This is a genomic window from Microbacterium sp. SORGH_AS_1204 (genome assembly GCF_030818935.1).
Taxonomy (GTDB): Bacteria; Actinomycetota; Actinomycetes; order Actinomycetales; family Microbacteriaceae; genus Microbacterium.
The window spans coordinates 850,273-962,358 of record NZ_JAUTBD010000001.1; the positions used below are offsets into that span (position 1 = coordinate 850,273).

106 protein-coding genes, 1 tRNA gene, 4 pseudogenes and 1 riboswitch (2 of these 112 cut by a window edge) are annotated in these 112,086 nt (G+C 71.4%); of the genes and pseudogenes, 52 read left to right on the forward strand and 59 right to left on the reverse strand.

Annotated features, from left to right (window positions below; all coding sequences use genetic code 11):
• The 3 genes from glp to moaA all read right to left on the reverse strand — a co-directional run.
• Positions 1–481, reverse strand: the 5' end (the start) of a protein-coding gene (gene glp, locus QE410_RS03920; RefSeq protein WP_307328131.1) for a gephyrin-like molybdotransferase Glp. 743 nt of this gene lie to the left of the window's left edge; the window shows 481 of its 1,224 coding nt (coding positions 1–481); its start codon is at positions 479–481; its stop codon lies off the left edge, out of view.
• A 135-nt stretch (positions 482–616) separates the two neighbouring features.
• Entirely contained in the window at positions 617–1,387 is a 771-nt protein-coding gene (locus QE410_RS03925; RefSeq protein WP_307328133.1) for a HesA/MoeB/ThiF family protein, read from the reverse strand.
• Complete coding sequence (gene moaA / locus QE410_RS03930; protein WP_307328136.1) at positions 1,384–2,598, reverse strand: GTP 3',8-cyclase MoaA; 1,215 nt, start codon at positions 2,596–2,598, stop codon at positions 1,384–1,386. Before moaA ends, QE410_RS03925 begins: the two co-directional genes overlap by 4 nt.
• Before the next feature lie 212 nt (positions 2,599–2,810).
• On the opposite strand from moaA, the gene QE410_RS03935 reads away from it, so the two are divergent.
• Positions 2,811–3,206: a molybdopterin-binding protein gene (locus QE410_RS03935; RefSeq protein ID WP_307328138.1), complete on the forward strand. Its 396-nt coding sequence runs from the start codon at positions 2,811–2,813 to the stop codon at positions 3,204–3,206.
• A 37-nt stretch (positions 3,207–3,243) separates the two neighbouring features.
• Here QE410_RS03935 and QE410_RS03940 read toward each other — a convergent pair whose 3' ends face one another.
• Positions 3,244–4,149 carry an SDR family oxidoreductase gene (locus QE410_RS03940; RefSeq protein ID WP_307328140.1) on the reverse strand — a complete coding sequence of 302 codons (906 nt, stop codon included), beginning with the start codon at positions 4,147–4,149 and terminating at the stop codon, positions 3,244–3,246.
• A 212-nt stretch (positions 4,150–4,361) separates the two neighbouring features.
• A complete protein-coding gene (locus tag QE410_RS03945; protein WP_307328144.1) occupies positions 4,362–5,207 on the reverse strand; it encodes a helix-turn-helix transcriptional regulator in 846 nt (281 codons plus the stop codon).
• 233 nt (positions 5,208–5,440) lie between these two features.
• On the opposite strand from QE410_RS03945, the gene modA reads away from it, so the two are divergent.
• Genes modA through QE410_RS03960 form a run of 3 tightly spaced genes read left to right on the forward strand, consistent with a single transcriptional unit; the run spans position 5,441 to position 8,042 of the window.
• A complete protein-coding gene (gene modA / locus QE410_RS03950) occupies positions 5,441–6,199 on the forward strand; it encodes a molybdate ABC transporter substrate-binding protein (RefSeq protein ID WP_307328147.1) in 759 nt (252 codons plus the stop codon).
• On the forward strand, positions 6,199–6,975 hold the full coding sequence (gene modB / locus QE410_RS03955; RefSeq protein WP_307328150.1) for a molybdate ABC transporter permease subunit: 777 nt from the start codon (positions 6,199–6,201) through the stop codon (positions 6,973–6,975). The genes modA and modB overlap by 1 nt, the downstream gene beginning before the upstream one ends.
• On the forward strand, positions 6,972–8,042 hold the full coding sequence (locus QE410_RS03960) for a sulfate/molybdate ABC transporter ATP-binding protein (RefSeq protein ID WP_307328154.1): 1,071 nt from the start codon (positions 6,972–6,974) through the stop codon (positions 8,040–8,042). Before modB ends, QE410_RS03960 begins: the two co-directional genes overlap by 4 nt.
• A gap of 99 nt (positions 8,043–8,141) precedes the next feature.
• Here QE410_RS03960 and cydC read toward each other — a convergent pair whose 3' ends face one another.
• From cydC to QE410_RS03980, 4 genes are all read right to left on the reverse strand, one after another.
• Complete coding sequence (gene cydC, locus QE410_RS03965; protein WP_307328158.1) at positions 8,142–9,827, reverse strand: thiol reductant ABC exporter subunit CydC; 1,686 nt, start codon at positions 9,825–9,827, stop codon at positions 8,142–8,144.
• Positions 9,824–11,512 carry a thiol reductant ABC exporter subunit CydD gene (gene cydD, locus QE410_RS03970; RefSeq protein ID WP_307328161.1) on the reverse strand — a complete coding sequence of 563 codons (1,689 nt, stop codon included), beginning with the start codon at positions 11,510–11,512 and terminating at the stop codon, positions 9,824–9,826. Before cydD ends, cydC begins: the two co-directional genes overlap by 4 nt.
• A gap of 176 nt (positions 11,513–11,688) precedes the next feature.
• Positions 11,689–12,714 (reverse strand): cytochrome d ubiquinol oxidase subunit II, encoded by a 1,026-nt coding sequence (gene cydB / locus QE410_RS03975; protein ID WP_307328164.1) that lies wholly within the window; start codon positions 12,712–12,714, stop codon positions 11,689–11,691.
• Positions 12,715–12,731: 17 nt separating this feature from the next.
• Entirely contained in the window at positions 12,732–14,171 is a 1,440-nt protein-coding gene (locus tag QE410_RS03980; protein WP_307328167.1) for a cytochrome ubiquinol oxidase subunit I, read from the reverse strand.
• Between the two features lie 132 nt (positions 14,172–14,303).
• On the opposite strand from QE410_RS03980, the gene QE410_RS03985 reads away from it, so the two are divergent.
• Entirely contained in the window at positions 14,304–14,849 is a 546-nt protein-coding gene (locus QE410_RS03985) for a PadR family transcriptional regulator (protein ID WP_307328169.1), read from the forward strand.
• A 100-nt stretch (positions 14,850–14,949) separates the two neighbouring features.
• A complete protein-coding gene (locus QE410_RS03990; protein ID WP_307328173.1) occupies positions 14,950–15,261 on the forward strand; it encodes a hypothetical protein in 312 nt (103 codons plus the stop codon).
• 73 nt (positions 15,262–15,334) lie between these two features.
• On the opposite strand, the gene QE410_RS03995 is transcribed toward QE410_RS03990, so the two are convergent.
• Both QE410_RS03995 and QE410_RS04000 read right to left on the reverse strand, forming a co-directional pair.
• Positions 15,335–15,664 carry a heavy-metal-associated domain-containing protein gene (locus QE410_RS03995; RefSeq protein WP_307328175.1) on the reverse strand — a complete coding sequence of 110 codons (330 nt, stop codon included), beginning with the start codon at positions 15,662–15,664 and terminating at the stop codon, positions 15,335–15,337.
• Positions 15,665–15,675: 11 nt separating this feature from the next.
• On the reverse strand, positions 15,676–15,957 hold the full coding sequence (locus QE410_RS04000) for a metal-sensitive transcriptional regulator (protein ID WP_307328177.1): 282 nt from the start codon (positions 15,955–15,957) through the stop codon (positions 15,676–15,678).
• Between the two features lie 329 nt (positions 15,958–16,286).
• Between QE410_RS04000 and QE410_RS04005 the strand changes: the two genes are divergently transcribed.
• Positions 16,287–16,547, forward strand: a complete 261-nt coding sequence (locus tag QE410_RS04005; protein WP_307328179.1) for a hypothetical protein — start codon at positions 16,287–16,289, stop codon at positions 16,545–16,547.
• A gap of 2 nt (positions 16,548–16,549) precedes the next feature.
• On the opposite strand, the gene QE410_RS04010 is transcribed toward QE410_RS04005, so the two are convergent.
• Together QE410_RS04010 and QE410_RS04015 are read right to left on the reverse strand one after the other, a co-directional pair.
• Complete coding sequence (locus tag QE410_RS04010) at positions 16,550–17,248, reverse strand: ABC transporter ATP-binding protein (protein WP_307328181.1); 699 nt, start codon at positions 17,246–17,248, stop codon at positions 16,550–16,552.
• Positions 17,245–18,306 carry an ABC transporter permease gene (locus QE410_RS04015; protein ID WP_307328184.1) on the reverse strand — a complete coding sequence of 354 codons (1,062 nt, stop codon included), beginning with the start codon at positions 18,304–18,306 and terminating at the stop codon, positions 17,245–17,247. The genes QE410_RS04010 and QE410_RS04015 overlap by 4 nt, the downstream gene beginning before the upstream one ends.
• Positions 18,307–18,451: 145 nt before the next feature.
• Between QE410_RS04015 and QE410_RS04020 the strand changes: the two genes are divergently transcribed.
• The 4 genes from QE410_RS04020 to gnd all read left to right on the forward strand — a co-directional run bounded on the left by QE410_RS04020 (position 18,452) and on the right by gnd (position 22,014).
• The gene (locus QE410_RS04020; protein WP_307328188.1) at positions 18,452–19,645 is read left to right on the forward strand and encodes a sensor histidine kinase; all 1,194 of its coding nucleotides are present in this window, start codon (positions 18,452–18,454) and stop codon (positions 19,643–19,645) included.
• Positions 19,642–20,262, forward strand: a complete 621-nt coding sequence (locus QE410_RS04025; RefSeq protein WP_307328191.1) for a response regulator transcription factor — start codon at positions 19,642–19,644, stop codon at positions 20,260–20,262. Before QE410_RS04020 ends, QE410_RS04025 begins: the two co-directional genes overlap by 4 nt.
• Before the next feature lie 80 nt (positions 20,263–20,342).
• Complete coding sequence (locus QE410_RS04030) at positions 20,343–20,867, forward strand: bifunctional nuclease family protein (protein ID WP_307328194.1); 525 nt, start codon at positions 20,343–20,345, stop codon at positions 20,865–20,867.
• Positions 20,868–20,952: 85 nt separating this feature from the next.
• Positions 20,953–22,014: a phosphogluconate dehydrogenase (NAD(+)-dependent, decarboxylating) gene (gene gnd / locus QE410_RS04035; protein WP_307328197.1), complete on the forward strand. Its 1,062-nt coding sequence runs from the start codon at positions 20,953–20,955 to the stop codon at positions 22,012–22,014.
• A 10-nt stretch (positions 22,015–22,024) separates the two neighbouring features.
• Here gnd and QE410_RS04040 read toward each other — a convergent pair whose 3' ends face one another.
• Complete coding sequence (locus tag QE410_RS04040) at positions 22,025–22,552, reverse strand: hypothetical protein (protein ID WP_307328199.1); 528 nt, start codon at positions 22,550–22,552, stop codon at positions 22,025–22,027.
• Between the two features lie 167 nt (positions 22,553–22,719).
• Between QE410_RS04040 and QE410_RS04045 the strand changes: the two genes are divergently transcribed.
• From QE410_RS04045 to QE410_RS04070, 6 genes are all read left to right on the forward strand, one after another.
• Positions 22,720–23,286, forward strand: a complete 567-nt coding sequence (locus QE410_RS04045; protein WP_307328202.1) for a ribonuclease H — start codon at positions 22,720–22,722, stop codon at positions 23,284–23,286.
• A gap of 137 nt (positions 23,287–23,423) precedes the next feature.
• Entirely contained in the window at positions 23,424–24,218 is a 795-nt protein-coding gene (locus QE410_RS04050) for an IclR family transcriptional regulator (RefSeq protein WP_307328204.1), read from the forward strand.
• Positions 24,219–24,436: 218 nt separating this feature from the next.
• A complete protein-coding gene (locus QE410_RS04055) occupies positions 24,437–25,714 on the forward strand; it encodes an aromatic ring-hydroxylating dioxygenase subunit alpha (RefSeq protein WP_307328206.1) in 1,278 nt (425 codons plus the stop codon).
• Positions 25,711–26,790, forward strand: coding sequence for a hybrid-cluster NAD(P)-dependent oxidoreductase (locus tag QE410_RS04060; RefSeq protein ID WP_307328210.1), 1,080 nt, complete (start codon positions 25,711–25,713; stop codon positions 26,788–26,790). The genes QE410_RS04055 and QE410_RS04060 overlap by 4 nt, the downstream gene beginning before the upstream one ends.
• Before the next feature lie 211 nt (positions 26,791–27,001).
• The gene (locus tag QE410_RS04065; RefSeq protein ID WP_307328214.1) at positions 27,002–27,319 is read left to right on the forward strand and encodes a hypothetical protein; all 318 of its coding nucleotides are present in this window, start codon (positions 27,002–27,004) and stop codon (positions 27,317–27,319) included.
• A 208-nt stretch (positions 27,320–27,527) separates the two neighbouring features.
• The gene (locus QE410_RS04070; RefSeq protein ID WP_307328217.1) at positions 27,528–28,577 is read left to right on the forward strand and encodes an amidohydrolase family protein; all 1,050 of its coding nucleotides are present in this window, start codon (positions 27,528–27,530) and stop codon (positions 28,575–28,577) included.
• A 163-nt stretch (positions 28,578–28,740) separates the two neighbouring features.
• Here the strand turns inward: QE410_RS04070 and solA are convergent, their stop codons facing one another.
• The 6 genes from solA to betA all read right to left on the reverse strand — a co-directional run bounded on the left by solA (position 28,741) and on the right by betA (position 39,953).
• Complete coding sequence (gene solA / locus QE410_RS04075) at positions 28,741–29,907, reverse strand: N-methyl-L-tryptophan oxidase (protein WP_307328221.1); 1,167 nt, start codon at positions 29,905–29,907, stop codon at positions 28,741–28,743.
• 37 nt (positions 29,908–29,944) lie between these two features.
• Positions 29,945–32,437 (reverse strand): FAD-dependent oxidoreductase, encoded by a 2,493-nt coding sequence (locus QE410_RS04080; protein ID WP_307328223.1) that lies wholly within the window; start codon positions 32,435–32,437, stop codon positions 29,945–29,947.
• A gap of 119 nt (positions 32,438–32,556) precedes the next feature.
• Entirely contained in the window at positions 32,557–35,676 is a 3,120-nt protein-coding gene (locus tag QE410_RS04085; RefSeq protein ID WP_307328226.1) for a glycine betaine ABC transporter substrate-binding protein, read from the reverse strand.
• On the reverse strand, positions 35,673–36,746 hold the full coding sequence (locus tag QE410_RS04090; protein ID WP_307328228.1) for a glycine betaine/L-proline ABC transporter ATP-binding protein: 1,074 nt from the start codon (positions 36,744–36,746) through the stop codon (positions 35,673–35,675). Before QE410_RS04090 ends, QE410_RS04085 begins: the two co-directional genes overlap by 4 nt.
• Before the next feature lie 28 nt (positions 36,747–36,774).
• Positions 36,775–38,256, reverse strand: coding sequence for an aldehyde dehydrogenase family protein (locus QE410_RS04095; RefSeq protein WP_307328231.1), 1,482 nt, complete (start codon positions 38,254–38,256; stop codon positions 36,775–36,777).
• Positions 38,253–39,953, reverse strand: a complete 1,701-nt coding sequence (gene betA / locus QE410_RS04100; protein WP_307328234.1) for a choline dehydrogenase — start codon at positions 39,951–39,953, stop codon at positions 38,253–38,255. Before betA ends, QE410_RS04095 begins: the two co-directional genes overlap by 4 nt.
• Before the next feature lie 231 nt (positions 39,954–40,184).
• Positions 40,185–40,282, forward strand: a riboswitch (glycine riboswitch).
• Between the two features lie 138 nt (positions 40,283–40,420).
• Between betA and glyA the strand changes: the two genes are divergently transcribed.
• Both glyA and QE410_RS04110 read left to right on the forward strand, forming a co-directional pair.
• Entirely contained in the window at positions 40,421–41,719 is a 1,299-nt protein-coding gene (gene glyA, locus QE410_RS04105; RefSeq protein ID WP_307328236.1) for a serine hydroxymethyltransferase, read from the forward strand.
• The gene (locus tag QE410_RS04110) at positions 41,719–43,086 is read left to right on the forward strand and encodes an L-serine ammonia-lyase (RefSeq protein ID WP_307328240.1); all 1,368 of its coding nucleotides are present in this window, start codon (positions 41,719–41,721) and stop codon (positions 43,084–43,086) included. Before glyA ends, QE410_RS04110 begins: the two co-directional genes overlap by 1 nt.
• Positions 43,087–43,092: 6 nt before the next feature.
• Here the strand turns inward: QE410_RS04110 and QE410_RS04115 are convergent, their stop codons facing one another.
• Positions 43,093–44,049, reverse strand: coding sequence for an NAD-dependent epimerase/dehydratase family protein (locus QE410_RS04115; protein WP_307328244.1), 957 nt, complete (start codon positions 44,047–44,049; stop codon positions 43,093–43,095).
• A 199-nt stretch (positions 44,050–44,248) separates the two neighbouring features.
• Between QE410_RS04115 and yiaA the strand changes: the two genes are divergently transcribed.
• The gene (gene yiaA, locus QE410_RS04120; RefSeq protein WP_307328246.1) at positions 44,249–44,716 is read left to right on the forward strand and encodes an inner membrane protein YiaA; all 468 of its coding nucleotides are present in this window, start codon (positions 44,249–44,251) and stop codon (positions 44,714–44,716) included.
• Between the two features lie 237 nt (positions 44,717–44,953).
• Here yiaA and QE410_RS04125 read toward each other — a convergent pair whose 3' ends face one another.
• Positions 44,954–46,120, reverse strand: a complete 1,167-nt coding sequence (locus tag QE410_RS04125) for a GNAT family N-acetyltransferase (RefSeq protein ID WP_307328249.1) — start codon at positions 46,118–46,120, stop codon at positions 44,954–44,956.
• A 126-nt stretch (positions 46,121–46,246) separates the two neighbouring features.
• Here QE410_RS04125 and QE410_RS04130 point away from each other — a divergent pair, with 126 nt between their 5' ends.
• Positions 46,247–46,579 (forward strand): hypothetical protein, encoded by a 333-nt coding sequence (locus QE410_RS04130; protein WP_307328252.1) that lies wholly within the window; start codon positions 46,247–46,249, stop codon positions 46,577–46,579.
• Positions 46,580–46,582: 3 nt separating this feature from the next.
• Here the strand turns inward: QE410_RS04130 and QE410_RS04135 are convergent, their stop codons facing one another.
• From QE410_RS04135 to QE410_RS04145, 3 genes are all read right to left on the reverse strand, one after another.
• Entirely contained in the window at positions 46,583–47,047 is a 465-nt protein-coding gene (locus tag QE410_RS04135) for a GNAT family N-acetyltransferase (protein ID WP_307328255.1), read from the reverse strand.
• Positions 47,048–47,058: 11 nt separating this feature from the next.
• A complete protein-coding gene (locus QE410_RS04140; RefSeq protein ID WP_307328258.1) occupies positions 47,059–47,208 on the reverse strand; it encodes a hypothetical protein in 150 nt (49 codons plus the stop codon).
• 95 nt (positions 47,209–47,303) lie between these two features.
• Positions 47,304–48,338, reverse strand: a complete 1,035-nt coding sequence (locus QE410_RS04145; RefSeq protein WP_307328261.1) for an LLM class flavin-dependent oxidoreductase — start codon at positions 48,336–48,338, stop codon at positions 47,304–47,306.
• An 89-nt stretch (positions 48,339–48,427) separates the two neighbouring features.
• Between QE410_RS04145 and QE410_RS04150 the strand changes: the two genes are divergently transcribed.
• The 3 genes and pseudogenes from QE410_RS04150 (at position 48,428) to QE410_RS04160 (ending at position 52,321) form a co-directional block, all read left to right on the forward strand.
• A complete protein-coding gene (locus tag QE410_RS04150) occupies positions 48,428–49,207 on the forward strand; it encodes a hypothetical protein (protein ID WP_307328264.1) in 780 nt (259 codons plus the stop codon).
• Positions 49,208–49,273: 66 nt separating this feature from the next.
• Positions 49,274–51,869, forward strand: a pseudogene (locus QE410_RS04155) (DEAD/DEAH box helicase).
• A 116-nt stretch (positions 51,870–51,985) separates the two neighbouring features.
• On the forward strand, positions 51,986–52,321 hold the full coding sequence (locus tag QE410_RS04160; RefSeq protein WP_307328267.1) for a hypothetical protein: 336 nt from the start codon (positions 51,986–51,988) through the stop codon (positions 52,319–52,321).
• 130 nt (positions 52,322–52,451) lie between these two features.
• Here QE410_RS04160 and QE410_RS04165 read toward each other — a convergent pair whose 3' ends face one another.
• Positions 52,452–53,012, reverse strand: coding sequence for a Dps family protein (locus QE410_RS04165; RefSeq protein WP_058232654.1), 561 nt, complete (start codon positions 53,010–53,012; stop codon positions 52,452–52,454).
• 168 nt (positions 53,013–53,180) lie between these two features.
• On the opposite strand from QE410_RS04165, the pseudogene QE410_RS04170 reads away from it, so the two are divergent.
• Positions 53,181–54,767 (forward strand): annotated as a pseudogene (locus QE410_RS04170) (glycoside hydrolase family 15 protein); the annotation flags it as partial.
• On the opposite strand, the gene QE410_RS17080 reads toward QE410_RS04170, so the two are convergent.
• Positions 54,713–54,853 (reverse strand): Vmc-like lipoprotein signal peptide domain-containing protein, encoded by a 141-nt coding sequence (locus tag QE410_RS17080; protein ID WP_372494419.1) that lies wholly within the window; start codon positions 54,851–54,853, stop codon positions 54,713–54,715. The pseudogene QE410_RS04170 and the gene QE410_RS17080 overlap by 55 nt on opposite strands.
• Positions 54,854–55,044: 191 nt before the next feature.
• Between QE410_RS17080 and QE410_RS04175 the strand changes: the two genes are divergently transcribed.
• Positions 55,045–55,938: an SDR family oxidoreductase gene (locus QE410_RS04175; RefSeq protein ID WP_307328281.1), complete on the forward strand. Its 894-nt coding sequence runs from the start codon at positions 55,045–55,047 to the stop codon at positions 55,936–55,938.
• A gap of 157 nt (positions 55,939–56,095) precedes the next feature.
• Here the strand turns inward: QE410_RS04175 and QE410_RS04180 are convergent, their stop codons facing one another.
• The gene (locus QE410_RS04180) at positions 56,096–56,557 is read right to left on the reverse strand and encodes a GNAT family N-acetyltransferase (protein WP_307328284.1); all 462 of its coding nucleotides are present in this window, start codon (positions 56,555–56,557) and stop codon (positions 56,096–56,098) included.
• Between the two features lie 87 nt (positions 56,558–56,644).
• Here QE410_RS04180 and QE410_RS04185 point away from each other — a divergent pair, with 87 nt between their 5' ends.
• A complete protein-coding gene (locus QE410_RS04185) occupies positions 56,645–57,574 on the forward strand; it encodes an AraC family transcriptional regulator (protein ID WP_307328287.1) in 930 nt (309 codons plus the stop codon).
• 4 nt (positions 57,575–57,578) lie between these two features.
• Here QE410_RS04185 and QE410_RS04190 read toward each other — a convergent pair whose 3' ends face one another.
• Complete coding sequence (locus tag QE410_RS04190) at positions 57,579–57,839, reverse strand: hypothetical protein (protein WP_307328290.1); 261 nt, start codon at positions 57,837–57,839, stop codon at positions 57,579–57,581.
• A gap of 139 nt (positions 57,840–57,978) precedes the next feature.
• On the opposite strand from QE410_RS04190, the gene QE410_RS04195 reads away from it, so the two are divergent.
• A complete protein-coding gene (locus QE410_RS04195; protein WP_307328292.1) occupies positions 57,979–58,137 on the forward strand; it encodes a hypothetical protein in 159 nt (52 codons plus the stop codon).
• A gap of 180 nt (positions 58,138–58,317) precedes the next feature.
• On the opposite strand, the gene QE410_RS04200 is transcribed toward QE410_RS04195, so the two are convergent.
• The gene (locus QE410_RS04200) at positions 58,318–59,322 is read right to left on the reverse strand and encodes an epimerase (RefSeq protein WP_307328294.1); all 1,005 of its coding nucleotides are present in this window, start codon (positions 59,320–59,322) and stop codon (positions 58,318–58,320) included.
• Between the two features lie 86 nt (positions 59,323–59,408).
• Between QE410_RS04200 and QE410_RS04205 the strand changes: the two genes are divergently transcribed.
• Positions 59,409–59,999: a hypothetical protein gene (locus tag QE410_RS04205; RefSeq protein ID WP_307328296.1), complete on the forward strand. Its 591-nt coding sequence runs from the start codon at positions 59,409–59,411 to the stop codon at positions 59,997–59,999.
• A gap of 255 nt (positions 60,000–60,254) precedes the next feature.
• Positions 60,255–61,688 (forward strand): PepSY domain-containing protein, encoded by a 1,434-nt coding sequence (locus QE410_RS04210; RefSeq protein ID WP_307328298.1) that lies wholly within the window; start codon positions 60,255–60,257, stop codon positions 61,686–61,688.
• On the opposite strand, the gene QE410_RS04215 is transcribed toward QE410_RS04210, so the two are convergent.
• The 3 genes from QE410_RS04215 to QE410_RS04225 all read right to left on the reverse strand — a co-directional run bounded on the left by QE410_RS04215 (position 61,639) and on the right by QE410_RS04225 (position 63,093).
• Positions 61,639–62,052: a GNAT family N-acetyltransferase gene (locus tag QE410_RS04215; RefSeq protein WP_307328300.1), complete on the reverse strand. Its 414-nt coding sequence runs from the start codon at positions 62,050–62,052 to the stop codon at positions 61,639–61,641. The two genes, QE410_RS04210 and QE410_RS04215, sit on opposite strands and share 50 nt — an antisense overlap.
• Before the next feature lie 52 nt (positions 62,053–62,104).
• Complete coding sequence (locus QE410_RS04220; protein ID WP_307328305.1) at positions 62,105–62,413, reverse strand: hypothetical protein; 309 nt, start codon at positions 62,411–62,413, stop codon at positions 62,105–62,107.
• A gap of 209 nt (positions 62,414–62,622) precedes the next feature.
• Positions 62,623–63,093, reverse strand: coding sequence for a hypothetical protein (locus tag QE410_RS04225; protein ID WP_307328308.1), 471 nt, complete (start codon positions 63,091–63,093; stop codon positions 62,623–62,625).
• 152 nt (positions 63,094–63,245) lie between these two features.
• Between QE410_RS04225 and QE410_RS04230 the strand changes: the two genes are divergently transcribed.
• Complete coding sequence (locus tag QE410_RS04230) at positions 63,246–64,238, forward strand: aldo/keto reductase (RefSeq protein ID WP_307328310.1); 993 nt, start codon at positions 63,246–63,248, stop codon at positions 64,236–64,238.
• Positions 64,239–64,389: 151 nt separating this feature from the next.
• On the opposite strand, the gene QE410_RS04235 is transcribed toward QE410_RS04230, so the two are convergent.
• The 4 genes from QE410_RS04235 to QE410_RS04250 all read right to left on the reverse strand — a co-directional run bounded on the left by QE410_RS04235 (position 64,390) and on the right by QE410_RS04250 (position 67,712).
• Entirely contained in the window at positions 64,390–64,842 is a 453-nt protein-coding gene (locus QE410_RS04235; RefSeq protein WP_307328312.1) for an SRPBCC family protein, read from the reverse strand.
• A gap of 222 nt (positions 64,843–65,064) precedes the next feature.
• Complete coding sequence (locus QE410_RS04240; RefSeq protein ID WP_307328315.1) at positions 65,065–66,273, reverse strand: NAD(P)/FAD-dependent oxidoreductase; 1,209 nt, start codon at positions 66,271–66,273, stop codon at positions 65,065–65,067.
• A 69-nt stretch (positions 66,274–66,342) separates the two neighbouring features.
• Positions 66,343–66,669, reverse strand: a complete 327-nt coding sequence (locus QE410_RS04245) for an ATP-dependent DNA ligase (protein WP_307328319.1) — start codon at positions 66,667–66,669, stop codon at positions 66,343–66,345.
• A gap of 110 nt (positions 66,670–66,779) precedes the next feature.
• Positions 66,780–67,712: a helix-turn-helix transcriptional regulator gene (locus QE410_RS04250; protein ID WP_307328322.1), complete on the reverse strand. Its 933-nt coding sequence runs from the start codon at positions 67,710–67,712 to the stop codon at positions 66,780–66,782.
• Positions 67,713–67,891: 179 nt separating this feature from the next.
• On the opposite strand from QE410_RS04250, the gene QE410_RS04255 reads away from it, so the two are divergent.
• Positions 67,892–68,251, forward strand: coding sequence for a sugar ABC transporter ATPase (locus tag QE410_RS04255; protein WP_307328325.1), 360 nt, complete (start codon positions 67,892–67,894; stop codon positions 68,249–68,251).
• A gap of 64 nt (positions 68,252–68,315) precedes the next feature.
• Here QE410_RS04255 and QE410_RS04260 read toward each other — a convergent pair whose 3' ends face one another.
• The 4 genes and pseudogenes from QE410_RS04260 to QE410_RS04275 all read right to left on the reverse strand — a co-directional run bounded on the left by QE410_RS04260 (position 68,316) and on the right by QE410_RS04275 (position 71,165).
• Positions 68,316–69,356, reverse strand: a complete 1,041-nt coding sequence (locus tag QE410_RS04260) for a glycosyltransferase family 2 protein (protein ID WP_307328327.1) — start codon at positions 69,354–69,356, stop codon at positions 68,316–68,318.
• Positions 69,356–69,556 carry a CDGSH iron-sulfur domain-containing protein gene (locus QE410_RS04265; RefSeq protein WP_058232635.1) on the reverse strand — a complete coding sequence of 67 codons (201 nt, stop codon included), beginning with the start codon at positions 69,554–69,556 and terminating at the stop codon, positions 69,356–69,358. Before QE410_RS04265 ends, QE410_RS04260 begins: the two co-directional genes overlap by 1 nt.
• A pseudogene (locus QE410_RS04270) lies at positions 69,553–70,588 on the reverse strand (iron-containing redox enzyme family protein). The gene QE410_RS04265 and the pseudogene QE410_RS04270 overlap by 4 nt, the downstream one beginning before the upstream one ends.
• Before the next feature lie 121 nt (positions 70,589–70,709).
• Complete coding sequence (locus QE410_RS04275; protein WP_058232634.1) at positions 70,710–71,165, reverse strand: Hsp20/alpha crystallin family protein; 456 nt, start codon at positions 71,163–71,165, stop codon at positions 70,710–70,712.
• A 254-nt stretch (positions 71,166–71,419) separates the two neighbouring features.
• On the opposite strand from QE410_RS04275, the gene QE410_RS04280 reads away from it, so the two are divergent.
• Together QE410_RS04280 and QE410_RS04285 are read left to right on the forward strand one after the other, a co-directional pair.
• Entirely contained in the window at positions 71,420–72,301 is an 882-nt protein-coding gene (locus QE410_RS04280) for a manganese catalase family protein (RefSeq protein WP_058232633.1), read from the forward strand.
• Positions 72,302–72,318: 17 nt separating this feature from the next.
• Positions 72,319–72,864: a DUF2231 domain-containing protein gene (locus QE410_RS04285; protein WP_307328336.1), complete on the forward strand. Its 546-nt coding sequence runs from the start codon at positions 72,319–72,321 to the stop codon at positions 72,862–72,864.
• A 205-nt stretch (positions 72,865–73,069) separates the two neighbouring features.
• On the opposite strand, the gene QE410_RS04290 is transcribed toward QE410_RS04285, so the two are convergent.
• Positions 73,070–73,987 carry an SDR family oxidoreductase gene (locus tag QE410_RS04290; protein ID WP_307328339.1) on the reverse strand — a complete coding sequence of 306 codons (918 nt, stop codon included), beginning with the start codon at positions 73,985–73,987 and terminating at the stop codon, positions 73,070–73,072.
• Between the two features lie 375 nt (positions 73,988–74,362).
• Between QE410_RS04290 and QE410_RS04295 the strand changes: the two genes are divergently transcribed.
• The 4 genes from QE410_RS04295 to QE410_RS04310 all read left to right on the forward strand — a co-directional run bounded on the left by QE410_RS04295 (position 74,363) and on the right by QE410_RS04310 (position 77,838).
• Positions 74,363–75,124: an MBL fold metallo-hydrolase gene (locus tag QE410_RS04295; protein WP_307328342.1), complete on the forward strand. Its 762-nt coding sequence runs from the start codon at positions 74,363–74,365 to the stop codon at positions 75,122–75,124.
• Between the two features lie 23 nt (positions 75,125–75,147).
• Positions 75,148–76,296 carry a zinc-dependent alcohol dehydrogenase gene (locus QE410_RS04300; RefSeq protein WP_307328345.1) on the forward strand — a complete coding sequence of 383 codons (1,149 nt, stop codon included), beginning with the start codon at positions 75,148–75,150 and terminating at the stop codon, positions 76,294–76,296.
• 14 nt (positions 76,297–76,310) lie between these two features.
• Positions 76,311–76,871, forward strand: coding sequence for a hypothetical protein (locus QE410_RS04305; protein WP_307328347.1), 561 nt, complete (start codon positions 76,311–76,313; stop codon positions 76,869–76,871).
• Between the two features lie 127 nt (positions 76,872–76,998).
• Positions 76,999–77,838: a UbiA family prenyltransferase gene (locus QE410_RS04310; RefSeq protein WP_307328350.1), complete on the forward strand. Its 840-nt coding sequence runs from the start codon at positions 76,999–77,001 to the stop codon at positions 77,836–77,838.
• Positions 77,839–78,613: 775 nt separating this feature from the next.
• Here QE410_RS04310 and QE410_RS04315 read toward each other — a convergent pair.
• From QE410_RS04315 to QE410_RS04325, 3 genes and pseudogenes are all read right to left on the reverse strand, one after another.
• Entirely contained in the window at positions 78,614–79,735 is a 1,122-nt protein-coding gene (locus QE410_RS04315; RefSeq protein ID WP_307328352.1) for an NAD(P)/FAD-dependent oxidoreductase, read from the reverse strand.
• Between the two features lie 361 nt (positions 79,736–80,096).
• Positions 80,097–80,807, reverse strand: a pseudogene (locus QE410_RS04320) (methyltransferase domain-containing protein); the annotation flags it as partial.
• On the reverse strand, positions 80,804–81,898 hold the full coding sequence (locus tag QE410_RS04325; RefSeq protein WP_307328358.1) for a type III polyketide synthase: 1,095 nt from the start codon (positions 81,896–81,898) through the stop codon (positions 80,804–80,806). The gene QE410_RS04325 and the pseudogene QE410_RS04320, both read right to left, overlap by 4 nt.
• A 64-nt stretch (positions 81,899–81,962) precedes the next feature.
• Between QE410_RS04325 and QE410_RS17085 the strand changes: the two genes are divergently transcribed.
• Entirely contained in the window at positions 81,963–82,109 is a 147-nt protein-coding gene (locus QE410_RS17085) for a three-helix bundle dimerization domain-containing protein (RefSeq protein ID WP_373459317.1), read from the forward strand.
• Positions 82,110–82,596: 487 nt separating this feature from the next.
• On the opposite strand, the gene QE410_RS04330 is transcribed toward QE410_RS17085, so the two are convergent.
• The 6 genes from QE410_RS04330 to QE410_RS04355 form a co-directional block, all read right to left on the reverse strand.
• Positions 82,597–82,788, reverse strand: coding sequence for a DUF2795 domain-containing protein (locus QE410_RS04330; protein WP_307328361.1), 192 nt, complete (start codon positions 82,786–82,788; stop codon positions 82,597–82,599).
• A gap of 21 nt (positions 82,789–82,809) precedes the next feature.
• Positions 82,810–83,649 (reverse strand): SDR family oxidoreductase, encoded by an 840-nt coding sequence (locus tag QE410_RS04335; protein ID WP_307328364.1) that lies wholly within the window; start codon positions 83,647–83,649, stop codon positions 82,810–82,812.
• 213 nt (positions 83,650–83,862) lie between these two features.
• Positions 83,863–85,059: a glycosyltransferase gene (locus QE410_RS04340; RefSeq protein ID WP_307328367.1), complete on the reverse strand. Its 1,197-nt coding sequence runs from the start codon at positions 85,057–85,059 to the stop codon at positions 83,863–83,865.
• Positions 85,060–85,344: 285 nt separating this feature from the next.
• Positions 85,345–85,908 carry a DUF3618 domain-containing protein gene (locus QE410_RS04345; RefSeq protein ID WP_307328370.1) on the reverse strand — a complete coding sequence of 188 codons (564 nt, stop codon included), beginning with the start codon at positions 85,906–85,908 and terminating at the stop codon, positions 85,345–85,347.
• Complete coding sequence (locus QE410_RS04350; RefSeq protein ID WP_307328374.1) at positions 85,905–86,318, reverse strand: phage holin family protein; 414 nt, start codon at positions 86,316–86,318, stop codon at positions 85,905–85,907. Before QE410_RS04350 ends, QE410_RS04345 begins: the two co-directional genes overlap by 4 nt.
• Complete coding sequence (locus QE410_RS04355; protein WP_307328378.1) at positions 86,296–87,111, reverse strand: hypothetical protein; 816 nt, start codon at positions 87,109–87,111, stop codon at positions 86,296–86,298. Before QE410_RS04355 ends, QE410_RS04350 begins: the two co-directional genes overlap by 23 nt.
• Before the next feature lie 275 nt (positions 87,112–87,386).
• On the opposite strand from QE410_RS04355, the gene QE410_RS04360 reads away from it, so the two are divergent.
• Positions 87,387–87,839, forward strand: a complete 453-nt coding sequence (locus QE410_RS04360) for a helix-turn-helix domain-containing protein (protein WP_307328381.1) — start codon at positions 87,387–87,389, stop codon at positions 87,837–87,839.
• A 111-nt stretch (positions 87,840–87,950) separates the two neighbouring features.
• Here the strand turns inward: QE410_RS04360 and QE410_RS04365 are convergent, their stop codons facing one another.
• Entirely contained in the window at positions 87,951–88,313 is a 363-nt protein-coding gene (locus QE410_RS04365; protein WP_307328384.1) for a hypothetical protein, read from the reverse strand.
• A gap of 416 nt (positions 88,314–88,729) precedes the next feature.
• On the opposite strand from QE410_RS04365, the gene QE410_RS04370 reads away from it, so the two are divergent.
• Positions 88,730–89,665 carry an AraC family transcriptional regulator gene (locus QE410_RS04370; RefSeq protein ID WP_307328386.1) on the forward strand — a complete coding sequence of 312 codons (936 nt, stop codon included), beginning with the start codon at positions 88,730–88,732 and terminating at the stop codon, positions 89,663–89,665.
• 691 nt (positions 89,666–90,356) lie between these two features.
• On the opposite strand, the gene QE410_RS04375 is transcribed toward QE410_RS04370, so the two are convergent.
• Positions 90,357–91,850, reverse strand: a complete 1,494-nt coding sequence (locus QE410_RS04375; RefSeq protein WP_307328390.1) for a SulP family inorganic anion transporter — start codon at positions 91,848–91,850, stop codon at positions 90,357–90,359.
• 115 nt (positions 91,851–91,965) lie between these two features.
• On the opposite strand from QE410_RS04375, the gene QE410_RS04380 reads away from it, so the two are divergent.
• From QE410_RS04380 to QE410_RS04400, 5 genes are all read left to right on the forward strand, one after another.
• Positions 91,966–92,337 carry a MerR family transcriptional regulator gene (locus QE410_RS04380; protein ID WP_307328393.1) on the forward strand — a complete coding sequence of 124 codons (372 nt, stop codon included), beginning with the start codon at positions 91,966–91,968 and terminating at the stop codon, positions 92,335–92,337.
• Positions 92,334–92,906: a GNAT family N-acetyltransferase gene (locus QE410_RS04385; RefSeq protein ID WP_307328396.1), complete on the forward strand. Its 573-nt coding sequence runs from the start codon at positions 92,334–92,336 to the stop codon at positions 92,904–92,906. Before QE410_RS04380 ends, QE410_RS04385 begins: the two co-directional genes overlap by 4 nt.
• A gap of 255 nt (positions 92,907–93,161) precedes the next feature.
• Positions 93,162–93,638 carry an NUDIX hydrolase gene (locus tag QE410_RS04390; protein ID WP_307328399.1) on the forward strand — a complete coding sequence of 159 codons (477 nt, stop codon included), beginning with the start codon at positions 93,162–93,164 and terminating at the stop codon, positions 93,636–93,638.
• Between the two features lie 60 nt (positions 93,639–93,698).
• A tRNA-Ser gene (locus QE410_RS04395) sits at positions 93,699–93,790 on the forward strand.
• A 144-nt stretch (positions 93,791–93,934) separates the two neighbouring features.
• On the forward strand, positions 93,935–94,279 hold the full coding sequence (locus QE410_RS04400) for a hypothetical protein (RefSeq protein ID WP_307328402.1): 345 nt from the start codon (positions 93,935–93,937) through the stop codon (positions 94,277–94,279).
• 19 nt (positions 94,280–94,298) lie between these two features.
• Here the strand turns inward: QE410_RS04400 and QE410_RS04405 are convergent, their stop codons facing one another.
• The 3 genes from QE410_RS04405 to QE410_RS04415 are packed head-to-tail and all read right to left on the reverse strand — an operon-like array spanning position 94,299 to position 98,858.
• Positions 94,299–96,608 carry a DUF3488 and transglutaminase-like domain-containing protein gene (locus tag QE410_RS04405; protein ID WP_307328405.1) on the reverse strand — a complete coding sequence of 770 codons (2,310 nt, stop codon included), beginning with the start codon at positions 96,606–96,608 and terminating at the stop codon, positions 94,299–94,301.
• Positions 96,595–97,851: a DUF58 domain-containing protein gene (locus tag QE410_RS04410; RefSeq protein ID WP_307328407.1), complete on the reverse strand. Its 1,257-nt coding sequence runs from the start codon at positions 97,849–97,851 to the stop codon at positions 96,595–96,597. The genes QE410_RS04405 and QE410_RS04410 overlap by 14 nt, the downstream gene beginning before the upstream one ends.
• The gene (locus tag QE410_RS04415) at positions 97,848–98,858 is read right to left on the reverse strand and encodes an AAA family ATPase (protein ID WP_373459360.1); all 1,011 of its coding nucleotides are present in this window, start codon (positions 98,856–98,858) and stop codon (positions 97,848–97,850) included. The genes QE410_RS04410 and QE410_RS04415 overlap by 4 nt, the downstream gene beginning before the upstream one ends.
• A 208-nt stretch (positions 98,859–99,066) precedes the next feature.
• On the opposite strand from QE410_RS04415, the gene QE410_RS04420 reads away from it, so the two are divergent.
• The 6 genes from QE410_RS04420 to QE410_RS04445 all read left to right on the forward strand — a co-directional run bounded on the left by QE410_RS04420 (position 99,067) and on the right by QE410_RS04445 (position 107,903).
• Positions 99,067–99,999 (forward strand): ROK family protein, encoded by a 933-nt coding sequence (locus QE410_RS04420; RefSeq protein ID WP_307328413.1) that lies wholly within the window; start codon positions 99,067–99,069, stop codon positions 99,997–99,999.
• 231 nt (positions 100,000–100,230) lie between these two features.
• Complete coding sequence (locus QE410_RS04425) at positions 100,231–101,499, forward strand: ROK family protein (RefSeq protein WP_373459318.1); 1,269 nt, start codon at positions 100,231–100,233, stop codon at positions 101,497–101,499.
• A 137-nt stretch (positions 101,500–101,636) separates the two neighbouring features.
• A complete protein-coding gene (locus QE410_RS04430) occupies positions 101,637–102,995 on the forward strand; it encodes an extracellular solute-binding protein (protein ID WP_307328419.1) in 1,359 nt (452 codons plus the stop codon).
• Positions 102,996–102,997: 2 nt separating this feature from the next.
• Positions 102,998–103,930, forward strand: a complete 933-nt coding sequence (locus QE410_RS04435; RefSeq protein ID WP_307328421.1) for a carbohydrate ABC transporter permease — start codon at positions 102,998–103,000, stop codon at positions 103,928–103,930.
• Complete coding sequence (locus QE410_RS04440) at positions 103,927–104,835, forward strand: carbohydrate ABC transporter permease (protein ID WP_307328424.1); 909 nt, start codon at positions 103,927–103,929, stop codon at positions 104,833–104,835. Before QE410_RS04435 ends, QE410_RS04440 begins: the two co-directional genes overlap by 4 nt.
• A 41-nt stretch (positions 104,836–104,876) precedes the next feature.
• A complete protein-coding gene (locus QE410_RS04445) occupies positions 104,877–107,903 on the forward strand; it encodes a glycoside hydrolase family 38 C-terminal domain-containing protein (RefSeq protein WP_307328427.1) in 3,027 nt (1,008 codons plus the stop codon).
• 237 nt (positions 107,904–108,140) lie between these two features.
• Here the strand turns inward: QE410_RS04445 and QE410_RS04450 are convergent, their stop codons facing one another.
• The 3 genes from QE410_RS04450 to QE410_RS04460 form a co-directional block, all read right to left on the reverse strand.
• Positions 108,141–108,635 carry a hypothetical protein gene (locus QE410_RS04450; RefSeq protein WP_307328430.1) on the reverse strand — a complete coding sequence of 165 codons (495 nt, stop codon included), beginning with the start codon at positions 108,633–108,635 and terminating at the stop codon, positions 108,141–108,143.
• Positions 108,636–108,639: 4 nt separating this feature from the next.
• On the reverse strand, positions 108,640–110,667 hold the full coding sequence (locus QE410_RS04455; RefSeq protein WP_307328433.1) for a primary-amine oxidase: 2,028 nt from the start codon (positions 110,665–110,667) through the stop codon (positions 108,640–108,642).
• A gap of 123 nt (positions 110,668–110,790) precedes the next feature.
• On the reverse strand, positions 110,791–112,086 hold the 3' portion of the coding sequence (locus tag QE410_RS04460) for an APC family permease (protein WP_307328436.1). Its footprint extends 177 nt past the window's final position; only the last 1,296 of its 1,473 coding nucleotides appear in the window; the start codon falls outside the window, past its right edge; it ends in the stop codon at positions 110,791–110,793.

A 112,086-nucleotide genomic window follows, 5' to 3' on the forward strand; every position in this document is an offset into this window, starting at 1 on the left:
GCTCGCCGGGCGACAGCACGGTCGCGCCGGTGAGGGTGTCGCCGCCGCGGCGACGGATGAAGGCGCCCGCTTGCGCGGGGGCGCGGAGTACCCGGACGGTGTCGAGCGAGTCGGCGAGACCGCCGGCGGTGTCTTCGAACGGCACGATCGCATTCGCATCGGCCGGGACGGCGGCACCGGTCATGATGCGCGCGGCCTCGCCCGGGGCGAGCGCGGGGTCGTCCGCGGTGCCGGCGGGTAGGTCGGCGACGACGCGCAGAGTCGCTGGGGTCGCGGCATCCGCCCCCTGCACGTCGGTGAAGCGCACCGCGAAGCCGTCCATCGACGAGTTGTCGAAGCCGGGCAGATCGTGCGCCGCGAGCACCGGCTCAGCGAGGGTGCGGCCCGCCGCGTCGGCGAGCGGCACGCTCTCGGCGGGCAGCAGCGTCACCTCGGCGAGTATGCGGTCGCGGTGCTCCTCGACGGTCAAGAGTTCAGTCACGTGAGAGTCCTTCGAACCGATGCGGCGTCAGCAGCCTGTGATGCGTTCTTTCCGGCCCCGGATAGCGCTGACTTGCGCCTTTTGTTCGGCGCGAGTGTGCCACGGCGTGCATTTCGCGCGAGTCACCGGGGGTTCTCATGGCCGCCTCGCGGGAACCAGGGGGATGACGTCCTGACGGGCACGCAGCGCATCGACGACGATGAGGCGACCGAGCAGCGGCTCACCCGCGCCGGTGACGAGCTTGATGGCCTCGGTGGCGAGCAGCCCTCCGACCTGTACGCACAATGACCCCAGCACGCCGACCTGCGCGCACGTGGGGGGCTCGCCGGCGGAGCCCGTCGGAAAGAGATCGCCGAGCACGACGGGGGCGTACCCCTGGGGAGGGGCCGACCAGAACACGGTCACCTGGGCCGCCCATTCCTGCACGGCCCCCCAGACGAGGGGGATGCCGAGGGCTTCCGTCGCCGCCGCGACGGCCTCGCGCGTGTCGAAGGTGTCGCTGCCGTCGATGACGAGGTCGGCGCCCTCGAAGAGGTCGGCGGCATTGTCGGAGGTCAGCCGTACGGTGCGTTCATGAACGACGGTGACGGGGGAGAGATCGCGCACGGCACGGGCGGCGGATGCCGTCTTGGCGGTGCCGATGTCGTCGACGCGGTGCAGCAGCTGGCGCTGCAGGTTCGTCCGTTCGACGACGTCGTCGTCGATGATGACGAGCTCGCCGATGCCGGCCGCGGCGAGCGAGAGGAGCACGGGGGAGCCGAGGCCGCCCGCGCCCACGACGGCGATGCGCGCGGCCGCGAGCCGCCGCTGGCCCTCCTCGCCGATGCCGGCGAGCACGGCGTGGCGGGCAGTGCGAATCAATTCTTCGGGGGCGAGCGATGCCACCGGTTCGACGAGCGGCCTCATCCGCCGATCGCGCTCATCGTGCGCTCCGGCTGGACGAAGTCGGCGCGCGCCAGTCCGACGCGGTCGGAGCCATGGGCGCGGGGCTTGGCCCACATGGCCTCCCGCCAGATCTGGGCGAGACCTTCGTCGTCGGCGCCGTCGCGGAGGGCGGTGAGCAGGTCGGTCTCTTCGTGCGAGAAGAGGCACGAGCGGATGCGGCCGTCGGCGGTGACGCGCGTGCGCGAGCAGGCGGAGCAGAACGGCTCGGTGACGGAGGAGATGATGCCGACGTGTCCGGCGAGGGCGGTGTCGCCATGGCGGCGCACCTCCCAGCGCTCAGCGGGGGCAGCACCGCGACCGCAGGGGTCGGGGCTGAGGGTGAAAGCCTCTTCGATCGCGGCGCGGATGTCTCGGGCGGGGATGACGTTCGTCGCCGTCCACGAGCGGTCGCCGTCGAGCGGCATGTCTTCGATGAAGCGCATCTCGAAGCCGTTCGACACAGCCCAGTCGACGAGGGGGACGACCTCGGTGTCGTTGATGCCGCGCAGCAGCACGGCGTTGATCTTGATGGGCCCGAGCCCGGCGGCCCGGGCAGCCTGGAGTCCGGCGAGCACCTTGTCGAGGTGCGGCCGACGGGTGAGCTCGGCGAACGTCTCGGGGTGGAGGGTGTCGAGTGAGACGTTGACGCGGTTCAGGCCCGCGTCTTTCAGGGCCTGGGCGCGGCGGTCGAGTCCCACCGCATTCGTGGTGAGCGAGATCGGCAAATCGGGGTTGTCGGCCCGGATGCCGGCGATGATGAACTCGAGATCCTTGCGGACGAGCGGCTCGCCGCCGGTGATCCGCAGCTCTTCGGCGCCGAGCGACTGCACCGCCACGCGGACGATACGCCGGATCTCGTCCGTCGACATCAGCTGCGACTGCGGCAGCCACGGCATCCCGTCGGCGGGCATGCAGTACGTGCAGCGCAGGTTGCACTTGTCGATCACCGAGACGCGCAGGTCGGTCGCGACGCGGCCGAAGCGGTCGAGGAGTCCGCCCTCGCGGGGGGCGCCGGTGGCGCGGACGGCGCCGGGATCGCGCGGCGGGTGGGGTGTCGGCCGCGGCCCCGGGTTGCGCGGCCCGCCGGTGGCGCGGACGGCGCCGAGCGTGCTCTGGGAGTCCCCCATCGTCACCGTCGCACCGAGGGGCACGGTGACCGGGCCGGGTGTCCGGGTCTCGTGCGCGGCATCCATGGAACGAGCCTAGGCGAGCGGGGGCGGGGGAGGGGCGCCGCGACGGATGCCGCGGGCGTGACGTCGACCCGTGTTGTGGCGCGATCGTGCGCGGGAGGGCCTTCCGCTCCTTTCCGCACCCGCGAGGCAGACCTCATTCGCGGCGGGTGTGACTCGAGCCCGCGACGAGCGGCGCGGGGACAGCGGCAGGACCCGGCGGGTAACGTCAACGCATGCCGAACACCTTCCGTATCGCCACGGCCGCACGCCTGCTCGGGGTCAGTGACGACACCGTGCGCCGATGGATCGATCAGGGCGTGCTGCCCACGACCGGGGCGTCGCCCGTCGAGATTCCGGGCGCTGCCCTCGCGGAGCGGGCGGTGGCCCTCGCCGACGAGCCGGACGATCCGACGGGAATCGCGTCGAGCGCACGCAATCGCTTCGTCGGGATCGTCACGCGCGTGCGGATCGACGGGGTGATGGCGCAGATCGATCTTCAATGCGGGCCGCACCGGGTTGTCTCGCTGATGTCTGCCGAGGCGGCCGAAGAGCTGGCCCTCGCGCCGGGCTCGCTCGCGGTGGCGTCGGTGAAGGCGACGGTGGTGACGGTGGAGGCTCCGCGGGCTTGAGGCGACGGCGTCTCGGCGGCGCGCGGGAGACCCCGTCTCACACCGCGAAACGCGGGCCGATCGCTTCGGCGGTGAGGTCCCACAGGCGGCGGGCGTCGGCCTCGGAACGGAACGGGGGCCACAGCTCCGTCGGGCGCGCGGGGCCGCCGATCAGGCGCGACGGTCCGAAGAAGTCGCCGCCGGGAGAGGTGGCCGCCAGGACGGCGGGTTCCGCGGCCGAGGCCACCGAACCGGTGATGTGCAGCCGAGAGAGCAGGCGGACGACGCGGCGCGCGCCGAGCTCGCGCTCGCGGCCGACACCCGGTTGAGCGGCGAGCAGGTTGGTGGGGGAGACACCGGGGTGCGCCAGGGTGCTGGTGATGTGCCAACCCATCGAGCGGCTGCGACGCTCGAGTTCCTGCGCGAAGAGACCGACCGCGACCTTCGACTGCACGTAGGACGCCATGGCGTCGTAAGGCGTGGCGTGGATGGCATTCTCGTCGAGGTGTCCTCGGCGGGCGGCGATGCTGGTCTGGTGCACGACGCGAGCCCGGCCCTCGCGCAGCAGGGGCAGCAGGCCGAGGGTCAGGGCGGCGTGACCGAGGTGGTTGGTACCCCACTGCAACTCGAACCCGTCGGCGGTTTGCCGACGCTTCGGCGGCGTCATGACTCCGGCGTTGTTGACGAGCAGGTGCACGGGCCGGCCGTCGCGGCGCAGCTCGTCGACCAGGGTGTGCACCGAGTCCAGGCTAGCCAGGTCGAGAGCACGCGTGGAGGCCGTGGCATCCGGAATCTCTCGACGCAGAGCCTCGACCGTGCGGCGACCTTTCTCGGCGGAGCGGACGGGAAGCACGATCTCGGCGCCGAGCGCGGCGAGACGCGTCGCGATCACCGTGCCGATGCCGTCGCTGGCGCCGGTGACGACGGCCAGGCGGCCGCGGAGGGGGAGGGAGGCGGGGGTCATGAGGGGTCCTTTCGAGCGGATACCTCGATGCTCGCCGCCTCGACGACGGGGGACCAGTGCCCGCTCACCCGCTGATCGGCGGTCCACCCCACTGATGCACCGTGACCGTGCAGACACGCGTGAGTCACCGGAATCTGTCGCTCGCGCCGTGGCGGAGGCGACAGATCTTGGCGACTCACGCGGGGTGAGGACCGGGTGAGGGTGACGCGACGTCAGCCGGGGGTGACGGAGGAGGGGCCGAGGACCGACAGCAAGCGCAGCTTCTCGGCGCTTTCGCTGCCCGGCTGTGCCGTGTAGACGAGCAGCCGGTGCGAGTTCTCGGGGTCGAGCAGGGTCTGGCACGACAGGTCGAGGCGACCGACCTCGGAGTGGAGGAACCGCTTGATCTCGGGCGGTCGAGCGCCCACTTCATGGGCGTCCCACAGGGTCGCGAACTCCGCGCTGCGCGCGCGGAGACCCTCGGCGAGCTCGGCCGCGCGGGAGTGCGGGCCGCGGGCCGCAACCAATTCGCGCAGCCCCGCCGCGTAGACCCGCGACAGCTTCGCCGCCTCATCGGGGGGATAAGCCGCGCGGCTCGCCGGGTCGGTGAACCAGCGGTAGCCGACGCTGCGCGACCACCCCGTACGCAGCGCGGCGTCACCGAGGAGTGCGACTCCGAGGCGGCTCTGACGCAGCGTCTCACCGAGCTCGGTGACGATTTCGGCGGGGGTGTCGTCGAGACGGTCGAGTATCCGCAGCATGCCGGGGCTGATGTGCTCCGTCGCCGAGTGGCGGGCGGGCGGCTGATGTCCCGCGAGGCGGAAGACGTGGTCGCGCTCGGCGAGGCTCAGGTGCAGACCCTGCGCGAGGGAGACCAGCATCTGCTCGGACGGTGTCGGACCGGTGCCGCGCTCGAGACGGGCGTAGTAGTCGGTCGACATATGGCTGAGCAGCGCGACTTCTTCACGGCGCAGGCCGGCCGTGCGGCGGCGGACGCCGCGAGCGAGTCCGACATCCTCGGGCTGGAGGGCTTCGCGGCGGCGCTGAAGGAAGTCGCCCAGGCCGGTCAGGTCGCTCATCGGTCTCCTCGCATCCTCCGTTCCTATCGCGCCGGCCGCCACCGTGCCAGGACTCGACGATCCACCCCTCTTCTCGTCAGTCGGGCGCGCCCGCGGGGCGGCCTGGCGCTGAGGAGAGACGAGATTCCAGCCATGCGCCTTCCTCAGGTATTCACGGTCTTTTTGGCCGTCGATATCCGCAGATGCGGAAGAATGGGGCGGAAGCGGCTGTGTCGTGTCGCCGGAAGGATGCCATGTCTCGCGCCGCACGTCTCGTCACCGTCCTGAGCGGCGCCGCCCTGCTCGCCGGGTGCGCCGGCGCAGCGCCCGCCCCCGCGGCATCCGGAGATCCGCTGTCGGGCACCGTCGAGGTGTACGCCGCAGCATCGCTGCAGCGCTCGTTCGACGAGATCGCCTCGGCGTTCGAGGCGGAGCACCCCGGTGTCGACGTGAGCGCGGTCTACGACGGTTCGAGCACGCTCGCCACGCAGATCGGCGAGGGCGCCCCGGCCGACGTTTTCGCCTCGGCCGATGAGAAGAACATGGCGAAGGTCGCAGCGCAAGCGCCCGATCCGCAGCTGTTCGCGGGGAACACCCTTGTCATCGCCGTGCCGACGGGCAACCCGGGAGCGGTCGCGACCCTCGCCGACCTCGCGCGGGTGACGACGGTGCTGTGCGCGGCCGAGGTGCCGTGCGGTGCGGCGTCGGCCACCCTGCTCTCGAACGCCGGACTGACGGTGACGCCCGCGAGTGCGGAGCAGAATGTCACCGCGGTGCTGACGAAGGTCGCCGCGGGCGAGGCCGATGCGGGGCTCGTCTACGCCACCGACGTGGTCGGACGCGACGACGTCGAAGCGATCGTTCCCGAGGGCGCCGACGCCGTGGTCAACCGCTACCCGATCGCGACGGTGACCGACGCGCCGAACCCGGCAGCGGCATCCGCGTTCGTCGCGTTCGTGCTGTCCGACGACGGGCAGAAGATCCTCGCCGACGCGGGGTTCCGGGCGCCGTGATGTCAGGGGGGTACGTCCCGCGCTGGCTCGTCGTGCCCGCCGTGGCCGGTCTGCTGTTCCTGCTCGTGCCGCTGATGGCGCTCATCGCCCGCGTGCAGTGGGCGACGCTGTGGAGCGACATCTCGTCTCCGGCCGCGGTCGCTGCCCTCGGTCTCTCGCTGGGTACCGGTGCGGTGGCGACCTCCCTGTGCGCCCTCGTCGGCATCCCTCTCGCCTCGGTCATCGCCCGCAGTCCCGCACGCCCGGCGGCGGTGCTGCGCGCCCTCGTGACGGTGCCGCTCGTGCTGCCGCCCATGGTCGGCGGTGTCGCGCTGCTGTACCTCTTCGGGCGCACCGGGCCCCTTGGCATCCTGGGTCTGCCGTTCACGACGGCCGCCGTCGTGCTCGCTCAGGTGTTCGTGGCCCTGCCGTTCCTCGTGCTGGCGGTGGAGGGGGCGCTGCGCAGCACCGGGGTGGAGTTCGAGCGTGCGGCCGCCTCGCTCGGCGCCTCGCGCGCGACGATCCTGCGGCGGGTGACATTGCCGCTCGCCGCACCCGGCATCGTGGCGGGCGTCGTGCTCTGCTTCGCGCGCGCCATCGGGGAGTTCGGCGCGACGGCGCTCTTCGCCGGCAATCGCCCGGGGGTCACGCAGACCATGCCGCTCGCGATCTACACGGCGTTCAACGGCGCGGGGGTGTCGCAGGGCACGGCGGTGGCGTTGTCGCTGCTGCTCCTGGTGACGGCGGTAGCGGTGCTGCTGCTCGTGCGCGGCTGGCGTCCGGGGGTGGGGCGATGACCGGCGACGGTGGGGTGCGCCGCGGGACGAGTCAGGATGCCGCGTCGCTCACCGCCCGCGTGCGCGTGCGCCGCCGCGACTTCGGCGTCGACATCGCGTTGAGCGTGGCCCCGGGCGAGACCGTCGCCGTCATGGGTCGAAGCGGCGCGGGCAAGTCGACGCTGCTCGGTGCGCTCGCGGGGCTCACACCGCTCGACGGCGGCGAGATCAGCATCGATGGCCGGGTCCTCGATCGAGCGCCGCGATTGCGCACCGACCCGATGCACCGCGGCATCGTGCTGCTCGGGCAGGACGCCCGGCTGTTTCCCCACCTCACCGCGCGCGAGAACGTCGCCTTCGGTCCGCGAGCGGCCGGGGTCCCGGCATCCGCGGCCCGCTCCTCGGCCGACGAGTGGCTGGCGCGGGTGGGACTCCCCGGGACCGGCGACCGGCGACCATCGCAGCTGTCGGGCGGCGAGCAGCAGCGGGTCGCCGTGGCGCGGGCGCTCGCCGCCGAGCCGCGCGTGGTGCTGCTGGACGAGCCGCTGGTGGCGCTGGACGCGGTCACGGCTTCGGAGGTCCGCGCGATGCTGCGGGAGCGCCTCGCGGGGGTGACCACCGTGGCGGTGACGCACGACGCCGTGGACGCCGCCGCACTGGCCGACAGGCTCGTGATCGTCGAGCGGGGCCGGGTGACCCAGGAGGGATCGGTCCGCGAGGTGCTCGCGGCGCCGGCGACCGAGGTGGCGGCGCGGATCGCGGGTCTCGAGTGGCTGACCGGGGAGGCTCGGGGCGGCGTGTTCGTGCGGGGTGGGCTGAGGCTCGAGACGACGGATGCCGGCTCTCGCGCTCTCACCGACGTGGACGGGGTTCCGCTGGCCGCCGTCTACCGCGCGACCGACGCCCGCCTCGGGGTCGGGGCGCCGGCGATCGTGTCGCACCTCGAGCCGACGCCGACCGGAGTGCGCGTTGTCACGGACGGGGGCGTGGCCGAGGTCCCGCCCACGGTCGCCGCGGGTCTCGCGCCCGGGGACGGCGTGCGGGTGGACATCGCGCCGGAGAGCGTGCGGTTCGTCGCAGCTTCGTGAAGGGAGTACGCGTGCGGTCGTGGGTCGCCGTGCTCCGAGGGTGAGACCTCTCGGTGGGAGGCTGCTCCTCCTCCGACCTGACGGCCCCGTGTGGACGAGTCAGGCGGTGACGACCCGCCGGCCCTCCACCCGCACCTCACGGTCGACCAGCCCCGCCGGCACCTCGACGTGCGACACGAGCACGACGGCCTGATCGGGCCCCACCGCACCCAGCAGATCGGCGAGCAGGGCATCGGATGCCGCGGGGTCCACGCCCGCGGTCGGCTCGTCGAGCACCAGCACCGGGAAGCCGCGCAGCAGCGCCCGCGCGAGGGCGAGGCGCTGCGCCTGGCCGCCGGAGACGAGGGCGCCACGGTCGCCGACGGGGGTGTCGAGACCTCCGCGCTCGAGGACCCATGACTGCAGGCCGACACGCGCGAGAACGGTCCACAGGTCGTCGTCGGAGGCGTCGTCGCGGGCGAACAGCAGGTTCTGCCGCACCGATTCGTCGAAGAGGTAGGGCGACTGCTCGATCACCCCGACAGTCCGGCGCAGGTCGTCACCGGAGATGTCGTGAGCCTCGACACCGCCGATCGTGTACGACCCCTCGTAGTCGAGGAAGCGCGCGAGCACGTGCGCGATCGTCGTCTTACCCGCACCGCTCGGTCCGCTCACCAGCACACGCTCCCCGGGGCCGACGCGCAGGTCGATGTCGTCGAGGCGGCCGGAGTCGCCGTCGAATCCGCTCCGCGTCGGCCAGTGCGCTCGGATGCCACGAAGTTCGAGGCCTGAGCCCAGCACCGGCGCCTCGCCGGTCGGCGCGGGCTCGTCGCGGGGGAGACCGACGGGGATCGTCTCGGGAACGGCCTCGGCGATCCGCTCGGCCGCCGCGCGCACCTGCCGCCACGAGGCGAGAGCGAGGGGCACCGGACCGAACACCTCGAACACCGCCATCGGCAGCAGCACGACGACGGCGAGGCCCGGGCCCGACAGGGTCCCGCCGGTGACGGCGGGGGCGGCGACGATCAGCGCGCCGAGCGAGGCGGCCCCGGCGAGCATCGACACCGCGCCCGAGGTGAGCCCCTGCGCCCCGCCGCGGCGGACGACCGCTCGACGCAGCGCGCGGTCGGCGTCGCGGACGCGTGCGGTCGCGGCATCCACCGCCCCGTACGCGGTCAGCACGTCGAGGTTCGTCAGCAGGTCGTGCACGGCGTCGGCGACGGCGGCCCGCAGCGGAGCGATCGAGCGCTCGGCGCGCGACCCCGCCGCCCACCCGACCGCGACGGCGACCGCGAAGGTCACCACCAGGCAGCCCAGCAACGCCAACGCCGCGGGCCACGAGATCAGCGCCGTGAAGACGACGGCCGCGAGCGAGGTGAGAGCCGCGACCGACAGGGGCAGCACGACCCGCAGGGGAAGGTTCTGCAGCTCCTCGACGTCGTCGACGACGCTCGACAGCAGGTCACCGCGGCGCGAACGCGCCAGGCCGGCGGGGGCGAGCGGCACGATGTCGCGCACGAGGTCGGCGCGCACTCCCGCGAGTTGGTGGAGCGCAGCGTCATGGCCCGTCAGTCGCTCCAGATAGCGGAACACCGCCCGCGACAGCGCGAACGCCCGCACCCCCACCACGGCCATCGACAGATACATCACCAGAGGCTGCTCGGCGGCCCGCGCGATGAGCCAGGCGCTCGCCGCGAGCAGCGCGATCGCGCTCGCCGCAGTGCCGAAGCCCGACAGCACCGCCGGCGCGAACCGCCGCCGAGACGGCATCGCCGCCCGCAGGATCTCCCTGACCCGCCCGCTCACGCGCGCCCCCCGTGCAAAGCGCGTGAGGGGTCAAGAACTGTCGCCTGGACCCCCGCCGAGGCGACACTTTCCGACCCCTCACGCGAGAGCGACAGGGGGACCGTGCGGGTGGCGATCGCGCGGGCGGAGGGGCGGTGCGAGACCAGCAAGACCGCGCGGCCGGCGTCGGCCTCGCGGCGCAGGGTTGTCCACAGGTGCGCTTCGGTCGCGGCATCCAGGGCGCTCGACGGCTCGTCGAGGACGAGGATCGGAGCCCCGGTCACGCGGGCACGGTACAGCGCCCGGGCGACGGCGACGCGCTGCGCCTCACCGCCGGACAGCCCCGACCCGCCGGCGCCGAGGGTTGTGGCGGGGTCGATCCCCTCCGCTCCGGCGTCGGCCAGCGCGGCGGCCACCGCGCGCGCGTCGGCCGCCGACCCGAGCGAGACGTTCTCGGCGACCGTGCCCGTCACGAGCCCGGGCCGCTGGCCCGCCCACGCGACCGACTCCCTCGCGTGCGACACGACGACGCCATCGACCCGCACGGTTCCCTCGTACGGGGCGTACCCGAGCAGCGCGGCGATCAGTGACGACTTGCCCACCCCGCTCGGCCCGGTCACGAGCACCACCTCGCCCGGCCCCACGGTCAGCGACACCCGCGGCATCCGGTGCCCCTCGCGGTGCACCCGCACGTCGTCGAGGGTCAGAACCGACCCGCGCGTCGGCAAACCGGCGTTCGGAGCCGCGGCAGTGCGCGCCGCATCCAGCGCGTCGAAGATCTCCTCCGTCGCGGTGACGCCCTCCGACGCCGCGTGGAACTGCACCCCCACCTGCCGCAGCGGCAGGTACGCCTCGGGTGCGAGCAACAGCACGAAGAGTCCCACGAGCAGCGACAGATCGCCCGAGAGCAGGCGGAAGCCGATGGTCACGGCGACGATCGCGACCGAGATGGATGCCAGGAACTCCAGCGCGAAGCCCGACAGGAACGACACGCGCAGCACCGTCATCGTCTCGTGCTTGTAATCGCGCGTGATCGTCTCGATGGAGTCGGCGGCGCGGTGCTGCCGTCCGAACGCCTTGAGGGTGCCGAGGCCCTCGACGGTGTCGGCGAAGCGCGCGGCGAGTCGTCCGAGCGTGCGGTACTGCTTCTGCTGCACACCGCGGGTGGCGAGTCCGATGAGCACCATGAAGATCGGGATGAGGGGGATCGTCACCGCCACGATGAGGCCCGAGAGCGGGTCGGCGAGCGCGATGGCGCCGATGAGGATCGGCATGGTGACGACGGTCGCCACGAGCTGCGGCAGGTACCGGCCGAAGTACGCATCCAGCGCCTCGAGCCCGTGCCCCGCGGTCAGCGAGAGCGAGGCGGCGTTGCGCCGGCCCAGCCACCCCGGCCCCAGGCGCCCGACCGCGTCGACCAGTGCCGCGCGCAGCTGCAGTGATGAGGCCGCCGCTCCCCGCGCCGACACCCGCTCCGACGCCGCGATCAGCAGCCCGCGCAGAAGAACGAGGGATGCCGCGACCCCGACGTACCCCCACAGCTCGCCGAGCGGCCGGCCCTGCATCGCGCCGACCAGCGCGCTCGTGAGCGCCCACGCGAACCCGACGATCACCCCGGTCTGGGCGAGCACGATCGCCGCGGTCACGGCGAAGAAGCCGCGGGAGGCGGTGGCGTAGCGGACGAGCCGCGGATCGACGGGTTTCACGGGTGGGCTTTCGGTCGGGTTGCGTGGGCGGTTGAGGAGGCTGAGCTTGTCTAAGCCTCCGGTCCCTTAGACAGGCTCAGGGACCTTCGACGGGCTCCGGTCCCTTCGACGGGCTCAGGGACCTTTGACGGGCTCAGGGACCTCTCTGCGGGGGGCGGGCTGACGCGATGCGGGTGTCAATGCGCGACCAGGGCGGCCTTCTCTATGCGGGCGCGGGTGACGCGCTTGCGGAACACCCAGTACGTCCACCCCTGGTACGCGAGGATCAGCGGCAGGAAGATCAGCGCCGCCCAGCTCATGATGGTCAGCGTGTACGGCGTGCTCGACGCGTTCTCGATGGTCAGGCTCGACCCCTCGGCGAGGGTCGAGGGCATGACGTTGGGGAACAGCGCGAAGAACAGCATGGCGGCGGCGGCGACGATCGTCACGGCGCCGAGGGTGAAGGCGGTGCCCTCACGATCGCGGGCGTTGGCGACCCACGAGCCGACCAGTGCGAGGGCGGCCGCGCCCGCGAGGCCGACGACGCCCAGGAAGAGCGGTGCACTCGCGGCATCCATGATCGTCCACCCGAGGAACAGTGCCGCGAGAGCGATGGCCACGAGCCCCACGCGACCGGCGAGGCGCCGGGCGTCGGCGCGCACCTGACCGTCGGTCTTCAGCGCGACGAAGTACAGCCCGTGCACGAAGAACAGGGCGAGCGTCGTGAGACCGCCGAGGATGCCGTACGGGTTCAGCAGCGTGAGCACCGTGCCGACATACTCGTGGTCGGCGTCCAGGGGCACGCCCTGCACGATGTTCGCGAAGGCGACGCCCCAGAGGAACGCAGGAACGGCGGAGCCGAAGAAGATCATGCGGTCGAACGACCGCTTCCACCGCAGCGAGTCGCGCTGATGCCGGTACTCGAATGACACCCCGCGGGCGATGAGGGCGAGGAGGATCGCGAGCAGCGGCAGGTAGAACCCGCTGAACAGCGTCGCGTACCACTCGGGGAACGAGGCGAACAGGGCCGCGCCGGCGACGATCACCCAGGTCTCGTTGAGGTCCCACACGGGGCCGATGGTGTTGATGATCTGCCGGCGGGCGATGTCGTCCTTGCCGAGGAAGGGAATCGACATGCCGACGCCGAAGTCGAACCCGTCGAGCACGAAGTAGCCGACGAAGAGGAAGGCGACGATCCAGAACCAGAGGTGCGCGAGATCCATTGTGTGTCCCTGTGTGCTCAGTAGACCGTGGTCGGGGTGTTCTCGATGGCGTCGTCGTGGGCGGCATCCGGATCGGGCAGCGGGTCGGGACCCTTCTGCGCGAACTTCTTGATGAGACCGAACTCCACGACGGCGAGAGTGGCGTACACGAGGGTGAAAGCGACGAGCGAGATCAGCACGCTCCAGCCGGGCACGCTGGGGGAGACGCCGTCCTGCGTCAGCATGAGACCGAAGACGATCCAGGGCTGACGGCCCATCTCGGTGAAGACCCAGCCGACCAGGCTCGCGAGCATTGGGAGCGGTGCAGCCCAGATCGCGACGCGCCACATCCAGGGCGCGACCGGACGGGTCGCCTTCTTGCGGGTCACCCACAGGCCCACGACGCTCACCAGCGCCGCGATGCCGCCGAGGGCGATCATCCAGCGGAACGCCCAGTAGGTCACCCACAGCACGGGGGCGAAGTTGCCGTCGACCTGGTCGGCGAACTGGGGGAACATCTCCTGGCTGTAAAGGGTGTTGAGGTCGTTGATGCCCTCGACGCAGCCGTCGAGCGAGTGGGTAGACAGGATGCTGAGCAGGAAGGGCACGCGGATGGAGAACAGCTCGCTCGTGCCGTCGGGGGTGCCGAGCGTGAAGATCGAGAACGAGGCATCCTGACCGCACACCGTGTTGAAGGTCGCCTCGGCGGCGGCCATCTTCATGGGCTGGGTCGCCACCATCACCAGGCTCAGCTGGTCGCCCACGATCGCCACGAGCACGAACGACACCAGCGTCGACCACAGGCCGAAGCGGAGCGTCTTGCGCATCATCTCGATGTTGCGGCCCCGCGCCAGGTGCCAGGCCGAGATGGCCACGACGATCATGGCCGCGAACATCCAGCCCGCGAAGATCGTGTGCGGGAAGGCCGCGAGGGCGACGGGGTTGGTCAGCAGCGCCCAGAAGTCGACGAGCTCGGCGCGGTGGCCCTCGGCCGACATCTGGTAGCCGACCGGGTTCTGCATGAAGGCGTTGGCGGCGATGATGAAATACGCCGACAGGGTGGCGCCGATGGATGCCATCCAGATGCTCGCGAGGTGCGCGAGGCGGGGGAGCTTGTCCCAGCCGAAGATCCACAGCCCGATGAAGGTCGCCTCGAGGAAGAAGGCCAAGAGGCCCTCGAAGGCCAGCGGGGCACCGAAGACATCGCCGACGAAGCGGGAGTACGCCGACCAGTTCATGCCGAACTGGAACTCCTGCACGATTCCCGTCACCACGCCCATGGCGAAGTTGATGAGGAAGATCTTGCCGAAGAAGCGGGTGATGTGGAGCCACCGCACATCTCCCGTGCGATACCAGACGGTCTGGAACACGGCCACGATCAGCGACATGCCGAGGGTGAGGGGCACGAAGAGGAAGTGGTACAGGGTCGTCAACCCGAACTGCCAGCGGGCGAGAGCCAGGGGGTCGAGCCACTCCATCAGGAGCCTCCGATCGAACCGGATTGTGTGGTCAGACCACATGTTACGCGCGGCGCGCGAGCGTCGTTCGGCGTTGCCTCGGCGTCGAACCATATGCTGGGTAAGTCTTTTCCGAGCCCGTCTGGAGGCCCCGTGTCGGTGCGTCAGAGCCTGCTCGCGATCCTCGATCGCGGCGCGTGCTACGGCTCGCAGTTGCGCGCCGAGTACGAGCGGCGCACGGGCGCGCGGGTCAACGTCGGCCAGGTGTACACGACGCTCGAGCGCCTCGAACGCGACGGGCTGGTGACCGGCGCCGGCGTCGACGACGAGGCCCGGGTGCTGTGGGAGCCGACCCCGGCCGGCCGCGCCGAGGCGCGCGCGTGGCTGTCCACCGCATCGCTCGCGGAAGGGCGCGACGATGTGGCCCTGAAGATCGCCCTCGCCGTGACGCTGCCGGGTGCCGACATCGGCGGCATCCTGTCTGCCCAGCGTGCGGCGGTGCGCGCAGCGCTGTCGGAAGAGGATGGTCGCGGATCGGATGCCGTGCCGGCGGCGATCGTGCGTGCGGCCCGACGTGCGCGGCTCGAGGCCGACCTGCGCTGGATCGACGACGTCGAGGCGCTCACGGCCGAGGCGACGCCGTACGCCCTGTCGGAGGAGCGGCCGCGGCGCGGCCGCCCCGCCCGCTCCGGAGCGTAGAGCGTCGGTACCGCGGCACGGCAGATTCGTCAAGGCCGGAGCGGATTATCGGCGAACGCTCCACCCTGAGAACACCCCGGACGACCGAAGGAGTTCTCGCATGGTCATGGAAGCACCGTTCAGCCGTCGGGGATCGTCGAAGGCCGCTCCCACCACGGCCGTCGCCTCCGCGCCCATCGACGTCCCATCCCCGCCCATCGAGGTGCCGTCAGCGACAACAGAGATCCCGTGGACGCGGATCGACCTCGACCTCTACGAGGTCAGTCGTGGCGGCTACATCGTCGGCTACGTCGAGGTCGTGGGTGCCGTGTTCGTCGCGCTGGGCGGCGCCCGGTACGACCGTGCGGTCGAGGTGTCTCAGCACCTCACCTTCCACGCGGCCGTGGATGCGCTCATCAGCCGCGTGCTCTGACGCCCCCGGCGATACCGCCGGTGTCGGGCGCCGCGCATGCTCCCGTGCGATACGAGTGCTGCACACGGGATGATCAGCGCGTGAGGGTGTAACCGGCCTCTTCGATGGCTGCGGCAAGGGTGTCGTCGTTCACCGCTCCGGTGGACGCGATGCGCACCAGCGAGGTGCCGCCCTCGCGCAGGTCGACGGCGACCACCTCGACACCCTCGAGGGCATTGAGCTCCTCGGTGACCGCGCGCACGCAGTGGGCGCACGTCATCCCCTCGACGCGCAACTCGCTCGTCGCGGGCGCGTCCGTGGGGGCGGATGCCATGGATCCGCCGCCGCACCCGCAGCCGTCGCCGCACCCACCGCCCGCGGGGGTCGACGCGGACAGTCCGAGGTCGATGCGCTGCTCTGTCATGGGGGTCTCCTTCACGACCGCACCAGGCGTGCGATGGCCTGGTTGGCTTCTTTGAGTTTCTCTTCGGCGACGGGACCGCCCTGCGCCGCCGCTTCGGCGACGCAGTGCGAAAGGTGGTCGTCGAGAAGGGAGAGGGCGACGTTCTCGAGCGCCTTCGTCACGGCCGACACCTGGGTGAGGATGTCGATGCAGTACTGGTCGTCGTCGACCATCCGCGCGATTCCGCGTACCTGCCCCTCCGCGCGGCGCAGGCGTTTGAGGAGGTCGTCCTTACGTCCCACGTATCCGTGCATGCCTCGATGATACCCCCATGGGGTATCGCTAGCGCGGTCCTGCGTTCTGTCAACCCCCTCTGCCGCAGAAGCCCGGGGGCGGAAGGTCGAATCATCAGGAGGTCGACATGCTCTACCGTCGTACCGGTGGTGGTCGGCGATGACCACCGAACCTTTCCCCACCGGACCACACCGCCCCGTGCGCATCCCGCACCTGCCCCCGTTGCGTTCGCAGCGAGGAGAATCGAAGGATGACGCGAACACTGGCAGCCCTACCGGGCGCCGCGCGGAGACTGTGTCTCAGCCGACGAAACGGCGAGATCTGCACCCGTGAGGACGGGCACCGAGGTTTGCACCATCGCACGGGCGGACGCCTGTTATGGAGCGATCTGCAGGCCGACCCGCCGGAGTGCGCCGGCGCCGGCGCCCCTGCGGAGCCCGCTCCCGAGTTGCCCGACGGCTTTCCGGCGGGGAGGGCGCTCTGCTCGGTCTGCTGGGCGTTCGTCGACGTGGTGAACGGTGCGCTCACGCCCCACGACTCGTGGCGGGGTGACGACTCACGCGCCGAGGCCGACCGGCGCCGAGAATGGTTCAACACGTTCGGCTGGTGAGATCACACGGGCGCAGCGGCGTCGGCGGTCGCCACTCGTCCGTCGACGATCTCCACCGTCTCATCGAGTGCGCCGGCGTGCACCAGGTCGTGTGTGACGAGGAGCGTCGCCGTCTGCCGCTCGCGCGTCAGGCGTGCCAGCAGCGCCATGACTTCGGCGCCGCGCGCGCGGTCGAGGGCGCTCGTCGGTTCGTCGACCAGGAGCACGCGCGGATCGTGCACGAGGGCGCGGGCGATCGCGACGCGCTGTCGCTGCCCGCCCGACAACTGGGCGGGGCGCCGATCGGCGAGGTGGCCGAGACCGACGGCATCCAGCAGCTCGTCGATGCGACCGCGCACGGACGCCCGCCGCTCGCGGGTGCCCCGCCCGCCGAGCTCCGCCATCACGCGCAGCTGCTCACGCGTGGTGAGGGAGGGGAGCAGCTGCGGCTGCTGGAACACGATGCCGATGCGCTCGCGGCGAAGCGCCGTCCTCGCGGCGGCGCCGAGGTCGGTGGCATCCACGCCGTCGATCACGACGCGCCCGGAATCAGGACGCACGAGAGTCGCGGCCAGGGCGAGCAGGCTCGACTTGCCCGACCCGGACGGGCCGGTGATGCCGGTGAGCACCCCCGGGCGTCCCTCGAGGGTGACGTGGTCGACCGCGGTGACCCGTGAGTCGCCGTCGGGGTAGGTGAGGCTGACGTCGTCGAGAAGGATCATCGTGTGCTCCCGAGGGCGGTGAGGGGGTCCGATTTCGTGACGGCGCCGAGCGACACCGCCGCGCCGACGAGGCCGAGTGCGATCATCACGACCGCGGGCGCGAGGGTGGTGAGCGGACTCAGCACGAACGGCAACGCGCCACCGGCGAGAGCCCCCAGCGCGGCGGTGAGGCCGATGCCCGCCCCGACGCCCACCAGCAGCACGACCAGCGCCTGGCCGAGCGCATCGCGCACGAGAGCGGGAGTGCTGGCGCCGAGCGCTTTGAGCACCGCGACATCACCCGCGCGCTGCATCGTCCAGACGGTGAAGAACGCGCCGACCACGAGCGCCGAGACGCCGAAGAGCATCGTGATCATGAGAGCGAGCGATCCGATCTCGGAGCGGAAGGTCGGCAGCGCCGACAGACTCGCGAGCGGGGTGGATGCCACGGTGCCGGTGTCGGCGGCGACGGCATCCCACGCGGGTGAGCCCGACACCGCCAGCACGGTTGCGCTCCCCGTGCCACCCAGGCGCTCGTCGAGTGCGAGCCAGGCATCGGGCGTCAGCGACAGGACGGGCGTGTGGCTGTAGGAGAGGTCGTCCTGGATCGCCGAAACGGTGAATGCCGAACCGGCGACGCTGACCCGGTCGCCGACCGCGGCGCCCAGCGCCGTCGCGGCGCTGACGGAGACGATGATCTCGTCGGCGCGGCGCGGGGCGGGAACGCCGTGGCCCGCGTCGAGGCCGAATACGGCGACGGCACCGGTGCCCTCGGGCCCCTCCGCCCGCGTCTGTCGGATGCCGATGGGCACGACGCGGTCGACGCCCGGGGCGTTGCGCCACGCGGAGATCGTGTCGCCGTCGATGCTCGAGTCGGCGAAGGTCGGGGCACCTGTTCCGACGGGCTTCAGCACGAGCCGGTCGCCCGGGAGCGCGAGCACCGCCGAGACGTTCTGGGCGGCCAGGCCGCCGGTGAGGCCGGAGAGGAATCCGACGAGCAGCGTGATGAGGGCGACGACCGCCCCGATGAGGGCGAACCGCCCGCGGGCGAACCGGAGATCGCGCCATGCGACGTACACGTCGCCTCCTTCCGCCGGTGGATCTCGCCGGCGTCTTCCACTCTCGTGGCGGGCCACGAAGCGGTCATCGGCGGCTCGGGCGAACTCCGTCTCCACCTTTCGGACGATTCCGCCGCGCCGCGGCATCCGTAGCCTGGACTCCGACATGCCCCATCGCACTCTCGCACCGGTCTTCGCCGGCCTCCGCGCCGGACTCCACGTCCTGTTCTGCGCCCTGCTCGCGCTGGTCGTCGTGCGTGTGCTGCTCACGGATGGATCCGTGCGCGCGCTGACGCTGGCGGGGCTGCTCGGTGTCGTGTATCTCGCCGGCCTCTGGCTGGCCCGCGCCCGGCGCACCGACATCGACCACGCCGGCGGGCGGAAGTCGGGGGCGGGTGCCCTCTGGCTCGCGGCGCTCACCGTCGTGTGGGCGGCGCTGATGTGGTTCGTGCCCGAGGCGGCGTACCTCGTGTTCACGCTGTTCTTCCTCTACCTTCACCTCCTGCCCGGGGCGGCGGGCCCGCTCGCCGTCGTGTCCACCACAGCGCTGACGATCGTGGCGTTCGCGGTGCACGGCGGCCTCACCGTGGGCGGGGTCGTGGGCCCGGTGGTCGGTGCGGGCGTGGCCCTGCTGATCGGTCTCGGCTATGCGGCCCTGGAGCGCCGTGCGGCTGAGCGCGAGGCGCTTCTGGCCGAGTTGCTCGCGACGCGCGACCGGTTGGCCGCGGCGCAACGCGAACAGGGCGTGCTCGCTGAACGCGCGCGCCTGGCCCGCGAGATCCACGACACCGTTGCGCAGGGGCTGTCGAGCATCCAGATGCTGTTGTACGCGGCGGAGCGGGCGGATGCCGCCGGTCCCGGCATCGAGCACGTGCGCCTCGCGCGACTCACCGCCGGCGAAGGGCTCGCCGAGGCGCGACGGTTCATCCGCGAACTGGCCCCGCCCAGCCTTCACAACGGACTCGGCCCAGCCCTGGAACGTCTCGCGGGGGAGTGGGGAGCGCGCGAGGCGCCGGCGGTCACGGTCGACGTGGCGAGCACGGTGGCGCTGCCGATGGACGCGCAGACCGCCCTGTTGCGTATCGCCCAGGGTGCTCTGGCGAACATCGCGCAGCACGCCCGCGCGGGTCGCGTGAGTATCCGCCTCCAACCGGTCGGCGACCTGGTGCGCCTCGAGATCGCCGACGACGGAGACGGGTTCGATCCCCGCAGCGCCGCCGTCGCCGCATCCGGAACCGACTCCTTCGGTCTGCGCGCCATGCGAGAGCGAGTCGACCAGCTCGACGGGCGGCTCGACGTGGTGAGCGCACCCGGCGCCGGAACCACCATCGCGGTGACACTGCCGGCGGCTGCGCGATGATCCGCGTCGTCATCGCCGACGATCACCCGGTGGTGCGGGCGGGAGTCCGCGCCCTGCTCGATACCGAACCCGACATCGCCGTGGTGGGCGAAGCGGCGACGCCCGACGAGGCCGTCGCGCTCGCCGAAGAGCTCGGGCCCGAACTCGTGCTCATGGACCTGCAGTTCGGCGACCGCGCCGCCGGGGCGGAGGCCACCCGACGGCTGCGCGCGCTGGCGGCGCCGCCCTACGTGCTCGTGCTCACCAACTACGACACCGACGGCGACATCCTCGCCGCCGTGGAGGCGGGGGCGAGTGGATACCTGCTGAAAGACGCGCCTCCCCACGATCTGCTCGCGGGCGTCCGTGCCGCGGCGGCGGGCCAGAGCGCGCTGGCCCCGGCGATCGCCGGTCGGCTGCTGGCCCGTCTGCGCGAGCCCCGCGTGACCCTCTCCATCCGCGAGATCGAGGTACTCCGCCTCGTCGCGCGCGGTGCCTCGAACGCCGAGGTCGCCGGGCGCCTGCACATCACCGATGCCACGGTGAAGTCGCACCTCGCCCACGTCTTCTCCAAGCTCGGTGTCTCCTCGCGCACCGCGGCCGTGTCCGCGGCGCGCGCGCTCGGCGTCCTGCGCTGACAGGCCGCCGTTGCGGCGTGTCAGCGCGACATCGGTTCCGTCTCGTGACCTGCCCGCGGTGGCGCCGTACCATGGGGCACATGATCCGGGTGCGCGTGGTCGGTGTCGCCCTCGATCCGGCGCAGCAGCACGTGATCCTGCTCAAGCCGGTCGATGCCGCCGCCGGCGGTGCGCGAGTGCTACCGGTCTGGATCGGGGCGCAAGAGGCAATGTCGATCCTCGTCGCCATCGAGGGGAGCGGGTCGCCCCGTCCGCTCGCTCACGACCTCATGACGGCCATGCTGGGTGAGCTGTCGGCATCCGTCGATCTCGTGGAGGTGACCCACCTCGACGAGGGAACCTTCCACGCCCGGATAGTGCTGCAGACCCCCGCGGGGCCGCGCAGCTTCGACTCGCGACCCTCGGATGCCATCGCCCTCGCCGCCCGCGCAGACGCGCCGATCTGGGTGGCCGAGGCGGTCTTCGCCGAGGCCGGCGTCCCCGACGACGCCGTGGAACTGCAGGCTCCCGCGAACGAGGGCGCCGACGGCCCCGCCGAAGAGAAGAGCGTCGAGGAGTTCCGCCGGTTCTTGGACGCTGTCGATCCTGACGATTTCCAGGGCTAGCACCGATGACCGGTGCCGCCGGGCGCTCCTAGACTCGCCAAGGGGCCGCGTCGCGCGGCTCCGATCCACGACGAACGGGGAACCAATGCAACTCGCCATGGTCGGACTCGGACGAATGGGCGCCAACATCGTCCGCAGACTCATGAGAGACGGTCACGACTGCGTCGTCTTCGACGTGAATCAGGATGCCGTGGCGTCACTGGTGGCGGAGGGCGCGACCGGGGCGACGAGCATCGCCGATCTCGCCTCGAAGCTGCAGAAGCCCCGCGCCGTGTGGTTGATGATTCCCGCCGGGCTGACCGGCAAGGTCGTCGACCAGGTCGCCGACGTCCTCGAGCCGGGCGACATCATCATCGACGGGGGCAACTCGAACTACCGCGACGACGTGCGTCGGGCGAAGAAGCTCGACGACACCGGCATCCATTACGTCGACGTGGGAACCAGCGGCGGCGTCTTCGGCCTCGAGCGGGGCTACTGCCTCATGGTCGGCGGTCACGAGGAGGCCGTCGCGCACCTCGAGCCGGTGCTTCGCACGATCGCGCCCGGACCGGGGGAGGTCGAGCGGACCCCCGGCCGCACCGGCGACTACACCACCGAGGAACGCGGCTACCTGCACTGCGGTCCCTCGGGTGCGGGGCACTTCGTGAAGATGGTGCACAACGGCATCGAATACGGCATCATGGCCGCGCTCGCCGAGGGCTTGAACGTGCTCAACAACGCCGATGCGGGCCTGCACCAGGGCGAGCACTCCGCAGAGGTCGCCCCCCTGGAAGAGCCCGAGTACTACCAGTTCGACATCGACACGGCCCGCGTCACCGAACTCTGGCGGCGGGGCTCGGTCATCTCGTCGTGGCTGCTCGATCTGACCGCTGCGGCGCTCGCGCAGAACCCCACGCTCGACGGTCTCGCCGGTCGCGTGTCCGATTCGGGCGAAGGGCGCTGGACGGTGAAGGCCGCGGTCGACACGGGCGTTCCGGTACCGGTGCTGGCCGCATCGCTATTCGAGCGCTTCGCCTCGCGCGGCGAGGATCACTTCGCCAACCAGGTGCTCTCGGCGATGCGTCTGCAGTTCGGCGGCCATCAAGAACTGCCGGCCGGTGACGTGCTCGAAGCGGGTCAGAAGAAGGCCGAGAGCGGCCGCGACTGACGTCGTCGGCTCAGCGTTCCAGCAGGATCTGACACACGAACAGGCCCCCGCCGTCGCGCCACACTTCGACGGTGGGGGCCTCGCACGTGCCGTTCTCGGCGGTGAGCAGGCGAACCCCGGTCTCGTCGTACAGGGCATATGGTCCGACCGTGCCGCGCACCGGGGTGGTCGCGCCCCGGGGCAGTTCGGAGACCGAGGAGAGGGCGTCCATCAGGGGCGCGCTGGCCTCTTCGGTGTAGTACGTCGTGCTGTCGTAGTCGCGGCAGTTGGCCGTGCCGCCGGTGCCGACGGGGAAGCCGTCGCCCAGGCAGTAGCCGCCGAACGACATGTCGGGGAGGGACCCGTTCGCCGCCCGGTAGCGCTCGAACACCTCCTGCCACTGCACGAGTCGCTGCGATGCCTCGGCGTTCTGATCGACCGGCTGAGCGAGCAGCCAGGCGAGCCAGCCCACGGCCCCGGCGATGCAGACGCCGGAGATCGCGAGCGCGGCCACGGCCGCGGGGTGAAGGCGGGCGCGGGTGGGGGACTTCTCTGACATGACGGCGGACCTTCCCGGGGTGGCGAGCGCAAGGGCGAGGGCGCCAGAGTGGCACAGGCGCGTCCATGCGTCCGCGGGGGCGGCGGCGCCGGGCACGCGACCGCGTGTGGCTTCACCCGCGTGGTCACCCGACACGGGTGGTGCGTCGGGCGCGAGAGACTAGAGGGATGAGCTCCTCCTCGGCATCCGGCTCCTCCGACCGCTACGTCGTCGCCACCGACGGCGCGTGCAAGGGCAACCCCGGACCGGCCGGGTGGGCCTGGGTCGGGGAGGACGGCCATTGGGCGGCGGGCTCGATCCCCTCGGGGACGAACAACATCGGCGAACTCCTCGGCCTGCTGTACGCCATCACCGATCACGCCGACGTGCGCGAGCTGGTCGTGCAGGCCGACTCGAAGTACGCCATCGATACGTACTCGTCGTGGATGGACGGCCACCGCCGCCGCGGGTGGGTGACGAGTGCGAAGAAGCCCGTCGCCAATCAGGGCATCCTCGAAGCGCTCATCGCGGCGCGCGACGCACGGCGGGCGGCGGGACTGCCCGATGTCGTGCTCGAGCACGTGCGCGGGCACAGCGGTCATGTGCTGAACTCGTGGGCCGACGAACGCGCCGTCCGAGCGTCGCAGCACGCGGCCAAGGGTGAGGAATTGATCTGGACGTCGCTCCGCGGCCTCGACACGCTCGACGTGTCGTCGGCGCCGCCGCGTTCGGCGGCCGACCGCAACGGGCGCTAGCCGCGGCATCCGGGAGGGCGTCGCGCCGATCGGCTCCGCGCCCGTGTGGACGAGCCCCGTCCGGCCGATAACCGCATCTTCGGTGCGCCCTGCGCAACAGTCGCATAGTCTGGTCTTCCGCGACCCCAGGAGTAGGTATGACGAACGCAGACGGCACCGATGATCTCGGCGGTGCCGGGGGCACGGTCCAGTCGGTGGACCGGGCTATCCAGATTCTGGAGATGTTGGCCGACGCATCGTCGCTCGGGGTGAGCGAGATCTCGCGACGCCTGGGCGTGCACCGGTCGACCGCGTTCCGGCTGCTCGCGACTCTCGAAGCGCGCAACCTCGTCGAGCAGGAAGAGCGCCGGGGGACGTACCAACTCGGCTTCGGCGTCTTGCGCCTGGCGGGGCGGATCACGGCGCGCATGGACATCGTCAAGGATGCCCAGCAGGTGTGCGACGAGCTCACCAACGAACTCAACGAGACCAGCAACGTCGCCATCTTCGACAACGGCGCGGCCGTCAACGTCTCGCAGGCCACCGGAACGCGTCTGGTCTCGGTCACGCGTCAGTACGTCGGTCAGCGCACCCCCCTGCACGCCACCTCGACCGGAAAGGTGCTGCTCGCGCACGCTCCCGCCGACGTCGTGCGCCACGCGCTGTCGCAGCCCCTCGAGCAGTGCACCGGGAACACGCTCACGTCTCCCGCTGCGCTCGAAGCGCACCTGGAACTGGTGCGCGAACGCGGGTGGGCCGCCGCGGCGGAGGAGTGGGAGTACGACACGAACGCCCTCGCCGTGCCGGTCTCGGGTCAGGACGGATCGGTGGTGGCGGCGCTGAGCATCACCGCGCCGAGCTTCCGGATGCCGGAGGCGTCGTTCCCCGGACTGGTCGACGTCTTGAAGCGTCACGCTCGTCAGCTGGGCGCGCGCCTGGGTGCGGCCGTCTGACCCGGATCCCCCGTGATTTCGCGGTGAGATGTCGCGAATGTTTCGGTCGAGAGAAGAATCGCGATCCTCGGGCGCGCGGCGTTGACACCTCGCCGCGGGCGCGGTGATGATCATCGTGTTGAGCGTAATGCGCAACATGTCGCGTCATGCGCGCGACAGTTCTCAACCCTGAAGCGTCGCAGCCCCGGCCCGGCGCGGTCCCGTCGAAGGATCACGAGATGCCCGCTACCGTCGTCCGCCACCAGGACAATGTGACCACCCGTCGCCTGATCGCCGAGCGCAAGCCCGGCCACAGTCTGCCGGCGCCGTTCTATACCAGCGACGAGATCTTCGACCTCGATCTCGACGCGATCTTCGGTCAGCACTGGATCTTCGTCGCCTCCGAGGCGGAGATCCGCGAGCCCGGCGACTACGTCACCGTCGAATTCGGAAAGACCTCCCTGCTCGTCATCCGCGACGACGACGAGAACGTGCAGGTGCTGCACAACGTGTGTCGCCACCGCGGTGCTCGCATCCTCACCCCCGGGTCGGGCTCCGTCGGCAACCTCGTCTGCGGTTACCACCAGTGGACCTACAAGCCCGACGGCACGCTCATCTGGGCGGCATCCGCGGCCGACGATTTCGACACAAGCTGCCACAACCTGCGCAAGGTGGCGTTCCGCTCGATCGCGGGCCTCATCTACGTCAACCTCTCGGACGAGCCGAACGACGACATCGACGAGGTGGCATCCATCGTGGCGCCCTACTTCGAGCAGCACCAGCTCAAGCGTGCCAAGGTCGCCAAGCAGATCGACCTCATCGAGCTCGGCAACTGGAAGCTCACGATGGAGAACAACCGGGAGTGCTACCACTGCGACATGCACCCCGAGCTCGGCTGCACGTACTTCATCACGTGGGGCTACCCCGAGGATGCGATCCCGCCGCACCTGCAGGAGACGCACGAGCGGTACCTGTCGGCCGAGGCCGAGCTCGAGCACAAATGCGTCGAGCGCGGGCTCCCCTTCGAGGGGATCGAGCAGCTCGACACCCGCACGATGGGCTTCCGCGTGCAGCGCGAAGCGCTCGACGGTGAGGGCGAGTCGTACAGCATGACGGGCGCGAAGCTCGTGAACAAGCTCCTGGGCGACTTCGACGACGCCAAGCTCGGCCGTCTGTCGATGCACACGCAGCCGAACTTCTGGTGTCACTTCATGGCCGACCACGCCATCACCTTCGCGGTGCTGCCGATCGCACCCGGTCGCACGCTCGTGCGTACCACGTGGCTCGTGCACGAGGACGCCGTCGAGGGCGTCGACTACAACGTCGACGACCTCACGTACGTGTGGCGTGAGACCAACGCGCAGGATGCCGCGTTCGTCGAGCTCGCGCAGCGCGGCGTCACCGACCCGGCGTACATCCCGGGGCCGTACGTGCCGAGCGAGTACCAGGTCGACGCGTTCTGCAACTGGTACATCGACAAGCTCAACGTGCACCTGGATGCCGAGGGCGCGGAGTGACCGCCGTCTTCGCGCCGGGCGCGCTGCTGCACGATCACGACCGCTGGGACGACGACCCCTCGCCCCGGATGCTGCGCTGCTCGCGCATTCTCGCGCGCACCCCGCACATCTCGACATTCGAGTTCGTCTCGGATGACCGCCGGGCGCTGCCCCGCGCGGCCGGCCAGTACGTCACCGTGAGCGCCGACATCGACGGCGAGCGCGTGAGCCGCTGCTACACCGTCAGCTCACCTCCGACCCGCCCGTATTCGGTGCAGCTCACGGTCAAACGTGAGGCCGACGGAGTGTTCTCGCGCTGGCTGCACGACACCCTGCGCGTCGGCGACCGTCTCGAGCTGAGCGGTCCGGCGGGCGAGTTCTCCACCGCGTTCCACCCGGCGGACCGTGTGCTGCTGCTGGCCGCGGGCGTCGGGATCACGCCGATGATCGCGGTGCTCGAGGCCCTGCACGACCTCGGCGACGGCACCGACGCGGTGCTGCTGCACAACTCGCACGACCCGGAGTCCGTGGTGTTCGCGCGCGAGCTGGAGGCCCTGGCGAACGGCAATGACACGATCCGTGTCGTCCAGGCCGTCTCGGTCGACCCCGCCGGCACATGGGCGGGTCCCGTCGGGCGACTGGATGCCGAGATGCTCACGCAGCACGTGCCCGACCTCACCACGCGCGAGGTGTTCGTCTGCGGTCCCGACGCGTACATGCAGCACGCCGTCGCGTTGCTGGAGGAGCTGGGTGTGCCCGCCGAGCGCATCCACGTCGAGTCGTTCGTGCTCGCTGAGATCGCCCCGCCCGAGGTCAATGACACCCAGGGCGCGCCTGGTCACACCGTGAGCTTCGCGCGCAGCGGCAAGAGCGTCGTCATCGCCGAGGGCGAGACCGTTCTGCAGGCGGCGAAGCAGGTCGGCATCCGGATCATGACCTCGTGTCAGAACGGTCTGTGCGGCACGTGCAAGATCGTGAAGATCGCGGGCGAGGTCGACATCGCGCACAACGGCGGTATCCGCCAGCGCGAGATCGACGCCGGCAAGATCCTCGCCTGCTGCTCACGGCCGAAGGGGCCGGTGGAGGTCGACGCCTGAGTGCCGGAGCGCGCGACGAGTTGCGCGACCTCCAGGTGATATCGACGGCCGGCTCTCACGCTGGGGTCGGCATCCGAGGTGATTCTCGTGGGGACGTCCGCGTCATCGCGTCGGAGGCCGCGTCGCTGAATGGCGAGAAAACGCCCGGATCGCATTCTGCACAGGTGCACGGCCGCACATTCGCCATTTCGCTTTTGGTACATTCGCGTGCATGAAAGAAATCGACGACCTTCCCGGTCTGCTGGAGGCTTTCACCCATCCCGCGCGAGATGAGGCCGTCACCTTCCGGGTCTACGACCTGGGGGTCGACGGTCAGGGCTCCGGCGTGGTCGTCACCGTCGCCCTCGGTCGCTACAACTGGGTCGTCTCCCTCGAGCAGCATCCGGTCGACGGGCAGTGGCGCGCGGTCTTCGAACCGTCGTTCTCCGAGTCGGTGTTCGATGAGGTCGGACTGGGTCATCTCGTCGACGGCATCGACATGATCCGCGCGCTGTGCGCGCACCTCGCCGCGGGAACAGCGCGGGCGTGACGTCGTCATCCGTTCGGCCTCGTCCCGCCTTCGGGAGAGGGCATCGACGACCGACGCGTTGACTGCGTACTGTGTCCACGTGAGAAACGGTTTCGACGAGGGATCGCTGCTCCTGCGCAATGCGCGCGTGTGGCGGAGACCGGGGGAGTGCGTGTCCGACCCGCAGGACGCCCTCCTCCGCGGGGGTCGTATCGCCGAGATCGGGCGCGTGGCAGGCGCGGGTTCCGGCGTCCGAGAAGTGGATCTCTCTGGCCGGGTCACGACCGCCGGCTTCTGGAACTGTCACGTGCACCTCACGGAAAGCGTGTGGTCTGGACGGTCACGTGCCGCGTTGTCGGCGATGCAAGCCGCGATCGATGACATGATGCTCAGCCGGGGCTTCGTGACGGTGGTGGATCTGGGCTCGCACCCGCGGACGACGAACGCGCTCGCCCGGAGAATCGAAACGGGCCAGCTTCGCGGCCCGACGATCATCACCGCCGGCATCGGTATCCGCCCCTGGCGTGGCATCCCGTTCTACACGAGGATCATCGTGCCGTGGTTCATGCGGTGGATGCTTCCGACACCCCTCACCGGGTTCGGCGCTCGGCTCGTGGTCGCATCTCAGCTGCGCAACGGCGCCCGCGTCGTCAAACTCTTCACCGGCGCATACGTCACTCCAGAGCGAGTCAAACCGATGCGAGAGGCAGTGGCGCGCGCAGCCGTCGATCAGGCGCATCGACGGGGTGTGCGCGTTTTCGCCCACCCCTCGAACCGGGAGGGAACAGCGATCGCACTCGGTGCCGGCGTCGATGCGCTTGCTCACGTTCCCGACGACACGTACGGAACCGCTGCCCTTCTGGCAGAGGCGGCTCGACGCGGCGTGCGGACGGTGCCGACGTTGCACATGTTCGCCTCCACGGTCAGAACGGATGCCGACTATCTGGGTCCGATTCACGCAGCGCTGGGCGACTTCCTGCGGCAGGGAGGCAAGGTGCTGTTCGGCACCGACGTGGGATACATGGCAGAACGGGACACGCGCCCGGAGTTCGAAGCGATGGCGGACAGCGGCATGGGTGTCGATCACCTGCTCGGGTCGTTGACTTCCGAGCCCGCGGCATTCTTCGCCGACCAGGAGCGGGGCGCGGTCGAAGTGGGTCATCACGCGGATCTGACGATCCTCGACACCAGATCGCAGCATCCGACACCCTCGGATTTTTCGCGGATCTACGCAACCTTCCGGCAGGGGAGGATGATCTGGCCCGCCACGATCGAGTGACGGCGCTGCAGACGGGACACGCACAAACGCGATCCGTGCGTACAAACGCGCGCACACCGCGTTTATGCGCGCAGATCGCGTTTATGCGTGACACCGGGACGCGACCGGCGCCCCGGCAGCGAGCGGCCGGCGCCCGGACGCGGGTCGATCGCGCCGAGCGCGGTCAGGCGCCCCGCAGCACCGCCCGGGTCGGGTCGAACAGCGTCGGGGGCAGCATGGCCGACCGCCCGTCGAGGGCCAGGTCGGCGAGGATCTCGCCGACCACCGGCACGAACTTGAACCCGTGGCCGCTGAAGCCGCAGGCGATCTGGATCTGCTCGTGCAGGGGGTGCGCGCCGATGACGAAGTGCTCGTCGGGTGTCACCGAGTAGAGGCAGGTCTTGGCCTGCACGACGGGTCCGGTGAGGTAGGGGAACAGCTGCAGCGCGCGCTCGCGCATCTCGGCGATCTCGTGGTCGTAGACGTTGCGGTCGATCGTGTTCGCCGTGGTGGGGGAGCCCTTGCGGAAGAAACCGAGCTTCAGGCCGCCGGCGGGACCGTCGGTCATGGGGAAGCCGTAGATCTGCTGGTTGCCGTGGGTCTCTTCGATGTACACGGGATGCTGCTTGTCGCTGTAGCGCTCGTACGGCACCGCGTCGCTGTACTCGGGCGAGAACCAGTAGAAGATCATGCGGTCGATCGACAGTGGCAGCCGCAGCTCGGGCAGCACCTGCGGCGCCCAGGGGCCGGGAGTGATGACGAGACGGTCGGCGCCGTAGGTGCCCTGCGTGGTCACGACCTCGACGCCGCCGTTCGGGGTCGCCTGCCAGTGCGTCACCGGCTCGTGGAAGCGGAGAGTCGCGCCCTTCTTCGCCGCGACCTCGGCGTTGGCGATCGTCGTCTCCTCGGGGCGGACGTACCCCGCGTTCGCCTCGTACACGGCCACGGCGTCGTCGGCCGGGTTCATCGTGGGGAAGCGGCGGCGGATCTCGTCGGCATCCAGGATCTCGTGCGGCAGGTTGTGCAGCTCGGACGCCTCTTTGCTGCCGCGGAAGGTGATGTCATCCGGGTCGCCGATGTAGATGCCGCCGCAGAGCTCCATGATGTCGCGGCCCGACTCGGCTTCGAGCGTGCGCCAGCCCTCGTACGCGCGCTGCAGCAGCGGCACGTACTCGGGGCTCTCGAAGTACGACTGCCGGATGATGCGGGTGCCGCCGTGCGCGGCGCCCTGGTCGTGGCCGGGTGCGAAGGTCTCGAGACCCAGGACCTTCGCGCCCCGTTCGGCGAGGGTGTTGGCGGCGGCGCCGCCCATCGACCCCAGGCCGAGGACGATGACGTCGTAGTGCTCCATCGTGGTGGTTCCTTCTCGTATCGGTGCGGACGCCGGCTCAGCGGCGGATCGCGGCCATCTCGGGGTCGAACAGCGGCTCGGTGCGCACGGTCGCCGGCAGACGTTGGGCGAAGTACTCGACCTCCAGTGTCGTGCCGGGCTCGGCGAGCTCGGGCGGCAGCCACGCGTACGCGATCGACGCGCCGATCGTGTAGCCCTGGTCGGCGCTGGTGACGTAGCCCACGGCATCCGTCGTTCCGGGGACGAACACGGGCTCTGCGCCCAGCACCACCCGAGTCGGGTCGTCGAGGGTGAGCGGCACGAGGCGCGTGGTGACGGGACGCTCGGCGAGGGCGGCCTTGCCGACGAAGTCGTCTTTGGCCATACGCACCGCGAAGCTCAGACCCGCCTCGGCGGGGGTGTGCTCGCGGGTCATGTCGTGGCCGAAGGCGCGGTATCCCTTCTCGAGGCGCAGGGCGTTGAACGCGCGGCGGCCGGCGGCGACGATGCCGTGCGCCTGGCCCGCTTCCCACAGGGCGTCCCAGAGGAAGACGGCGTTGTCGGCGCTGACGTACAGCTCCCAGCCGAGCTCGCCGACGTAGCTGACGCGCAGGGCGAGCACGCTGACGCCCGCGATGTCGATCTGCTTCGCGCGGAAGAAGCCGAAACCCTCGTTCGAGACGTCGTCGTGGGTGAGCGACTCCAGCACGGCGCGAGCGTTCGGCCCCCACAGCCCGAGGCCGCCCTGGCCCGACGAGAGCGCGCGCACCCAGACCCCCTCGGGCGCCTGGGTGGTGAGGTGCACGAGGTCGAGGTTGCCGTTGGTGCCGATCATGTACCGCTCGGTGTCGAGGCGGGTGACGGTGACATCCGACAGGATGCCGCCCTGCTCGTCGAGCATCATGCCGTAGACGACCCGGCCGATGGCGACGTCGACGTTCGTGGTGAGCAGACGCTGCAGCAGCGCGGTGGTGCCCGGGCCGAAGACCTCGACGCGGGGGAGGGCGGTCAGGTCGTACAGGGCCACCGAGGATCGGGTGGCGTGCGCCTCGGCCGCGGCGATGGGCGACCAGTTCTGCGCGGCCCAGTCGTCGCGCACGGGCACGGTCTCCAGCTCGTCGACCAGGCCGGCGTTCGCCTCGAACCACAGCGGACGCTCCCAGCCTCCGCCCTCGCCGAAGACGGCGCCGAGCTCCTCGTAGCGCTGGTGGAAGGGCGTGCGGCGCAGGCCCCGCAGGCGCTGGGTTGGGGTGTGCGGGTGACGCACGTCGTAGACCTCGTCGTACGACTCCGACGAACGCTCGCGCGTGAACCGGCGGCTCACCACCGCGGGGTCGAAGCGGTTGAAGTCGAGGCCGTGGGTGTCGATCCCCGGGTCCCCCGAGACGATCCAGTCGGCGACGACCTGTGCGACACCGGCCGACTGCGTGACCCACACCGCCTGCGCGAGCCACAGGCCGTCGGTGCCGGGAACGGGCCCGAGCATGGGGCCGCCGTCGGGGGTGAACGAGAAGATGCCGTTGAAGCCCGACTCGAACTGCACCCCGCGAAGCTCCGGGAGCAGGCGCTGCGCCTCCTCCCACGTGGGGGCGAAGTCGTCCCAGGTGAGGGGGTGCATCGCGGGGTGCACACCGGTCGCGGCGAAGGTGTCGGCATCCGCGATCTCGGACTGCTCCAGCGGGATCGGGCGGTGGTTGTACGCGCCGATGCCGATGCGGTCGACGTACTCGCGCAGGTACAGCGAGAAGTCCTGGTGGCGGAGCATGGGGCGCTTCGCCTCGTCGGTGGGGACATTGGCGCCCTTGAGCGACGGCACGGGCGCGCTGTAGCCGAAGCCGTGCTCCATGGGCTGCATCGGCAGCTCGAAACCGAGCAGGTCACGCGAGACGCCCGGTCCCCACAGTCCCGCGCACGAGATGACGATGTCGGCGGGGACGAGATCGGGCTCGGCGGAGCCGGCCGGCACGGGAAGGACCTTCACACCCGTCACCCGTCCGCCCGAGCGCTCGATGCCGACGACGCGGGTGTTGCCGACGATGCGCGCACCGCGGTCCTGGGCGCGTTCTGCCTGCCACTGCACGGCGGCCGCGCTCTTGACGATCCCGTCGGTGGGGGTGAGCCAACCGCCGAGCACCCCCGAGACGTCGAGTCCGGGCCACAGCCGCGCGACCTCGTCGGGGTCGACGAGCTCGCCCGGCACACCCCAGGATGCCGCGAGGCCCCGCCGGCGCTTGAGGTCGTGCAGACGCTCGTCGGTGGTGGCGATCTCGAGCCCGCCGACGCGCTTGAGCAGCCACTGGCCGTTCAGCGAGACGCCGTCGAGCTTGTCGAGTGTGCGCTGCGCGAGCTGCGTCATCGTGCGGTCGCCGTTGGTCTGGAAGACGAAGCCGGGCGCGTGCGAGGACGACCCGCCGGTGATGTAGAGGGGACCCTGCTCGAACACGGTCACATCGGTCAGGCCGCGCGAGGTCAGCTCGTCGGCGAGGGCGGCGCCGACGACGCCGAGGCCGATGATGACGACGCGGGGGGAACGGGCGGGAGACGAGACCATGCGAAACCTCGAGATCGGATGCGTGCGCACGATGCAGCAACGGGCGCGGGGTGGGGCGGGGGGAATGCGGGGGTGTACCGGAGGGGGCGCGATCGCGCCCCCTCCGGGTGGAGCGGGTGTTACTTGATGCCCTCGAGCATCGCGGCGACCTTGTCGGGGTTGTCGTCGACCCACTTCTTGGCCGCGTCTTCGGGCGTCATGTTGTCTTTCGCGATGTAGCTGGCGACGGTGTTCTGGTCGTCGTTGGTCCACGTGAAGTTCTTCAGCAGCTTCACCGCGGGAGTGTCCTTCGCGACCCACGCCGACGAGGCGATCTTGTCGAGCGTGTAGGGCGGGTAGTCGCAGGCGACCTTCTGCGGGTCGGCATCGCAGCCGTCGGTGTAGGCGGGCAGCGTGATGTGGCCGAGCTTCTGCTCGGAGAAGAACCAGTGCGGCTCGTAGAAATAGGCCAGCAGCGGGGTGCGGTTGGCCTGGGCCGAGCGGAACGCCTCGATGAGGGCCGCCTCGGAGCCGGCGTAGACCACCTTGTAGTTCAGGCCCAGGTTGGTCACGAGGGCCTCGTCGTTGGTGACGTAGCTGGGGTCGCCGTCGAGCAGCTGACCCTTGCCGTCGGACTCGCTGGTCTTGAACAGGTCGGCGTACTTGTTCAGGTCGGCCGAGGTCTTCAGGTCGGGGTACTCCTCGGTCATCCACTCGGGGATGAACCAGCCGATGACCCCCTCGTTGCCGGTGGGGCCGACCTCGACGGCGGTCTTGTCGCCCTCGATGTACTTCTCCTTCAGCGACGCGTGTCCCCAGTTCTCGATGATGAGGTCGACCTCGCCGGTGCCGAAGCCCTGCCAGGCGACCTCTTCCGAGATGGGCTTCTGCACGACGGTGCAGCCCAGCTCGTTCTCGGCCAGGTACGTGTACACGGCGGCATCCGCGGTGTAACCGACCCAGTTGTTCATGGCGAGGTTGGTGGTGCCGCAGGCGGCGGCGCCACCCGCGTCGGACGAGCTGTCGTTGAGCGACGAGCCACAGCCCGAGAGGGCGAGGACACCGGCCGAGAGGACGGCGAGGGCGGACAGGGTGCGTGTGCGGGCGTGGTGCATGGATACTCCCTTGGTGAGACGCGGCGTCTCGGTCGGTCGGGTCGGGACCCGTTTCATGCGGTAGCGGTGCGGGGTGTTCGGGTGGTGGATCTCCGTAGGCGCCGAGCCGGCGCCGGGGGAGCGGTGGGTGCGAGGGGAGTGCGGTGGGCGAAGGCCTGCGTCGTGCGGTCGAGCAGCATGCCCCAGATGACGATGGCGAGGGCCCGCGGCGAGCCCCTTGCCGAAGAGGTCGGTCTGCACGAAGCCCGCGACGACGAGGTAGCCGAGCCCGCCACCGCCGACCAGGCCGCCGATGACGACCATCGACAGCACGTAGATGAGCGCCTGGTTCACCGCGAGGGTGATGGCGTGGCGGATCATCGGCAGCTGCACCTTCGTGACGGCCTGCCACGGGCTCGACCCGGTGCTGAGCAGCACCTCGCCGAGCGTCTCGGGCAGCTGCCGGATGGCGTCGGCGATGATCTTGATCGAGATGGGCGCGGCGTAGATGACGGCGGCGACGATCGCGGTGAAGCGGTTCGGCCCGAAGAGCCCGAGGAACGGCACGAGGTAGACGAACGCCGGCATGGTCTGCGCGGCATCCAGGATGGGACGGATCGCCGCATCGACACGGGGGACCCGCCCCATCCACACGCCCAGCACCAGCGCGATGGCGACCGTGAGCACGGTGGCGACGAGGGTCGAAGCCAGCGTGATCATCGAGGGTCCCCAGACGCCCAGCAGCCACACCACGACCATCCCCGCCAGGGTGGCTCCGGCGAGCGACGCCCGCCCGGCGACGAACGCGATGACCGTGAACGCCGCCATGACGACGACGATCGGCGACTGCTCGAGCAGTGCCTGCAGCGGGTTGATCAGCGCGGTGGTCACGACCTCCTGCAGCGCCGACGTCACACCGCCGAAGGTGGTGTTCACCCAGGCGGATGCCGTGTTCACGGCGCTCTCGACGAGGTCGCCGATCTCGATCTGCGCGGGGAAGACGGCGGCCCACAGCTGCGAGCGAGACAGGAAGATCGCCACGAGCGCGATGGCTGCACCCGCCCCGTACGCGATGCGACGCGGCAGGACGGCACGGGTGCGCCGCGCGGCGACGACGGCCGGGTCGGCACGACGGCCGATCGCCGTGGTGACGCGGTCGAGCACGATCGCCAGCAGCACGACGGCGAGGCCGGCGTTGAACGCGCGACCGACGTTGAGCGACTGCAGCGCCTGCACGACCACCTGGCCGAGGCCGGGGGCGGCGATGAGGGCCGCGATGGTGACCATCGACAGCGCCGCCATGGTGGTCTGGTTGATGCCGAGCACGATCGAGGTGCGCGCGAGCGGCAACACGACCGTACGCAGGCGCTGGCGGGGCGTCGCACCCAGCGAGGCGACGCTCTCGTCGATGGACTCGGGGATGTCGCGGACGCCATGCGCGGTGAGGCGGATGACGGGAGGGGCGGCGTAGATGAGGGTCGCGATGACGGCGGCGGCGGGGCCGATGAGGAAGATCAGCGCCAGCGGGGCCAGGTAGACGAAGGTGGGCATCGTCTGCATGAAGTCGAGCACGGGGGTCAGCACCCGTTCGACGCGCCGCGACCGGCCCGTCCAGATGCCGACCGGGATGCCGATGACGAGGGCGAAGAACACCGCGGCGAAGGTGATGGCGAGCGTCTGCATCGCCTCGAGGTAGAGCCCCTGCACGCCGATGACGACGAGGAAGCCCACGGTGAGGGCGGCCACGCGCGCGTTGCCGCACACCCAGGCGATCCAGCCGAAGAGGAGCGTCGAACCGAGCCAGCCGATCTCGGGGTACCCGAGGCCGTACGTGGTGGCGGCCAGGAGCGACAGCAGCGCCTGCACCACCGCGTTGATGACGACGCGCACGACGTCGAGGGCCAGGAGCACGACGTTGGAGGAGCGGTTGTCGGCGACCCACTCCTTCACGGCGTCGAAGAAGCCGTGCACGTCGGTGAGTGACGCGGTGGGGAGGGTGTCGGTGCCCTGGCCGTGGGTGAACGCGAAGACGGCGAGCCAGAGCACGCCCACCCCGATCAGCACCGTGGTGCGCGGCGAGATGCGGCGCGGTCGCGGGGCGGCGGTGAGGGTCGAGGCCTCGATCTTGGTGATCTCGACGGTCGTGGGGGCGACGGGGGCGCTCATGACGGATGCCGTTCGCCGGCGACGGCACGCAGCACCGCGTCGCGATCGACGATGCCGACGACGGCGCCCGCGGCATCCGTCACGCGAACCGGAACGGAGGTACCCAGGACCACGGGGATGGCGTCGGCGATGACGGTGTCGGCTGGCAGAGTCGGTGCGTCGGGCGCGGTGTCGCCGGGGCGGGCGATCCACTGCAGCGTGAGAACGCTCGCGATCGGCACGTCGGAGACGAAGTCGGCGACGTAGTCGTTGGCGGGGGCGCCGACGAGTTCGGCACCGGTGCCGATCTGCTGCAGTTCGCCGTGGCGCATGATGAGGATGCGGTCGCCGAGCTTGAGGGCTTCGGAGAGGTCGTGCGTGACGAAGACCATGGTCTTGCCCATCTCGTGGTGCAGCCGCACGATCTCGGCCTGCATGTTGCGGCGGATGAGCGGGTCGAGGGCCGAGAACGGCTCGTCGAACAACAGCACGTCGGGGTCGCCGGCCAGCGCCCGGGCCAGGCCCACGCGCTGCTGCATTCCGCCGGAAAGCTGCGAGGGGTAGCGCCATTCGTATCCGTCGAGCCCGACGAGCGAGACCATCTCGAGCGCCCGCTCGCGGCGCTCGGCCTTGCCGACGCCGCGGATCTCGAGTCCGTAGGCGATGTTGTCGACGACGGTGCGGAAGGGGAGGAGACCGAAGTGCTGGAACACCATCGCGGCCTTGGTGCGGCGGAACTCCCGCAGGGGTCCCGGTGCGAGCGAGAGCAGATCGTCGCCGCGCATCGTGATGGAGCCGGCTGTGGGCTCGACGAGCCGGGTCAGACACCGGATCAGCGTGGACTTCCCGGAGCCCGACAGGCCCATGATGACGAACACCTCCCCGCGTCCGACGGTGAAGCTGAGGTCGCGGACGGCGACGACGTTGCCGGTGCGCTCGAGGATCTCGGCGGTGCTGAGGTCGGCGAGCTGCGGGTTGCCGACGACCTTCTCGGGGGCGTTCCCGAAGACCTTCCAGAGACCGTCGACGGTGAAGTCGTCGACGTCGGTGGCGGCGGAGCGGTGAAGGGGTGGTGCCGTGATGGTGCTCATCGGTGGTGCTCCCTTTCGTGAGGAGAGGTCACTGGTCGGCGGCGGCGAACCAGTGCTGGGGCTTCGGGTCGAGGTTCTGGTACACGTGCCGGGTCTCGCGGTACTCGTCGAGGCCCGCGAGGCCGAGCTCACGGCCGTTGCCCGACTGGCCGAATCCGCCCCACTCCGCCTGCGGCAGGTAGGGGTGGTAGTCGTTGATCCACACCGTGCCGTGGCGCAGACTGCTCGCCACGCGCTGGGCCCGGCCGGCATCCTGGGTCCACACCGCGCCGGCCAAGCCGTAGGGGGTGTCGTTGGCGATGCGCACGGCCTCGGCCTCGTCGCGGAAGGTCTCGACGGTCAGGACGGGGCCGAAGCTCTCCTCGCGCACGACGCTCATCGAGCCGTCGCAGCGGTCGAGGATCGTGGGCAGGTAGTAGAAGCCGTCGGCCAGTTCCGGGTCGGTCGGCGCGTGGCCGCCGCAGCGCAGGACCGCGCCCTCGGCGATGCCGGCCTGCACGTAGGCGTCGACCTTGTCGCGATGGGCGGCGGAGATGAGCGGGCCGGTCTCGGCGTCGTCGTCGAACGGGCCGCCGAGGCGAATGTGCTGCGCGCGCTCGACGAGGGCGTCGACGAAGGCGTCGTGCAGCGACTCCTCGACCACGAGCCGGGCGCCGGCCGAGCACACCTGACCGCTGTGCAGGAAGATCGCTGTCATGGCGTAGTCGACCGCGGTGTCGAAGTCGGCGTCGGCGAAGACGATGTTCGGGTTCTTGCCGCCCAGCTCCAGCGCGACGCGCTTGATGCTCTGGGCGGCGGCGGCCATGACGCGCCGGCCCGTCGCGAGGCCCCCGGTGAACGACACGAGGTCGACGTCGGCGTGGGTGGTGAGCACCTCGCCGACGTCGGCGCCCGTCCCGGTGACGAGGTTCGCCACGCCGGCCGGCAGTCCCGCCTCGGTGAGCGTGTCCATCAGCAGCGTCGCCGTCGAGGGCGTCAGCTCGCTGGGCTTGAGCACGAAGGTGTTGCCCGCCAGCAGCGCCGGCGCCACCTTCCACGCGGCCTGCAGCAGCGGGTAGTTCCACGGCGTGATGAGGCTGCAGACACCCACGGGGGCGTATTCGATGCGGCTGCGGGTGGACTCGCTGCCGGTGTCCACGAGCCGCCCCGGGTGCGCGCCGGCCTGGCTCGCGTAGTAGCGGAAGCACGCCACGATGTCGGCCATGTCGTAGCGCGCCTCGATGATGCGCTTGCCGGTGTCGCGCGCCTCGGCCTCGGCGTAGGTCTCGGCGTCGCGCTCGATGAGGTCGGCGACGCGTTCGAGCAGCCGGCCGCGCTCGCGCTCGGGCGTCTCGCTCCACACTCCCGACCGCCAGGCCGAGGATGCCGCGGCGACCGCGTCGGCGGCATCCTGCGCGTCGCACTCGGTCACGGTCGCCACGAGCGTGCCGTCGGCGGGGCAGCGGATCTCGCGCGTGGCGGGGGAGTGCGGCTCGCGCCAGGCCCCGTCGATGTACAGAGACGAGGTCATGCGGTCACGCCCACCTTCGCCGGGCCGTCTGCCACGTAGTAGGGCAGCTCCTCGGCGGCCAGCGGCTTCACGCCGCGGATGAGATCGGCGGCTTTCTCGGCGATCATCATGACGGGCGCGTAGATGTTGGCGTTCGTCACGAACGGCATGACCGAGGCATCCACGATGCGAAGCCCCGTCGTGCCGTGCACGCCCATGGTGAGCGGGTCGGTGACGGCCATGGGGTCATCGGCGGGCCCCATCTTGGCCGTGCCGCAGGGGTGCAGTGCCGTCTCGGCCTCGCGGCCCACCCACTCCAGGATCTCCTCGTCGGTGCTCACCTCGGCGCCGGGGGCGATCTCGCCGCCGTTGAAGGGGGCGAGCGCCGGCTGCGACAGGATGTCGCGGGCCACGCGCACGGCCTCGACCCACTCGCGGCGGTCGTTCTCGGTGCTGAGGTAGTTGAAGACGAGCTCGGGGTGCTCGGTCGGGTCGGTGGAGCGGATGCGCAGGCGTCCGATGGTGTCGGCGTACATCGGACCCACGTGCACCTGGAAGCCGTGCTTCACGTCGGCGATCTGCCCGTCGTAGCGCACCGCCACCGGCAGGAAGTGGAACATCAGGTTCGGCCAGCGCACCTCGTCGTTCGAGCGGACGAACCCGCCGCCTTCGAAGTGGTTGGTCGCGGCGGGGCCCTTTCGCCCGAGCAGCCACTTCAGCCCCGTCAGCGGCATGCTGAGCGGCCGCAGGTACGGCTGCATCGACACCGGCTGCGTGGCCTCGTGCTGGATGTAGACCTCGAGGTGGTCCTGCAGGTTCTCGCCGACGCCGGGCAGATCGACGACGACCGGGATGCCGAGAGACTCCAGGAGGTCGGCCGGGCCGACGCCCGAGAGCTGCAGGAGCTGCGGGGTGTTGATCGAGCCGCCGGCGAGCACGACCTCGTTCGCGCGCGCGGTGTGCGTGCGCCCGTTGCGGCGGTACTCCACGCCGACGGCGCGCGTCCCCTCGAACAGGATGCGGGTGGCGAGCGCCCGGGTCTTCACGGTGAGGTTCTTGCGGCGCCGCCACACGGGGCGGACGTACGCACGGGATGCCGAGAGCCGGCGGCCGTGGCGCACGTTGCGGTCGAAGGGGCCGAAGCCCTCCTGCCGGAAGCCGTTGACGTCGTCGGTGCGCGGGTAGCCCGCCTGCTCCGCGGCATCGAAGAAGGCCTGGAAGAGGGGATTGGTGGCGGGGCCCTTCTCGAGCTCGAGCGGACCGTCGTGACCGCGGTGGGGGTCACCGGCGGCGGCGGCGAGGGCGTTCTCCATGCGCTTGAAGTAGGGCAGGCAGTGGGCCCAGTTCCAGGTCTCGAGACCGGGCTGCTCGCCCCAGCGCTCGTAGTCGAGCGGGTTGCCGCGCTGGAAGATCATGCCGTTGATCGACGACGAGCCGCCGAGCACCTTGCCGCGTGCGTGGGCGACGCGGCGACCGTGCATGTGCGGCTCGGGCTCCGACTCGTACTTCCAGTCGTAGAGGGCGTGGCCGCTCGGGAAGGTGAGGGCGGCGGGCATCTGGATGAAGAGGTCCCACGGGTAGTCGCTGCGCCCCGCCTCGAGCACGAGCACGCGTGCTTCAGGGTCGTCGGACAGCCGCCGTGCGAGCACGCTTCCGGCACTTCCGCCGCCGACGACGATGTAGTCGTAGGTCGTGGAGTTCTCGCGACGAGTGGTCATGGCATCCTCGGGTCTGTTGTTGCGCTGAAAGAAACTGCTGTGCGTTGGACGCAACAGTAGAGGGCCCAGACCCCCGGAGCGGGGTGTTTCGCGGGTGCGTGACGCACTGTTTACACGGCCGTTACGCCCGCGGGGAATACGAGTCGATCATGTTGCGTGTTGCTCAAGACGCATTGTGTTGCGCATAGCGATGCATTAGCGTCGCCCCCACACAACTCGATACGCGCCGATCGAACCCCCGCGGGAGAGCCCGCGTCCCACCCGGACGCGGCGCCGAAGGAGCAAGCCCTCCCCGCACAATCTCTCAGGCCCAAGACCGCGAGGGTGAGGCGCACTCTGGAAAGCAGGCCCCGCCTGCGCCCACGGTGAAAGCCGCCACCCGCGGTGAAGCTCTCAGGCCCGATGACAGAGCGGGGAGGTGACCCATCCGATCGCCGCACCCTCGGCACGACAGGGAGCCTCCCGCCATGACCGTTCTGTCCCCGACCACCGCCGCCGCCCTCCTCACCGCTCCGCTCGCCGAGATCGACCCGGCCGTCGCCGCGGCCCTCGACGCCGAGCGCGAGCGCCAGCGCGACACCCTCGAGATGATCGCCAGTGAGAACTTCGCCCCGCTCTCCGTCATGCAGGCGCAGGGATCGGTCGCCACCAACAAGTACGCCGAGGGTTACCCCGGTCGCCGTTACTACGGCGGATGCGAGCACGTCGACGTGATCGAGCGTCTCGCGATCGAGCGCGTGTGCGGTCTGTTCGGCGCCGCGTACGCCAACGTGCAGCCGCACTCCGGCGCCCAGGCCAACGCCGCGGTGCTGTTCGGCCTGCTGCAGCACGGCGACACCATCCTCGGCCTCGACCTCGCCCACGGCGGCCACCTCACGCACGGGATGCGCCTGAGCTACAGCGGCAAGGCCTTCGACGCGGTCGCGTACCACGTGGATGCCACGGGCTCGGTCGACATGGACGAGGTCGCCGCCCTCGCCCGCGAGCGTCGGCCGAAGCTCATCATCGCCGGCTGGTCGGCCTACCCCCGCCAGCTCGACTTCGCCGCGTTCCGGGCCATCGCCGACGAGATCGGCGCGTACCTGTGGGTCGACATGGCGCACTTCGCCGGTCTCGTGGCCGCGGGCGTGCACCCGAACCCCGTGCCGCACGCGCACGTGGTCACCTCCACCACCCACAAGACCCTCGGCGGCCCGCGCGGCGGCATCGTGCTGACGAACGACGCCGACATCGCCAAGAAGATCGACCGGGCTGTGTTCCCGGGCCTGCAGGGCGGCCCGCTCGAGCACGTCATCGCGGCCAAGGCGGTGTCGTTCCTGATCGCCGCGGGCGACGAGTTCGCCGACCGCCAGCGCCGCACGCTCCGCGGCGCCCACATCATCGCCGAGCGCCTCACGCAGCCCGACGTCGTGGCCGAGGGTGTGCGCGTGCTCACCGGCGGCACCGACGTGCACCTGCTGCTGGTCGACCTGGTCGAATCGCCCCTCGATGGCAAGCAGGCCGAGGACCGCCTGCACGAGGTCGGCATCACCGTCAACCGCAACTCGGTCCCCAACGACCCGCGCCCGCCGATGGTCACCTCGGGGCTTCGCATCGGGACGCCCGCTTTGGCCACGCGCGGCTTCGACGACGAGGACTTCGCCGCCGTCGCCGACGTCATCGCCGAGGCGCTGCGGGCGGAGGTCTCGCCCGAGCAGATCGCCGAGCTTCGCGAGCGCGTGGCCGCCCTGGCATCCGCTCACCCGCTCTACGAGGGCGCCGTCTGATGGTGGTCAGCGCCTTCGACCTCTTCTCGATCGGGGTGGGCCCGTCGAGCTCGCACACGGTCGGGCCGATGCGGGCGGCCCTGACGTTCGCCGAGCACCTGCGCGACAGTGGGCAGCACGAGCGCGTCGTCCGCGTGCGCGTCGATCTGCTCGGCTCGCTCGGCGCCACGGGACGCGGCCACGCCTCCGACCGTGCCGTGCTGATGGGCCTCGAGGGGCACCGGCCCGAGTCGTGCGACCCCGACTTGCTGCGCGATATCGAGGAGCGCGTGCGCGCCGACGGCATGCTCTGGCTGCTGGGGACGCACCCGGTCTCCTTCGACGTGGATGCCGACCTCGTGCTGGATGGGCGACGCTCGCTGCCGTTCCACCCCAACGCGGTCGTGTTCACGGCGATCGATGCCGGCGGCGTCGTTCTCGCGGAGGAGACGTTCTACTCGGTGGGCGGCGGATTCGTCGTGACCGAGGCCGAAGCCGCGACGCCCCGTGCCGACGACGTCTTCGTCGCGCACCCCTTCCGCACCGCCGACGACCTGCTCGCGCGCTGCGACGAGACCGGGCTGTCGATCGCCGAGATCGCGTTCGAGAACGAGCTCGCCCACCGCGACGGGGATGCCGTGCGCGCGGGGCTGCGGGCCATCTGGGACGTGATGAGCGGATGCATCGAGCGCGGAGCGGCGACCCCCGGGGTTCTCCCCGGCAGGCTCCGGGTGCCCCGCCGCGCCCCCGAGCTGGCGCGGCAGCTCGCCGACGAGGCGGCGTCGACCGACGGCCTGCGCGGAACCGACTGGCTCACCTTGTTCGCGATGGCGGTGAATGAGGAGAACGCCGCGGGCGGGCGCGTCGTCACCGCGCCCACGAACGGCGCGGCCGGTGTCATCCCCGCCGTCCTTGCCTACTACCGCCGGTTCGTCCCTGGAGCCGACGACGAGGGGATCATGACGTTCCTCCTCACGGCCGCCGCCATCGGCTCGATCTACAAAGAGACGGCCTCGATCTCGGGGGCGGAGGTCGGATGCCAGGGCGAGGTCGGCTCCGCCTGCTCGATGGCGGCCGCGGGTTTCGCCGCCGTGCTCGGAGGAACGCCCCGCCAGATCGAGAACGCCGCCGAGATCGGCATGGAGCATCATCTCGGCATGACGTGCGATCCGATCGGCGGCCTCGTGCAGATCCCGTGCATCGAGCGCAACGGCGTCGCGGCGGTCAAGGCCGTCACCGCCGCCCGCACGGCGCTCCGCGGCGACGGCACGCACATCGTCTCGCTCGACAACGTCATCCAGACCATGCGGCAGACCGGCGCCGACATGAACGACAAGTACAAGGAGACCTCGCGCGGCGGCCTCGCCGTCAACGTCGTGGAGTGCTGACGCCCCTCAGCGCTCGAGCACCTCGGCCTCCTCGTCGAGGGTGAGGCCCGCTCGGCGCGCCCGATCCAGCCCGCGTGCGCGTTCGTCATCGAGCGTTCGTCGCATGGTCTCGGAGAGGGCGCGTCGGCGGCCCCCGGATGCCACGAACGCGGCGTCGCTGCGCCGCGAGAACCCCCGCGCCTCGGGCGGGAGCCACAGCGGCAGCGATCGGGGCCCCATCCAGTGCTGCACACCGCGGGCGAGGAGGGTGTCGTCGTCGAGCGCGACGTTCTCCGCCGCGGTACCCGCCGCGTCGCGAGCGGCGGTCAGCACGGCGGCGAGTGGCAGCTCCTCGCCGACGGCGTTGACCGGCCCCGTGATCCCGTCGCGGCCCGCGCGTTCGATCCAGTCGGCGAGGTCGTCGACATCGATCCCCTGCACGTACCGGTCGGCGGTCCGGGGTGTCAGCACGCGCCCGCCGCGGGCGAAGCGTGCCGGCCAGTAGCCGAAGCGGTCGGTGGGATCGCCGGGGCCGACGATGAGGCCGGCACGGGCGAGGAGGGCGCGGTCACCCGCGCGCGCCGCGGTGAGGCGCTCGGCGTGCACCTTGGCATCCGCGTACTGCTCGAGGTCGACGGGCTCGACGAGCTCCGCCGTCTCATCGGCGAACGGGGCGTCGGCGTGCGCGTAGACCGAGACGCTCGACACGAGTGTCCAGTGCGCCGCTCGGTCTGCGAGGGCGTCGAGACCGGATGCCACGAACCCCGGGTCCCACGACAGCTCCACGACCTCGTCCCAGTCGCCGTCGAGGGCGTCATAGGCGCGAGGGTCGTGGCGGTCGGCCCGGACCAGGCGCGACCCCGGAGCAACGGTGCCCGCTTCGCCGCGGGCGAGGCAGGTGACCTCCGCTCCTCCCGCCACAGCCGCTCGCGCGATGGCCCGGCCGAGCCAGGCGGTTCCCCCGAGGATGAGCACGCGTCGCATAGGGGTCAGCCAAGCAGCCGAACGGGGACGCGACCAGCCCGTTCGCGCACGGCGGACGGGGCGGGAGGCTCGCGAGACGAGTCACCCGGGCGAATTCTCTCCACAGAAGTCCGTGTATGTGCTTCAGAGCATGCAGGGGCCGCTACGTTCTCCGCCACGGAATATATCCCCCGTGGGGGCGGATCGAAGGGTGAGAACCATGTCGGATGTACAGAACCAGCAGGCGCTCGGCCGGCCGACCGGAGCGTTCGTCGGGGCGTCGTGGGTGGCGCTCGGGCTCGGAGCGTCGGTGTACGTCGTGGGGTTGTACAACGCGCAGATGCTGCTGTCGGAGAAGGGCTTCTTCCTCGCGGTGTTCCTGCTCGGCCTGTTCGCCGCGATCTCCGTACAGAAGGGCGTGCGCGACCGCGCGGAAGAGGTACCGGTGACCGGCGCGTACCTCGGCGTCGCGTGGGCGATGCTGCTCGCGGCGCTCACGCTCATGACGATCGGACTCTGGAACGCCGAACTGCTGCTCTCGGAGAAGGGGTTCTACGGCATCGGGTTCGCGATGAGCCTCTTCGCCGTGGTGGCGGTGCAGAAGAACGTCCGCGACCTGGCGGCGTTCCACCGCGTGCACCCGGAGGTCAGCCCCGTGGACCGGCCCGGCTTCCCGCCGGGCGCCTGAGTCGACGCGCGCAGACGGGCGCGAGGCGGAGGCCACGGCCGGGGGCAGCGTCCCCGAGCGGAGCCGGAGGCATCGTCATCCCGATCAGGAGGACCGCGAGAACGCGATGCCGCCTGACTGCCCGTGCAGCGGAGACGCCGACGAGCACGCCATCGGCACGTATGACAGCGCGGTCGTGCGCAAACGCGGTCACCGCGTCGACCCTCCGAGCGCAGTGCACGCCGGTGCCCGCCGTCGTCAGCCGGGGACGACCGTTCCCTGATGGAAGAGGCAGCGTGGCTGCGGGTCGCACCGCCACACCGAGGAGCGGTAGCTGGCCCGGTCATCTCCCCTCAGCAGGTAGGTCAGCAGCACCGTGTCGGCATCGAGCAGCCGGCTCTGCCGACGCTCGATCGAGGGTGGGCGCGATCCTGGCTCCTCAGCGGTGAGAGCGGCGATGATCTCGTCGCGGGTCCACCAGCGTCCTGATCGGCCGATCTCGGCGAAGTCATCAGCCAGCAACCGTCGAAGCTCCTCGGGGTCGGACCTGACGGCCGGGTCCAGCAGTCGTTCCTCCGCCGCCCAGGCCTCGGCGATGACCGCACCGGCATCCTGTGCCCGTCCGCGGATGACGTACGCGCGCGCGATCCCGGCGGTCGCGGACCCCCACACGCTCGCCGCGACGCGACGCTGGTGCGCGTCGAACGCGGCCTCGTCGATGAACCGTTCGTCGACCCGCCAGACGAGGGGGTCGGCCGTCGGGTCGACGTCGAAGGCGATGCATCCGGGCTCGGCGCGGGTGAGGGCGATGTGCTCGGGGAGACGGGCGCGCACCCGGGCCGCTTCGCCCTCGTTCGCGCACCGCAACTCGCCCGACAGCGTCACCTCGGGCCCGCGCGGCACGGGCGTCGTCACCCCGCTGAGCCAGTCCCGACGCAGCACGCTGTAGGCGATGGATGCCATCGGTGCTCCGCCTTCGACCGGCCAGCCGTCGCGGTAGTACGCCTCGCGTACCCACCCGCTCTTGTCGAAGGTCCGCTGCATCGCGAGGTTGTCTTCGCGGGTCTGCCCCTCGAACCGGACGACGCCGGGGCGCGTGCGGAAGACGTGCTCGCTCGCGAGGGCGAGCGCCCGCGCGCCGAGGCCGTGGCCGCGCCACCGCTCCGCGAGACGCAGATCGATCAGGGCCGTCGCGTCGGCGAGGTCGTCGAGGCGCACCAATCCGACGCGCCCGTGCTCGTCGTGGTCGAGCCAGAACGCCTCGACGGCGTCGCCGCCCCAGGTCCCCTCGTCGATGGCCGCCACCACCTGGGTGCGGGTGGGGTGAGTGCGAACGTGGAAGGGGAAGGCGTTCGCCGTGAGGAACGCGATCAGCTCCTCTCGGTCTCGGCCGGTCGCATCGAGGCAGGTGAGGGTGAGGGGCACCGCTCCAGCGTAGACAGACGGCTCGCGGCATCCTGTCTACGCTGAGAGAACCGCCCGCCGCACAAGGAGCCCGTCATCCCCTCCGCATCCCGCACCCCCGCCGACCGCGCGACGACCGTTCGCGCGGTGCGTGCCGCCTCTCTCACGATCGCCGCGATCGGTGCCTCGATCACGACCGGGGCGCTCGGGCCGTGGTGGACGCCGGTGATCCTGCTCGTCGCCACCGCCGGCGCCCTGTGGGTGACGTGGCGGGTCGGGGGCGCTCCCGTGGGGGCTCGCGCCGCTCTGCCGGTGCTCGTCGTCGTGGTGGCGCTGACCGCGGCGGCGATGCTCGGAATCGTGGGTGCGCTGCCGTCGGGCTGGACGTGGGCGGCGCTCGGCGCCTACGCCGTCGCGTGGGGCGAGTACCTCGTCACGCAGACCATCGGCCGATCCCGCGGATCTGCGGCTGCGCGCTGAGCATCATCGCCGCTCGAGGCACACGAGTCCTTCGCGGTCGTCCCACGACGGGACCGGTGCGAAGCTGAGCCGCCGGTAGAGCCGGAGGGCGTCGCCGCGCCACTCCCACACCGACAGGCGGACGGGCGTGACGGCACCCTCGACCGCCGCGGCGATGAGAGCGGCTCCCACGCCCTTTCCGCGTGCGGTCGGCGTCGTCCAGAGGCGCGACACCTCCGTCGCATCCGGCGAGGTGGTGACGACGACGATGCCGCAATCCTCCCCGTCGACCGCGGCGAGCAGCACACGTCGCCTGTCGAAGGCTGCAGCCGGGTCGGCGATCTCGCGCGCATAGTGCCCGGGGAGCGGGGCGTCCGCGGCGGCGAGTCCGCGCTCGGCCTTCTCGCTCTCCGTCTGACGCAGGTACGACGCGACGAGGGCGGAGACGACGTCCGCGTCGCGCGGGAAGACCGCGGTGCGGACGGCCACGGCGCCGGGCGTCACGGCTGCGGCCCGTCGGTTTCACGACGGTCAGCGCGCGCGGCCGCGGCCATCTCGTCGCGAACGGCTTTGCGGACGACCCCGTACACGGCGTACAGCATGACGGCCGCGAGCGTGACGAGCAGAACGAGCTGTGTGATTACGTCCATACGACCAGGCTGTCATGCCGCAGCGGCGACTCCGAGAACGAGAAACGACATCGGGATGCCGAAGGTCTCGGCATCCCGAATCGACGGCGTCGTGATCAGACGGTCGCGAGCGTCGATTGCCAGCCGAGCGCCGGTGCGACGTGCTTCGCGAAGTTCTCGACCAGCCGCAGGTTGAATTCGACGCCCATCTGCGACGGGATGGTCAGAAGCAGGGTGTCGGCGCTCATCACCGCGGCGTCGTTCTGCAGCTGTTCGACGAGCACGTCGGGGGTCGCCGCGTACGTCTTGCCGAAGGTCGATCGCATACCGTCGATGACGCCGATCTGGTCGCTGCCCGCCGACCCGCCGAAGTACAGCTCGTCTTCGGCGGTGACGATCGGGAAGATGCTGCGGCTGACCGAGGTGCGCGGCTCACCGGCGTGACCGGCCTCGCGCCAGGCGGCGCGGAACGCGTCGAGCTGCTGCGCCTGCAGGAGGTCGAAGGGCGTGCCGTCGGCCTCGGTGAGAAGCGTCGACGACATGAGGTTGACGCCGATGCGGCCCGCCCACTCGGCGGTGGCCGTCGTGCCGGCGCCCCACCAGATGCGCTTGCGCAGGCCGGGGGAGTGCGGTTCGATCCGCTGCAGACCCGTGCCGCCGCCGAAGGGGCTCATCGGGTCGCGCTCCGCGAGGCCCTCACCGTCGATGGCGCGCAGGAACAGGTCGAAGTGCTCGCGCGCGATGTCACCGCCGCGTGGGTCCTGCGACCCGGTGTAGCCGAACGCCTCGTAGCCGCGGACGACGGTCTCGGGTGAGCCGCGGCTGACGCCGAGCGCGAGCCGGTTGCCGCTGATGAGATCGACGGATGCCGCTTCCTCGGCCAGCATGAGGGGGTTCTCGTACCGCATGTCGATGACGCCGGTGCCCACCTCGATGCGGGTGGTGCGCGCCGCGATCGCGGCCAGGAGCGGCATGGGTGCCGCCTGTTGACGGGCGAAGTGGTGCACGCGGAACGAGATGCCGTTCACGCCGAGGTCGTCCATGCCCTGCGCGAGGTCGATCGCTTGGAGCATGGAGTCGCCGGCGGAGAGGTGATGTCCGCCGCCGAGGGGGCCGTAGTGGCCGAACGAGAGAGTGCCGAACGAGCGCATATCGGGTGCAACGCGGCATCCGGCGATTCATTCCCGCGCATGCACCCGGCATGGCCCTGCGTCGCGCGGAGTGTGGAAGCATTCGAAGGGTGGACGATGGCGCACGGCGGGAACTCGAGACGCTCCGCGCGCGGGCGTACGGGCCCGATGCCGACATCGACACCGATCCGACCGCCGCCCAGCGCCTCCGCGAGCTGGAGGAACAGCAGCGGGAACGGCATTCGCTCCCCATCGCCGTGCGTCTTCCTGAAGCCGGCATCCGCGGTAGCGAATCGGATGCCCGGGTTCCGCTGGTGGATGCCGACGACCCGCTCGTCGACGCCGACGACCCGCTCGTCGACGCCGACGAGCCCCGCGAACGGCGGCCGCTCGTGCGCTCGAAACGGAACCTGTGGGCGTGGGCGATCTCGCTCGCCGTCGTCACCGCCCTGGCCAGTGCGGCGACCGCGCTCAGCCTGACGTTCGTGCCGGTGTCGAACTCGGTCGGGGCCCCGCAGGTGGGCACTCTCGAGCTCGATCCCGATGCCGAGACCCCCTCGGTGTTCGGCCAGCGCACCGGCCAGGAGCGGGCGTACCGGGACTTCTACGGCGTGACCGCTTTCGTGGGCTACGCGCAGACCGATGCGACCGAGAACCGCAACCCGTGCATCTATCTGCTCGACAGCGACGAGGTCGCGGCGAGTGACAGCAGCGGCATCCGGGGCAATTTCGTCTACGGCGGATGCGGTGCGGGCGTTTTTCCCGCGACCGTGCAGTTCGTGGTCGCAGAAGGGATGCCGGAGGCGTTCGTCGAGCGCTTCCCCGTGGGCAGCAGTGTGCAGTTCGTCTTCGACGGCGAGAACGTGGGCGTCTTCAGCGACCGGGGGTGAGGACGCCCGGGTGGTCCCTGAGCCCGCCGAAGCCACCGCCCGGCTCGCGGATGAGAGGGTTAGGGAGTGACCCCCCTTCTCGAGAACGTCCCCGTCGGCGCCGATCCGGATGCCGTGTACCTGGGCTTCGTCGAATGGGCGGCCTCTCGCGGGCTCACGCTCTACCCGGCGCAGGACGAGGCGATCATCGAGATCGTCTCGGGCGCGAACGTGATCCTGTCGACCCCGACCGGTACCGGCAAGTCGCTCGTCGCCGTGGCCGCGCACGCGGCATCCCTCGCCCGAGGCGGCCGCACCTATTACACGGCGCCGATCAAGGCGCTCGTGAGCGAGAAGTTCTTCGCGCTCGTCGACATCTTCGGCGCCGAGAACGTGGGGATGGTCACGGGTGACTCCTCCGTGAACGCCGACGCCCCGATCGTGTGCTGCACGGCCGAGATCCTGGCGAACCTCGCCCTGCGGCAGGGGGCGGATGCCGACGTCGACCAGGTCGTGATGGACGAGTTCCACTATTACGGCGAGGCCGACCGCGGATGGGCGTGGCAGGTGCCGCTGCTGCTGCTGACGCGGGCGCAGTTCATCCTCATGTCGGCGACCCTCGGCGACGTGACCGACATCGCCGACGACCTCTCCCGCCGCACGGGCCGACCGACCGCGCGGGTGACCGGCGTCGAGCGTCCCGTTCCGCTGCATTTCGAGTACGCGCGCACCCCCGTGCACGAGACCGTGCAGGAGTTGCTCGACACGAAGCAGGCGCCGATCTACGTCGTGCACTTCTCGCAGGCCGCCGCGATGGAGCGCGCGCAAGCACTGTCGTCGATCCGCATCATCGGGCGCGAGCAGCGCGACGAGATCGCCGAGGCGATCGGCGGGTTCCGCTTCACCACCGGGTTCGGCAAGACGCTCTCGCGCTACGTGCGGGCGGGCATCGGCGTGCACCACGCGGGCATGCTGCCCCGTTACCGCCGGCTCGTCGAGACGCTCGCGCAGCGCGGGCTGCTGCGCGTCATCTGCGGCACCGATACCCTCGGCGTCGGCATCAACGTGCCGATCCGCACGGTGCTCATGACGGCGCTGACCAAGTACGACGGCACGCGCATGCGCCAGCTCACGGCACGCGAGTTCCACCAGATCGCGGGCCGCGCCGGTCGAGCGGGATACGACACCGCGGGCACGGTCGTCGTGATGGCACCGGATCACGAGATCGAGAACGCGGCCCAAATCCTCAAGGCCGGCGACGACCTCAAGAAGCAGAAGAAGATCGTGCGCAAGAAGGCGCCGCAGGGCTTCGTCAACTGGACCGAGCAGAGCTACGACCGCCTCGTCGCCGCGGAGCCCGAGCCGTTGACGCCGCAGATGAAGCTGAGCGCCGCGATGCTCATCAACGTCATCGCGCGCGGCGGCGACGTGTTCGGCAACGTCCGCTCGCTCGTCTTTGACAACCACGAGCCGCGCGCCCGCCAGTACGACCTCGCCCGCCGCGCTCTCGCGATCTTCCGCACCCTCGTGCAGGCCGGTGTGGTCGAGGTCGTCCCCCCACCGCGTGAGGGGTCAGATTTTGTCGCTTCGGAAGGGGGTCAGGCGACAAATTCTGACTCCTCACGCATCAGGCTCACCGTCGACCTGCAGCCGAACTTCGCGCTCAACCAGCCGCTGTCGCCGTTCGCGCTCGCCGCGATCGAGATGCTCGACCCCGAGGTCGAACTCGGCAGGGGACCGTATGCCACGCCCCCGGCGTCGTCGGTCGGCACGGGGCACTACGCGCTCGACGTCGTCAGCGTCATCGAGGCGACGCTCGATGACCCGCGCCCGATCCTGTCGCAGCAGCAGTTCCGCGCCCGCGGCGAGGCTGTCGCGGCGATGAAACGCGAGGGCATCGAGTACGACGAGCGCATGGAGCTGCTCGAGGAGATCACGTGGCCGAAGCCGCTCGACGAACTGCTCGCGCAGGCGTACGAGGTGTTCGCGTCGAGCCAGCCGTGGATCCGCGACTTCGAGCTGTCGCCCAAGTCGGTCGTACGCGACATGTTCGAGCAGGCGTGCTCGTTCGGCGAGTACGTGTCGCTGTACCAGCTCGCCCGCAGCGAGGGGCTCGTGCTGCGGTACCTCAGCGACGCGTACCGCGCCATTCGCCAGACCGTGCCGGTCGATGCGCAGACGCCCGACCTGCTCGACCTCATCGCCTGGCTCGGCGAGCTCGTTCGGCAGGTCGACTCGAGCCTCGTCGACGAGTGGGAGCAGCTCATCAACCCGGCCGACGATCCGGACGCCCCCGTCGTCCCACCGGCGCCGCCGTCGATCCTCACCAACCGGCGCGCATTCGTCGTGCTCGTGCGCAACGAGATGTTCCGGCGCGTGCAGCTCGCGGCGCTGCAGAAGGACGATGAACTCGTCGAACTCGACCCCGACGTCGACTGGCCCGGGGTCCTCGACGGCTACTTCGACGAGCACGACACGATCGGCACCGGGGGAGGGGCGCGCTCCTCTGCGCTGGTCGCCATCGACGAGTCCGCCGCTGCCGATGGGGTTGTGGCGGGTCGAGCAGACGATCGACGACCCCGCCGGTGACCACGATTGGCGCATCCGCGCGGAGGTCGACCTCGCCGCCTCCGAGGCGGAGGGAACGGCGATCGTGCGGGTGACCGAGGTGCTGCGGCTCTGACTGCTGCTGCACCGCTTTGCATCGGGTGAAGTTATCCCCCCTATTCGCCGAAGTAGCGCGAGACGTGAGGAGAACGCTTACTGTCGATGGCATCGATCACGTCCGAAAGGAACGCTGTGGAAACTCTCCCACTCATCGCCACCGCCGTGGGCCTCGTCGTCTCGGTATCGACGACCGTCCTGGGCGGAACGAAGTGGCTGTTGCACCGCGTGGAGCAGCGGACGGACCAGCGGTTCGCGCAGGTCGATCAGCGGTTCGCTCAGGTCGATCAGCGGTTCGCGCAGGTCGATCAGCGGTTCGCGCAGGTCGATCAGCGATTCGCGCAGGTGGATCAGCGGTTCGCGCAGGTCGATCAACAGTTGCGGTCGGTCGCCGAGTCGGTGACGGAGCTGAAGATCGCCGTCGCGCGAATCGAGGGGCCCCACCCGCCCTTCCTCATCGCGCGCGGCTGACCCTCCGCGGCGGATGCCGCGGGCGACGCATGCCGCGGCTACGGGCCCCGGTGTCGAACGGAAGGCCCCGGTGCACGAACGACGGATGCCGAGGCCCTGAGGCCCCGGCATCCGGTCGGTTCTCCGCGTGTTACGACTTGCGGGCGACGCGATTCTCCGCGCTGACCATCCACGACAGCTGCTCGAGGCGCTCGAGCACGCCGTGCAGGATGTCGGCGCTCGTGGGGTCTTCGTCGTCGACGTCATCGTGCACGTCGCGGACGGTGCCCACCGTGGCATCCAGGCGCTCGGTGATGAGGTCGATGACCTCGGCGGTGTCGACCTCGCCCTGGGGGAACTCAGGGAGGGTCGTGGTCTCGGCGACCGTGTCGCTGCGGCCGTCAGGCAGTGCGTGCAGCGAACGCATGCGCTCGGCGACCTCGTCGCTGAACTCACGGGCGGCATCGATGATCTCGTCGAGCTGCAGGTGGGTGTCGCGGAAGTTCTTGCCGACGACGTTCCAGTGAGCCTGCTTGCCCTGGACCGACAGCTCGATCAGGTCGACGAGCACGGCCTGCAGGCTGTCGGTCAGCTTCTCCGACGCCTGGAAGCCCTTCTCGGCGTTCTGCTCGTCGGTGGTCTCGGGGCCGCTGCCGCCGCGGGCCGGGCGGCGACGGTTCTTGGTCGGGGCGTCCTTCGTGGTGGTGGACATGCGCGTTCCTTTCACTCGCGGTCGATAGCGACGTTAGGCGTGCGCCGACGGTGACCGGCGGGGGTTGCGAGGGCGACGACAGCGCGGTACCGAGTCGTCGCCGTAGCCGCTCGGCATCCAAACGACAACCCCGGCCTGACCGTCCGCCACCGTTCCTAGCGTGAACACGTGCCCATCGAACCCCCGTCGCCGTCTCGGCCGCTCCGCGACTACGCCGCCATCGGCGATGGGCGCACGGTCGCGCTGATCGGTCTCGACGGGTCGGTCGATTGGCTGCCGCTGCCGAACATCCACTCGCGGCCGGTCTTCGCGCGGCTGCTCGACGAGACGGCCGGAGGGTGCATCGAGCTGGCGCCGGTGGAGGAGTACGAGGTGAAGCGGCGCTACGTCGCCCACACCAACGTGCTCGAGACGACGTTCACCACGAAGACCGGCGTCGCGAAGGTCACCGACGCCATGGTGACGGGTATCGCGGGCCGACTGCCGTGGGCAGAACTCGCGCGTCGCGTCGAGGGCGTGCGCGGTGAGGTCGAGTTCGCCTGGTGCGTGCAGCCCGGCACGATGCTGCGCTCGGCCGCGCCCTGGACCGAACGCATCGACGGGTTCTCCATCATGCGCATCGGGCACGTGTCCCTCGCCGTCGTCGGGCACGAACACGGACTGCACGGAGACCCGGATGCCCGGAACGAAAGCATCGACGGAAGCTTCACGACGTCGAAGGGTTCGCGTCACCTCCTGGTGATCGCCGCCACTGAGGGAGAGCCGCTGCGCATCCCCAACGCGCAGAACGTCGACCGCGGGATCGACCGCACCATCGGCGGATGGCAGATGTGGTCGGACGAGTTCTCGTACGAGGGTCCCTGGGCCGATGACGTGCAGCGCAGCGCCCTCGCGCTCAAGCTTCTGCTGTTCAGCCCGACGGGCGCCATCGCGGCGGCGGCGACGACCTCGCTGCCCGAGAACCCCCGCGGGGGCAAGAACTGGGACTACCGCTATGCCTGGGTGCGCGACCTCGCGTACACCGCTCACGCCTGGGTGGGCTTCGGCCTGCGCGAAGAGACGCACGCCGCGATCTCGTGGCTGTTGCGCACGATCCGCGAAAACGGCCCCGGGGTGCAGGTCATGTACACCCTCGACGGCGGCGCCGACGTGAGCGTCGAGAAGCACGAGGTCCCGGGCTGGAACGGCAATCAACCGGTGGTCACCGGCAATCCCGCGCAGGGGCAGCTGCAGCTCGGCGTGTACGGCGACCTCATCGCGATCTGTCGCACGTACGTCGAAGCCGGCAACCGCCTCGACACGCAGACCGGGCGGCTCTTGGCCGACGTCGCCGACCGCACGTGCGACCTGTGGCGCCGCGAGGACTCCGGCATGTGGGAGCTGCCCGAGCTGCGGCACTACACCTCGTCGAAGATGGGGTGCTGGAAGGCCCTCGATGACGCGCAGTGGCTGGCCGACGGCGGACACATCCCCGACAACGGCGATCGCTGGCGCGCGGAACGCGATCGCATCCATGCCTGGGTCGAGACGCACTGCTGGTCGGAGAAGCTCGAGGCGTACACGATCCACCCCGACAGCGAGGACCTCGACGCATCGGTGCTGCTGCACGCCCCCACCGGATTCGATCGCGGTGAGCGTATGTCGAAGACCCTGGATGCCATCACCGAGCGCCTCACCACCGACGACCACCTCGTCTACCGCTACACCGGCATGGACCAGGAGGAGCAGACCTTCGTCGCCTGCGCCTTCTGGCGGGCGACCGCGCTGGCGTGCGTCGGCCGGCACGCCGAGGCGATCGAGGCGATGGACGCCCTCGTCGCCCAGGGCAACGACGTCGGCATCTACTCCGAGATGATCGCCGAGGCCGACGGGGCTTTCTGGGGCAACCTCCCGCAGGCGCTCAGCCATCTCGCCCTCATCAACGCCGCCCTCGTCATCCGCGAACTGGTGGATGACGCCGAGCTCGGCGACCGCTGACCCCTCCGCCGGGGCCCACCCTCCCGGCATCCATCCCCCTCAGAAAGGACTCGCCATGAGCACGCAGTACACCTTCACCGACCCGGCGAAGCTCTATGCCGACATCGACCCGCAGTCGCAGGATGCGAAGGAGCCCGGTCTCGACGCCGAACTGACGCCGAAGGCCGCCCTCGGTGAGGACACCTACGTCGGCAGCGGACGTCTGGAGGGACGCAAGGCCCTGATCACCGGCGCCGACTCGGGCATCGGCGCGGCCACCGCGATCGCCTTCGCCCGCGAGGGCGCCTCGGTCGCGATGTCGTACCTGCCCGAGGAGAAGGTGGATGCCGACCGCATCGCGGGCATCCTGCGCGAGGCCGGCGCCACCGTCGTGCAGATCCCCGGCGACCTGCGCGAGCGTGAGTACGCCAAGACCCTGGTCACGGAAGCGGTCGAGGGGCTCGGCGGTCTCGACATCGTCGTCAACAACGGCGGCAAGCAGATCTTCAACGAAGACGTCACGACCCTGACCGACGAGCAGTTCGACGACACGTTCAAGACCAACGTGTACGCCATGTTCTGGATCTGCAAAGAGGCCGTGCCGCACCTGCAGCCCGGCTCGACCATCATCAACACCACGTCGATCCAGGCGTACTCGCCCGCGCCGATCCTCGTCGACTACGCCTCCACCAAGGCGACGATCAACACCTTCACCAAGGCGCTCGGTCAGCAGCTCGCGCCCAAGGGCATCCGTGTGAACGCGGTCGCCCCGGGCCCGATCTGGACGCCGCTGCAGGTCACCGACGGCCAGCCCGACGAGAAGGTCGACGAATTCGGCGAGGAGACCCCGCTCGGCCGCATGGGCCAGCCGGCCGAGCTCGCCCCGGCGTACGTCTACCTCGCCTCGGCGGAGTCGAGCTACGTCATCGGCGAGACGCTCAACGTCAACGGCGGCATGCCGACGCCGTAAGCAGCGACACTCACGAGGGGCCGTCGTCCGGGTGCGGGCGGCGGCCCTTCGGCATCCGTGGTGGTCGAAAACAGGGGATGCCACGAGAACAGGCCGATCTCGGCCGGATCCCCCTGTTCTCGTCGCATCCCCTGTTCTCGTGACGGTGCCCGGCAGGTCAGACGAGCGGTTTGCGGTAGAAGATCTCGCCGTCGGCGGTCTCTTCGGTGCGGTGGTAGCCCTCGCGCTCGTAGAGTCGCTGGTTCGCCTCGCTCAGGCCACCGGTGAACAGTTCCGCCTCGGTGGCCCCCGCCTCTCGGCCGCGATCTTCGACGGCGCCGAGCAGCAGCGTGCCGAGGCCTTCGCCCTGCTGGTCGGGGGCGATGGCAAGGCGCCCGATGAGCAGCAGCTCGCCGTCCTGGCGGGCGCGCACGGCGCCGACGATGCGGTGGCCCGCGATCGCGACGCAGCCGAGGTTCTCGACGAGCTCGGCCCGGAGCTCCTCGAGCGTCTGGGTGAGCGGAGGCATGTCGGGATCGCCATAAATGAGCGCCTCGCTGGCGAAGGCGGCGCGCTGGATGGTCAACACCTCCCCGGCGTCGTCGGGACTGACAGGGCGGATGATGGGCGAGTTCGGCATCGACGTTCTTTCGCGGGGAGGTGAGACGACAGGTTAACTATCATGGGCTCTGCGCCCCCGATTCTTCATCGGTGGACGAAGCCCCCCATGAACGATTTCTTCACGACGACCGTCCACGCCGCTGACGTCGCCGAGACGCAAGCCTGGCTGCAGGCGCACTACGGTCACGTCGACGTGCAGGCCGATCGCGCCTCGTTCGCCGAAGACGCCGTCGGTGACGGTGCGTTCTCGATGCGTCGATTGACGTGGGACTGCCGTGCCGAGGTCATCTACGAGGCGGATCGGTTCTATTTCGCCACCTCCACCCCGGGATACGCTTGGACCGTGGGGTCGCAGGCGGGGGAGTACAGCGTCGAGCCGGGCCTCGTCCAGCCCGGCGAAGACCTCGTCGGGCGCCCGGACGACACGACGGTGCAGCTCATCGCGTTCGACACCGCGTGGTTGACGGAATCGGCGCGGGCCATCTACGGCGACGAGTCGCTGACCGTCCGCTTCGCGGGTGCGGCTCCCGTCTCGCGCCGCATGCGCGACTACTGGCTCGCCACCGTCCGGTGGTCGCTGACCCAGGTGCCCGTGATGGCAGAGCCCCTGGTGCGTGCGCACGTGCGACGCTCGCTGGTCGCGGCGACGCTGGAGACCTTCCCGCTGGTGGGAGATCCGCGCGAACGGCGCGCATCGGCACTGGAGCAGGCGTCGATCTACACCTCGGCCACGGCGTGGATCGACGATCACGCGTCGCTGGCCGTGACCGTCGACGACGCGGCACGGGCGGTCGGCACCTCGACGGAGGGCCTGCGGCGCGCGTTCGCCGCGAACGGCCAACTCACCCACACCCCGGAGGAGTATCTCGCGGCGGCGCGGGTGAGCGCCGCGCACGCCGACCTCGTCGACGCGGATCCCGCCTGCGTCACCGTCGACGAGGTGGCCGCCCGCTGGGGATTCATCGATCGCGCCGCCTTCGCGCGGGCGTACCGCGGCGCGTACGGGGTGGCGCCCGAGTCGACGCTCGAGCGCTGAGCGATCACCGATCGCGGTCGGTGTACTCGCCGGGGTCGCCGAGATCCTCGCGCGACTCGCCGCCGCCGGGCAGTTCGACATCGGTGTAGGCACCGGCCTCATCGGACCGTGGCCGGTCCTGCGTCCCGTCGGCGTTCTGCCGGTCGACGTACTCGCCGGGGAGGTCCGCGCTGCCGCGATCGGCGGTGCCGTCCGGCAGCTCCAGGTCGGTGTACTCGCCTTCGTCGGGTCCCGTGCCGTGTCCGTTGACGTCGCGTTCAGCCATTGCCGCCTCCTGGGTCGTGGTGGCTCGACGGTAGACCTCGGCGCGCTCGCCCGCAGCGGACTTGACAGGGCCGCTGTCGCGGCGGAGGGCGTGTGTCAAGGCGGTGGGAGCGGCGTTCGGGCGGAAGCAGGGTGGAGGCATGCCAGCTCTCGCCATCATCCTCGTCATCGCCGGTCTCGTGCTGCTGTTCCTCGGTATCTTCGTCGAGGCCGTGAAGTTCCTGCTGTGGATCGGCCTCATCGTCCTGATCATCGGCGTCGTCGCGGCGCTTCTGCGTTTCCTTCGCCGACAGGTCTGACCGGGGGCGCGCGCCACGGCGATCCCAGAACAGGAAATGCGCCGAGAACGGGCCGTTCGAGCGCACGTCGCCCTGTGGTCGTGGCATCCCCTGTTCTCGTGACGCGAATGGCCCGCCCCGCACGTTCTGACACGCCGCTTCCCGCGCTCCTCATCGGCACGGGGAGCGGCGTTCGGGCTTTCAGGCCGAGAAGAGGTCGCGTGCCCGCGGCCGCCGCACCGCCGCGACGGCGTCGAGCGCGGGGCCGAGCTCGGGATGACGGAACGCGAAACCCGCGTCGGTGAGCACGCGCGGCACCGCCCAGCGGCTCTTCAGCACAAGCTCCGGCTCGTTGCGCAGCAGGGCCATCGCCGGGTCGAGCATCCAGCGGAAGGCCGGGAGGCCCAGCGGCATCCGGGCCACCCGTCGAACCTCGCGCATGAGCGTGCGGTTGTCGCTGACGCCGGGAGCGGCGAGGTTGACGGGACCGGCGAGATCGTCGCGGTCACGAAGGAAGCGCACGGATGCCACGACGTCGTCGATGTGGATCCAGCTGAAGCGCTGGCGACCCGACGTGCGGTGCCACGACGACCACACGGGGCCCGTCGGTCGTGCGCCGATCCCGCGGTAGCGGCGGTGCGGAAACCACCAGCTGTCGATCTGCGGGCCGCCCAGGCCCATCCGCCCGAGCGCGAGCAGTATGCGGGTGGCGGGGCCGTCGCCCAACACGATCGCCATGCGCAGCGCCACGCGCCGGGTGGCGGGCAGGTCGCCGGCGAAGAAGGCCCGCTCCCAGCTCGTGGCGACGTCGACCGAGAACCCCTCGCCGATCGTCCCGTCGACCTCGTCGTTGCCGTGCTCCGTCTCGTGCCGGTAGATGGTCGCCGTCGAGGCGTTCATCCACACGCGCGGCGGGCGCCGCGCGGCGGCCACGGCGGCGTGGAGCTCGCGTGTCGTGTCGACGCGTGAGCGCAGGATCTCGTCGCGATTCGCGTCGGTGTACCGGCACGACACGATCTTGCCCGCGAGATTCACCAGGACGTCGGCGCCGTCGACGAGGCCCTCGATGGCCGCGGCGTCACCCCAGACCGCCGTGCCGGAGCGTCCGACGGTGGCGACGTCGTACCCGTCGTCCGCGAACGCGGCGGTCAGGGCGCGCCCGACGAAGCCGCTCGCTCCGGCGATGACGACGCGGGGTCGGGGCACGGCATCCTCCAAGGGTCGGTGGCCTCAGCCTAGGGGCGACGCGTCGCGCGTCCGGGCGCGCCGACGGGGCTGACACAATGGATGCCATGCGACACGGCCGGGGCTCACGCGTCGCGCGCGGTGCCGTCGCGGCATCCGTCGCCACCTTCGTCGCGCTGGTGTCGCACGTGTCGGCCGGGGGAGCGATCCCCGGCGTCGTCGGCGTCGTCGTGCCGCTCGCCCTGTCGTTCGTCGTGTGCACGGCGCTCGCCGGTCGGGCCCCGTCGATCTGGCGGTCGGTCCTCGCGGTCGCGGCCAGTCAGGGACTGTTCCACACGCTGTTCGTGCTCGGCAGCTACGACCTCGGCGTGGGTCACGTGCACGGCGCGGCGGTCTCGATCACGGTTGACGCAGCGTCCGCTCCCGCGATGACGATGGATGCCGCCATGGCGGGCGCCCACTTCGTCGCGGCCGCGGTGACCGCCGCGGCGCTGCATCGCGGCGAGCGCGCGTTCGCGGCCCTGCGCTCCCTTGCTGTTCGCTGCGTCGCCTGGATGCGTGCGCGCCTTCGCGCCGTCGGCTTCTCGCCGGTGCCCCTCCGGCGCCTGCGCGCAGCGGTCCTCGCCGAGGTGCGGCCCATCTCGGTGCTCGTCGTGCGCGCCCGAGCGCGCCGCGGGCCGCCGGTCGCGGCATCCTGAGTCCCACCCCGCCCGGCTGACGGCGGGGTGGTCGGCCGTCGGGTCGAGCGCCGTCGCGCGCTCGCCGACGCCGTTCCGCGTCCTCTCCGGACGCCCCCTCCCTTCTGTGCCCTCCGCCGTGAGCACGCGCCCTGAGCCGTCTCCGCGCGGAGCGGTCCCGGCAGCGCCGCGACGGCCGCCGGACGACGGGTGCTCCGCGCACCCGGAAAGCGATCTGCGCATGTCCTTCTCCTCCGCCTCCGAGGCGGTCCGCCCGTGACCGCCACCGCCTCCGCCCCCGTGGGTGCCCCGACCCCGCCCGACCCGAGGCGGAGAGGGTGGTTGCTGCCGCTCCTTCGTCGCCTGCACTTCTTCGCGGGGCTCCTCGTCGGTCCGTTCATCTTCGTCGCGGCCGTCAGCGGCGCGCTCTACGCCCTCACCCCGACCCTCGAGCGCGGGATGTACGCGCACGAGCTGACCGCACCTGTGACGACGGGCTCCACCCCGCTCGCCGAGCAGGTCCGGGCCGCCGAGGCCTACGTCGGCGGCGGGACGCCGGTGGCCGTGCGTCCGGCGCCCGCGCCCGGCGACACCACCCGCGTGATGTTCGCCGACGACACGCTGCCCGAGAGCACGACACGGGCGGTCTTCGTCGACCCGGCGACCACCGAGATCCGTGGCGACCTGCCCGTCTACGGAACGAGCGGCGCGCTGCCGCTGCGGCACTGGGTCAGCGATCTGCACCGTTCGTTGCACCTCGGCGATGTCGGCCGCTGGTACAGCGAGCTCGCGGCATCCTGGCTCGGAATCGTTGCACTGGCAGGCCTCGGGCTGTGGGTCGGCCGTCTCGCGGTGCGGCGTCGGCGTCGGACGCGACGACCCCTCCGCGGCTACCGGCGGTTGTCGACGTGGCACTCGGCCGTCGGCGTGTCGGCGGTGCTGGGGGCGCTGTTCCTCTCGGCGACCGGCATCACCTGGTCGACGTACGCCGGGGCGCACGTGGCCGACCTGCGGGCGCTCGTCGGCGGAGGCACTCCCACGCTCGTGACGACCCTCGACGGATCCGCCGGGACCGGCGACCACGCCCATCACGGCGGAGCGCACGAGGGTGGGCACAGCGTCGATGCCGCGTCGTTCGACGACGTGCTCGCCCTCGCGCGCACGGTGAACGTGAACTCCGGCGACGTCGAGATCCGCCCGCCCGCCGCCGACGGCATGGCCTGGGTCGTACAGGAGGTCCACCGCAGTTTCCCGACCGAAGTGGATGCCGTGGCCATCGACGCCGCCGACATGCGGGTGATCGACCGGGTCGACTTCGCCGACTACCCGCTGCTGGCGAAGCTGTCGCGCTGGGGGATCGATCTGCACATGGGCACGATGTTCGGCCTGGCGAATCAGCTGGTGCTGGTCGCGCTCGCCCTCGGCATCGGCGTGCTCGTCGTGCTCGGGTACGCGATGTGGTGGAGGCGGCGGCCGACGAAGGGGGTCGCCGCGGCGCCGGCGCGCGGTGCGCTGCGGCAGGCGCCGTGGTGGGGGACCGGAGCCGTGCTGGCGGCGGCGGTCGTGATCGGGCTGGTGCTGCCGTTGATCGGCTACACGCTGGCGGCCTTCGTCGTGATCGACCTGCTGCTCGGGTGGCGGGCGCGGCGGGGGGAGCGCGTCAGTCGAGAAGCTGATGCATCGTCACCGACCCCGTCGTCGGCTCGGTGAAGCCCAGGCTGCGATACAGCGCCTGACCGGGAGGGTCGGCCAGCAGCGTCACGTACGCCCCCTCGGGGGCCTTCGCGCGGATCTCCGCGAGGAGGTCCTCGAGGATGCGGCGCCCGAGACCGCGTCGCTGGTGCGAGGGCAGGGTCGCCATGTCGGCGATCAGGAAGTACCACCCTCCGTCGCCGACGACCCGGCCCATCGCGACGGAGCGACCCGTGGCATCCGTGATCCGTCGCCACGTCCAGCTGTTCGCCAGGGCGGGCGCGCCCTGATCGGGGCGCTTCGGGGTGAGCCCCGAGGCGCGGCGGAGTTCGAGGTAGTCGTCGAGCGAAGGAGCGAGGGGCTCGAGATGCAGATCGTCCATAACTTCAGCCTGACAGTGCGGCAGCCGATCGCCGCCTCGGACGCGGTGACCGTCAGATGAGGTCGTAGGGGCTGTCGCCGTCGTAGGTGATCGGTGCGCCCGCGCCCCAGCTCTCATCGCCCTGTCCATCGGCGCTGTCGATGTCGAGGTGGACGGTCTTGGCGGCGATGGTGACCGTCGATGCGGGCGTGATGAGGAAGCTGAGGCGCTGGCCGTCGTCGATGGTGACGTCGACGAACCCCCCGCCGCTGCGCACCTGGTGGGTGATCTCCGCCTTGAGGTCGTCGACGTGCTCCGTCGGCGCGAGCGCGTATGTCACACCGCCGACGCTGATCATCAGCCGTTCGATGGAGGGGGACATGCACGCCACGCTAGATACCGGGTGTCCGCTTCGGTCACCCCGTTGCGCCGACGTGTCCGGTCGTTCACACTGCGCACGGCGCGGTCGGAGAGGGGGAGCGCCCTCGAACCCGGGCAGGTATGCGACCTCGCGGGTCCGCACCCCCGGGCGGCGGCGCGTCCCGGCCGGCCGGCGCGGCGGAACCGACCGGAACGCGCCCTCCGCGGCGATCAGGCGTCGTCGGGGTCGGGGAGGTTCTGCGCGATCCGGCTCGACGCGGCGGAGTCGCGGCCGACACCGGGCTGGAACTTCGCGATGGGGTCGTCACCGTCGACGTGCGGCTCGCCGCCGCCGTCCGCCGGCGGGGGAGACGCGGGGGTGCGGTTGTCGGTCTCGACCGCGTCACGGTCGGGCCGTCCGGTGTCTTCCGTGTGCCGCGATGTCGAACCGTTCTCGCCGCGCGCGTCGTCGGTGCCCCTCTCGGTGAGGCCGTCGGCCGCCCGCGTGCCCACGCCGGGCAGGTCGTTCTGGCTCGAGATGCCCTGGATGCGCGCTTCGTCGTCGGCATCGATCTCGGCGGCTCCGACGGCTCCCGTGTCGGCTCCGGCGGCGCCCGCGGGGACGTCTGCGGCAGCGCCCTCGGAATCGGGGACGATGTTCTCTTCGTCGGCTCCGGGGAGCCGGTCGGCGGGAGTGTTCATGGCGGTCCTTTCCGTGGGTGTGCCGCCACGCTAGGCGCGGCGTCGACGAGGCGACCCGGGGTTGCGCTCGGGCGGTGGGCGCTTCACGCGTGACGCGCCCCGGGGTCGGAGGTGCTGGTTAGGCTCGGAGCACGCTTCGAAAGGAAACCGCAATGCAGCAGCGCCCTCTCTCCCGTACCGGCCGTGAGGTCTCGGCCATCGGCCTCGGCACCTGGCAGCTCGGCGCCGACTGGGGCGACGTCAGCGAGAGCGACGCCCGCGCCGTGCTCGCGGCCTCGGCCGAGGCGGGCGTCACGCTCTTCGACACCGCCGACGTGTACGGCGACGGCCGGTCGGAGCAGATCATCGGCGCGTTCCTCAAGAGCCCGGATGCCGCGGACATCACCGTGGCGACCAAGATGGGCCGCCGCGAAGACCAGGTACCCGAGAACTACGTCATGGAGAACTTCCGCGGGTGGCTCGACCGTTCGCGCCGCCTGCTCGACACCGAGACGCTCGACCTCGTGCAGCTGCACTGCCCGCCCTCGGCCGTGATCGACGACGACGCGACGTGGGATGCCCTCGACCAGCTGGTGTCGGAGGGCGTGATCGCCGCGTACGGCGCGTCGGTCGAGACCATGGACCAGGCGCTGTCGGCTCTGCGGCGTCCGAACCTGACCAACCTGCAGATCATCTTCAACCCGTTCCGCCTCAAGCCGCTCGACGAGGTGCTCCCGCTCGCCGCCGAGAAGAACGTCGCCGTCTTCGCGCGCGTTCCGCTGGCCAGCGGCCTGCTGTCGGGGAAGTACTCGCACGACACCACGTTCGCCGAGAACGACCACCGCTCCTACAACCGCAACGGCGAGGCGTTCGACAAGGGCGAGACGTTCTCGGGCGTCCCCTTCGACGAGGGGGTGGCGGCGGCCGACGAGCTGAAGGCGTCGCTCCCCGAGGGCGTGACGCTCCCGGCCGCGACGCTGGCGTGGATCGCGTCGCGCGAGGGGGTGACCTCGGTCATCCCGGGGGCCCGTTCCACGGCGCAGGCCGAGGCCAACGCCGGCGCGGCCGACCTGCTCGACTCAGGCTTCGACCTCGACGCGTTCGACGCCCTCGTGCGCGACGTGTACGACCGTCGCCTGCGGTCGGAGATCCACCCGCAGTGGTGACCGGTCGCGGCGGGGCCGCGACGGCATCCTGATCGAGAGACGGCATCCGCCAAACGTCTCTTCGGAGAGATGCCGTCTCGGTGCCCCCGCGGCCGGGAGCGACGAAAGCCGGGCCCGTGGACGGGCCCGGCTTTCGTGAGAGGGGGAGACGTCAGCTGACGTCGCCGCGCCAGGCGCCGGACTCGGCACCGCGCGACTCGATGTACTCCTTGAAGTTGTCGAGGTCCTTCTTGACCGAGTGGTCGTCGGCGCCGAACGCGGCGCCGAGCTTCTCGAGCACGCCGGTCGGCTCCCAGTCGATCTGCACGGTGACGCGCGTCTCGTCGTCGGACAGGCGGTGGAACGTGACGACACCGGCGTGGTTCTCGTCGCCGCCCACGCTGTTCCACGCGACGCGCTCGTCGGGGTGCTGCTCGGTGATCTCGGCGTCGAATTCGCGCTCCGCGCCGCCGATCTTGACCTTCCAGTGCGTCAGGGTGTCGTTCTTCTGCGTGATCGACTCCACGAAGCTCATGAAGTGGGGGAACTCCTCGAACTGCGTCCACTGGTTGTACGCGACGCGGACGGGAACGTTGACGTCGATGGTTTCGATGACCTGTGCCATGGTGTCCTCTTTTCGTGTGGCTTCCGGGGCGTCCCCCAGTCTTCGCGCCTTGCCGCGACCACGCCCCCGGGGTTGAGGGATCGGCGTTCGTGCCCTATGGGCGTGCGATCCGTCCCGGTCCCTTCGACAGGCTCAGGGACCTCGGTCGGCGCCGAGGGCCATTCGGGTCGTGGCTCACGGCCCGGCGAGGGGGAGGAGACGGAGCGTGTCGAAGTCACCGGGTCAGGCGCGGCCGCGCAGGATCAGGTGCCAGTAGACCCAGGGGAGGATGCGGCGGTCGGCGATCCACGACAGGCGGCGCTCGCGGTACAGCGAGCGCCAGAACGGGATCGTCGGCTGCAGCTTCCCCGCGCGGTCGAACTCGGCGAAGACCACCGTGCCGCGCGACACCGTGAAGGGCACGACGCTGTAGCCGTTGTAGGTCGCCGTCGGGGCGCGCCCGGCGAGAACGGCTTTCATGTTCTTCACCAGCGCCTTCGCCTGCTGGCGGATCGCGCCGCCCGACCGGCGGGTGGCGACGGTCGCCGCGTCGCCCACCGACCAGATCTCCGGGTACCGCACATGCTGGAACGTCTCGGGATCGACGTCGACGAAGCCGTGCGGGTCATCGGATGCCGCCAGCCCGCTGCCCGCGATCCACTCCGGTGCCCGCTGGGGCGGAACGGCGTGCAGCACGTCGTACGACAGCGTTTCCGAGGCCGCGCCGTGCCCGATCACGAGCGTGCCTGCCGCGGCATCCACCGATCGGAGCTCCCGGCTGTAGCGCACCTCGATGCCGTACTCGTCGAGCTTGCGCTGCAGTTCGCGATCGATGGCGGGGATGCCGAAGGGCACGGGATCGGGGCAGACGAAGACGACCCGGATGTCGTCGCGCACCCCGATGGCGCGCCACCAGTCGCACGCGAGGTACATCGGCTTCTGCGCCGAGGCGCCGCACGACGCGGGCTCCGGCGGCTGCGTGAAAACCACGGTGCCGGAGCGGAGGTCGCGGAGCACCGGCGAGGCCTTCGCAGCCAGGTCGAAGTCGTAGTTCGAGATGCCGGTGGGCGCCGCCATCGCGTCAGGGAGTCCCGGAATCTGCTCCCAGGCCATGCGCATGCCGGCGCACACCACCAACTGGTCGTACTCGAGCTGCCCGCCCGAGACGAGGTGCACGCGGCGGGCGTCGGCATCCACCGTGAAGACCTCGTCGTGCAGCCACCGCACCCCCGGAGGGGTGACGTCGGCCTGCGAGCGGACGGCCTCGGAGGCGCGGGCGGCGCCGCCCGCGATGTGCGATTGGAGGGGCGCGAACACGTGCCGTTCTCGTGGTTCGATCACCGTGATGTCGCCGGCGCGGGCACGATGCAGGCGGCCGGCCACCGAGAGCCCGGCGTTTCCGCCGCCGATGACGACGATGCGCGGCGGCGCGGCGGAGCGGGGGTCAGTCATGGGGGATCCTCTCGTCTCCCTCACGCTCGCCCGCGGCGCGCCGCCGCGCCAGCGCCTTGACAGCGGGACTCAGGCGAACGACTCGGGCGAGACGATGTCTTCCGACGGTTCCGGCACGACGTACAGACCGGTGGGGGAGTTCGCTGTCGACATCAGCGCCTCGAGCCACGCGCGATTCAGGGCCGGGGGGCGCCCACCGCTGAACTTGAAGACGAGATTCGCGCGCGGGTGCATCCACACCGCGGTGCGGCCGCCGCCCGTGCTGAGATCGTCTTTCCAGACGAAGTAGAACGGCTCACCGCGTCGCAGCTTGTTGCCGACGACCACCTGGAGGTGCGCCAGCAGACGGTCTTCGAAGTCGCTGCGGATGCCGCCCTCGTAAATGAACTTGCCCACGTGTTCCTCCTGCGGGCACGATGCCCAATCTCTTTACTGTGCAAGCGCTGTGAGCGGCCCGCGGGGACCCGACACCCTCGGCGCAACGGTGAGACCGAAGGCGCGGCGGCTCACGACATGCGGATCACCTGCGCCGGATTCTGGCCGTAGTGCTCGCGGTGGTACCGGGCGAAGCGCGACGCGCTCGAGAACCCCCAGCGCCGTGCCACCTCGGCCACCGACACCGCGGTGCCGGCGCGCAGCTCGTCGTGCGCGGCGCTGAGGCGCACTCGCCGCAGGTATTCGGTCGGTGTCGTGTCGAGCTCGCGCCGGAACGCGTGCTGCAGTCCGCGCGAGGAGATCCCGGATGCCGCGGCGATGTCCTCAAGCGTGAGCGGCTGCTGTGCGTGAGCCTCGATGTGCGCGATCGCGCGGCGCACCGTGCGCGGAGCGGCTGCGCGCTGGTGGGCGCGGGCGACGGCCTCGACGTACGGGGTCGAAAAGGCGGACAGCGTCGTCAGCAACGCGTGTCGACGCAGCTCCTCCGCGAGGATGGGTTCTTCGTGCGTGGCGCCCAGTGACGACGACACGTGCGCGAAGCTGCGTTCCCACTGCGTCGCCGCGTCGCGGCTGCGCGGGGCCGGGTCGACGCGGCGCAGCACGAGGCGGTCGTCGCCCGAGGCCACGCGGGCGACGCGTTCGGCGTCGGTGCGGTCGAACACGAATGCGCGCACGCGCGCGGAGCCCGTCCATTCGGCGTCGATGCGGCGTTCGGAGGCGAGCCACGGAAGTCGGGGGGCGATGGCACCGGGACCGGAGGTGAGCCGCAGATCGTCGCCCACCATGCGACACGCCATGAGCTGGTCGGTCATCTCGATGGAGGCGTGCACGCTCGCGGTCAGCTGCCAGCTGACCACCGAGAACCGGTCGAGTTCGACCGACTCCCAGGCGAAGGCCACCGTGCGGGGATCGACGCGGTCCAGGCGCGCACTCGGCACGAACCGCGTCCACACGCGTTCGACGTCGTCGATTCCGCGGGAACGGACATTCAGGATCTGTCCCATGGTCTTCCTTCCGCCGCGGCGAGGTGCGGCTTTCGTCGTGGGGGCGTCGGAGGCTCGGCATCCGTCGCCGGTCGTCGGGGGTGAGGCGTGTCAAGGGGCGGGCCGGTGGCCGGCTGGCCGTGTGGGATGAGGGGACCGCCGATTCCGGTGGAGACCCTCGTCCGACGGAAGGACCCCCCATGAGCGACGCCTCGATCGACCCGAACCCCGACTCGACGAACCCGGCCACCGACGTGGGTGTCGCGGGCGTCCAGCCCCTGCGCGACGGCGACACCTCCATCGAGCCCGACCCGGCGCTCGACCCGGCGCAGGCCGAGTGGGACGCGACAACCGCCCTCGATGAGGGTGCCGACCCCGACGACATCAACCCGGCCACCGCCACGGGTGCCGACCCGGCCGAGATCCCCGCCGACGACAGCGACATTCCGCTCGAGGACATCCACCCCTTCGCGGCCGGCACCGACTCGCAGGGCGAGGATCCGGGCGTCGTCGAACTCGGCGAGGAGGGCCAGGGCGACCTGGCACCCGAAGACCTCTGACGAACCCGCGGCGTCCCGGCAGCCCGTCGCGGCCACCGGGACGCCGCGTGCGCGAGCGGAGCGCCTATGCATCGGTCGCCTCGCCCTGCGCTGCCTCTGTGCGACGCAACGCGCACGGCACGGCCGTCGCGATCCGGGCCGGCTCCTGCGCTCGGATGTGGTCGACGGACCGACGCCGCAGCACGCGCAGCGGGGTCGCGGCCCGCAGCACTCGTCGTCCCGCGTAGGGAACGCCGCCGGTCGCGCGCATGGCCAGGGCGATCCAGCTCGTGACCGCCCGCTCGGCGGCCCACAGCGGCGCCCAGAGCGCGGCGGTGCGGGCGAAGACGGCGTCTCCACGAGCGCGCCGCCGCCCGATCTCGGCCGCACCGACGGCGATGGCGGCCAGAAGACAGAGGATGCCGGGATGCCGACGCAGCGCGAACGCCGTCGGCGCCACGGCGAGCTCCAGCATCAGGCGCCGCGGCTGCGCGAGGCTGTCGTACGCCTGGCGCACCCGCTGCGACCAGAATCGTCGCGCGCTCGGCGGCCGGCGCACGACGTACAGGTCGTGGCAGTGACGCACGCGGCCGCCGCCGGCGCGCACCGTGCGTTCCATCTCGAGATTCTCGAACAGTGCGTCGACGCCGTAGCCGCGGGGGAGCGCCCTGCACCGCAGGGCGTAGGTGCCGGGGTAGTCGCCCCTCGTCGCGCGGTTGATGAGTGACCGCGCGGTGTCCCAGCGCGCGTGCCAGGGCCGCGGCTCGAAGACGTTCTGCGGAGCGACGAGGTCGGCATCCCGCACCTCGTACAGCAGCGCCCGCAGCGTCGCGCGATCGTGGCGCACGTCGTCGTCGGCGGTCACGACGATCTCGTGGCGGCTGGCCTTCAGCCCGCTCAGCACGCCCCGCGCCTTGCCGTTCAGTCCCTCGACGACCGATGGGGCGAGGTGACGCACTCCGGCGGGGAAGGTCCGCGCGTGCGCGGCGAACAGCGCGGCGTCGGATCCGTCGACGACCGTGACGTCGATCCACCGCTCCAAGCGCGTCAGGTAGGCGGTGAGCTCGTCGAGCCCGGTGTCGTCGGTCCAACGCAGCGGCAGGATGTACTCCGCATCGAGGCGCATCAGTCGTCGGTGCGGAAGCCGGATGCCTTGTGCGTGCCGTCGCAGAACGGCTTGATCGTCGACAGCCCGCACCGGCAGAGCGCGACGGTCCGGCGCGTGCGCACCACCTCCCGTCCGTCGCTGCTCTCGATCCGCGCGTCGCCGCGTACGAGGAGCGGCCCGTCGGGGTAGGCGGTGATGGTGACCGGGGTCTCGCTCATCGACCGGCCACCTGACGCAACGACGATTCGCCGCGCGACCAGGCGTCGAGCATGTGGCGCCCGACGCGGTCGTCGACCTCCAGGCAGGCGGCCGCGCCGAAGACGATGTCGGCGAGCAGGTCGGGACGGTCTTCGGCGAGGGCTCCGGCGAGGTCGCGGCCGGCGATCTGCTCGTGCACGGCGTCGGCTTCGACGTGCTCGTCAAAATACTCGCAGACGTCGTCGCCGTACTCGAGGCGTCGCAGCCCCTCGGCGTAGAGGCGGTTCGGGATCGAGGAGGTCATCTCGAACGCCGCGAGATGCCCGACGATCGCGCCGAGCAGACGCCGGTTCAGGCCGAACATCGACATCGTGTTCAGCGAGGCCAGTGTCACGGCGGGCACGTCGTCGATGTAGGTGCCATAGACGTCGTCGAGTCCCGCGCCGCGAACGGCTCGTGCGAAAAGGGCGGCGTGCACACGGTCGGGCCGGCCGCCGCCGTATTCGTCGGACTGGATCTCGACCAGCGCCGCCTTCGGGCGTCCGCTCAGGCGGGGGATGGCCCACGAGTGCGGATCGGCCTCGCGCAGCGTGTACACGGTGCGGTGCACGAGGAACTCTCGCGCCTGGTCGACGGTGGCCTTGCGCGCGAGGAAGCGCGACAGGCTCGGTCCGCCCTCCGCGCCGGTGAGGGTGAAAGAGCGCGCGGGCCACGGCATCCGCGGTCGGCTCGGGAAGGGTGGGCACGACGACGCTGCGCCGCAGCGACCGCTCGAACGCGTCCTCGATGACCCGGCGCGTGGCGATGAGCGCGGGGTCCCATTCGAGGTCGGCGCGGAGGGCCTCGATCGACCCGTACGCCGAGGCGTACAGGGTGAAGAGGACCAGCTGCAGGTCGTCGTCGCGCTCGATGTCGACGGATGCCACGACGGCAGCGTCGGCGAGGGCGGTGTGCGCTGTGGCGGTGCCGTCGACGAGGTGCTGGAGGACCGCGGCGCTCACCGGCCCTCGCGCGCGGAACGGCGCGGCGACGGCGGGCGCGGCGGTAGTCAGGGTGGGGGGCACCCCCGCACTGTGCGGTCTCGGCCGCGCCCGCGCACAGACCCTTGACAAGATCGGGGGCGCGCACCGGGGGAGCAGCCCCGGGTGGGACCGCTCCCTCGGTGGTGTCGGCTCACTGCTCGATGAGCTGCGGGGTGCTCTCGTGCGCCTCGATGACGCCGTCGTGCTCGTCGGTCGAGACGGCGATGCGGCGTGGCTTCGCCTTCTCGCTGACCGGGATGGTCACGCTCAGCACGCCGTTGCGGTACGAGGCGCTGATGCGGTCGGTGTCGATGCCCTGCCCGAGGTTGAGCTGACGGACGAAGGATGCCGTCTCGCGCTCGCGCGTGATCCACTTCACGCCGTCGCCGCTGCCGAGCGTGCGCTCGGCGCGGATGGTCAGCAGCTGGCCGTCGACGTCGATGTCGACCGAGCCCGGGTCGACGCCCGGGAGGTCGGCGGCGAGCACGTAGTGGTCGCCGTCGCGGTAGAGGTCCATCGGCATCCGTCGCGGACCGCCGCCGCGGCGCGCGTCGAGAAGGGTCGACGCGAGGCGGTCGAGGTCGCGGAAGGGGTCGTAGGTGGCCATGGTCGTTCTCCTTATCGATCGGTCGGGACGTGGCATCCCGATGGTTCGGTGAAGTTGAGTGACGGTGACTCAACTGCGCTCAGATTAGCACTCTCGATAGGAGAGTGCCAAGACCCGGGCGCGCGATTGTGACGCGCTCGGGGACGCGCCGCAACCCCCGTGCCGAGCCCCCTGTCGCGGACGTTTCGTCGCGTCACGCGTCGCCGCGGTCGTCCGACCGCCCGTCCCCTCGAGCGGCGCGGTGAGGAGAGACGATGTACTTCCACCGGCAAGAGCTCCAGCACTCGGCCACCCCCGAGAAGCCCGACGCCGTCTACGCCCGCAAGCTCCAGGAGGTGCTCGGCGGCCAATACGGCGAGATCTCGGTCGCGATGCAGTACCAGTTCCAGGCGTGGAACATGCACATGCCCGGCAAGTACCGCGACCTCGTCTTCGGCATCGGTGCGGAGGAGATGGGCCACGTCGAGATGCTCGCGATCATGATCGCCCAGCTGCTCGAGAAGGCCCCGCTCGGCATCACCGAGGAGGCCGTGCAGAACGACCCGACCGTCGCCGCGGTCATCGGCGGCACCGACATCCAGCACGGCATCGTCGCCGGAGCGGGCGCGCGACCGGTCGACTCGATGGGCAACCCCTGGCAGGGCAGCTTCATCACCGCGAGCGGCAACCTGCTCGCCGACTTCACCGCCAACGCCAACGCCGAGATGCAGGGCCGGGTGCAGGTCGCGCGGCTCTACCACCAGACCGACGACCACGGCGTGAAGGACCTGCTCGCCTTCCTGCTCGCGCGCGACACGATGCACCAGAACCAGTGGATGGCGGCCGCCGCCGAACTGCAGGAGGAGGGGCTCGAGAAGCTCCCCGTACCCAGCAACTTCCCCCTCGACAAGGAGGACCGCGACGTGGCGTACCAGTACATCAACTTCAGCGACGGCAAGAAGGCCGGCGACGGCTCCTGGGCGTCGGGGCCCACGCCCGACGGCAAGGGGGAGTTCTCGTACCTGCCCGAGCCGCCCGCGGGCGTGCCGATGCCCCCGCCCACGCACCCCGACGCGCGGTTCTACGGCACCACGGAGCTGCCGAACACGGTCGAGAAGCTCGCCGGCCGCGCGCAGGACGCGCTGCACAAGGAATGAGCGGGGCGGATGCCGCGGTGCCGGGGCCCTCGACGGTCTCGGCGCCGCGCAGCGGAGCGAGCTTTCCCGCGATGCGCGCGGCGAAGGTTCCGCGCGCGATCGTGGCGGGACCCTACGGGCACCCTTTCCACCCGATCGCGGTGACCATCCCCATCGGGGCGTGGTCCTCGAGCCTGGTGTTCGATCTGCTCGGGCTCGCCGCCGATGACCCGCGGGCATTCGCGACGGGCTCGAGGTGGCTCATCGCGATCGGGCTCGGCGGGGCCGTCGCGGCGTCGGTGCTGGGGGTGCTCGACATGTCGAGGATCCCGCCCGGCACGCCCGCACGGCGCACCGCGCTGGTTCATCTGACGCTCAACGTCACCGCGATGGTGCTGTTCTCGCTCAGCCTCGTGCTGCGCGTTCTCGACCTGGCTCGCGTGCCGGTCGTGGCGTTCGGACTGAGCCTCGTGGCATCCCTGGGCCTGAGCGTGTCGGGGTGGCTCGGCGGCAAGCTCGCCTACCGCTGGGGCGTGCGCGTCGCCGACGAGAACACCCAGCGCGAGGGCTTCGAGACGGCCTGACGCGGCACATCCCTGAGCCTCGCAGGGGGCCCGGGACGCCCACGGGCCCTCTGCGTGGCGGCAGGTGCCTGAGCTTGTCGAAGGGGACCGGTACCCGCGGTGGGGTCGGAGGCTTCGACGGGCTCAGCCTCCCGCGTGGGCGGCAGGTCCCTGAGCTTGTCGAGGGGGACCGGTACCCGCGGTGGGGTCGGAGGCTTCGACGGGCTCAGCCTCCTGCGACGGAACTTCGGCGATCGCGCGGCCGCCGCAGGGGCACCCGTCCCCAGCCGCCGCTCACCGCGCCGGGGTCGTGCCACGCGTCGAGCACGGCGCCGGGCGTCGGCGCGGTGGGCCTCCGGCGCAGGCCCAGCAGGTGCTGCAGCGTGCGGATGAACCGGTCGTACACGCGGGGGGCGAGCAACTGCAGCGGACGCGTCACGAACTGGGCTGCGCCCACCCCGACCTCGTGCCGCCGCCCGCGTACCGCCCGCACGATCGCCCGCGCGACACGGTCGGCGGCGACAACGGGCGGCAGCGGGAACGCGGTGCGGCCGGTGTAGTTCGCCGCGCGCTGGTAGATCGGGGTGTCGATGCTGGCCGGCAGCACGATCTTGATGCGGATGCCGCGATGCGCGAGCATCTCCTGGCGCAACGAGCGGGTGAATCCGAGGAGCCCGTGCTTCGCGGCGACGTACGACGAGACGTAGGGCCCCGCGACCTGGGAGTACAGCGAGCCGACGAACACGATCGTGCCGCCGCCCCGGGCGCGGAAGTGGGGGATGACGGCCCGCGCCGCGCGCATATGGCCGACGAGGTTGGTCTCGATGACGCGGTCGCGCACGGCATCCGGAGTGTCCTCCACCGAGCCGTACGAGAAGACGGACGCCGAGGCCACCCACACATCGATGCGCCCGAACCGTTCGACGGCGGCGTCGGCCGCCCGCTCCGGCCCGTCGGGCAGGGCGAGGTCGACCGACACCGTGTGCACCTCGGCGCCACGGGCGCGGCAGTCGTCGGCGGCGGATGCCAAGGCCACCTCGTCGCGGGCGACCAGCACGAGTCGTGCGCCCTTCTTCGCGAAGCGCAGGGCTGCGGCGCGACCGATACCGCGAGAGCCCCCCGTGACGACGACGACCTGGCGCATGCGTGCTCCCCTCGCGACGGTCGCCGGTGCGGCGGACCGCGACGGACGCTATGCGGGTGGGAGGGGGATGCCACGGGGGTTGACGCCCGTGCGGCAGGCGCGGAGGCGCCCTCTCGCCCCGCCGTCGACGCTGTGCGGCAGAGGCGGAGGCGCTCTCTCGCCCCGCCGCCCCCGCCCGTGCGGCGCGGGCGGAGGCGCTCTCTCGCCCCGCCGTCGACGCTGTGCGGCGCGGGCGGAGAGGCCCCGCAACCCGGCCGGTCACCGTCGTCGACCCTGTCGGTCTCGCACCGCGCCGGCCGTTCGCGCGATACCGCCGCCGCCCCCGCCCCGCAACCCCGTGGTCCGACCCGCGCGACCGCGCGGAGGGTGGCCCGCATGAGAGGCAACGGGCCATCGGGCGATGGCATCCGCGAGGTCGCCGACGGCGTCGTGATGATCACGCGCGCCGTCACCAACAGCTACCTCGTCGCCACCGACGACGGTCTGCTCCTCATCGACGCGGGCCTCCCGCGCAGCTGGTCGCTCCTCGTCGAGGCGCTCGCCGCCCTCCGCGGCGCTCCCGACGATCTCGTGTCGGTGTACCTCACCCACGGCCACTTCGACCACGTCGGAATGCTCGAGCGTCTGCAGCGCGAACACCGCGTGCCCGTCCACGTGCACGCGGCCGACCGGCCGCTGGTGCGGCATCCGTACCGGTACGACCGGGAATCGCCGCGCACGGCCTACGCCCTGCGGCATCCCGGCGGGCTGCCCAGCTTGGCGCGGATGACGGTCGCCGGTGCGTTGGGAGTTCACGGCGTCGACGCGAGGGGGAGCATCGTGCCCGGCACGCCGCTGCTCGGCGGACTGATGCCCATCGCGACCCCGGGGCACACGTACGGTCACGTCGCCTTCCACCTGCCCGCCCGCGACGTCGTCTTCACCGGCGACGCCCTGGTGACCTTCGACCCGTACACCGGCGGGTCGGGACCGCAGATCGTGGCCCGCGCGGCGACCGCCGACAGCGATGCCGCCCTCGCGGCCCTGCCCGCCCTGACCGCCACCGCCGCCGCGACCGTGCTCCCCGGACACGGCGATGCGTGGGTGCACGGCATCCGCGATGCCGTCGGCGGAGCGCTCGCGCGGGGCGCGCACTGACCACGAGACGACAGGAGACGACAATGCGAGCGATGACCTACCGCGGGCCCTACAAGGTGCGCGTCGAAGACAAGCCCGACCCGCGCATCGAGCACCCGAACGACGCGATCGTGCGCGTCGAACGGGCGGCGATCTGCGGCTCCGACCTGCACCTGTACCACGGCATGATCCCCGACACCCGGATCGGCCACACCTTCGGCCACGAGTTCATCGGGCGGGTGATCGAGGTGGGGTCGTCGGTCGAGAGCCTGTCGGTCGGCGACCGGGTCATGGTGCCCTTCAACATCTCGTGCGGCACGTGCTTCTTCTGCGCCCGCGGGCTGTTGAGCAACTGCCACAACGTCAATGCCAACGCCACCGCGCTCGGCGGCATCTACGGCTACTCGCACACCGCCGGCGGCTACGACGGCGGCCAGGCCGAGATGGTGCGGGTGCCCTTCGCCGACGTGGGACCGCGGGTGATCCCCGAGTGGTTGCACGACGAGGACGCGCTGCTCCTGACCGACGCCTTCTCGACCGGTTACTTCGGCGCCCAGCTGGGCGACATCGTCGAAGGCGACACCGTCGTGGTGTTCGGCGCGGGACCGGTGGGGCTCGCCGCCGCGCGCTCGTCGTGGCTCATGGGGGCGGGGCGGGTCATCGTCGTCGACCAACTGCCGGAGCGTCTCGACAAGGCCCGCACCTTCGCCTACGCCGAGACCCTCGACTACCGCGAGCACCGTGACATCGTGGTCGAGCTGAAGAAGCAGACCGACCACATCGGGGCCGACGTCGTGATCGACGCGGTCGGCGCCGAGGCCGACGGGCACTTCCTGCAGCACCTCACCGGCGCGAAGCTGAAACTGCAGGCGGGGTCGCCGGTGGCGTTGAACTGGGCGATCGACTCCGTCCGCAAGGGCGGCACCGTCTCGGTCATGGGCGCCTACGGCCCCCTCTTCAGCGCCGTGAAGTTCGGCGACGCGATGAACAAGGGCCTGACCATCCACACCAATCAGGCGCCGGTCGCGCGGCAGTGGCCGCGCCTGCTCGAACACATCCAGGCCGGGCGCATCTCGCCCCGCGACATGATCACGCACCGCATCCCCCTCGAGCACATCGCCGAGGGATACCACATGGTCTCGGCGAAGATCGACGGCTGCATCAAGGCCGTCATCGAGCCGCCCGCCGCTTGAGAGGAGCCGTCATCATGGCCTACACCGCCGACAAGCCCACACCGCCCCCGTCGGCCGAGGAGCTGCGCGCCCGCATCCCCGGCTGGGGCGCCGACCTCGACCCGGCCGACAGGCCCTCGTTCCCCAAGGAACAGGCGCTGCAGCTGGGCGCGCATTGGTCGTTCCCCGACGAGCAGCCCGAGCCCGCCGAAGGACGCGAACGCTCCATCGAGCACGGCCGCCTCACGCCGGTCTTCGGCACCGCGCAACCGCTGCACGGCGCGTCCGGTGCGATCCGTCGCTACGCCTACGACCGGTTCAGCGAGGCGCGCGCCGCGCACTGGCTGCTGCTGCTGGCGGCGGACCGGGTGGATGCCACGGGCGCGCACCTGCGATCGCTGATGTCGCGGCATCCCGACGATCCCCTCACCGAGACCGGTATCGCGGCCGAACGGCGTTGGTCGCCGTGGGGCGGACGCCGCGGGCGCGTCGACGCGCGTCACCAGTGGATCGACCCGCTGCTCGTGGCCGGACCGTGGGTACTGGGCGCGGCGGGGGTCGTGGTCGTCGCGCGCCGCCTCCTGCGTCGCCGTTGACGACCACGACGAACCTGCGGGAGCCACGGGCGACCCACGGACGCCTCGGAACGAGGGGCGGTGTGTCGATCGCACCGATCGAGGGTGACGGCTGCCCCGCTCGTCCGGCGCGCGGTAGCGTCGACGGATGACGGATGCCACGGCGACACCGCGCGCGGGAACGTCGCTCGCGCGGTCGCTGTGGGCATCGACGCACCCCGGACCGACGCTCGTCGTCACCGTCCTCTCGCTCGCGCTCGGCAAGGCCGCGGGCGTCGGCCCCGTGCATCTCGGTCTGCTGGTGGCCGCGGTCTTCGCCGGGCAGGTGTCGGTGGGGCTGTCGAACGACGCCATCGACGCCGCCCGGGATGCCGCCGTCGGCCGCAACGACAAGCCCATCGCCGGCGGCGAGGTCACCGCCGGCCGGGCCCTCGCCGTGGCGGTGGGGGCCGTCGTCGTCGCCCTCGCGCTGTCGCTGCCGCTGGGGTCCGGGCTCGTCGCGGCGCACGCCGTCGCCCTCGCCTCGGCGTGGGCGTACAACGCCGGCCTGAAATCGACGCCGTTCTCGATCGCGCCGTTCCTGCTGAGCTTCGGCCTGTTCCCCTCGTTCGCGACCCTCTCGACGACGTCTCCCGCGCTCGCCGCGCCCTGGGCGACGGCCGCCGGCGCGGCATTGGGGGCGGCCGTTCACCTGACCAACGTCGTGCGCGATCTCGACGACGACCGCCGCACCGGCGTCCGCGGTCTTCCGCACCGCCTCGGCGCGCGGGCCTCGGTGCTGCTCGCCGCCGTCGGCATCGTCGTCGGCGCGGCCGCTGTGTTCGTGGGTGCCGGGGCGACAGTGCTCGGCATCCTGTTCTTCGTCGCGGTCGTGGCCGTGGCGCTGGCGACGGTCGTGCTGGTTCTCGTGCGGCCCCCCGGGCGGGCCGTGTTCCAGCTGACAATGCTCGCGGCACTGCTGCTGGCCGCCCAGCTCGTCATCGCCTGAGCCTCGCCGCGGGGGTGCGGGTCGCGCCCGGGGTGTGCGCAACGGCGGGGTTTGTGGGCGACACGCCGTTTCCGTGGCGGGTCGGCCGGCGTGTCGGCAGTGATGTCCGCTGTTGTGCACGGGGTGGCATCCGGTGGTCGGCGCATCGGGGCGCCGGGGGTGTGGGCGGGGGCGCGGGTTGCGCCGGGGGTGTGCACAACGGCGGGGTTTGTGGGCGACACGCCGTTCCTGTGCCGGGTCGGCCGGCGTGTCGGCGGTGACTCCTGCCGTTGTGTTCGGGGTGGCATCCGGTGGTCGTCGTCTTGGGGTGCCCGGGGGGTGTGGGCGGGGGTGCGGGTTGGGGTGATCCGGGGGTGTGCACAACGGCGGGGTTTGTGGGCGATACGCCGTTTTCGTGCCAGGTTGGCCGGCGTGTCGGCGGTGACTCCTGCCGTTGTGTACGGGGTGGCATCCGGTGGGCGTCGTCTCGGGGTGCCCGGGGGGTGTGGGCGGGGGTGCGGGTTGGGGTGATCCGGGGGTGTGCACAACGGCGGGGTTTGTGGGCGACACGCCGTTCCCGTGCCGGGTCGGCCGGCGTGTCGGCCGTGATGTCTGCCGTTGTGCACGGGGTGGCATCCGGTGGTCGTCGCATCGGGGCGCCGGGGGTGCGGGCGGGGGTGCGGGTGCGCCCGGGTGTGCACAACGGCGGGGTTTGTGGGCGACGCGCCGTTCCCGTGTCGGGTCGGCCGGCGTGTCGGCCGTGACTCCCGCCGTTGTGCACGGGGTGAGGGGCGGGTCAGGTCCCCGCAGCCGCGCGGTCGAAACGCATCGCGTACGCCCGCGTGAACACTTCGCCGCCCGGACCCCGCAGCAGAGCCCGCAGCACGCCCGTGCGCGTCGCGTGCGCGGCCGGGCCCGCCGCGCGGCCCAGCATCGTGTTGAGCCACGCCAGTCGCGCTGCGTGACGGGCCGACGCGAGACGGCCGTGCTCCCACCGGGCGAGCCCGGCGGCGTCGCCCCGCCGCACCCATGGTGCGAGAAGCGGCGCGAGCGTCAGCGCGTCGAGCAGGCCCAGGTTCATCCCCTGCCCGCCGATCGGGCTCACCTCATGGCCCGCGTCGCCCACGACGACGATGCGCCCGCGCCGCAGGGCCGGCGCGACGGCCCGCCGCACGCCGAACGTCGAGGCCCCCGCGATGTCGACCTCGACCCCCGTGCGAGCGGCGACGGCGTCGCGAAGGAACGCGTCGGCATCCGTCACCTCGTCGGACCCGGCCCATGCCACCAGCCGCCGCCGACTACCGGGCAGCGGGAACGACTCCACCACGCCCCCGCGCTCGAGATGCACGCGCGCCACCGGCCCCCCGGATGCCACGACATCGGCCATGGCGTAGCGGTCGGGGTAGTGGTGGGTGCGGACGGCACCCGGCCGGTAGACGAGATCGCGCCCCGCCCATCCGGATGCCACGACGACGACGCCCGCCCGGACCTCGTCGTGCCCGCCGGGCCCGGACGTCTCGGCGCGCACGCCGTCGCCCTCGCGCCTGAGCGATGTGACGGTGATCCCGCGACGCACCGGCGGGGCGAGGGAGGTGAGCACCCGCATCGTGTCGCTCTGCGGAAGGGCGGCGACGTACGGATGCCGCGCCCGCACGCGGTCGAAGCGGATCTCGGCGAGCACCCGGCCGTCGGCCCGCGCTTCGCCGCGGTCGATGCGCACCGCCTCGGCGCGGAGGCCGTCGGTCGCTCCGCACGCCTCCAGCAACGCCAGGGCGGGGGAGTGGATGCCGATCGCCCGCGTGCCACCTCCAGCGTCGCCCCGACGCTCGACGATCTCGACGTCGACGCCGCGCGCGTGAAGGTCGGCTGCGAGCGCCAGGCCCACGGGTCCCGCGCCGACGACGAGGACCTCAGGCACCGCGACCGGCCCCGTCTGCGGCGCGCCGACTCTCCCGGGGCGAGACGGCGGCATCCGCGCGACGGGTCGTCGCCTCTCCTCGGTCACGGCGCTGTCCCTGTGAGGGCGCGGCGACGGCACCCGCCCGGCCCGGGGCGCCCCCGGCGGTTGCGGCGTCCGCCCGGAGCGAGGCGCCCCCGGTGGCGACGTCACCGGCCCGGCCCGAGGAGCCCCCGGCGGTTGCGGCGTCCGCCCGGCCCGAGGCGCTCCCGGCGGTTGCGGCGTCCGCCCGGCCCGGGGCGCCCCCGGCGACGGCACCCGACCGGCCCGAGGCGCCCCCGGCGGTTGCGGCACCCGACCGGCCAGAGGCGCCCCCGGCATGCGCCCGACCCCGCGCCACGGCGAGCAGCCGGAACGGCGCGGGCGTCTCCACCCGCCACGGCGAGCCGAGGGCTGCGGCCAGCTCCGCAGCGCGGTAGCTGCGCCGGATCGACCGCAGTCCGTCGACGCGCAGGAACGTCCCCGCCGAGAGCGGTGTGATGCCGACCGCGTACAGGCCGTAGGCCAGACGCCCGCGTGCGATGTCGGCGTGCAGCACGGTGCCGGTCGAGAGGGCGAGCGAGTCGTCGGTGAACGTGCGCAGCGCGTCGGCGTCGAGGTGGTGCAGCACATGGTTGCTCACGACGAGATCGAAGCGTTCACCGGCCGCGAGCAGTTCCCGCGAGTCCTGCGCCACGAATCGCACGCCCGGCCGCGCACGCTCACGGGCTGCGGTGATCGCGCGCGGATCGGGATCGGCTCCCACCCACTCGACGTCGAGACCGTCGCGCGCCGCGAGACCGGCGAGGCGCACGACGACGTCGCCTCCGCCGCAGCCGAGGTCGAGCACGCGGGCGGGGCGGCCGAGGGCGCCCAGCTCGGGCGCGACACGCGTGCGGTAGACATGTCCCCACGCCGACACCAGCCGGTTCACGACGTCGAACCGCCGGTACGTGGCGGCCAAGGCCCCCGGGTCGCAGTCGGGGTCGTCCATGAGCTCGCGCAGCGCCGTGTCGCGCCGCGAGAGCCCGCGTGGGCGCGCGGCCACGCTCACGCCGCCGCGCGACGCACGGTGATCTTCGCCGCCTCGACCGTCAGGCCCGGCCCGAATGCCAGGGCTGCGACCCGGTCGCCCTCGACGCGGGAGGCGTCGGCGAGCAGGTCGCGCAGGATGAACAGCAGCGTCGCGCTCGACATGTTGCCGTGTCGGCGCAGCACGTCGCGCGAGGGCGCGAGGGCGCTGGCATCCAGTCCGAGGGCGTTCTCGACGCGGTCGAGGATGCTGCGCCCGCCAGGGTGCACGGCCCACGCGTCGACCCGGTCGAGCTCACCCACGACGTCGGCGGCGATGGCGGAGATCTCGCGGCCGATGATGCGGGGGACCTCGGGCGTGAGGGTCATCTCGAAGCCCGAGTCGCCCACGGTCCAGGCCATGTCCTTCTCACCCTCGTCGGTGACGTGGGTGGCGAATCCGTCGAGGTCGAGGCCGTCGTGCGAGGAGTCTCCGGATGCCACGACCGCAGCGCCCGCGCCATCGGCGAACACGGAGGCGGCCACGATCTGATCCGGATGCGACGAGGTCTGCCAGTGCAGGGAGCACAGCTCAGCGCACGCGACGAGCACCACCGCAGCGGGATCGGCGCCGACGATGCGCGCGGCCAGACGCAGCGCGGGGATTGCGGCCGCGCAGCCGATGAAACCGAGGTGGTAGCGCTCCACGGTCGGCGACAGGCCGAGATCGCGCACGAGGTGGTAGTCGGGGCCGGGGGCGAACATGCCGGTGCACGACACCGTCACGACGTGCGTCACGGCATCCGTTCCGTATCCGGATCGATCGATCGCCGTGCGCGACGCCGCGGCGAAGAGGGCGGGCGCGGTGCGGCGGTACTCGTCGTTGCGGGCGCCGGTGGGCGGCATGAGCAGGGTGTCGCCGTCGCGCACTCCCAGTCCGTCACCCGATCCTCCCGCCAACTGCGGCAGCACGACGTGACGCGTGTCGATGGCTGCGGCGTCGAAGGCCGCGCCCACCAGCCGCTGGCTCTTGCGGTCGAAGCCGGGTTGCGCGGCGAAGAGGTCGCGCAGGGTGGACTGCTCCACACGCGTGTCGGGCAGGGCCGTGCCGATCGAGAGGATGCGCGCGGTCATGCCCCACTGTAGGCACGGCATCCGACACCGGGCGCGGGGATGGCGCGCCGCGTATCCGGCGTCTATGGTGCCGCGGGGAACGTCTCCCGACGCCGTCCGCGCTGCGGTCGCGGCCGCACAGGCGCGGTTCCCGAGCGCGAGGGTCACCGACTTCGTTCCCCTGTTCATCGAGCGGGAGGCGCGTGCGCGGCTCAAACGTGCACACGGCTGACGCGGCGGCGCCTCGCGCGATCGTCACCTGTCAACCCGCTCGGACGGGCCGTCCGCGCGGGCCTACGGTGGCGCTCCCCCCGCGAAAGGACACCGCCATGACGGGCCCCCGCAACGCCGACCCCACTCGCGTGACGAATCAGAACGCCGTGCAGAACCCGAACCGCAAGGTCTGGCTCCTGGCATCCGGGTTTCTCGCTCTGATCTCGATCGTGCTGTTCGCCTTCTCGATCCCCATCGTCGCCGCGTGGGCGTGGATCGGCATCGCGTTCCAGGTGGCAATCTTCGCCGCGCTGCTCGCGAACGGCCTCACCGGGCGCCGGAGTTCGTACCAGGGCTACATCTTCGCCGTGCTGATGTGCGTACAGGCGGCGGTGGCGCTGCTGGTGATCGTCGTGATCGCCATCGCCGCATGGATGCCGACGAGCTGGGCTGCGACGACGAAGCGCCGCCCGGCTGTGCGTCGGGCGGCGCTCGTGCGCGGGGAGTCAGTCGCGCAGCGCGCTGCTGACCTCGGTCGGGCTGTCGAATTCGTCGGCCTTCGCCTCGCGAAGACGCGCGAGCAGTTCCTCGGGCGCGCCGTTGTCTTCGGCGATGCCGATGAGTTCGTGCCGGCCGACGGGGTAGTCGACTCCGGCGAGGTACTTCTGCAGTTCGATGGCGTCGGGCAGTTCGGCCACGGTGTTCTCCTTCGGTAGGGGTCAGAGGATGGGCTTGCCGCCGGTGACGGCGACGCGGGCGCCCGAGACGTAGCTGGCTTCGTCGGAGGCGAGCAGCACGTACACGGGGGCGAGCTCGGCGGGCTGCCCGGGACGGCCCATCGGCACCTGCTCGCCGAAGCTCTCGACCTTCTCCGGCGGCATCGTCGCCGGGATCAGGGGTGTCCACACCGGCCCCGGCGCGACGCTGTTGGCCCGGATGCCGCGCTCCGCCAACAGCTGCGCGAGAGAGGCCGTCATGTTGGCGATCGCCGCTTTGGTCGCGGCGTACGGCAGCAGCTGCGGCGACGGCATGTCGGAGTTCACCGAGCTCGACGCGATGATCGACGCGCCCGCCTTCAGGTGCGGGAGCGCGGCCTTGACCAGGTGGAAATAGGCGCTGACGTTCGTCGCCCAGGTGTAGTCCCACTCGCTGTCCTCGATCTCCTCGAGGGTGTCGTGACTCATCTGGAACGCGGCGTTGATGACGAGGACGTCGAGCTTGCCGAGATGCTGCACGGTCTGCGCGACCAGGTCGCGGCAGTGCGCGGGGTCGGAGACGTCACCGGGAAGCAGGATGACGCGCCGGCCGGCGTCCTCGACGAAACGCCGGGCCTCCTCGGCATCCTCGTGCTCGTTCAGGTACGCGATGGCGACATCCGCGCCCTCGCGGGCGTAGGCGAGGGCGACGGCCTTGCCGATGCCGCTGTCGCCGCCGGTGATGAGCGCGACCTTTCCCTCGAGCCGTCCGGAGCCGCGGTAGGTCTCGGCGCCGTAGTCGGGTCGCGGGTCCATCTCGTGGTCGGAGCCGGGCACCTCTTGCTGCTGGGCGGGCTGTGACATCTCTGCCTCCTCGTGGTCGGGGTCGGGCTCACCACCCCACCCGGCCGAGGCGGATCGCGCACGAGGGTTGACAGCCGCGGCCCCCGCCGGCGGGTCTGCACGCTGGGGCCGCGGACCCGCCGGCGGGTCTGCCCGCTCGGGCCGCGAGGGAGGCGCGGCCCCGCCGGCGGGTCTGCACGCTGGGGCCGCGGACCCGCCGACGGCTCCGCCCGCTCAGGCCGCGAGGGCGCGGGGCATCAGCAGTCCCGCGATGGCATCGCGGTAGTCGTCGATCATGCGGCGACGGTCGAGCCGGGCGCGCGCGTCGAGCGCGGCCGCGCGCAGAGCCGCTCGGCGATCCAGCGCGTCGTCCCACGCCGCACCGATGGCATCCGCGTTGCGCGGGGTGACCAGGCCGAATCCCCGCACCACGCGTGCGGCGTCGCCGACGTCGGTGGTCACCGGGACGGCTCCGGATGCCGCACCCTCGGCGAGACAGAGGGGGGAGGCCTCCCCGAACGCGCTCGTGAGCGCGACGACATCGGCCGCGCGGTACAGCGCGGGCATGTCTTCGCGCAGGCCCAGGGCGTGCAGCGGCACGGCGGCATCCACCCCGCTCTCGGCCCGCAGGGTGAGGAAGGCGGGGTTGTCGGGTGTCATCCCGGCTCCGCAGACGACGTAGTGCGCCCCGGGGGAGCGGCGGGCGTGCCGCGCCACGGAGCGGAGGAAAAGGCCCGGGTCCTTCATCGCGTCGAACCGCGCGGCGAGCATGATCACATCGGCGGCCTCGGGGATGCCGAGATCGGCGCGGATCCGCCCGCGCTCCGCGCGCGTGCCCGGGCGGAAGCGTCTGGTGTCGATGCCGTTGTCGATCACCCACGAGTTCTCGGCGGCGACCCCCGCGCGGGCGTAGGCGAGACACGTCGAGTCGGCGCACGCGATCGTCGCCGTCAGGGCGCCGGACGCAGCCGTGTCGCACAGCCAGCCGAGGGCGGGACCGGAGTGCGTGGGGTCGGAGCGGTGCAGACACGCGGCGATCGGCCGGTCGGGCAGCAGGCCCGCGCGCTCCAGGGCGACGACGAGGCTCAGGGGCTGCTCCTTGAGAGAGAGGATGACGTCGGCCTCGGCGAACAGAGCCGCCGCACGGGTCAGCTCTTCGAGCGTGAAATCCTCGGGGGCCAGGGGGCGGTCGCCGGCGACCCGGTCGAAGGTGTCGATGCTGACGCCCGCCGTCCGCAACCGGCGGAACCGGGCGTCGTCTCGGGCGAACTGCAGCGACGCGTCGCGGCGCGCCGCCGAGGTGAGCGAGAGCACGCGGTGCCGCTGCGCGCCGCCGCGGGCGAGCCCCGCGACGACGTCGGAGTGGAGGATGCGCGCACCTCCGGCGAAGAAGCCTTCGTACAGCGACAGCACGCGAACGGGTCGGGTCATCGGGGCGCCTCCGGGGGTGGGGATCGGACATCGCGGTCGCGGTCGTCCCATGCTGGAGGCTCGACCCGGGGTCGTGGGTTACGCCCGGACGACCATCGAGTGAACGCGAGCGCACGGGCGACCCGTTTCGCGGACCGACCCCGGAACGCAGAAACCGACGCGCCGACTCAGGGGGTGGAGTCGACGCGCCGGCGGGATGGGACGGGTCAGGCGCGGGGTGCGGCGGTGCTGCGCGCGTGAGCCGCGGGACGGAGCGAGCCCGGTGCTCCGCCCCGCGGCGCCCCCTCACGCGTCGCGGACGGTGCTCCCTGCGTCCTGCGCGCGGTCCCGCACGGTGGAGGCCGCGTCGGTGGACTCGTCCTTCACGTGCGCGACGGCTTCGGTCGCCCGGTCCTTCACGGCGGCCGCGGCGTCCTGCACCGGCTCTTTCAGGTCGTCGGCGATCTCGCGCGCGACATCCTTGGCGCCCTCGACGAGCGGTTGCGCCTTGTCCTTCGCCTTCGCCGCCGCGTCGCGCTCCGCGCGGGTGGGGGGAATCAGCGACGCCAGCACGAGCCCCGCTCCGAAGGCGACCAGACCCACGGCGAGGGGATTGCCTTTGACCTTCTCCGTCGCGTGATGCGCGGCGTCGCCGGCGTGGTGGGCGAGATCGGATGCCGCCGAGCCCGTGTCGTCGGCGGCACCCATGACGCGGTCCCGCACGCGCCCCACGGCGGCGTGCACCTTGCTCTTCTGCCGTTCCACGATCTTCGCGGGCGTCACCTTGTCGGCCAGGGCGTCCACGTCGGACCCCAGTTCGGCGCGCGTGCGCTCGATGTCGGCGCGGATGGCTTCCGGTGAATCGGTCATCGGTTCTCCTCGTTCCTGGTGAATGCTTCCGGGATCTCCTGCAGGGTCGCGGCGGTCTGCGGCGCGCCCTGCACTTTCTTCAACTGGGTGCGACCGACCGCGAACAGGATGCCGCCGATCACGGCCCAGATCACGGCGACGATCACGGCCGACCACGCCTCGCCCACGAGCAGCGCGAGGGCTGCCCACAGTGCGATCGACAGGAACAGCACGGCCATGCCGGCGGCGTATCCCGCCCCGCCGAGCAGGCCCGCGCCCTTGGCCGACTGCGACGCAGACTCCTTGACCTCGGCCTTGGCGAGGGCGAGCTCCTGACGCATCAGCGTCGACATGTCGCGCGTGACCTCGCCGACGAGCTCGCCGAGCGACGTGGTCGCGGCGCGGCGCTCAGACGGTGTCGGGTCGGTCATGCGATCCCTCCTCACGGGTGCCCTCGAGTCGGGCTGCCGATTCGGTGTACAGGGGCGGGTCGCCGCCGTCGACACCGGTGGTCAGCCCCGTGTCGTCGATGTCCGCACCGACGACGCCGTCGGGAGCGGTGTCCGCGAAGGCCGGCGTGCTCGTGGCGACCCCGGCGGGCACAGTGCCCACCCCGCTCGGCAGGGGCGGCGCATCACCGGCCGTGCGGGCCGCCGCGTCGGCCTGCGCGAAGCGAGGACCACCCAGGGAGTCCGATCCACTCGACGACGAGGTTCCGGATGCCGCGCCGGCGGCGATCGCGCGGCTCAACCGCCCCACCACGACCCCCGCGATGGCGGCGACGGCGATGAAGGTGCCGGGGCGCCGTCGCGCGAAGGTCGTGACCTCCTGCAAGAGCTGCTGGGGATCGCGGTCGCCGAGCCAGGTGCCGACGGTCGACAGGTGTCCCGCCGCGCGCCGCACGAGCTCGCCTGCCATTCCGCCGTTCTCGTCGGCCTCGGCCATGCGCGAGAGGTCGGTGCCCATCGATCCCAGACCGTCGGCGAGCCGACGCTGCTGGGTGGCGGCGTGGTCCGACAGCTCCCTGCCCGACTGCGCCACCACGTCGCCGAGTCGGGCTTTCGCCTCACCGGCGACGGCGGCCGCTTCGTGTGCTCCCGTCTGGGCGACTCCGCGTGCGGCCTCACCCGCGGTGCGGGTGACTTCCGACGCTTCGTGCGTTGCGGTCTGGGCCTTACCGGATGCGCCGGTGTCCTCGTCGTTCGACATGTTGAACTGCGACATGGTCGCTCCTTCCGTGTCTGAGGGACTCCGGTCTAGGCGCGCGACGGCTCCTTCGCCGCGGGCCTTGCGCCGCCTCCGGGCACATGCAACGCGCGACCCGTCCGGGCGGCGGCGCGTTCCGGCCAGCGGCTGAATCGCCGTCGTCCGGTGAGGCGCGGGTCATCCGTTGCGGACTTGTCCGCCAGGACCCGAAGGGGGTGCGGGGGCGTGCGCGATGCCGCCCCCGGAATGCAACCTGCGCGTCCACCTCGCGGAACTGGGTACGATCGGGGGTCGTGCCTACCTCTTCCGAGACCACCTCGCCGCCCGTCGCCGGGTCGGCACTGGGGCGTGCCCTGCTCGCCTACGGGGAGGCTCGGCGCAACGCCGCGGCCGAGGCGCGTCGCGCGCTGTCGCTCAACGAGCTCGATGCGCGCGCGCTGCTTTTCGTGGCGGAGAACCCGGGGGCTCGTCCGTCGCACGTGCGGGATCATCTCGGCATCACGTCGGCCGGCGTGACGACATTGATCGATCGTCTCGTGCAACGGGGTGCGGTTCGTCGTGATCTCGACGACGTCGACCGGCGCGTGAACCACATCACCGCGACCGTCGACCTCGACGTGCCGCCCTGGTCCGCGCTGCGCGCGTTCGACGCCGGTATCGAGGCAGCGATCGCGACCATCGATCCCACGGAGGCGCGGCGGACGGCCGAGACGCTCGAGCGCATCATCGGAACCGTCGCGGGCTGAGACGCGGGTCTTCACGACCGGCGATGCCGGCCGCGTATTCGGCTGCAGGCCGTTGGGGCGGTCGCGAGGATGCCGCTGACGTGACCGTGCGCGTGCGAACGCCGGATCGGGTCAGTCGACGGTGTCTGGCGCGCTGGCGAGGAACGCCTCCGAGCGCGCCTGCAGGAACGAGCAGAGCGCCGCCAGGGTCGCGAGTTCGCCCGACAGCGCCATCACCCGCCCGGCGGGGAGAGGAGCGGCGTCTTCGCGCGGTTCGAATGTGACTGCCCACTCCGTGGATCCCTCTTGCGCACCGGGTGCGATGTAGAAGGTGGTCGACACGCTGCGCAGCCGCGCGGCGACCAATCCGGCGTCCGCGTCTTCGTCGTCGTCGCTGTCCTGAGGAATGACGCGGAGTATTTCCGCATCGTCGTAACCGAGCTCACGGAAATCATCGACCCACGCCTGCAGCGTCGTCATCGTGCGAAACGGCATGGGCTTCCTCTCGATACGGGCGCGAAAGGCGGCCCCCCTCATTATGACTGTCGGACGGGCGTCTCGACGCGGGGTCACGAGCACCGCGCCGAGACGATGTCCGACCGGGTGTGCCGGGGAACGACAGCCGTCCGGTCGATGCAGCCGGGCTGCCAGGACATGCTGACCCGCCTGGGCGGGGAATGCAACGGCGGTACTCGGGGAGTGCGTGCGGCGGACAGCGAGTGGCGTCACGCGGCTGTGCGCCGCGAATACACACCGTAGCCAGCGCAAAGGTTACGGTGGAGTGCGGGTGCGGGGGCATCGGTGTCGATCGCCGGCCGTTGCGTCGATTGCATGAGAGCGTTCCCATACCCTCTCCGCGCAAACGATGCAATGGCCTTGCCGCACATTCTCGGACGATTTAGGAAACACGCGTGGAGCACACCAACATCGAAACGCGAGACGCGGAGACCGTCGAGCACCTCTGGCAGACGATCGTGCCGGGGGCGCGTATCAGTCGCGCCGAGGCGATCCAGCCCGCACTCGCCTGGCACGCGGCGTCGGAGCCCGGCTTCGGGTTCTGCGATTACACGATGGGCTCCACCATGCTCGTCGAATCCGACCCGCTCGACCAGGTCGTGGTCGGTCGGATCGCGGGACCTCGCGTGGCGGGCACGTATCGGCGCGAACGCATCGACACCGCCGTGCCGTTCATGGTCGTCGACCGCCCCCTCGAGATCGCCTTCACGGGGCGCATCGCCGCCACCGCGGTGTCGTTCGCGCGCTCCGATTTCGACGAGGCGGCGCGCCGTCTCTCGGGCGATGACACCTTGCGCGTGCGGGCGACCGGCTACGCCCCGGTGAGCGAGCAGCGCCTTCGATACTGGACGCGCACGTGGGAGTACGCCCGCGACGTTCTGCTGCGTTCGCCTGAACGCACCCCGATCATCGAACAGCAGGCGCGCACCCTCATGCTGGAAGCCTCGCTCCTGGCCTTCCCCACCACGTTCACCGACGCGCTGGCGGCGGGTCGGCCGTCGCGTCCGCTGCCCGCACCGGTGCGCCGGGCCAAGGCCTATGTCGAGGCGCACGCCGCCGAGCCCGTGGTGTTGGCCGACATCGCTCAGGCGGCGCGGCTCTCGCCGCGTGGTCTGCAGTACGCGTTCCGCGCTGCGACCGGTCGCACCCCGATGCAGTACCTGCGCCGGGTGCGCCTGGACGCCGCTCGCGCCGAGCTGCGCAGCGCCGACCCGTCGGTGGAGACCGTGGCCGCGATCGCCGCCCGCTGGGGCTTCTCGAACCTCGGTCGTTTCGCCGCGATGTACCGCGGTGAGTTCGGCGAGACGCCGTCGACGACGCTGCGCTCCTGACGCGCGGGCGGTGACCCTGTGGGCGGTGACTTCGCGGGGTGCCCCTGTGGGCGGTGACCCTCGCGGGGATGCGTGGGCGGTGACCCTCGCGGGGTGACGAGGGGGCGGTGACTTCGCGGGGTGACGAGCGGGCGGTGACCCCCGCTTTGTGCTGAAGGGAGGAGTGGGGGCGGGCGGAGGACGAATTCCGCCGTGGCATCCTCCTTTCGCCCCATATCCTCCGCTCGTCACGGTTGCGGGATGCGCGAGCGTATCCGGCGGTGCGAGGGGCGGGGTCTGGTCGCGGCGTGATGTGCAGGGCGGGCGGTGGCGGCCGCGCCTTGACCCGCGCTCGGTGACCCGCGCGTCGTGCCGAAGGGAGGAGTGGGGGCGGGCGGAGGATGAATTCCGCCGTGGCATCCTCCTTTCGCCCCGAATCCTCCGCTTGTCACGGTTGTGGGGCGCGCGAGTGTATCCGGCGGTGCGAGGGGCGGGGTCTGGTCGCGGCGTGATGTGCAGTGCGGGCGGTGGCGGCCGCGCCCTGACCCGCGCCCGCTGACTCGCGCGTCGCGCCGAAAGGAGGAGTGGGGGCGGGCGGAGGACGAATTCCGCCGTGGCGTCCGCCTTTCGCCCCAGATCCTCCGCTCGTCACGCGCCGCCCGCCCCGACCGCGCCGCCCGATCCGCACGATCCGCACGCGCGGGGGATGCCGTCAGTGACCCGCGCCGAGCCCGCCGGTGAGCCGGCCGTGGAAGCGCCGGGCGGCGTCGTTCATTCCCTCGAGCTCCACGACGGTGCCGAGGTGCGCGTATTTCGTCTGCACGGCATCCAGGGCCGCGACGGTCGAGGCGTCCCACACGTGCGAGCGCGAGAGGTCGATCACCACGCGCGCGGGGTCGCGGTGGTAGGCGAACTTCGTCGTGAGGTCGTTGCTCGAGGCGAAGAACAGCTCGCCCTCCACGACGTAGCGCGCCGTCTCGCCCTCGACGGTGCGGGTCACGCTCGTCAGCGAAGCGACGCGGCGCGCGAACAGCACGGCGGCGGCGATCACGCCCACGCCGACACCGATCGCGAGGTTGTGCGTCCACACGGTGACCGCCACCGTCAGCACCATCACGACGGTCTCGCTCACCGGCATCCGGCGCAGGGTCGAGGGACGGATGCTGTGCCAGTCGAAGGTCGCGACCGACACGACGATCATCACCGCGACGAGCACCGCCATCGGGATGATCGCCACGACGTCGCCGAACGCGAGCACGAGCACGAGCAGGAAGACACCGGCGAGGAAGGTCGAGATCCGCGTGCGGGCCCCCGAGGCCTTCACGTTGATCATCGTCTGCCCGATCATCGCGCAGCCGCCCATGCCGCCGAACAGCCCCGACAGTACGTTCGCGGCGCCCTGACCGAGCGATTCCCGCGTCTTGGATGACGGGGTGTCGGTGATGTCGTCGACGAGGGCTGCGGTCATGAGCGACTCGAGCAGTCCCACGATCGCCATCGCCACCGCGAACGGGAAGATGATCCCGAGCGTGTCGAGCGAGAACGGCACGCCGGGAAGGAGCAGCGCGGGCAGGCTCTCGGGCAGGGCGCCCTGGTCGCCGACCGTCGGCACCGAGATGCCGAACACCACCGCCGCACCCGTGAGCAGCACGATCGCGACGAGGGGCGCCGGCACGGCTCTGGTGACGCGGGGGAGAAGGTACATGATCAGCAGCCCCGCCGCGGCGATCGGATAGACCGCCCACGGCACGTCGATGAGCTGTGGCACCTGCGCCGTGAAGATGAGGATCGCCAGCGCGTTCACGAACCCGACCATGACGCTGCGCGGGATGTACCGCATGAGCTTGGCGACGCCGAGCAGACCGAGGACCACCTGAAGGATGCCACCGAGGATCACCGTCGCGAGCAGGTAGTCGACGCCGTGCTCGCGCGCGACGGGCGCGATGACCAGCGCGATCGCCCCGGTCGCGGCGGAGATCATGGCGGGGCGCCCGCCGAGGAAGGCGATGGCGACGGCCATCACGAACGACGAGAACAAGCCCAGGCGGGGATCGACGCCGGCGATGATCGAGAACGCGATGGCCTCGGGGATGAGCGCGATGGCCACCACGAGACCGGCAAGTGCCTCACGGGTGAGCAGGCGCGGTGAGCGCAGGGCCTGGAGCACGGTGGGTTCGGGGCGCGGGCGCGCGAGGACGTCGGTCATGAGACGCTCCGGGAGGGGGAGGGGCCCCGCGTCGACGCGGGGAAGAATGGGGGTGTCGCGATCGCGACCCAGAGAGACTCTACCGTAACGAGAGGGTTGCGGAACGGGGGATGCCATGACCGCCCAGCGACCCATGCAGATCGGCGAGCTCGCCGAGCGCACCGGCCTGTCGATCCGCACGCTCCGTCACTACGACGAGATCGGACTGCTCCGGCCGTCGGCGCGCAGCGACGGCGGCTTCCGTCTCTACACCGCCGACGACGAGTCGCGGCTCCTGCTCATCCGCCGCATGAAACCGCTGGGGTACTCGCTGGAGCAGATGGGCGAGTTGCTCGCGGTCGTCGACGGTCTCGACGCCGATCCCGCCGATGCGGCGCTCGCCGCGCGACTGGCCGACATCCGCGACGAGGCGTCGACGCGCCGCGACGACCTTCGCCGCAAGCTCGACGCGGCCGACGAGTTCGTCGCGCAGCTCGAGGCACGATGACCGCCCACGACCTCGCGCTCGAGGGCCATGGCATCCTGCTCACCCCCGCCGTGCCCGACGACGCCGCCGCTGCCTGGGCCCTGACCGACGCGAGCCTGTGGGCGGGGATGACGACGCCCTGGCCCGAATCGGTCGCGGCGTACGCCGCGCGCATCGCACAGCAGCAGGCGACGCCGGGGATGTTCGCGTTCATGGTGCGGGATGCCGACACCCTCGGCATCCGTGGATCGACGACGTTCTACGAGTATGCGCCGACGCAGGGCCGGGTCGAGATCGGCACGACCTGGTACGGCCGCGCCTTCCAGGGCGGTCGGACCAACCCCGCGACCAAGCTGCTGTTGCTGCGGCACGCGTTCGAGCAGTGGGGGCTGAACCGCGTGGCGCTGCGCTGCGACGCGCGGAACACCCGCAGCGCCCGGGCGATCGAGCGCCTCGGTGCCACGCCCGAGGGGCGGCTGCGCCACCACCGGATCGCGTCGGACGGCTCGATCGGCGACACCCTCTACTTCTCGATCCTGCGGGAGGAGTGGCCGAACGTGCGTGCGGGGCTCGAGGCACGCCTGCGCTGAGCGCCCGGACCGCGCTCGGCGTCGGGAGGAGAATCCGCCGGGGGGAGGATGCCGGGGCGCGGCGCGGTCCTCCGGTCGCTGATCCTCCCTCGTGTCAGCGGCGCGGTGGGCGGCGTCGGGAGGAGAACCCGCCGGGGGAGGATGCCGGGGCGCGGCGCGGTCCTCCGCTCGCCGGTCCTCCTCCCGTCGTGCGCTGTTTACGGCATCCGTGCGGTCAGCGGCGTATCCCGGCGCGCACTCTGGAAGACTGCCGACGTGAGCGAGCACACGACGACGGACGAGCCGAAGACCCGCACCACGGCCCGCATCCTGGTCTTCGACGAAGACGGCGCGCTGCTGCTGATGAAGCAGCACTGGGGTCGGCGGGTGCGGCCTGCGCGCTGGCTGACGGTGGGCGGGGGCATCGAACCGGGTGAGGATGCCGCGACGGCGGCCGTTCGCGAACTCTTCGAGGAGACGGGCCTGCGAGTGGATGCCGTGGGTCGACCGGTCGCGTTCCGCGACATCGCGCTTCCTCCGGCGGAGGAGTACGAGCGCCGCACGGCGGTGTACTTCGTCGTGCGCGTCCCGCGGTTCGAGATCGCCCGCGAGGCGTGGACCGAGAGCGAGCAGGACGACATCGTGGACGTACGGTGGTTCACGCCCGCAGAGCTCGCGGCGTCGCACGACGTGTTCGACCCCGAGGACGTGCGGGAGATCGTCGCCGGCCTCGACGGGTCGGATCGCGTGTGACACCGGCGCAGCCCGGACGACGGCGGGGGAGGGCTCCGGTGCCGTGTAAGCTTTCCTGTTGGAAGTGTGTCCGAGCGGCCTAAGGAGCATGGCTGGAATCCATGTAGGCGGGGTAACTCGCCTCGCAGGTTCAAATCCTGTCACTTCCGCCAGAACAGCCCCCGGTGAGCGATCGCTCGCCGGGGGCTTCTTCGTCGTGCCCGGCCAGACGGTGTCCGGCCAGACGGTGTCCGGCCAGACGGTGTCCGGCCAGACGGTGTCCGGCCAGACGCTGCCCGCCCCGATAGCGTGACGGCATGAACGCGTTCGATCGCCCGACATCCCGCCTCGGCGTCGTCGCCGTGGCGGGTGCGCTCGCTCTCGTATCCGTGCTGCTCATCTGGGGCATCGCCGTGCCTTCGGGACCACTCGTCTGCCCCGCGGTGTACCCGGCACCGACGAACTGCCGCGCCGAGTTCCGCGTCGGAACCGGTCTGGTCGCCTCGATCGTGATCGCTGCGGCATTCGTTCTGACCGTGTGCGTCGCGCTGCGGCGATCGGCGTGGAGGGGTGCGGCGACGTGCGGCGTTCTCGTGCTGGTCGTCGCGCCGTTCCTCGCGTATGCGCTGGTGACCGGGCTCCCCGGCTTCGCCGTGGGCTGAGGCCGCCCGCCGCCACGGGTCAGCTGCCGACGGTCTCGCGTTCCGTCTCGACCGCTCCCGGCCGCACAATGAGCGAGCGGGGGAACAGCCCCGCGATCAGGCGGCGACCCGGCGACACCCCCGCCCGCAATCGCGAGCGGATGCGCTCCACCGCCCCCGCCAGAGCGGGACCGCTCGCGGGGTCGATGGCATCCTCCGCGTAGCTGACGCGCTCCACGGCCGCACCGAGCAGCGTGATGTCGTCGGCGTCGACGCCGTGATCGGAGACGAGGCGCGCCGCGAAGGCACGCGGCGACTCCGCTCCGGATGCCGGGATGCCGAGGTCCACCGCCTCGTCCTGCAACGCGCGCCACGCGGCGACCGCATCCCCCGCGCGGGCGGCCCTCAGACGGCGGCTCCGGCGCAGCACGCGCACGACCGACGGCACGATCAGCAGCACGAGCAGCGCCGCACCGAACAGCGAGGGCGCGACCCACGAGGTGGAGGCCCGCGTGCCTGTGGCGACCCCGGGGCCGTTCTGCGCGTCGATGTCGGGCCGCGCGGCCTGCGACGGCGCCGTCGAGGGGGCATCCTCGGGGGCGGCGGCATCCTGTTCCGGGGTGTCGGGCGTGGTCGAGCCGCCCGACCCCGAGCCCGAGGCGAAGTTCGTCGGCACGCCCAGGCTGTTGGTCGGCTCGAACGGCACCCACCCGATGCCCTCGAACGACACCTCGGGCCACGCGTGCAACTGGCTGGATGTCACCGTGTACTCGCTGCCGTCCTCCGGTGAGCTGCTGGTCGCGGTGCCGGGGAGGTAGCCGATGACGATGCGGGCCGGCAGGCCCAGCGAGCGCGCCATCACGGCGAAGGCCGAGGCGTAGTGCACGCAATACCCCGCGCGCACCTGCAGGAAGTCGGCGACGGCATCCAGTCCCGCGCCGTCGAAGCCCGAATCGACGGGGGCGTCGAGCGAATAGCGGAACTGGCTGCTGCGGAACCACGTCTGCAGCGCCGCAAGCTGGTCGTAGGGCGACTGCGCACCCGCGGTCACCTCACGGGCGGTGTCGCCGATGATCGCCGGCACATCGCCGGGCAGGCTCGTCAGGGTGGGATCCAGGTCCGCCCCTCCCGCCGCGCGGGAGCGTATCTGCTCCAGCGTCGGGCGCGGCACCTCGGCCTGCACCTCGTACACCTGTTCGCGGGTCGACCCGGCGCGGGTGACGACCGTGCGGTTCTGCGGCATCCCGAGCCAATCCCCGTCCAGGCCCGTCACGGTCGAGGCCGGGTAGGGCACCGGCAGCCAGGGACTGTCGAGCTGATCCACGGTCACCGTGGTCGTGTAGTCGGCGACCGTGATGTCGCCGTCAACGGCGACGGGCTCGAACACCGCGCCCTCCGCCGGGACGGGAACGGTGTCGGAGCTGTCGGGCTGCCAGATGGAGCCGTCGAAACGCGACAGGGTGACCGCCCGCAGGTAGGGGGCGGTCGGAGCGGTGGTGCGTACGCTCAGCACGTCGACCTCGCGCGGCTGGCGGAGGTCGTTGCCGAGCTCGAGGTTGGGGTTGATGGTCGTGCCGACGCCGCCCGTGCCGCCGGTGGCGAAGCGGAGCCCGGGCTGGGGGAGGAGCGGGGTGGCGACCACCGCCACGATCACCGCCACCGCGGCGACCCCGAGCGCGGTCGCCGACACGCCGCGCACTCCCGGCGATCCGGCGCGTGCGGAGGCCCGGGAGGAGGGCGCGGTGCGCGCGCGCGTGTCGACGCGGAGGAGGAACAACAGCGCCGCCGCCAGCAGCACGAAGCCGACGATGTCGATCTCGGAGGGGATGGCGATGGTCGGAATCAGCGACACGGCGACGAGGCCGACGCCGGCCAACAGCGGCATCCGCGCCGTCAGCACCACGTGGTCGAGCACCACCGCGAGGCCCGCGACGGCGGCCACCAACAGGAACGACAGTCCCGTCTGCGCCGCGACCGGTGCGACACCGGTGCGGATCTCCTCGGATGCTGCGTTCAGCAGCCCCGGCAGCGACGCGAAGGTCGCCGGGGTGGGGATCACCCCCAGGATCGCCGAGGACCGCCCGAAGATCGCCGTCAGCACCACGACGCCCACCGCGATCTCGGCGATGGTCGCGAAGACGGCGGGCAGTCGGCTCGCGCGAACCAGCAGGCCCGCCCCCAGCACCGCGGCGGTGGTGAAGACCGCCCCCGCCACCCACGCACCGGGCGCGATGACCGAGAACACCGGCAGCAGGGCGGCGGCGATCGCGGCGAAGAGTCCGACGGTGAGCAGCGTCGCGTCGCGCCGTCGCCGCGGGGTGCGCAGCGCCGTCACGTCAGCGGCCGACACGGGCGTACCCCTCGTCCATCGCCTCGTCCCACGCGGCGGCCACATCGCCGCCGGGACGCAGGACTGCTGCCCGCCAGCCCCCGGCGCGCAGCGCGGAGAGGTCGGCGTGCTCGCCGACGACGAGCAGCACAGGGAGCGCGGAGTGGTGGGCAACGCCGCCCAGTGCGGCGCGGTCGTCGGTTTCGAGGGCACCGGTGATGACGACCACGGGGCCGGCGAGGGAGGCGGCGGATGCCGGCACCACTCGCCGCGCGGGATCGTCGGCGCGGGCGCGCAGCGTGGCGAAACCGGCCGCGGCGGCACGCGCTTCTCCGTCGTCGCCGCCCTCGACCGGGTCGATCAGCAGCGTTCCGTCGCTGTCGACGACGTCGACGGTGTAGCCCTCGTGCACGAGTCGGGCGACCGCCGAGACGCAGGCCGTGACCGCCGTCTCGAACGCCGGGTCACTGCCGGGGGCGTGCGCGGCGAGGGGCGACCAGCGCGAGAGCGCGCGGTCGAGCACGACGGTGGCGGCGGGGCTCGACTCCTGCTCCTCCTGGCGCACCATGAGGGTGTCGCGGTGCGCGGTGGCCCGCCAGTGGATGCGCCGCATCGAATCGCCCGGCGCATAGGGACGGGCGACGAGGTTGTCGGCGCCCTGACCGAGTTGCAAAGTCGTCGTCTGGCGGCTGCCGCCCGCGTCGCCCGCGGCGGGCGCGAGCACGGCGAGGTCGACGATGGCCGGGGCGACGGTGACCGGTGTCGTCCGGCCCAGCGAGAGACGCCGCCGCAGCAGTCCGAACGGATCGGTCGTGGTCACCTCGAGGGGACCCAGAGAATGGATGCCGCGCGACACCCCGACCACGTCGTAACGCAGCTGCACGGCGCCCCCGGTCCCCGACAGGGTGGAGCCGGTGGCCGGCGACGCGCCCTCGGCGCGGCCCGCGATACCCGGTGGAAGAGCGTCGACCCACCGGCCGGGACCACTGGGCAGGGCGCTTCGCAGCCCCGCGCGCACGAGCACCGAGGCCGTGCCGCCCACCTCGGGGACCTCGGGCGAGACGACCCGCGACACGCTGCCCGCGCCGCGGGTGAGCAGCAGCGCGATCGCCGAGGCGGCCAGCAGCGCCGCGAGCAGCGTCGCGAAGTACAGCAACTCCGGGATGCCGGCGTGCTCGGCGATCACGAAGGCCGCCACGGCCAGCAGCAGCGCCCCCGTCCCCCGCAGGGTGAGGGGCCACCAGCGCCGCACCAGCGACCTCACGGGCGCGACGCGAGGGGCACCCGCACGCTCGCGGCGATGCGCTCGAGCGCCTCGCCCACGACGGCGGCTCCGGCACGCCCGCCCGCGGCGGATCGGTTCGCGATGAGGCGGTGGGCGAACACCGGTGCCAGCAGCTCGGTGATGTCGTCGGGAATGACGTACGAGCGGGCGTCGAGGGCGGCGCGCACCTTCGCGGCCCGCACGAGCTGCAGGGTCGCGCGGGGGCTCGCGCCCAGGCGGATGTCGGGGTGGCTGCGCGTGGCTTGCGCGAGGGCGACGACGTACTCCTCGAGCGCGGGGGCCACGTGAACGCCGCGGGCCCAGGCGATCATGGCGGTGACGTCGCGCGCCGTGACCACCGGCTCGAGGGTGTCGAGCGGGTTCACCGCGTCGCGCTGGCGGAGCATGAGCGCTTCGGCCGCGGCATCCGGATACCCCATCGAGATGCGCATCAGAAAGCGGTCGCGCTGCGCCTCGGGGAGCGCGTACGTGCCCTCCATCTCGAACGGGTTCTGGGTCGCCACGACGAGGAACGGCGAGGGCAGCACATGCGTGCGGCCGTCGACGGTGACCTGACGTTCCTCCATCGCCTCCAGGAGCGAGGACTGCGTCTTGGGAGAGGACCGGTTGATCTCGTCGGCGATGACGATGTGCGCGAACACCGCGCCCGGGGTGAACTCGAAGTGCCGCTGCACCGGGTTGAACACCGACACGCCCGTGATGTCGCCCGGCAGCAGATCGGGAGTGAACTGGATGCGACGCACGTCGGCGTCGATCGTGGCCGCCAGCGCCCGCGCGAGCATCGTCTTGCCCACACCCGGCACGTCTTCGATCAGCAGGTGACCCTCGGCGAGCAGGGCGATCAGGGCGCTGCGCACCGCGTGCGGCTTGCCGTCGATCACCCGTCCCACGGATGCCAGGATCTTGCCGGTCAGACGGGCGAACCGATCCGCGTCGAGCGGGGCGTCCAGCACGCCTCTCGCGGGGGCGGAGTCGTTTCGACGCATTCGCGTCGCCGCCTCGGGCGTGACCGTCTCGTCCATGGCATCCCTTGCGTCGCGGGGCGGAGCGGCGGGGCGCATCCTCGCCGCCGTGACCTGATCGTAACCCGCGCCGGAAGCGGGAGGGCGGGATTGCGACGGCCCACAGAGATCACTCGGCGGATGCACCGGCCCCTAGGATCGGGGAGCGTTGGTCCACCCGAGGAGCCCGCGCATGTCCGATGCCACCCCGTCCCTGCCCGCCCACACCCACGTGCTCGCCGTCGACATCGGCGGCACGAAGGTCGATGCGGCCGTCGTGTCGATCGACGGGGAGGTCGTCCGCGCGAGCGTCTCCCGTCGCACCACCGGCCGCACGGCCGACCGTGCCGAGATCGCCCGCAACGTGCGCGAAGCCGCCGAAGCGGCCCTCGCGGCCGCTCCCGATGCGCGCGTCGGGGCCATCGGGGTCGGCAGCGCGGGTCCGGTCGACCTGCCGTCGCGCTCGGTCTCGCCGCTGAACCTCCCGCTGGCGGCGGGACTGTCGATCGACGACGTGCTCGGCGGCCTGGTCGACGGCCCGATCCACCTCGCCCTCGACGGCACGTGCATCGCGCTCGCCGAGCACTGGCGCGGAGCCCTCGTGGGTGCGGACGATGCGATGGCCATCGTCGTGTCCACCGGCGTCGGCGGCGGTTTCGTGCTGGGCGGTCGGCCGGTCACGGGCGCCAGCGGCAACGCGGGACACCTGGGCCAGACGTTCGTGCGCACGATCGAGGGCGACGCTGTCGTGGCATCCACCCTCGAAACGGTCGCGGCCGGCCCCGGAACCGTCGCCTGGGCTCAGACGCAGGGCTGGGTGGGCGAGACGGGCCTCGACCTCGCCGCCTCGCACGCGGCCGGCGACGAGATCGCGATCGCGGCGGTCCGCCGCTCGGCCACGGCGGTGGGGCAGGCCATCGCGGCGGCGGCCACCCTGTGCGACCTCGAAGCCGTCGCCATCGCGGGCGGCTTCTCGCACGTGGCGCCCGACTACATCGACCAGGTGCGCGAGGCCGCACAGGCGGCGTCGCTGCACGCCTACGCCAAGCGGTGCCGCATCGTCGGCTCCGGCCTCGACGGCGACGGCCCGCTGCTGGGAGCGGCGGCGCTGGCTCTGCAGCCCTGAGCTCCGGCCCGGTGCGCCCGCGGGTGCCGGCCCGAGCGGCGCGTCTGCGCCCTCCGGCTCCGGCGCCCCGAGCCCTCCGGCTCCGGGCCCCGTGGCGCGGGCGGTGCGTCTGCGCCCTCCGGCTCCGGCGCCCCGAGCCCTCCGGCTCCGGGCGCCCGGGCCGGGCACCTGCGCGCCTCACGACCCTGGTGCCCGCTGCCCGGGCGCAGACGCCCGTGGCCCGGGGCCCGCGTGCGGCGGGCGTACTCTGAAAGCGAGGGCCGCGCCGCGGACCGGCGAACGAAGGCGGGGGCCATGCGTACGGGATCCAACCTGCCCGCGGTGGGGGAGTACAACCAGACGCTGGTGCTCGACCTCATCCGGCGCTCACCCGAGGGCCTCAGCCGCGTCGAGCTCTCGGCCCGCACGGGTCTCAGCGCGCAGACGCTCAGCAACGTCACGCGCCGCCTCGCCGACGAGGGGCTCATCGCCGAAGCGGGCAAGGTCATCTCCGGCCCCGGCAAGCCCCGCACGCTGCTGAAGCTCGAGCCCCGCTCCCGCTTCGCCGTCGGCGTGCACCTCGACCCCGTCGTCGACACCATCGTCGTGGTCGACATGGCGGGCGACGTCGTCGAGCACGACGAGATCCCCCGCACCCCGCACGCCTCCGCGACGGAGCTGGTGGACGCCGTGGCCGCGGCGGTCGACGCCATCGTCGCGCGTGCCGGCGTCCCGCGCGACCTCGTGCTCGGCGTGGGCGTCGCCGCTCCCGGCCCTTTCGACGCGCGTGGCGGTCGGCTGCTCGATCCTCCGCTGCTGCCGCAGTGGCACAACGTGAACGTGCGCGAAGACCTCGGGGCGGCGACGGGACTTCCCGTCATCGTCGAGAAGGACGTCACCGCGGCGATGGTGGGCGAGATGTGGTTCGACCGCTCCGACGCCCTGACCGACGCGATGTTCCTGTACTACGGCGCCGGCGTCGGTCTCGGCGTGGCCATCGCGGGCGCACCGGTGCGCGGTCGCACCGGTAACGCGGGTGGCATCGCGCACGTCGTGGTCGACCCCGACGGGCCCCGCTGCGAGTGCGGGTCGCGGGGGTGCCTCGGTGTCTCGATCGAGCCGCGGGTGCTGCTCGCCGAGGCCGGGTACGACGCGGCCGACACGGATGACACGCGGCCCGACCTCGACCGGCTGATGGGCGACGCGCGGAGCGGACAGCCGCGCGCCGTCGAGGTGTTGGAGCGGGCGGGAGAGCGGATCGCGCGCGCCCTCGTGGTGACGAACAACCTGCTCGACGTCGACGAGGTGGTGCTGGGCGGGCCCGTCTGGGAGCGTCTCGCCGAGGTCTTGGGCGACACCGTGACGGAGCGGGTCGCCAGCGACCCGGTGTCGACGTCCACCCGTGCGATCGTCGTGCGCCGCTCGCTGGTGGCCTCCGATGTCGCCGCCGTGGGAGCGGCCTGTCTGATGCTCGACGGGGCGTTCGCCGCGCGACCTGCCCGCATGATGATCGCGCTCTGAGGCGGTTTTCCGCGGCTCATAGCGGCCCGTGTCTGGATCGTTACCGAGAGCGGCCGACGCGGACTTGCCGAGTTAGTCCATTTGATTTATAAAAGTTCCTGGCGACGAGGTGTCTCCACCCGAGCAAGGGAGCTTCCATGAAGAAACTGACGATGGCGACCGGTCTTCTGACCGCCACCGCCCTGACCGTGGCTCTGGCCGGCTGCTCCGGCGGCAGCGCCGACGCGGGCGACGGAAAGACCATCCGCGTGGCGTATCAGACCACGGCGACGTTCAACGCGATGCAGACGCTCATGGAGAACGCCAAGAAGCAGTACGAGGCCGCGCACGAGGGCATGACCGTCGAGCTCGTCCCGATTCAGGCCGAGGGCGCCGACTACTACACGAAGCTCGCGCTGATGAACAAGTCGGCCAGCACCGCCCCCGACGTCCAGTACGAAGACACCTTCAAGATCCAGTCCGACGCGGCTGCCGGCTACCTGCTGCCCCTCGACGACTACCTCGCGACGTGGGACGACTGGTCGCAGTTCGCCGAGGGGGCCAAGCAGGCCGGCCTCGGTGCCGACGGCAAGACCTACGGCGTCTCGCTCGGAACCGACACGCGCGGCCTCTGGTACAACAAGGAGATCTTCGCCGGCGCGGGCATCCCGGTGCCGTGGCAGCCGAAGACCTGGGACGACGTGCTGTCGGCCGCTGAGAAGGTCAAGGCGTCGAACCCCGACGTCATCCCCCTCAATGTCTACTCCGGCAAGACCGCCGGCGAGGCCGCCTCCATGCAGGGCCTCGAGATGCTGCTCTACGGCACCGAAGACACCCTTTACGACACCGACAGCAAGAAGTGGGTCGTGGGCAGCCAGGGCTTCAAAGACTCGCTGCAGTTCGTCTCCGACGTCTACCAGGGCGGCCTCGGCCCGTCGCTGCAGCAGGCGCTCGACCCCAACATCTTCACCAGCGTCACCGCCGACTGGCTGCCCTCGGGCAAGCTCGCCATGGCGCTCGACGGCTCGTGGCAGTCGGCCGCCTGGGTCGACGGCGGCTCCGCCCCGTGGGCCGAATGGAACGACACCCTGGGCATCGCCGCCATGCCGACGCAGGACGGCCAGGCCCCGGGCACGACCAGCATGTCGGGCGGCTGGACCCTCGCCATCGGCAAGAACACCAAGAACGCCGACGCCGCGTGGGACTTCCTCTCCACCGCCGTCAACAAGGACAACGCCACCGCGTACGGCATCGACAACAGCCAGATCGCCGTGCGCGCCGACGTCGCCGAATCCACCGAGTACCTCGACGCCAACCCGAGCTTCGCGACCTTCTCGAGCTTCGTCGACACGACGCACTTCCGTCCCGCGACCGAGGACTACGACAAGATCTCCAACCAGATCCAGGTCGCCATGGAAGCCGTCATGACCGGCCAGTCCAGCGTCTCCGACGCCGCCGCCGCCTACGACCAGGCCGTCATCGGCATCGTGGGCGAAGAGAACACCCAGAAGGGCTGACCGTGACCGCCCTGGCTTCCCCCGGGGCGACCGGAACCGGCCGGGGGTCGCGCGCCACGACGCGCGGCCTCCGGTCGTCAGCCCGGGCGCTCCCTCTCCTGCCCGCAGCCCTGCTGCTGGCCGTGTTCCTGCTCGGGCCGATCCTGGTGTCGCTGTGGGGGTCCCTCACCAACGCGACCCTGTCGGGCTCGACCGCCGTCGCGAGCGAGTTCATCGGCTTCGACAACTACACCCAGTTGTTCAAGGCCCCCGACTTCCCGGTGTCGGTCATCAACACGATCGTGTTCGTGTTCTTCTCCGCCGTCATCGGGCAGAACGTGCTCGGGCTCGCCCTCGCGCTCATGATGCGCTCCGGCAACCGCATCGTGACCGCCGTCGTCGGCACCATCGTCGTCACGGCGTGGGTGCTCCCCGAGATCGTCGCCGCCTTCGCCGCGTACGCCTTCTTCCGCGACAACGGCACGCTCAACGCCATCCTCGCCCTCTTCGGTGCGCAGCCGGTCAGCTGGCTGTTCACCATGCCCGTGCTGATGGTCATCTTCGCCAACATCTGGCGCGGAACGGCGTTCTCGATGATGGTCTACTCCGCCGCTCTGGCCGACGTGCCGCCCGAGATCACCGAGGCCGCCGAGGTCGACGGTGCCAGCGGCATCAAGCGCCTCTTCTTCATCACCATCCCGATGATCCGCTCGACCATCGGCACCAACTCGATGATCGTGACGCTGCAGACCCTGTCGGTCTTCACCCTCATCTTCGTCATGACCGGCGGCGGACCCGGCACCGCGAGCACGACGCTGCCGATCCTGGCCTACCAGCAGGGTCTGAAATTCGGCGAACTGGGCTACGGCACGGCCATCGCCACGATCATGCTGCTCATCGGTGCGGTGTTCTCGTTCTTCTACGTCCGCGCGCTGCGCGAGGAGGTCTCGTCATGACCGCCACCACCACGCTCACCGAGGTCGCCGGCCCCCGCGCCGCACGGCGCTCGCCGGCGCGCACGAAGGCGTCTCTCTCATCGCCGCGCACCCGTGCCCTGCGGGTACTGAGCAACACGCTGCTGATCGTCATCGGCATCCTGTTCGTGGTGCCGCTGATCTGGCTGGTCACCGCCTCTCTCGACGCGCAGCCGACGCTGGCGATCAAGATGCCCGAGGTCGTCGGGCTCGACAACTTCGCGGCCGTGATGAAGCCCGACCTTCTGTTCCTGCCCCTGTGGAACAGCGTGCTGCTCGCGGGCGGCACGGCTGTCGCGACGGTCGTGCTCGCCTCGCTGGCCGCGTACCCGCTCTCGCGCTACAAGATGCGGGTCGGCAAGCCGTTCCTCTACGCGGTGCTCTTCGGCACGTGCCTGCCGATCACGGCGATCATGGTGCCCGTCTACAGCCTGTTCGTGCAGCTGAACCTCATCGACTCCGTCGGCGGCACGATCCTCTTCCTCACCGCCAGCGCACTGCCGATCGCGATCTGGATGATGAAGAACTTCATGGACGGCGTGCCCGTCGAGCTCGAGCACGCCGCCTGGATGGATGGAGCGGGCTCGATGCGCACGCTCGTGCAGATCGTTCTCCCGCTCATGCGCCCCGGTATCGCGGTGGTGTTCATCTTCACCTTCATCCAGGCGTGGGGGAACTTCTTCGTGCCCTTCGTGCTGCTGCTCAGCCCCGACTATCAGCCGGCGGCCGTGAGCATCTTCAACTTCTTCGGGTCGTTCGGAGCCGTGGCCTACGGCCAGCTCGCCGCGTACTCGATCGTCTACTCCCTGCCCGTCCTCGGCCTGTACGTGCTCGTGCAGCGCGGCCTCGGCGGCCCGTCGGCACTCGCCGGCGCCGTCAAGGGCTGACCGCCCTCTCGCCAGCTCCCCCCCCAGCAAGGAACCCCTTCATGCACGATCGCACCGCGCTCATCGAGATGCGCATCGAACGCTTCATCCGCGAGCGTCTCGTCCCGGCCGTCTACCGCACCCGCCACCCGCTCGACGTCTCGGCGTGGGAGGCTCCGGGCGAGCCCGTGACCTTCGCCGAGGCACAGGATGCCGACTACCGGCCCTTCGCCATCGGGACGCCGTGGGGCCGGGCGTGGGGGACCACCTGGTTCGCCGTCTCCGGTGAGATCCCCGCCGCGTGGCGCGACGCCGACGGCACCCTGCCCGAGGGGACGATTGCCGAGCTCGTCATCGACCTCGGCTTCACCGCCGGCCAGAGCGGCTTCCAGTGCGAGGCGCTGGTGTGGAACCGCGACGGCGCCCCCATCAAGGGCGTCTCGCCGTTCAACAACGCCACCCCCGCGGCGATCGACGCCGACGGCCGTGTCGACGTGCTGGTCGAGGCCGCCTCGAACCCCGACGTGGGCAGCCTCTTCACCTTCGAGCCGACGCACCTGGGCGACCTCGCCACCGCGGGCGACGCACCTCTCTACACGCTCCGCGACATGTCGATCGGCCTGCGCGACCTCGCCGTGTGGGAGTTGCTGCAGGACTTCCGTCTCCTCCACGGCCTGATCGCCGAGCTCGATGCGACGTCCGCGCGTCGTGCGACCCTGCTCGAGGCGATGGATGCCGCGATCGACGCCGTCGATCCCCACGATGTCGCCGGCACCGCGCAGGCCGGTCGCGACGTGCTCGCGCCTCTCCTCGCGGCCCCTGCGGCATCCAGCGCCCACGTGCTGCACGCCGTCGGTCACGCGCACATCGACTCGGCATGGCTCTGGCCCGTGCGCGAGACCGCCCGAAAGGTCTCGCGCACGTTCAGCAACGTTCTTTCGCTCATGGACGAAGACCCCGACTTCGTCTTCGCGAGCTCGTCGGCGCAGCAGTTCGCGTGGATGAAGGAGCACTACCCGGCGCTCTGGGAGCGACTGAAAGAGCGCGTCATCGAGGGGCGCTTCGTGCCCGTGGGGGGCATGTGGGTCGAGTCCGACACCAACATGGTGGGCGGCGAGGCCATGGCCCGGCAGTTCGTCGAGGGCAAGACGTTCTTCCTCGAGGAGTTCGGCATCGACACCGAAGAGGTGTGGCTGCCCGACTCGTTCGGCTACAGCGGGGCGCTCCCGCAGATCATGAAGGCCGCCGGCGCGCGCTGGTTCCTCACGCAGAAGATCTCGTGGAACGAGACCAACCGCATCCCGCACCACACGTTCCGTTGGGAGGGCATCGACGGCTCGCGCATCTTCACGCACTTCCCGCCGGTCGACAAGTACAACTCCGAGGTCAGCGCGGCCGACCTCGCGCACGCCGAGCGCAACTTCTCCGACAAGGGGCGCGCCCGCACCTCGCTCCTGCCGTACGGCTTCGGCGACGGCGGCGGCGGACCCACCCGCGAGATGACCGCGACGATCGCCCGCACGCACTCGCTCGAGGGCGCGCCGGTCGTGAAGCACTCGACCCCGCGCGAGTTCTTCGAGACCGCCGAGGCCGAGTACGCCGACCCGGCCGTGTGGGCGGGGGAGCTGTACCTCGAGTTCCACCGCGGCACCTACACCAGCCAGCTGCGCACGAAGCAGGGTAACCGCCGCAGCGAGCACCTGCTGCGCGAGGCCGAGCTGTGGGCGGCGACCGCGACCGTGCGGACGGGCGCCGAATACCCCGCCGAGGCGTTCCGACGCCTGTGGCGTCTGGTGCTGCTGCAGCAGTTCCACGACATCCTGCCCGGCACCTCGATCGCGTGGGTGCATCGGGATGCCGAGCGCAACTACGAAGCCATCGCGGCGGAGCTCGAGCAGATCATCGAAGCCAGCCTGCGTGCCCTCGTCGGCACGGGGGAGCGGGCGGTCGTCGCCAACGCCGCCCCGCACGGCCGGGCGGGGGCCCCCGCTCTCGCCATCGCCCCCGCAACGGCGCCCGGCGACGTCACGCCGCGAGCCGAGGGTGACGGCTGGGTGCTCGAGAACGGCATCGTCCGCGCCGTCGTCGACGGCCGGGGTCTGATCACCTCGCTGGTCGAGGTGGCATCCGGTCGCGAGGTCATTCCGGCAGGGCAGGTGGCGGGCCAGTTCGAGATCTTCCGCGACACCCCCACCCAGTGGGACGCGTGGGACATCGACGAGACCTACCGCCGTCACGCCACGGCTCTCGAGGCGGCCGACCGCGTCGCAATCGACGGCGCCGCGATCGTCGTGGAGCGCACCGTGGGCGATTCCACCATCGCGCAGCGCATCGCGCTCGCCGAGGGGTCGCGCACCCTGCGCCTGTCGCTCGACGTCGACTGGCACGAGCAGCAGAAGCTGCTCAAGCTCCGCGTGCCCGTCGACGTGCACACCGACCGCGCGGCATCCGAGATCCAGTTCGGTCACATCGTGCGCCCGACCCACACGAACACCTCGTGGGACTCCGCGCGCTTCGAGACGGCCGCGCACCGCTGGGTCCGGGTCGCCGAGACCGACTTCGGAGTGGCCGTCACGAACGACTCCACCTACGGTCACGACATCACGCGCCACGAGCGGGAGGCCGGCGGCACGTACTCCCTCGTGCGGCTGTCTATCATCCGCTCGGCGATGTTCCCCGACCCGGGGCAGGACCAGGGCGCGCACCACCTCGAGGTGGGCATCGTCGTGGGCGCCGAGGTCGTGGATGCCGTCACCGAGGGCTATCGGACAAACCTGCCGGCGCGTGTCATGACCGACGCCGCCGAGGAGTCGGTGGCTCCGCTGGTGTCGATCGATGCACCCGGGGTCGTCGTCGAGGCGATCAAGCTCGCGCAAGACGGTTCCGGAGACGTCATCGTGCGCCTCTACGAAGCGCTCGGTCAGCGCGCGCGTGCGCGACTCGAGGCCGGGTTCGAGGTCACGGGCGTCGTCGAGACCGACCTGCTCGAGCGCGAGGTCGACGCCGCCGCGGTGTCGAGCGCAGCGGGTGGCGTGGTCGATCTCGACCTGCGGCCCTTCCAGCTGGTGACGCTGCGCCTGGCGCGCTGATCCGGGGGTGCGGTGCGGCCGGGCGTGGAGTGCCCTCGGCCGCACCGTCGTCCTCTCTGAACCGCGGTGCGGTCGAGACACCGGAGTCCCGGTCGTGCCGTGCTTGCCCGCGAGGCGGGCCCTCCGCGTGATCGGCGGAGGGCCGGGGTCGAGCGGAGGACGATTCCGGCGAATCGGTCCTCCACTCGCCCCTCGCCCTCCGCTCGTCACCACCGCCCGTCGCGGGCTCCCGCGTCGTCACACGGCGGCGATCGTCATGAGGCCCACCGACACCGCCATCGCGGCGATCTGCGCGCGGTCCAGCCGCGCCGGCATCCGTTTCGTGACGACGACGGACAGACCCGCGTAGCCGACCGCGACCGCGAGGAGGAATGGCACCAGGGCGACCCCGTGAGCGTGACCGGGGGAGGCGCCGTGCGCGCCCATCCCGATCTGCAGCGCGGCCATCACCACCATGCCGAGGGTCGTGTGCACGGTCATCAGCGCGGGGACGCGCGGCGCCCGCCGCTGCCGCGGACGACGCCACACGGCGAGGGTGATGGCGCCGGTCACCAGGAGCACGGTCCACCAGACCGGTGCGACCACCCCGAACACCGCGGCATCCAACATCGCGACGAGCATGAGCACGGATGCCACGACCTCGGGCGGCCGAACCCGCGCGCGGTCGGCGGCCAGACAGCAGGCACCGACGGCGGCGGGGGCGACCGCCCACGCGTGGAGGATCTCGCTCATCGCCTCAGCAGTGGCATCCGGAGGCGGGCGCTTCGCCCGCGTGCGGGCCGTGGCCGTGCCCCTCGTCGTGCCCCGCGGTGGAGTGCGCGTGCGTGGCGGGCGCGCAGTGCGTGTTCGCCGGCGCGGGCACGTTCAGCACGGGGTTGCGCTCGAAGAAGTTGTACGGCTTGAGCGTGAACTTGGCGTAGTCCATCGGCATGACGGGCCAGTCCTCGTTGCGCGGGAAGTGCGTGAGGCCGAAGGTGTGCCAGAGCACGACGTCTTCGCCGACGAGCGGCTCGTCGCCCGCAATGAAGGCCGGGATGCCGGCGCCGCCGGGGTGCTGGTTGACGAAGTCTCCGGCGGCGTAGCGCTCGTCGGGGTCGTACTTCGTCACGAAGAGGTTCTTCGTCGCGAACGCGGCACGCGAGGCGATCGACGACGTGTCGTCGGCGAGCAGCACCGGGGTCTCGGTCGGGAACAGCATGTACGAGGTCGCCTGTCCGCGCTCGGTGGTCTTCTCGGTCGAGGCGATCTGCCACACGCGGTTGACCGCGCCGTCGGCGACGCGGCCCGACACCTTCTCGGAGGTGATCGGCGTCACCTTCTTGGTGAAGGCGTTGCCGGCCGGGTTGGTCTCGGAAATCGGCACGCGCACGGCGTCGATCTCGTTGACGACATTGGCGACGCCGTCGACGGTCATGTCGAGCCGCGCCGAGAACAGGTGCTGGTGGTACGGCGCGCCGAGCCCCGGGGCGACCTCCGAGGCGAAGGGGTAGTCCTCACCCGGGTAGGCCGAGGTGAACAGGATGCCGGTGAGCTTCGCCTCGCACTCGATGGTGCCGTCGAGGTAGAGGTACCAGTAGAAGCCGTAGTCGTAGTTGCCGACCGTGGTGAAGAACGAGATGACGAGGCGCCGCGAGCGACGGACCTCGCTGGATCCGGTGAAGATGTCGGTGTGCTTCCACAGGGTGCCGAAGTCCTCCTCGTGCATGCACACCGCGTTGCGCACGGTGCGCGGCATCCCGTTCTCGTCCGACAGCACGGCGTCGACGTAGGTGATGTCGCCGACGCAGTCGCAGCCGAGCTCGAGCTCGTTCGTGTAGCGGCCGAAGAGGTACTCGCCGGTGTCGAAGTAGTTCTGCCAGAAGCGGTTGGGGGCGGGGTCGGCGTAGGGCACGACCATCTCGCTGATCGAGCCGCGGTACATCACGGGGCGTCCGGCGAACGAGAGCTGGCGCAGGATCAGGCCCTCACGGGTGTCGAAGCCGATGCGCAGGTCCCACTCGCCCCACGTGACGTGCTCGCCGTCGACGGTGAAGCTCGACCCCTCGGGCTGAGTGATGACGATGGGCTTGAGGCCCTCCAGCGGCGGGCCCTGCAGCTCGGGATCGTCGAAGTTGCCGTGCGTCTCGGGCACGGTGAACCCGGGGGTGTCGACGATCTCGATGATCGTGCGGGCGGCGACGTCGATGTAGGCGGTGAGGCCGTCGACGGGATGCGCCCACGGGTGGTCGGCGGGGTGGTCCTGCCGGAACGCGAAGGTGCGCAGCACCCGGCGGCCCACCTCGTTCTCGTAGCCGTAGTGCCCGGCCGAGAGGGGAACCAGCACGACGTCGGCGGTGGTGAGTCCGCGCGCGGCGAGGGCGGCGACCCACTCGGCGCTGTCGTTGGCGATGATTCCGACCTCCTCGAACTCGGCGTCGAGGATCGGCAGCTGCCCGTCGGAGCCGTCGAGTTCGGTGGAACGCAGCACCTCTCCGGTCGCGAGCGAGACGACGAGATCGAGCGAGTGGGCGGTGCGCAGGTTGAGCAGCTGAACGCGAGCGCGACGCTCGGGGAGGGCGGTCTCGCCGCGCTCCCAGGCGAGCACCTCGCCCTTGGGGGCTTCTTCGAGGCCGACGTAGGCGAAGCGGGTGGCCTCGTCGATGCCGTCGAGCCCGGCCACGATGGCGTGCACGGCGGTGATCTCTTCGGGGGAGAGGGATGCCAGGGGGTGGGCGGGCGCCGCGGGGGCGACGAAGGCGGTCGAGGTCGGGTCGGTGAGCGTCATGGTGTCTCTCTCAGGTGGAACGGGTGGGACGAAAAGGAGGGGGGACGGATGCCGCGGCGCCGGTGCGCGATCACGGAGCGCGACCGTGGCGCGGACACTGGCGTCGGGCCGCGGCATCCGGAATCAGCCCGCGATGGTGTCGGTGAGCTTGGCGTAGGCGGCGGGACGGCGGCGGCGGATCCACGCGGCCTGGGCGTAGCCGAGCACGGGGAAGAGCACCACGAGAGCGAGCAGCGCCCAGCTCACGGCACCGAAGACGGGGTTCCCGTCGGCGTCGGCGTCGCCGACCATGATCGGGAAGTACACGACGATGATCACGGCCGACACCGCGAGCCCGACGAAGCCGAGTGCGGGGGCGATGATCGTGTTCCAGACGCGCCGGTCGGCACGGGTGCGGGCGAAGTACACGATCACGGCGACCGAGGTCGCGGCCATCAGGATCGCGATGGCGAGGGTCGCGACGCCGGCGAACCACGTGAACACCTGCAGCAGCGGGTCGAGGTTCAGCACCGCGAAGATCGCCGTGAGCGCCGCGGCCGTGACCGTCTGCACGATCGACGACACGTGCGGCGAGAGGTGCTTCGCGTGGACGCCGGCCACGCGGTCGGGGAGGACCCCGGCGCCGGCCATCGCGTGCTGGTAGCGGGTGAGCACGTTGTGGAACGACAGCACGCACGCGAACATCGACGTAAGCAGCAGGACGTTGACGATGATCTCGCCGACCGTGCCGAGGTACAGGGCGACCGTGCGCAGCATCAGGGTGCCGGGGTCTTCCACGGCGGCCATGATCCCGTTCGGGCCCCACGCCATCACCAGGCCCCACGAGGCGAGCGTGTAGAAGACACCGATGCCGATCACGGCGCCGTAGGTCGCGCGGGGGATCGTCCGGTCGGGGTCGCGGGCCTCGTCGCGGAAGATGGCGGTGGCCTCGAAGCCGATGAACGCCGCGATCGCGAACATGAGACCGACGCCGGGGGAGCCGCTGAGCACGTTCGCCGGTTCGAAGGGCGCGGCGCTCAGGCCCTCGGGGCCGCCGTTGAAGACGACCGCGGCGACGAGCGCGAGCACGATCGCGACCTCGGCCACCAGCAGCACGCCGAGCACCTTGCTCGAGAGGTCGATGTGGCGGTAGCCCAGGATGCCGACGAGCCCGACGACCGCGAGCGCGTACAGCCACCACGCGAGGTCGGGTCCGCCGAGGGAGACGACGGTGATCTCGAGCAGGTAGCCGATGTAGCCGTACACCGACACCTGGATGGTCGTGTAGGTCAGCATCGCCGTCCAGGCCGCGGCCAGGCCCGAGGGGCGTCCGAGGCCATAGCCGATGTAGGTGAAGAACGCGCCGGGGCGGGGGACGTGCCGCGTCATCGCTGCCAGGCCCACCGCGAACAGCAGCAGGATGACGGCGCTGATCGCGTA

What these genes read in the sequence shown, in the direction of transcription:
- QE410_RS03925 (WP_307328133.1), bottom strand. Translation starts at nt 1,387, where the DNA reads ATGAGGCCGCTCGTCGAACCGGTGGCATCGCTCGCCCCCGAAGAATTG.
- moaA (WP_307328136.1), bottom strand. Translation starts at nt 2,598, where the DNA reads ATGGATGCCGCGCACGAGACCCGGACACCCGGCCCGGTCACCGTGCCC.
- QE410_RS03935 (WP_307328138.1), top strand. Translation starts at nt 2,811, where the DNA reads ATGCCGAACACCTTCCGTATCGCCACGGCCGCACGCCTGCTCGGGGTC.
- QE410_RS03940 (WP_307328140.1), bottom strand. Translation starts at nt 4,149, where the DNA reads ATGACCCCCGCCTCCCTCCCCCTCCGCGGCCGCCTGGCCGTCGTCACC.
- QE410_RS03945 (WP_307328144.1), bottom strand. Translation starts at nt 5,207, where the DNA reads ATGAGCGACCTGACCGGCCTGGGCGACTTCCTTCAGCGCCGCCGCGAA.
- modA (WP_307328147.1), top strand. Translation starts at nt 5,441, where the DNA reads ATGTCTCGCGCCGCACGTCTCGTCACCGTCCTGAGCGGCGCCGCCCTG.
- modB (WP_307328150.1), top strand. Translation starts at nt 6,199, where the DNA reads ATGTCAGGGGGGTACGTCCCGCGCTGGCTCGTCGTGCCCGCCGTGGCC.
- QE410_RS03960 (WP_307328154.1), top strand. Translation starts at nt 6,972, where the DNA reads ATGACCGGCGACGGTGGGGTGCGCCGCGGGACGAGTCAGGATGCCGCG.
- cydB (WP_307328164.1), bottom strand. Translation starts at nt 12,714, where the DNA reads ATGGATCTCGCGCACCTCTGGTTCTGGATCGTCGCCTTCCTCTTCGTC.
- QE410_RS03980 (WP_307328167.1), bottom strand. Translation starts at nt 14,171, where the DNA reads ATGGAGTGGCTCGACCCCCTGGCTCTCGCCCGCTGGCAGTTCGGGTTG.
- QE410_RS03990 (WP_307328173.1), top strand. Translation starts at nt 14,950, where the DNA reads ATGGTCATGGAAGCACCGTTCAGCCGTCGGGGATCGTCGAAGGCCGCT.
- QE410_RS03995 (WP_307328175.1), bottom strand. Translation starts at nt 15,664, where the DNA reads ATGACAGAGCAGCGCATCGACCTCGGACTGTCCGCGTCGACCCCCGCG.
- QE410_RS04000 (WP_307328177.1), bottom strand. Translation starts at nt 15,957, where the DNA reads ATGCACGGATACGTGGGACGTAAGGACGACCTCCTCAAACGCCTGCGC.
- QE410_RS04010 (WP_307328181.1), bottom strand. Translation starts at nt 17,248, where the DNA reads ATGATCCTTCTCGACGACGTCAGCCTCACCTACCCCGACGGCGACTCA.
- QE410_RS04020 (WP_307328188.1), top strand. Translation starts at nt 18,452, where the DNA reads ATGCCCCATCGCACTCTCGCACCGGTCTTCGCCGGCCTCCGCGCCGGA.
- QE410_RS04025 (WP_307328191.1), top strand. Translation starts at nt 19,642, where the DNA reads ATGATCCGCGTCGTCATCGCCGACGATCACCCGGTGGTGCGGGCGGGA.
- QE410_RS04030 (WP_307328194.1), top strand. Translation starts at nt 20,343, where the DNA reads ATGATCCGGGTGCGCGTGGTCGGTGTCGCCCTCGATCCGGCGCAGCAG.
- gnd (WP_307328197.1), top strand. Translation starts at nt 20,953, where the DNA reads ATGCAACTCGCCATGGTCGGACTCGGACGAATGGGCGCCAACATCGTC.
- QE410_RS04040 (WP_307328199.1), bottom strand. Translation starts at nt 22,552, where the DNA reads ATGTCAGAGAAGTCCCCCACCCGCGCCCGCCTTCACCCCGCGGCCGTG.
- QE410_RS04045 (WP_307328202.1), top strand. Translation starts at nt 22,720, where the DNA reads ATGAGCTCCTCCTCGGCATCCGGCTCCTCCGACCGCTACGTCGTCGCC.
- QE410_RS04050 (WP_307328204.1), top strand. Translation starts at nt 23,424, where the DNA reads ATGACGAACGCAGACGGCACCGATGATCTCGGCGGTGCCGGGGGCACG.
- QE410_RS04055 (WP_307328206.1), top strand. Translation starts at nt 24,437, where the DNA reads ATGCCCGCTACCGTCGTCCGCCACCAGGACAATGTGACCACCCGTCGC.
- QE410_RS04065 (WP_307328214.1), top strand. Translation starts at nt 27,002, where the DNA reads ATGAAAGAAATCGACGACCTTCCCGGTCTGCTGGAGGCTTTCACCCAT.
- solA (WP_307328221.1), bottom strand. Translation starts at nt 29,907, where the DNA reads ATGGAGCACTACGACGTCATCGTCCTCGGCCTGGGGTCGATGGGCGGC.
- QE410_RS04080 (WP_307328223.1), bottom strand. Translation starts at nt 32,437, where the DNA reads ATGGTCTCGTCTCCCGCCCGTTCCCCCCGCGTCGTCATCATCGGCCTC.
- QE410_RS04085 (WP_307328226.1), bottom strand. Translation starts at nt 35,676, where the DNA reads ATGAGCGCCCCCGTCGCCCCCACGACCGTCGAGATCACCAAGATCGAG.
- QE410_RS04090 (WP_307328228.1), bottom strand. Translation starts at nt 36,746, where the DNA reads ATGAGCACCATCACGGCACCACCCCTTCACCGCTCCGCCGCCACCGAC.
- QE410_RS04095 (WP_307328231.1), bottom strand. Translation starts at nt 38,256, where the DNA reads ATGACCTCGTCTCTGTACATCGACGGGGCCTGGCGCGAGCCGCACTCC.
- betA (WP_307328234.1), bottom strand. Translation starts at nt 39,953, where the DNA reads ATGACCACTCGTCGCGAGAACTCCACGACCTACGACTACATCGTCGTC.
- glyA (WP_307328236.1), top strand. Translation starts at nt 40,421, where the DNA reads ATGACCGTTCTGTCCCCGACCACCGCCGCCGCCCTCCTCACCGCTCCG.
- QE410_RS04110 (WP_307328240.1), top strand. Translation starts at nt 41,719, where the DNA reads ATGGTGGTCAGCGCCTTCGACCTCTTCTCGATCGGGGTGGGCCCGTCG.
- QE410_RS04115 (WP_307328244.1), bottom strand. Translation starts at nt 44,049, where the DNA reads ATGCGACGCGTGCTCATCCTCGGGGGAACCGCCTGGCTCGGCCGGGCC.
- yiaA (WP_307328246.1), top strand. Translation starts at nt 44,249, where the DNA reads ATGTCGGATGTACAGAACCAGCAGGCGCTCGGCCGGCCGACCGGAGCG.
- QE410_RS04140 (WP_307328258.1), bottom strand. Translation starts at nt 47,208, where the DNA reads ATGGACGTAATCACACAGCTCGTTCTGCTCGTCACGCTCGCGGCCGTC.
- QE410_RS04145 (WP_307328261.1), bottom strand. Translation starts at nt 48,338, where the DNA reads ATGCGCTCGTTCGGCACTCTCTCGTTCGGCCACTACGGCCCCCTCGGC.
- QE410_RS04165 (WP_058232654.1), bottom strand. Translation starts at nt 53,012, where the DNA reads ATGTCCACCACCACGAAGGACGCCCCGACCAAGAACCGTCGCCGCCCG.
- QE410_RS17080 (WP_372494419.1), bottom strand. Translation starts at nt 54,853, where the DNA reads ATGCCGACGTCGTTGCCCTGGGCGACGAGGGCGTCCATCGCCTCGATC.
- QE410_RS04175 (WP_307328281.1), top strand. Translation starts at nt 55,045, where the DNA reads ATGAGCACGCAGTACACCTTCACCGACCCGGCGAAGCTCTATGCCGAC.
- QE410_RS04180 (WP_307328284.1), bottom strand. Translation starts at nt 56,557, where the DNA reads ATGCCGAACTCGCCCATCATCCGCCCTGTCAGTCCCGACGACGCCGGG.
- QE410_RS04185 (WP_307328287.1), top strand. Translation starts at nt 56,645, where the DNA reads ATGAACGATTTCTTCACGACGACCGTCCACGCCGCTGACGTCGCCGAG.
- QE410_RS04190 (WP_307328290.1), bottom strand. Translation starts at nt 57,839, where the DNA reads ATGGCTGAACGCGACGTCAACGGACACGGCACGGGACCCGACGAAGGC.
- QE410_RS04195 (WP_307328292.1), top strand. Translation starts at nt 57,979, where the DNA reads ATGCCAGCTCTCGCCATCATCCTCGTCATCGCCGGTCTCGTGCTGCTG.
- QE410_RS04205 (WP_307328296.1), top strand. Translation starts at nt 59,409, where the DNA reads ATGCGACACGGCCGGGGCTCACGCGTCGCGCGCGGTGCCGTCGCGGCA.
- QE410_RS04215 (WP_307328300.1), bottom strand. Translation starts at nt 62,052, where the DNA reads ATGGACGATCTGCATCTCGAGCCCCTCGCTCCTTCGCTCGACGACTAC.
- QE410_RS04220 (WP_307328305.1), bottom strand. Translation starts at nt 62,413, where the DNA reads ATGTCCCCCTCCATCGAACGGCTGATGATCAGCGTCGGCGGTGTGACA.
- QE410_RS04225 (WP_307328308.1), bottom strand. Translation starts at nt 63,093, where the DNA reads ATGAACACTCCCGCCGACCGGCTCCCCGGAGCCGACGAAGAGAACATC.
- QE410_RS04230 (WP_307328310.1), top strand. Translation starts at nt 63,246, where the DNA reads ATGCAGCAGCGCCCTCTCTCCCGTACCGGCCGTGAGGTCTCGGCCATC.
- QE410_RS04235 (WP_307328312.1), bottom strand. Translation starts at nt 64,842, where the DNA reads ATGGCACAGGTCATCGAAACCATCGACGTCAACGTTCCCGTCCGCGTC.
- QE410_RS04240 (WP_307328315.1), bottom strand. Translation starts at nt 66,273, where the DNA reads ATGACTGACCCCCGCTCCGCCGCGCCGCCGCGCATCGTCGTCATCGGC.
- QE410_RS04250 (WP_307328322.1), bottom strand. Translation starts at nt 67,712, where the DNA reads ATGGGACAGATCCTGAATGTCCGTTCCCGCGGAATCGACGACGTCGAA.
- QE410_RS04255 (WP_307328325.1), top strand. Translation starts at nt 67,892, where the DNA reads ATGAGCGACGCCTCGATCGACCCGAACCCCGACTCGACGAACCCGGCC.
- QE410_RS04260 (WP_307328327.1), bottom strand. Translation starts at nt 69,356, where the DNA reads ATGCGCCTCGATGCGGAGTACATCCTGCCGCTGCGTTGGACCGACGAC.
- QE410_RS04265 (WP_058232635.1), bottom strand. Translation starts at nt 69,556, where the DNA reads ATGAGCGAGACCCCGGTCACCATCACCGCCTACCCCGACGGGCCGCTC.
- QE410_RS04275 (WP_058232634.1), bottom strand. Translation starts at nt 71,165, where the DNA reads ATGGCCACCTACGACCCCTTCCGCGACCTCGACCGCCTCGCGTCGACC.
- QE410_RS04280 (WP_058232633.1), top strand. Translation starts at nt 71,420, where the DNA reads ATGTACTTCCACCGGCAAGAGCTCCAGCACTCGGCCACCCCCGAGAAG.
- QE410_RS04290 (WP_307328339.1), bottom strand. Translation starts at nt 73,987, where the DNA reads ATGCGCCAGGTCGTCGTCGTCACGGGGGGCTCTCGCGGTATCGGTCGC.
- QE410_RS04295 (WP_307328342.1), top strand. Translation starts at nt 74,363, where the DNA reads ATGAGAGGCAACGGGCCATCGGGCGATGGCATCCGCGAGGTCGCCGAC.
- QE410_RS04300 (WP_307328345.1), top strand. Translation starts at nt 75,148, where the DNA reads ATGCGAGCGATGACCTACCGCGGGCCCTACAAGGTGCGCGTCGAAGAC.
- QE410_RS04305 (WP_307328347.1), top strand. Translation starts at nt 76,311, where the DNA reads ATGGCCTACACCGCCGACAAGCCCACACCGCCCCCGTCGGCCGAGGAG.
- QE410_RS04310 (WP_307328350.1), top strand. Translation starts at nt 76,999, where the DNA reads ATGACGGATGCCACGGCGACACCGCGCGCGGGAACGTCGCTCGCGCGG.
- QE410_RS04325 (WP_307328358.1), bottom strand. Translation starts at nt 81,898, where the DNA reads ATGACCGCGCGCATCCTCTCGATCGGCACGGCCCTGCCCGACACGCGT.
- QE410_RS17085 (WP_373459317.1), top strand. Translation starts at nt 81,963, where the DNA reads ATGGTGCCGCGGGGAACGTCTCCCGACGCCGTCCGCGCTGCGGTCGCG.
- QE410_RS04335 (WP_307328364.1), bottom strand. Translation starts at nt 83,649, where the DNA reads ATGTCACAGCCCGCCCAGCAGCAAGAGGTGCCCGGCTCCGACCACGAG.
- QE410_RS04340 (WP_307328367.1), bottom strand. Translation starts at nt 85,059, where the DNA reads ATGACCCGACCCGTTCGCGTGCTGTCGCTGTACGAAGGCTTCTTCGCC.
- QE410_RS04345 (WP_307328370.1), bottom strand. Translation starts at nt 85,908, where the DNA reads ATGACCGATTCACCGGAAGCCATCCGCGCCGACATCGAGCGCACGCGC.
- QE410_RS04350 (WP_307328374.1), bottom strand. Translation starts at nt 86,318, where the DNA reads ATGACCGACCCGACACCGTCTGAGCGCCGCGCCGCGACCACGTCGCTC.
- QE410_RS04355 (WP_307328378.1), bottom strand. Translation starts at nt 87,111, where the DNA reads ATGTCGCAGTTCAACATGTCGAACGACGAGGACACCGGCGCATCCGGT.
- QE410_RS04365 (WP_307328384.1), bottom strand. Translation starts at nt 88,313, where the DNA reads ATGCCGTTTCGCACGATGACGACGCTGCAGGCGTGGGTCGATGATTTC.
- QE410_RS04375 (WP_307328390.1), bottom strand. Translation starts at nt 91,850, where the DNA reads ATGACCGACGTCCTCGCGCGCCCGCGCCCCGAACCCACCGTGCTCCAG.
- QE410_RS04380 (WP_307328393.1), top strand. Translation starts at nt 91,966, where the DNA reads ATGACCGCCCAGCGACCCATGCAGATCGGCGAGCTCGCCGAGCGCACC.
- QE410_RS04385 (WP_307328396.1), top strand. Translation starts at nt 92,334, where the DNA reads ATGACCGCCCACGACCTCGCGCTCGAGGGCCATGGCATCCTGCTCACC.
- QE410_RS04400 (WP_307328402.1), top strand. Translation starts at nt 93,935, where the DNA reads ATGAACGCGTTCGATCGCCCGACATCCCGCCTCGGCGTCGTCGCCGTG.
- QE410_RS04415 (WP_373459360.1), bottom strand. Translation starts at nt 98,858, where the DNA reads ATGCGTCGAAACGACTCCGCCCCCGCGAGAGGCGTGCTGGACGCCCCG.
- QE410_RS04420 (WP_307328413.1), top strand. Translation starts at nt 99,067, where the DNA reads ATGTCCGATGCCACCCCGTCCCTGCCCGCCCACACCCACGTGCTCGCC.
- QE410_RS04430 (WP_307328419.1), top strand. Translation starts at nt 101,637, where the DNA reads ATGAAGAAACTGACGATGGCGACCGGTCTTCTGACCGCCACCGCCCTG.
- QE410_RS04440 (WP_307328424.1), top strand. Translation starts at nt 103,927, where the DNA reads ATGACCGCCACCACCACGCTCACCGAGGTCGCCGGCCCCCGCGCCGCA.
- QE410_RS04445 (WP_307328427.1), top strand. Translation starts at nt 104,877, where the DNA reads ATGCACGATCGCACCGCGCTCATCGAGATGCGCATCGAACGCTTCATC.
- QE410_RS04450 (WP_307328430.1), bottom strand. Translation starts at nt 108,635, where the DNA reads ATGAGCGAGATCCTCCACGCGTGGGCGGTCGCCCCCGCCGCCGTCGGT.
- QE410_RS04455 (WP_307328433.1), bottom strand. Translation starts at nt 110,667, where the DNA reads ATGACGCTCACCGACCCGACCTCGACCGCCTTCGTCGCCCCCGCGGCG.